Source organism: Cupriavidus sp. IK-TO18 (assembly GCF_015549295.1).
Taxonomy (GTDB): Bacteria; Pseudomonadota; Gammaproteobacteria; order Burkholderiales; family Burkholderiaceae; genus Cupriavidus; species Cupriavidus oxalaticus_A.
The window spans coordinates 54,924-165,157 of record NZ_JADGMP010000032.1; the positions used below are offsets into that span (position 1 = coordinate 54,924).

The window sequence follows — 110,234 nt, forward strand, 5'->3', positions numbered from 1 at the left end:
GTCCGGCCACCGCTTCAGCGCCGGAATCCGCCATGGAAGCCGCCCCCGCGGAAGCCACCGCCGCCACCGCCGCCAAAGCGCCCTGCGCCCTGCCAGTGCTGCGCCATGCCCAGCCAGCGCTGCTGGCCGACCTCGCGTGCCTGGCGCTGCGACTCCAGCCGGCTGGTGGCGTCGTTGTTCGGCTGCACCGGTTCCCAGCCGCCGGCGGTGTGTTTCTGCCAGCCGTCGTCGGTGTGCTGGTACACGGAGCCGTCGTGGCCGGCGTAGACGTTGCCGTTGTTCCACACCAGGGCGTTGTCCTTGCCGGGGTTGGCGACAAAACCGCGGCTGCCGGCGGTGTGCGCGCCGGTCCGGGTGTTGCCGGCAATACCGGCCTCGCCCGCGCCGATGCGGCCGGTCTGCGCGTTGTAGCCCGCCGCCTGGCGTCCGGCCGCGTAGTCGCCGGTATAGGTGTTGCCGGCCACGCCGCCGCGCGCGGCGCCTTCGCGGCCGGTCGACGGTTTGGCGAACGAGCCCTGGTGGCCGGCCGCGTAGTTGCCGGAATATGGGTTGAACGCCGCGCCGCGGCTGCCCTGGTAGCGCGCGCCGGTCGCCGAGTTGAAGCCCGAGGCCGCGCTGCCGCGCCACTCGGTGCCGGTCCAGGCATTCCAGCCTTGCGCATGCGTCACCGTGCCCTGCCCCCAGCGGCCATAGAAATTGGCCTGGTTCACATTGACGTAGTTCCAGTTATACGGGGCGCCCCACCAGTACGGTCCCCAGTACGGCGACGCCGCACCCCAGAACGCACCCGCCGCGAAGCCGAAGGCAAACCCCTCGGCCATGCCGACGCCAAAGCCTGCGCCGTATCCATAGGTAACCGGGTAGCCGTAGTAGACCGCGCCGACGTAGGCCGGATAGACGTAGCCGGTGCCGTACACGACCGTGCCGTCGGGGCTGACCACCACGCCCATGTAGCCGGGGGTGTAGCCGACCACGACGGTGTCAGGCGTGACCGAGTAGATCCGTACATAGGTCACGTAGTGGAGCGGCGAGGCCGGCGGGATGGTGTAGATCGCCGACGGCACCTCGGTGGCGACGCGCCACGGTCCCGACGGTGCGGGCGCCGCGAACCAGACACCATTGGCGACCGCGTAGTAGTGGCTGGCATCGACCTCGATCACCGGCGTGCCCGTGTTCGCCGCATAGCTGAGCGAGGTACCGGTGATCGGCGTAAAGCGCGGCGCGCCGTCGTAGGTGACGTTCAGGCTGGCCTTGCTGCGCGAGACCGTGGCGGTCTGCGGGATGGTGGCGGCGATCTCGGCCTCGCGCGCCTGCGGCGTGCCCGGCACCGACACCAGCACGTTGGCCTTGGGATCGGTCGTCGGGATCTTGGCAAAGTCGGCCGGCAACTCGCGGCCAGGCACGTATTCCCACGGCCCGGTCAGCATCGGCGCGCGGAACCAGCGGCCTGACACCAGCACGTAATACTGGTTGGTGGCCGGGTCGACGAAGATGGCGTGATCGGCGTTGGAGACCGTCAGCAGGCCCACGCCACTGACCGGCGTCATCTGCGGCGCGCCGCTGGTGATCACCAGCTCGGTCGGCCGGGTGGCGAAAACGATGGCCGGTGCCCGCGCCGGGCGCTTGCCGTCCGCGGGCAGCATCGCGTCCGGTTTCATGCCGGCGGCGGCCTTGGTGGCGGCATGCTCCAGCGCCTTCGGCACCGTCGTCATGACCTCCCATGCGCCGCCCGCGGATTCCGAGCGGTACCAGTAGCCAGCGGCCTTCAGGTACAGCTCGCCGCCCGACTCGCGCAGCAGCAGGGCGCGGCTGTTGAGCGCGCGTTCATATTGCGTGCCGGCAACGGCGCGCCAGGCGGGGTCGCCGTCGACCAGCACCAGCAGTGTCGGCGTGGTCGCAAACAGGATCTGCGGGGCGTCGTTGCGGACCGGCACGCGGCCGGCGCGGGCCAGCTGCTGTGACACGGCATAGCTGGCCTGCAACTGGTCCAGCGGCACCGTCAGGCCGTTGGCCGGCAGCCGGGACACCAGCGCCTGGCGTACCCGGTCGGCGGCGTCCGGCCTGGTGGGGACTTCCACGCTCTCGATGCGCAGCGCACTCAGCTGCACCAGCCCGGACGGCTTGTCGATATCGGCGGTGGCCGAAAAATGCACGACGCCGTAGGTAGGCGAGCCGCTCTTCTCGCCTACCGCCACGGCGGCACGGCCCGACAGGCGGTTGCCGTCCCATGTCTCGACCTGCGGCTGGTACAGCTCGACATGGTCGTTGGCGGCGTCGAAATTGCGCGGCCAGGCCAGCGCTGCGGCGGTTGGCTGCGGTGGCGTAGCGGCCTGCGGCGCGAGGGGCGCGAGGGCAAGCCACGCCGACACGATCAGGGCGCTGGTCTGCTTGAGGCGAAAAGGCATGGCTTTCTCCAGCGTGGAGGGCACGATGCAGCACAGCAGGCGGCCCATGCTGGCAATCTAAATTAGGCCGGACAGGCGAACAATCGCATTTGAGAACATTCAGGGCGCTTGCAAAAAAAGACAGATCGGGCCGTCTGCGTGCATGATGCACCGCCCCTGCGGCGCCTGGTGGTCAGGAAGACACCGAGGCGCGATGCGCCGTTGCGCCAGCCACCAGCCGCCGCCCTTGAAGCGACCGCGCCACGGCCTCATCTCCAGTGTTTCCCTGGCTATTGCCGCGCCCCATGCCTCCTCGCACCACGATCCTGACTGCCGCGCTGATCACGGCGCTGCTGCATGCCTACATCGGGCTGCGCCTCTTGCCGGCAATGCCCGTGCCGATGCTGGTCAAGATGCTTGCTGTTGTCTGGCTCGCCCTGTCTTGCGCGCTGCTGCCCGCCGGGCTGCTGGCGCGGCGCTTCAGCCAGCCGTGGGCGGACCGGATTTCCTGGATCGGCATGCTGGCAATGGGATTCTTCTCATCCCTGCTGGTGCTGACGCTGGCGCGCGACGTCGCGCTGGCCGCCGCCTGGCTGGCGGGCAAGCTGCTCGGCTGGCAGGCCGCCGGACTGGCATCGGGCAGCGCCCTCGCCGTGCCGCTGCTGGCACTGCTGGTCACGCTGGCCGGCTATATCAACGCCCGCCGCGTGGCGCGCGTGGTCGAGGTCGACGTGCCGGTGGCCGACCTGCCCGAGGCGCTGCACGGCTTCACCATCGCGCAGATCAGCGACATCCACGTCGGCCCCACCATCAAGGGGCCTTACCTCGACCGCATCGTCGAGCGCGTTAACAGCCTGCAGCCGGACGCCGTGGCCATCACCGGCGACCTGGTCGACGGCACCGTGCGCGAACTGTCCGCGCATACCGCGCCGCTGGCGCGGCTGCAGGCGCGCCATGGCAGTTACTTCGTCACCGGCAACCATGAGTATTACGCCGGCGCGCAGCCATGGATCGACGAACTGCGCCGGCTCGGCCTGCGCGTGCTGATGAACGAGCACGTGGTGGTGGAGCACGGTGGGCAGCCGCTGGTGCTGGCGGGCGTGACCGACTACTCCGCCGGCCGCTTCCATGAAAGCCACCGCAGCGACCCGCACCGCGCCATCGCCGGCGCTCCGGCGCAGGCCGGCGTGCGCGTGCTGCTGGCGCACCAGCCACGCACTGCCGCCGCCGCCGCGGAGGCTGGCTTTGACTTGCAGCTATCAGGGCATACCCACGGGGGGCAGTTCTGGCCGTGGAACCTGTTCGTGCCGATGCAGCAGCCGTACACCGCGGGGCTGGTGCGGCATGGCGCGATGTGGGTCTATGTGAGCAGGGGGACGGGGTACTGGGGGCCGCCGAAACGGTTCGGGGCGCCTTCGGAGATTACGCGGTTGCGGCTGGTGCGAGCGTAGGACTAAGCAGCATCGCCAATGCGCTCGCGAGCGTTACAGCCATAAAAAAGCCATAAAAAAACCAGGCCCGCAGGCCTGGTTCTCTTTCACACTCAGCAGTACCTTACCGCGCAATCGGCTTGTACCGAATCCGCTTCGGCTTGGCCCCTTCTTCACCCAGCCGCTTCTTCTTGTCCGCCTCGTATTCCTGGTAATTGCCCGGGAAGAACTCCACATGCGAGTCGCCCTCGAACGCCAGGATGTGCGTCGCGATCCGGTCCAGGAACCAGCGATCGTGCGAGATCACCATTACGCAGCCGGCGAACTCCAGCAGCGCATCTTCCAGAGCGCGCAGCGTTTCCACGTCGAGGTCGTTCGACGGCTCGTCCAGCAGCAGTACGTTGCCGCCGGCGATCAGCGTCTTGGCCATGTGCAGGCGGCCGCGTTCGCCACCCGACAGCGTGCCGACCTGCTTTTGCTGGTCGCCGCCCTTGAAATTGAAGCGGCCGATATAGGCGCGCGACGGGGTTTCGTAACGGCCAACGGTCAGCACGTCGGCGCCGCCGGAGATTTCCTCGAATACGGTCTTGGTGCCGTCCAGCGCATCGCGGCTCTGGTCGACAAACGCCATCTTCACGGTCGGCCCGATCTTGATTTCGCCGCTGTCCGGCTGTTCCTTGCCGGTGAGCATCTTGAAGAACGTCGACTTGCCGGCGCCGTTCGGACCGATGATGCCGACAATGGCGCCCGGCGGCACCTTGAAGCTCAGGTTTTCGATCAGCATGCGGTCGCCGAAACCCTTGCTGACGTTGTCGAACTCGATCACTTCGTTACCCAGGCGCTCACCGACCGGGATGAAGATTTCCTGGGTTTCGTTGCGCTTCTGGTATTCCTGGCTGTTGAGCTCGTCAAAGCGGGCCAGGCGCGCCTTGGACTTGGCCTGGCGGCCCTTGGGGTTCTGGCGCACCCACTCCAGTTCCTTGTGCAGGGCCTTCTGGCGCGCCGACTCGCTGGCCTCTTCCTGCTTCAGGCGCGCTTCCTTCTGGTCCAGCCACGAGCTGTAGTTGCCCTTCCAGGGGATGCCCTGCCCGCGGTCCAGCTCCAGGATCCACTCGGCGGCGTTGTCGAGGAAGTAGCGGTCGTGGGTCACGGCCACCACGGTGCCCGGGAAGCGCGTCAGGAACTGTTCCAGCCAGTCGACCGACTCGGCATCCAGGTGGTTGGTCGGTTCGTCGAGCAACAGCATGTCGGGGCGCGACAGCAGCAGGCGGCACAGCGCCACGCGGCGCTTTTCACCGCCGGACAGGTGGCCGATCTTCGCGTCCCACGGCGGCAGGCGCAGCGCGTCGGCGGCGATCTCCAGCTGCAGCTCGACGTTGTTGCCATCGCTGGCGGCCAGGATGGCTTCGTACTTGGCCTGGTCGGCGGCAAGCGCGTCGAAGTCGGCGTCCGGCTCGGCATAGGCGGCGTAGATCTCATCGAGCTTCTTGCGCGCCTCGAACACGCCGCCCAGCGCCGCCTCCACCGATTCGCGCACGGTCTGCTCGGGATCGAGCTGCGGCTCCTGCGGCAGGTAGCCGATGTTCAGGTTCGGCATCGGCGTGGCCTCGCCCTCGATCTCCTTGTCGAGGCCGGCCATGATCTTGAGCAGCGTGGACTTGCCCGAGCCGTTCAGGCCCAGCACGCCGATCTTGGCGCCGGGGAAGAACGACAGCGAGATGTCCTTCAGGATGTGACGCTTGGGCGGAACGATCTTGCCCACGCGGTTCATGGTGAAAACGTACTGTGCCATGGGTGCGTGTTGGTATTGGTGCGGGATGGCGGGAGTGTATCAGGCACGCCGGGGCGCGCAGCCGGCCCCAGCCAGCTTTGGCCCCCGCCGGTACAATCGCAGGTTCGACTTTCCGCTGATTTTCCGAGCCATCGCCATGAGCAGACCCGCCCTGACCCTGAAGTTCAAGTGCAAGAAGTGCGCGAAACCCGTCACCCTGTACCTGCAGAAGACGTCCGCGTGCTCGCACATCACTCCGTACCAGGGCTTCTGCAAGTGCGGCGAGATGATGCGCCACGCCACCGGCGACAAGGACGCAGTCGAGTCCTTCGTGAACTCGCTGGACAACAGCTGGATGCATCACCATCACCACTAAGCAGGCTGCAGCAGTGACGGAAACCTGGCGCCCCGCCGGCAAGGACCCGATGCGCTTCCTGGGCGGCTATCCGCCTGAAGTGCTCGACCAGGTGCGCGAACTCGCCGCCGCCGGCCGCCTGGGCGACCACCTCGCCCGCCGCTATCCCGGCCGCCATACCGTGCAGACCGATCGCGCGCTGTACGACTACGCCACCGAACTGAAGCAGGAATTTTTGCGCAGCGCGCCGCCGCTGCATAAGGTCGGCTTCGATGCCACGCTCGACTCGGCGCACAAGGCCTTGGGCCTGCACACCGCGATCTCGCGCGTGCAGGGCGGCAAGCTGAAAGCCAAGAAGGAAATCCGCGTGGCGTCGCTGTTCAAGGAAGCGCCGACGGAATTCCTGCGCATGATCGTCGTGCACGAGCTCTCGCACTTAAAGGAGAGCGACCACAACAAGGCCTTCTACCGGCTCTGCGAACACATGGAGCCGCGCTACCACCAGCTGGAATTCGACACGCGCCTGTGGCTGGCGTGGCGCGAACTGGACAAGGCGGGAAGCTAGTTACAGCTTCTTCGCGAATCGTCGGCCGGATTGGCGAAGTCGCATTACCGCCGGCAACGCGGCGGTAATGCACCTCCGCTTGGTGTGACTGCGAGCCCTCAATGAACCTGCATGCCGCGCATGGCATGTATCCGCTCATGCTGCCGCTTCAACGCGTCATATTGGCGCTGAAGTGTCGCGCTGGCATCGGGTGGCAGTGTCTTCATCATGACGGACTGATACTCGCGCCTGGCGGCATCTTCCTCGTGCTCGCACATTCCCAGCACGGCGTCGTCGTTGTTTGGCTGCAGCATGTGACGGAACGCCATCCAGCCACGGAACAGCGTGCCATTCATGGTGCCCCGGTCGGTCGGCCGGCCGCCCATGGCACTGACCATCGATTGCAATTCCTTCACCGACGCCCGGTAGGTGTCCGCCGTAGCGGTCAGGATGTCGCGAAGCTGTGCATCGCGCACTTCACCGGCACCGCTCATGCAGGCCAGTTCGCTGTCCTTGCCAGCTTCGATCAGCTGGTTCAGCGCCAAGACAGTTTGTTGCTGGTTGTCGCCCATGGCATTCTCCCAACACGCATTCAGGCGACGCGCAGCTTTGGCGCCGCCAGGTAAGCCAAAGGAGGAACCGCCGCCGCGTAACCGGCCGTGAGAGCGGCGTCGCAGACGCCATCGACATGAATCAGCTGGTTCGCGCCGGGCCCCGTTTGCCTGCTCGTTCAGAGGTAAGGCGTGACTACATGATAGGAGATGGCTGAAGCCCGGCGGGATGGCGCCGGCGCCACGATCCCAAGGGGCTATGCTTGAGCGGCAGCAGGAGTACAAGCGGATCATGCGCCATCCACACCTTCAGCCCGGCGCACTCTGGCCGGCCCTCGTGCAGCGCCCCCCTCCCCCAGAGGGCGGCGACAGCGGAGCCTTAGACGGGCCGTTCACCTTTGCCTGTCGGCACCCCCGCCCCCGAGCGCCTCAAGCAGCGGCCGCAAGGCATCGAGTTCCGCGCCGAAGCCGGCCCAGTCCCCTGCTTTCAGGCGCTCGATGGCGCGGTCATAGTGCGCGAGTGCCTCGCGCGCACGGGTGTTCGCAGCGCCCTGCTCAAATATCGCCACCGGGGCGGATCCCCCGAAAAGGGCCGCAAGGGCCGCGCCCAGGGTGTCCTCCATGGCCACGCGATCACCATAGGCGGCGATCACCCGCTTCAGTTCGGGTAACTGGCCGGACTCCGCGCGCAGGTAGAGCGGCGAGACATAGAGGATGGAATTCTCGATCGGCACGACCTGCAGATGGCCGCGGATGACGCGCGAGCCCATCTGGTTCCACAGCGAAATCTGCTGCGAGATCTCGGTATTCTGCTGGATGCGCGCCTCGATCTGGAACGGCCCGTAGACCAGCTTCTCCTTGGGGAAGGTGTAGGCGACAAGCTTGCCGTAGTTGGGCGGATCGGAGCGCGCCGCGAGCCACGCGATCATGTTCTCGCGCTGGCTGGGCACCATCGGCAGCATGAGCACGAACTCGGCGCTCGCTTCCTCAGGCAGCCGCAGGATCATGTAGTAGGGCATCATCCGCTCGGCGGGCGTGTTCCCTGCGCTCATGCCCGACAACTGGCGCGGGAACTCCCAGAGATCCTCGCGGTTATAGAAGACTTCCGCCGCTTCCATGTGGTAGGCGCGGTAGATCTGCGCCTGGACCAGGAACAGGTCTTCCGGGTAGCGGATATGCCGCTGCAGGTCCCGCGGCATTGCGCCCAGCGGCCTGAACATGCCCGGGAAGATGCGCTGGTACACCCGCAGGATTGGATCAGCGGGGTCGCTGACGTAGAAGTCCACCGTGCCGTTGTAGGCATCGATCACTACCTTGACTGCGTTGCGGATGTAGTTGTCGCCGTCGCCGGTGCCAGGCTGCGAGTAAGGGAACCAGCGGCTGGTGGTGTAGGCGTCCTGGATCCAGTAAAGGCGCCCGTCGCTTGCCACGATATAGGGGTCGCGGTCGAGGATGAGGAACGGGGCAATCGTGCGCACCCGGTCCCGGATGTTGCGATGGAGCAGGATGCGGCTCTGCGGCGTGATGTAGCCGCTCAGCAGGATATTGGGATCGTCGAGCTGCCAGGCAAACAGGACCCGGCGCGCCAGGCTGCCGACGTCGATGCCGTCGCGCCCGCGGTAGGCCGTATAGACGTTGTCCTTGCCCTTGGGGTAGTCGAACTCGGGCACACTGCCGTTGACGATGACATAGCCTTTGCCGCCTTCTCCGAAGTAGAGGCGCGGCTCGTGGATGACCGGGCCGCCGTCGGAGAGCGGTGGAATGTCATGCAGATAGAGCAAGGGCAGGCCTTCGGCGGATTTCTCGGTGACCGGCGACATGACCACGCCATTGCCATGGGTGAACAAGAGATGCAGGTTCACCCAGGTCTGGGCATTGGGCGGGATCAGCGCCGGCTCCAGCTCCCGCGCCGACAGCATGACCTGCTGGTAACCGGCGTCGAGTTGGTAGCGGTCGATATCCGTCGCGAGGAACTTGTAATAGGTCCTGATCTCCTGCAGCTGCGCATAGGTATCGCGCAGCGGCTGCAGGTCCCACAGGCGGATATTGTCGATGGTCGGGCGATTGGCCTGGAGTGAGGCAAGATTCAGGTTCTGTTCGACCGGGAACGGCTTTGCCTTGATCTGCGTTACGCCATAGGCCTCACGTGTCAGCGCGATATTGTGTTCGAGGTACGGCGTCTCCAGTTGCAGTTCGTTGGGCTTGACATAGAATCGCTGGAACAGCGCCGGATAGACCGTGCCGAGCAGGAACGCGCTGCCGGCCACCAGGATTGCCCCGGCCGCAGGCACCCGGTAGTCCCGCCAGCGCAGATAGGCCCATGAAGCGGCGGCAGCCGCGGCAGACAGGCTGCACTGCAGCCACAGGACCGGCAGCCCCACATGGATGTCGGTATAGCTCGCGCCGACCACGACGCCGTTGTCGCCATAGAGAAGAAGGTAGCGGTCAAGCCAGTAGGACCACGCCTGCAACGCGAAGAACAAGCCCAGCAACGCGGCAGCATGGATAGCGGCCGCCGCTGAAAGCCCGCGCGGCGGCTGGACCAACGCGATATCGCCGCGCAACCCATAGACCGCGCCGGCAATCACTGCGCAGCAGCCCAGCAGCAGGAGCAGCCAGTTCCTGATTGCAAGATACGCAGGCAGCGAGAAGAAGTAGAAGCCGATGTCCTTGCCGAAGATCGGATCGGCCTTTCCGAATGGAACCTGATTGATGTAGCGCAGCGCAGTGTCCCAGCTCGACAGCTCTCCGACGGCCATCAGCAGCCCTACAAAGACGGCAACGCCGGCAATGGCGGCGCGCCAGGGCAGGCGCATCGCCATCTCGCCGACCGGTTCGCCCCGGGCCTCCGGCGTCCAGGCCTGCGCCTGCCTCGCGCAGCGGTGCGCCAGCCAGCCCGATACCCAGATCGCACCCGCCGACACGCCGAAGACGGCAAGCAACAGCACCGCCTGGGTCGAGAATATGGTGCGGAAAACCCCGGCGTAGCCAACGGAGGTAAACCACAGCCAGTCAACGATGAGGTCGCTGACGCGCCCGGCAGCGACCAGCGCGACGATGACGGCCACTACCCAGGTCGCGGGGCGTCTCAGGCGCGTGGCATCCATCGCTGGCGAGCGCATCGATCATGCTCCTTTGCCGCACTGTCGTCCGTGACCTGCTTGCCTGTGCGATAGGTGCCGCGCGGCAATGCGTGGGTCCGGGCGAATTGTGCAGTCTGATTCATTGTAGGCGAGACGATCGGGAGACAGCGAGCCGTGCCGCCGGGGAAGCCATGCAAAAGGCGCCAGCGCGCCGGCGTGGGCGGGTTGAGAGAGGAGGGGTTTCGGTGTTTGGCTATTTGCCGGCGAACGGCACTCAGGCAGGATGCGGCGTCCGTATGGGAATGCGAAGTGTCTTATCGAATCGCGAGCCAAGGCGCGAGAGACTGAGGCCGTCATCGAACAACGATGACCGGGTGTGGAAGCCCGCGTGTCACAGTTTGATAGTCGCCGTTGGCGACCTTCTTGCCCATTCGGGCTAGCCATTGCTTTATGGCGGGCCGGACGAGACAGCCGCAAGGCTGACCGGCATTGGCTGTGACACCGGGCTTCCACCCTCGTTGTCAGGCCCGCCGCCCTCCCCTCACGTCGCGCGGCAGGCCTTCATCCAACGATCGGAGGTCATATGTCGGGAAACTCGTTATCCACAGCGGCACGGCTGAATCTTGAGTCATTGGCGGCGGGCATCGAAGGCGTGCTTGGCATGCTGGACCAGTTGTGCGACGCATCCGAAGGCTGCTTCAGTGCGCTTTGCCTGCTTCGACTGTTGAAGGCGCAGCTGGAAGGCATATTGGCGGAGGAGCTTGCCGCCTGACGGCCTTGGCCGCTGAAGGCTTGCCAGTCCCACTGGTAAGCCCCTGCCCGCAGCCTTACAGGAACCCAATCGAGAACCACGGCACCAGCGTCAGCAGCAACAGCGCAATGCACAACGCCGCCATATGCGGCCACACGCGCGGCATGGCAACGTCCGGCGACACGCGCCCGATGGCGCAGGCGGCATAGAAGCCCACGCCGAACGGCGGCGCGAACAAGCCCAGCCCCATGGCGAAGATCACCACCATGGCGTAGTGCACCTCATGCACGCCGACCAGCCTGGCAATCGGAAACAGCAACGGCCCGAACAGCACGATGGCCGGGATGCCTTCCAGCAAACTGCCCAGGATCACAAAAGCCAGCGCCGACACCAGCAGGAAGCCAGTCTTTCCGCCCGGCACAGCGGACATGATGCTGACCAGGTCCTCCGCAAACCCGGACTGCGTCAGTGCCCACGCCATGGTGGTGGCACAGCCCACGATCAGCAGGATCGCACCGGACAACGCCGCGGTATCGAGCAGGATCGGATAAATGCGCCGGAGTTCGAACTGCCGGTACACCAGCAAGCCGGCCAGCACCGTATAGAAGATGCCGATGGTCGATACCTCGGTGGCAGTGGCCACGCCCTCCACCACCGCCGTGCGAATGATGACCGGCAGCGCCAGCGCCGGCAGGGCCACCACCAGCAATCTCAGCAACGTCCTGCTCGATGGCCGCACCATGCCGCCCCTGTCCTCCTTGCGCGTCTGCCACCAGACCACCAGTGCCATCATCGCCAGGCCGACCAGCGCCGGCATCAACCCGCCGATGAATAGCGAGGTGATCGACACGCCCGTGACCGACCCCACCGTGATCAGCACGATGCTGGGTGGAATCGTTTCCGACATCGCACCGGACGCCGACAGCAGGCCGATCAGGTCGCCATCCTTCGCGCCGCTCTGCTTCATCTCCGGGAACAGCGCCGGCGCGACCGCCGCCATATCGGCAGCTTTTGAACCGGAGATGCCCGAGACGATGTACATCGCCCCAAGCAGCACATACTGCAGGCCGCCGCGTACGTGCCCGATCAGGCTGACCAGGAACTGGATCATCGCGCGCGCCAGGCCCGTCATCTCGATCAGCCCGCCGAGGAAGATGAACAGCGGGACCGCCAGCAGGATCAGGTGTGACATGCCCTCCTGCATGCGGTTCGGCATGATGGACAGCGGCGTGGTCGTGGACAGCGCCAGGTAGCACAGCGTGGAGAGCCCGAAAGCGAAGGCAATGGGCACGCCGATGGCAACGCAGCCAACCAGCATCAGCAGGAAGAAAATCACCAGGTTGGCGTTGCCCAGTCCCAACAGCACCGGCGAGAGCAGCCACAACGCGCCAGCGCCTAGCCCGACCAGCAGGCCACTGAGGGCCACCTGCCTGCGGCTTGCGGTCTCCAGCAGGCGGATCGCGGCGGTCACGAGCATCAGCACGGTGCCGGCGAGCACCGCCCCGGCGCGCCAGGCTTCGCTGACCTCCAGGGTCGGCGTCAGCACGTCCACGTGTTCGACGAGATGTTCCCAAGCCGGCCGCACCAGCAGCAACAGGAACGCCACCACCATCCACATGCCACAGGCATCCAGCCATGCGCGCCGGTGCGGCGGCAGCTTGCTGATGAAGGTGGTGAGCTGCATATGCGCGCTGCGCTGCAGGGCAATGATGGCGCCGAGCATCGCCAGCCACAGGAACAGGATGCCGGCGAGTTCCTCCGTCCAGGGCAGCGGCGCATGCAAGGCATAACGCGCAAACGCGCCGCCCCCGAGGATCAGGGTCTCGGCCACGACGATCAGCGCGGCCGGAACCTCGACCACGCAGGCCAGGACGCGGCTCCAGCGTGCGCTGGCCGTGGAGGGGGTACTGGCGGGCCGGTCCAGGGTCTCGGCGGTGTGCTCCATCTTTGTCTCCTCTTGCATGTCGGCTTGATGGTGCCTGCCTCAGACCAGCGGCCCGGTGTAATTTTCCAGCATCTGCCATGCCTCGTCGCCAAACTTCCTGCGCCACTCGGCGTAGAAGCCCGCGTCCCGCAGCAGCTTGCGGAACGGCGCCGGATCCGGCTGGTTGAACTTGATGCCAAGCCGGGTCATCTCCGCCTGCGCCTCGACGTCGACCCGCGCGATATCCTCGCGCTGCTTCAGCGCCGCAGTGGTGAAGCGTGTCGTCAGCGAAGCCTGCACCTCGCGCGGCAGTGCCTGGAATTTTCTGGCATTGCCGAAGATAAAGTGGCCGTCCCAGGTATGCGCGGTCATCGAGCAGAATTTCTGCACTTCATACAGCTTGCCGCTGCGGATCAGCGACAGCGGCGTCTCCTGTCCGTCCACCACGCGTGTCTGCAGCGCCGAATAGAGATCGGCGAACGGGATGACCGTCGGCGCCGCGCCCAGCATCCTGAACATCGAGACCCACAGCGGGATCGCCGGGACGCGGATCTTGAACCCCTTCAGGTCCGCTGGCGTGTTTACCGGGCGGGTAGCGGAGGTGATATTGCGATAGCCGTTGTCGAGGCACTTCTCGAACACGTGCAGGTTCACCTTGCCCAGCGCGCTCCGCACATAGGCGCCCAGTCCGCCGTCCATCGCGGCCCACACCGCGGCGTAGTCCCTGAAGGCAAAGGCCACGCCGTTGATGCTGGCGGCTGGCACACGTGTCTGCAAGTTGGTGCTGGCGGTCGACATGAGGTCGATGGCACCGGCGAGGACCTGGGAGACCATGTCCGGCTCGCTGCCCAGCTGGCTATTGGGATAGACCTGCAGGTCGACCTTGCCGCCGGTGTCCTGGCGAATGGCCTCGGCGGCCTCCTTGATGCGCAGCGTGCCCGGATGGTCGGCCGGGAAGGCCGTGCCGTATTTCAGCCTGATGGTGGCGCTCTGGGCGAACGCGTTGCGCGCGGGCAATGCCAGTGCCAGTCCGCCGGCGGCGAGTGCGCCGAACTGCCGGCGAGTGAACCGATGGGCCATGATGTGCTTGTCTCCTGTTTATCAAGTTGTGGCCGGGAAGGACAGCAGTGCTGCCGCGCCGCGCTCGCGCAATACCGTCAGGTGTGCGGCAAGCCGGCGCCGGAACTGCTGCGGCCACGGGGCGTCGCCAAATACGGCGCCGTGCGCCAGGGCCCGGTGCACGGCTTCCGTATTGCTGTCCGCGCCGCGCAGCGCTGCGGCAAGTGGCGGCGCACCGGGATCGCTGGCGACCAGCGGCTCGCCACGCTCGTTGATGTCGCAGCGCAGATAGTGGAGCCACAGCGCCAGCGCACGCTCCAGGCATGGCCGCTCGATGCCCGCGGCCAGGCTTTCGCGCAAGGCCGGCAGCCAGCGCACCGGGACCTTCTGCGTGCCATCCATCGCAATCTGCGCGGTGTGATGCGCGATCGCCGCGTTGCGCAGGCGGCACAGCAACGCATTGCCGTAGCGGGCGACGTCGTACTCCGGCGGCGCGGTGACGGTGGCATGCAGGTCCTCCATCACCCCGCGCGCGAAGGCACCGAGGACCGGATCGGCCATCGCCCCGGCCACGGTTTCTATGCCGCACAACTGCGCGGCATAGGCGATCGCCGAATGCGTGCCGTTCAGCATGCGCAGCTTCATGGCCTGGAACGGCCGGACATCACCGGTCATCAGCGCGCCGCCAGCCTCCCACGCGGGCCGCGCTCCGGCGAAGCGGTCTTCGATCACCCATTGCGTGAACGGCTCGCAGACAATGGCGGCTTCATCGCGTAGTCCGAGGCGCTGCTGCGTCCAGTTCAGCGACGTTGGCGTTGCGGCCGGCACAATGCGGTCGACCATGGTGTTCGGCAGCGCCACCTCATCGTGGATACGCCGGGCCAGCGCCGGATCGGCCTGCGACGCGTACTGCGTCAGCAGCTTGCGCAGCGTGTCGCCGTTGTCGGCCATGTTGTCGCAGCAGACAATGCTCAGCGGCGCGCCGAACGGCCGGCGGCGTATCCCCGCCGCCAGCACGCCGAGCGTGCTGCGCGGCGCCTCGGGATGGGCCAGGTCATGACGGATTTCCGGATCGCTGGTGTCGAGGTCGGATGTCGACGGATGCCGGTGGTAGCCTTTTTCAGTCACGGTGCAGGTTACGACCGACGCGGCGGGATCGGCGATGGCGCCGATCACCTGCTCCAGTGCATGCGGCGCATACAGGGCCTGCACCAGCGCCCCCACGATGCGCCCCGTGGCCTCGGCACCCTGTCGCTCGATGACCGCGTACAGGCAATCCTGCGCAGTCAGCGCGCGCGCCATGCGCGGTTCCCGCAAGCTGACGCCCACGATGCCCCAGCGCGTGTCGCCATCATGGATCGCTGCCTCGGTGTACAGCGCCTGGTGCGCGCGGTGGAAGGCGCCGAGCCCGATATGCACCACGCCGCGCGACAGACGGCTGCGCTCGTAGCCGGGCTGTTGCACGGCGGCGTCGGCGCTGCAGACGGTACGCTGCGCCAGCCTCATGCCCTGACCCTCGATTGTTTGTATTGCGGCATCGTGCGTGGCATCCGTGCTGTTGACCATGGCAAAACGTACCATTGAGAAATGCTGCAGACGTGCAGCCGTTTCGCAAGATTTGTGCAGCCCATGCGCTTTCCCGCTGCAGAATCCGCTCGTATCCGCCCCTCCCTTCGCGCGGTAACCTGCTTCGCATCCTTCCCATACGGTCATGCCCGTGCGCACCCCGCATGCGATGACGCAGCAGTGGGAAGCGCACAACTGCCGGAGCACGTCTTGAAGATCGAACGGATACAAACCATCGTCACCTGTCCGGGCCGCAACTTTGTCACGGTCAAGGTGATGACGGACCAGGGCGTCTACGGACTTGGCGATGCCACGCTCAACGGCCGCGAGCTTGCGGTCAGCACCTACCTCGACGCGCATGTCATCCCCTGCCTCATCGGCCGCGACCCGCGCTGCATCGAAGACATCTGGCAATACCTGTATCGCGGCGCCTACTGGCGGCGCGGCCCCGTCACGATGACCGCGATCGCCGCGATCGACATGGCGCTGTGGGATATTCTCGGTAAGCTGGCGAACATGCCGGTGTACCAGTTGCTGGGCGGCAAGAGCCGGCAACGGCTGCTGGTCTACGGGCACGCCAACGGCCGCGACCACGAGGAAGCCGTCGATGCCGTCCACCGGCATATCGAGGAGGGCTTCAAGGCGATCCGTGTGCAATCCGGCGTGCCGGGACTCTCCAAGGTGTATGGCGTGGGCAAGCAAGCCGGCCACTATGAACCCGCGGAGAAGGGGCTCCCGCCGGAAGAACCGTGGGACACTGCCCTCTACCTGCGCCACACGCCGGAACTGTTCCGCAAGGTGCGCGATGCCATCGGCTTCGGGCCACACCTGCTGCATGATGCGCACCACCGGCTGACGCCGATCGAAGCGGCCCGCCTTGGCAAGGCACTCGAGCCGTTCAGCCTGTTCTGGCTGGAAGACGCCACGCTGGCCGAAAGCCAGGACGCCTTCCGCCTGATCCGCCAGCACACCACCACGCCGCTGGCGGTAGGAGAAGTCTTCAATTCGATCTGGGATTGCAAGGACCTCATCGGCAACCAGCTGATCGACTTCATCCGCACCACCATCGTCCATGCCGGCGGCATCACGCATGTGCGGCGCATCGCGGACTTCGCCGCGATGCACCAGGTGCGCACCGGATTCCACGGCGCCACCGACCTGTCGCCGGTGTGCATGGCGGCGGCGGTCAACTTCGGGCTGTGGGCGCCGAACTTCGGCATCCAGGAACTGATGCCGCACAACGCGCTGACCGACGAAGTGTTCCCGCACAACTATCGCTTTGCGGACGGCCATCTGGTCATGGACGAGGTGCCTGGACTTGGCGTCGACATCGACGAAGCGCTGGCCGCCAGGTACCCGTATGAGCGTGCCTACCTGCCTGTGGCAAGGCTACGCGATGGAGCGATGTGGAACTGGTAGCCTGGCACGCGATAGATGACGCTCACTTCCACACAATGCCGTCCCCCATGCCACCAGCACCCAACATGTTGAGCATCGTCGTTAACCAACCCCACGGCCTGTCCTTGTGCGCAAGGCCCATCCCCACCCCCGCCCCCGGCGAAGTCCGCCTGCGCGTGCGCTATGCCGGCATCTGCGGCTCCGACCTGCACATCTTCCACGGCAAGAATCCGTTCGCAGCGTATCCCCGCGTTATCGGCCATGAATTCATGGGTCATATCGACGCTGTCGGCGCGGGCATCAGCGCGCAGCGCATCGGCGAACGCGTGGCGGTGGATCCGGTCATCAGTTGTGGCCAATGCCACGCCTGCCGCATTGGCCGGCGCAACGTCTGCAGCCGCATGCAGGTAATCGGCGTGCACCGTGACGGCGGCTTCAGCGAATACACGTGCGTGCCGGCGTGCAATGCCTACGCGGTGCCGGCTGGCCTGGCGGCGACGAGCGCGGCGGTGATCGAGCCCTTCGCCGTCGCGGCAAACATGACCCACCGCACAGGCGTGCTGCGCGAAGACATCGCGTTGATCTATGGCGCCGGCCCTATCGGTTTGAACCTGCTGCAAGTACTCAAGCGCGTCTACGGTGCACGGGTTCTGATCACCGACCACCTTGACGAACGGCTGGCGCTGGCCCGCCATTGCGGCGCCGATGCGGATGACGTCATCAACACCTCACATGAGGACATCGGACAGGCCCTTGCAAAACGCGGCGTGGCAGAGGGCCCGACACTTATCTACGACGCCGTCTGCCACCCATCGATCCTGGAGGAAGCCGTGCGCATTGCCGCCCCGGCAGGACGCATCGGCATACTGGGCTTTTCCGCGATGCCATCGGCCGTTCCGCAACTGGAGCTGACCCGGAAGGAACTCTCGCTCTATGCCTCGCGCCTGAACTGCGACATGTTTACCACCGTGATCGACTGGATCTCCCAGGGGCTGGTCGACCCCGGCTGCATCGTCACGCATCGGATCGATTTCCACGATGTCGCCGATGCCCTGGACCTTGCCGAACACAACCCGCGCGAGAGCTGCAAGATATTGCTCGACTTTGGCGAGCCTGCCTGATATGCCGCCAATCTTAGATATCGTCGAATGTTGCTAATGCACTACCCAAATGAAAATGGCCTCCCGAATCGGGAGGCCATTTATATTCCTGGTGCCGGCTGCAGGACTCGAACCCGCCACCTGATGATTACAAATCACCGAAAGTACACCAGCATACGACTGGATCTGCATTGATGTAACCGACGAAATCCGCTCTACGCCTCGCTTCTGACCGGACACCTCCTGATAAATCAATTGACGAATATTGATCCTATGCCACACAATCGGGTTACACGGTGGTTACATCGACGCATGTAACCCGCACGATAAGGTAGCGAAGGTGGCAAAGGTCAATTTCACGGCGGCGAGGGTGGACGGGCACAAGTGCCCCGAAGGCAAGGCGCAGGCGTTCCTGTGGGATAGCCGGGCGCCCGGACTCGGGCTCCGCGCCACTGCCAATGGGGCGAAAGCCTATGTCTTCCAAGCCAAGCTCCACGGCGAGTCGCTGCGCGTGACCATTGGCGACCCGCGCAGTTGGCCGTTGGACAAGGCCCAAGAGGAAGCGCGTCGGCTTCAGGTATTGGTCGACGACGGTATCGACCCCCGCAACGAAAAGGCCGAACGCCGGGCTGCTCACGAAGCCAAGCAAGCCGCCGAGCGACGCCGAGCCGCCACGGTCGCGGACGCGTGGGCCAAATACTTGGAAGACCTGCGAACCAAGCTTTCGCCTAAGACCAAGAAGCCGCGGTCTGCCATCTATATTGCCGACCACCTCGCTCTCGCCGCTCCCGGCGGCGATTTGAGGAAGCGAGGCGGCAAGAAGACCGCGCGCGGCCCGCTGGCGCCATTGATGCCCCTGAGCCTGTCGGACCTGACCGCAGCCAGAGTAAGCGCGTGGCTTGAATCGGAAGTGGCGACCCGCCCAACTAGCGCCGCCTACGCATATCGGATGCTGAAGGCTTTCACCAGGTGGTGCGGAGGGCACGACGACTATGCCGGCATCATCCCGGCCGATTGCTGCACGTCTCCGAAGGTGACAGGAGCACTCCCGAGCAGCACAACGAAGGACGGCGACAGCCTGCAACGTGAGCAACTGGCGGCCTGGTTTGCTGCCGTGCGCACGCTGCAAAACCCTGTGCAGTCCGCCTACCTTCAAGGCCTGCTCATTACGGGCGCGCGGCGCGAGGAACTGGCTGCACTACGATGGGAGGACGTGGATTTCCAATGGCGAAGCCTGCATATCGCGGACAAGGTGGAAACGGAGACGGGCCGCATAATCCCGCTTCCGCCTTACCTCGCCTCGCTCCTGCTGGAACTGAAGCGGCGCAATAACACCCCTCCTCCGGTCCGCCGGCTGCGCAGCCTGGAGACTCGCGGAGAGAAATGGGAGCCGTCGCCCTGGGTATTCCATAGCCTGAATGCGGCGACCGGTCGGATTGCCGAACCGCGCTACGCCCACAATCGGGCGCTGGCCGCTGCGGGATTGCCACACATCAGCCTGCACGGTCTCCGCCGGTCATTCGGTACGCTCGCCGAGTGGTGTGAAGTCCCGGTCGGCATCGTTGCGCAGATCCAAGGTCACAGCCCGTCCGCTCTCGTCGAGAAGCACTACCGTCGTCGACCGCTGGACATGCTGCGCCTGTGGCATGACAAAATCGAAGGCTGGATGCTGGAGCAGGCCGGAATCAAATTTGAGCCGAAGCAGGACACCCCTGTCCTGACGGTGATTACCGCCGCCTGACGGCCTCAGGCAAAGCGGCGACAAGGGGTGTTCCCGCACCTCCTGCCGCCTGACCACCATGAAGTTGTAGAGGAACTATCACGATGGCTGCTTGCAATTCTACCGACCAAGTGCTGGATACGGAGCCCGCCCAAACCCTTATCGAAAAGGCAATCGCGGCGCTCTCTGCGCTGCATTGGGCTGCCAGCAACGCACGTTCTGCGGACGACTTCGACGGGCTGGCCGGCTTGGTTGGGGCAATGCTGCCCAACATCGGCGCTGACCTCGAAGCGGCTCATATCCACCTCGGCGGCGTCCCGATTGGACGCTTCGCGCCGCGCGCAGGCATCGCAGCGTAGCGCCCCGCTTTACCCCCTGCCTAGGCCGACGGGCCGAAAAGCTGGGCACCTTCACCGGCCTGGCAGGGGATCCTCATTGAAGGGTGCACGCGAAGGGTGCGCAAGTTGAATCATAAGAAATACATTACCCTGGACTTCGGGGTTGGGTCTGTCGGTGCAGCATATGTGCCGGTGCTTATCGGTGAAGCGCTTCACCCCGACGATGAAATCATGCAAATGGTCGCCGCCGGCAACCACCTGCGCGAGTTTAGGGCGGCTCTGAAGCGCGGCGAAATCGTTGCCCGCAGGCACCTCGATCACATCCCCACGGTTCCTGAAACTGCGGCGGAGATGGAACGCGCCTTCTGCGAGGTGAAGGATCTCGCGAAGTACGTCGCAAAGTTCGGCATTGACGTTCGCCACAGACCCGACCCCCATCTGGGGCTGCCCGACCGTAATGCCCTCATAGACGAGGAGGACAGCGAGGACTTATACCGGTATTTCGTGAGCATGGTTGAAGAAGCCATTGCGATTCTTCGAATGGACCGAGCAATGCCTCGCAAGCTCGCGTGGGCATGGATGACCCTCGTGTCGAAAGCCGGCGTCCTGCATGAGGACGAAGCCCGAGAGCGAGACATAGATGCGGCTCGAAACTGGATACTGAAGTTGGGCCTGCCGACAAGCACGGAAGAAGGCATCCCTACGGATACTACAGAGCCATGTGTGGATCCAGAGCACGCATGGGACGTTGATGCCAGGATGTTCGTCCGCGTCGCCGCGGTGGCGGAAGCGGCGCGGCTGGAAGGACTCGCATGGCCGGACCTCGACAACCTGATTGTCGACGGCCATCCCTGGGGCCGCGTGGAAACTGGCAACCCAATCGACCCAAGGGTGCCGGACCCGGAGGCGTCGAAGCAGGATGCTGTCGTGACGGAATCTGCCGCGCCGACCCTCGCAATCGGCGCGAACCCCCGGTCTGAGGTAGAGCGCTATGTCGCGCACCTCGCCCGTACGCTTTTCCAGCATGGAGACAGCACGCAAGCCCTGGCCGAGAAGATCCGCCTTGATATGAAGGGCAAAGGCTACCGCTCCGAACGTGGCGCGCCCTCTACGGGGACGATTGTCAGGATGCTCCCGGTCGGGCTGACCGGTGGGCGCGCCAAAAACGGGAGAAAGTGAATCGGCACGCCGAACCATCGCTACGCCGAATCTCTACGCCGAATCAAAATGATCCGGAAACCCGCGCCAGCAAAGGATTTCCGGGCGAGGCATTGATTGCTATGTAGGCGTATGTGCCAATTCTGAAATGACGTCAGTTCAACTACTGACGAGGTTTCAGAATGCACGTAGCCACCGCAATCGTGGATCACGCCGCGCTGCCGGAGATCCTGACAACCAACCAAGCTGCCGCTGTCCTTCAACGTCGGCCGCAGACTCTGCACAAGTGGGCCTGCCTGGAGAACGGGCCGATTCGCCCCATCCGCATCCATGGCCGCCTCGGCTGGCGCGTCGCTGACCTGCAGAAGCTCCTGACCGGGGGCCTGTAATGGAGAGGTCCGACCGCCGCCATGCGAGCCCGGACACCTTTGCCAGCGCCCGGGACTCCGCCACCCCAACGCCCTGCACCGCACCTGTCGGCTTTGCCGGCACCGACAACCCGCGCCACCTGCGCGCGCTGCAGGCCCTGATTGACCGCTCGCTCAGCCGCGAGGAAATCGATCGAATCGTTGGCTGCAGCAATGGGCCCGACTTGATCGCGGACCTGCGCGGCCTCGGGCTTGGTAAGCGCGGGCTGCCTTGCCAGCTCGTCACTGGCCGCGACCGCGACGGCCGGCCCACTCGATACGGGATCTACTACCTGTCCGACCTGGGGCGCCGCGCCGTCGGCGACTGGCTGCGCAAGATTCAGCGAGGTGGCTCATGCTGAATCGGTTCGATGAAGGTCGCGCCCGTTCCGCGCTGTTCGCATTGGACGCAGGCTGCGCCCGAGAGGAGTGGGTGCGGCTGGGCATGGCGGCCAAGGACGCCGGGCTCGGGTTTGACGATTTCCATGCGTGGAGCCAGGGGGCTGCCAACTATGGCGGGGAGCGCGAATGCCTGGCCGCATGGAAATCGTTTGAGTCCGGACCAGTGAAGGCGGCAAGCCTCTTTCGAGCTGCGCTGGACGCGGGATGGGAAGACCCCGGCAAGACCCGCCACAGCGGCCCACAAGCCGCTCGCGTGCCGAGCCCGAGGCCTAGGGTACACCCCGAGCCGAAAGCCGCACAGAAGCCGCGTATTGACCTGTCCGCAGTGTTTGACGGCTACCCTCCCGCCGATGCCTCGCACCCCTATATCGTGTGCAAGCGTGGCACGCCTGACGGTCTGCGTGTCGTTCCCCAAGATGACCCGCTGACCATCCGGGGCCAGTCTGTAGCGGGCTCCCTGGTGGTGCCGGTCCGCTCGCTGGATGGCGAGCTGCTGACGGTCCAATACATCCCGCCCCCTGGTGCTGGCAACAAGCTGAACGCGGCGGGCGCATCGTTTGGTAACGGGCTGCTGGTGGTGGGTGATGTCGTGCCCGACGGCCGCGTCTATGTCTGCGAGGGCATTGGGCAAGCGTGGGCCGTGGCGCGCGCTGACTATCACGCCGCCGCCGCGGTGGCGTTTGGCTGTGGCCGCTTCCATGCGGTGGGCCGAGTCCTGCGTGAGCGCTTCCCCAGTGCGCGCCTCGTATTCGTGGCCGACCGCGGCAAGGAGGCCCAGGCCGAAGCCATCGCCCGCGAAGTCTGCGGCGCATGGGTGGAGATGCCCGCCGACAAACCCGAGAACTACGACGCGAACGACTACGAGGCCGAATGCGGAAGTGACGCCCTCGCGGATCTACTTGCCTCGGAAAGAACGCCGCCCACCAGGTACCGACTGCAGTCTGCAGAGGACCTGCTCGCCGCGCCCGCGCTTCGCTGGCTGGTGCGTGGCGTGTTGCCGGCAGATGGCCTAGCAGCGTTGTACGGTCCGTCCGGATCCGGCAAGTCCTTCCTCGCACTGGACCTTTGCGCGGCAATCGCCGATGGATCGGGCGACTGGTTCGGGCGCCGGGTGTCCACCGCCCCAGTCACGTATTGCGCTCTGGAGGGCGAGCGCGGCATGGGCAAGCGTGCGAAAGCCTGGAGCGCCCGGCATGGCCGGAGGCTTCCAGGGCGGCTGATGTTCGTTACGCAGCCAATTGACCTGCGCGACGGTCAGGACGTGGCAGACCTCGGCGCCGCAGTGCTGGCCGCCGGTGGTGGCGGCGGATTGCTCGTGATCGACACGCTCAATCGCGCGGCGCCTGGCGCTGATGAGAACGCCAGCACCGATATGGGCGAGATCATCGCGGCCTGCAAGGAACTGCAAGCGCGTATCGGCGGGCTGGTCATGTTGGTGCACCACACAGGCAAGGATGGCGCGAAGGGCCTGCGAGGACACAGCAGCCTGTACGCGGCGCTAGACGCAGCAATCGAGGTGTCACGCGACGGCGCGCGCCGGGAGTGGTCCATCGCCAAATCGAAGGACGACGAAGACGGCGAACGCAGTGCCTTCTCGCTGCGGGTCACGGAGCTAGGCGAAGACGAGCACGGCGATCCGGTGACGTCCTGCGTCGTGGAGCGGGATGGCGGCACTACTGAAGTGAGCCGGGTGAAGCTGCCCCAGGGCGGCAATCAGCGGCTCGCCTTGAACGCATTGGCCGAGCCACTGCGCCAGGCTCGGGACTTCGGAAAAGGCGACGCGCCGCCGGGGTTCCCATGCCTCGAATTGGAGGCCGCTGTGCTCATGGTTGCGGACAGCCTGACGTGCGAGCCCAAGCGGCAAAAGGAACGCGCCAGGGAGGCGATTACGGGCCTGGTTGCACGCGGCGTCTATGGAGTGAAAGACGGCTGGCTATGGCGGCGGTAGGGGTCGAAATACCCGCCGGCCGGTCCTTCCCGAAAAGCCCCGTATCCATATATACGGGGCGGGCAATTTCGGGAAAGGTGTCCCGACTCCCGAAGAGACTGATTTCGGGGAAAGCGGGAAATTTCGGGAATCTACGTAAGGGGATGGAAAGATGACGGAGCAACCCTCAAAGACCTTTGACATCGATTTGAGTGATCTGGATCGCAGTTGCAGGACCCCGGCCGAGGCGTTTTCCAAGTACGCGATGCGCCCCGAGGTCAACGCCGCGACGACGTTCTATCTCTTCTCCGGGCAGTGCATTAGCCAGTCCAGTCTTGACGTGCCGGCCATGATCAGCCAACTGTCGGCGCAGGCCCAGGCCACCCAAGGCGGCGACATGAAGCCGGCCGAGGCCTTGCTGGTATCGCAGGCCGTTGCCCTTGATGGGATCTTCAATGCGCTCGCCCAACGTGCTGCATTGAACGTGGAGGAGAGCCTCGGAAGGGCTGAAGCGCTGTTACGCCTTGCACTGAAAGCGCAGACGCAGTGCCGGGCGACGCTGCAAACCCTCGCCGAGATCAAGAACCCGCCGACCATCTTTGCCAAGCAGGCGAACGTCGGCCACAACGTCCAGGTGAACAACGGCGCCATGACACCCGCGCGCGCGTACGAAGTCAATCCTCAAACCATGCAGAACAAAGTATTGGAGGTATCGAATGGCGAACGGCTGGACACCAGAGCGCCGGGCCAAGCAGGCCGAACTCATCAGGAAGTGGGCGCCTTGGAAGAACTCAACAGGCCCGCGAAGCGCCGCCGGAAAGGCGAAGGTCGCGCGTAACGCCGACAAGGGCGATATCCGCGGGGCACTACGCAGGCTCCGCGCTGCACTGCGCGAGCAAGAGCGTGCGCTCGATGACTTCCGATAGGTCGCGGCACTCGCATGGCAATGGCGCCGGCGGGCGCTCGTGGGCAAATGTCCCGCGAGCCTCCCTCGGGGCCATAGCATGAATATCAACAGATAAACGAATTCGAGGTTCCTATGACGGGGATGGAGATTGCGGCCGTAATTGCCATGCTGGCCGGCGCCGGCATGCAGTACAAGGCGACCACCGACGCGGCCGCGCGCCAGCAGCGCGAGACCCTGGCAGCGCTGGCCCGGCAGCGCGACCTGCAGATGCAGGCCGAACAGAAGGCAATGGACACGGCCGAACAGTTCGCGCCGGAGGAGCGCAAGCAGGAGCAGGCACAGATCGAGCAGCAACTGACTACCGACTACCTGCAGCCAACGCAGACGGCGCAAGAGATCCACAACACGCAGAGCACCACGCAGGGTGATGTCTCAAACGACTACCTGGCCGCGAAGGCTGCGTCCAACGCGAACCAGATGAAGATGGCTTCGAGCCTTGCCCGCCTGCTCGGCAAGACGACGGCAGCGAGCCGGCTGCGCACGAACGAGGCGATCCGTGTCTCTGACGCCGCCGCTGGCATCGACCGCCTCGCGAATTTTGCACAGGGCACCGGCACGGCTGACCGTGTCGCCATTGGGGCCGCCGGCCGGCCGAATGCGGGTCTCATACTGGGCGGGCAGGTGCTCGGGGCACTCGGGAGCGCCGGGCTGATGGCAGGTGCTGGGCAAGCGAGCGCAGCCGGCTCCAGCCTGGCCGAAGCCACACCAGCATACGCCGGTGGATGGGATGGGGGCATGAGCACGATCAACGGAGCCTTCGGCACGACCAAGAGCGTCCCGCTGGACCTGGGAACTGCAGCGGCGGGGGCTGGCTCTGGAGTATGGGCCGGCCCGGCTGTTCGGGGCGCGTTCGCTGGCGTTGGCAGCCTGCGCCGTTGACGCAAGGGGATCGTGTTGTGCGCAACGTGACAACTCTCGTATGGGCGGCCCTGGCTGCCGCCTGGGCATTCGCCGTGCAATTCACACTAGAGCCCTCAACCGCCGCCGACCCGCGCGCTGTCGCCGCCCGCATCCTCATGACGCTAGGCGCGCTGGCTATCGGCGGCATCTGCTGGCTGCTGGTACAGAGCCAGAGCCGCACCGAGATCCGCGAACGACTGGCTTTCCGGAATCACGGGCATCAGGTATGCATCGCCTTGGCATGGGCGCTTCTTGCCGGCTTCGTTCCCCGCTAGCGCTGTCCCGCCGTGCCTCCGCTAGTCCTAGGCACGACTGCTGCTACGTCAGCAGAATACCTCTTCCATTTTCTCCCCCCCTCGAGGTTGAAGGTGCGTTGCCGCAGCACTCACGTTCAGTCTAGTTGCAGCTCGTTACCAGAGTCCCGCCCTGTACATGCGACAGGCATGTGGCCGATTGGCGCTGCTGCGGTGCCTGGTTAGCCCGCGTCATTGACCCTCCGAGTGCACCAAAGAAGTTTGCGACATCGCGGCCCGAGATTGACGGCCCTGGCTGTTGCTCTGGCTGACTAAAGACGGGCTGCCCTTGGGCTGGCCCGGTTGGGAATACCGCATCTGCACGCGCGGCAATCAGTGCCTGATATCGCTCGCTACTGATCTCTCCTCGCTGATACTGGCCCGCGATTTCCGTCTTGTACTCGAATAGCTGCTGCAGCTTGTAGTCGTTCGGGTAGAACTCCTTGACCAACCTCTCCTGCCCTTGGGCGAGCGCGAGCGCTGTGATTTTCCCCGCCTTGTTCTCTTCGAACAGCCTATTGGAGGCACTCTCGAACATGGCATCTGTCATTGGGCCGGCGGTGGCGCTGAGGGAGACGGCAGCGAAGGCGACGGCGATCAGTTTCTTCATGGTCAGGCGATGGACACTCGTTTGGAGTGGCCCATCATTTCATGCCTGCGGGCGGCGTCCATCCCACGAAAGGGGGTGGCAGCCCATGGTTGAGAAGCCTTCCGCGAGAGGGGTGACATTCTGCCGTCAAACCCACGCGGGCTAGGCCCAACCACCGCGCCTGGAAAATAGACGGAACTAGAGGAATCGCAAAAGCCGCCACCAGCTTGGGTTTGACGGCGATTCCGAGTTGCGAATAGCGCGGGATGGTGTTGTCTAACTGCTTGGCAAAGCGATGGCGGCACACACCCGTCCGGCTACGGAATCGACAACCCGGCCGGCGTACGCCCGGCACGCGCGTCCTTCGAGCAGCTATCCGGCCGGCGGGTTCGGCTATCAGGCTTTGCGGCTGCTGCCGACGAGCGAGGGTGGCGGGAGATCCGAAACCGGACGCCCCTCGGCCCATTCCTCAACCTCGCGCATCAGCCAGCCGACGCGTCGAGCGGAGATCCTACGTGGCTTGGGAAACTCGCCCTCCCTGACGAGCTTCTGAACGCTGGTCTCCGAGATCGATAGGAGCGAAGCCAGTGTCGGCAAATCCAAGAAGATTGGCTTCACCACTGTCACTTCGGCTCTTTGGTAGTCTTGCGGCGCTGCGCAGCTAGGCGCTCGGCCGTCTGCGCGATGATCACCCGCTCGGCGTAAGCCAGCACGTCGCGCGTCATCATTACCCACGAGCGGCCGACCTTGCCGGCCGGGATACTGCCGTCTCGGATCAGGTCCTCGACCGTTTTCGGGTGGACCCGCAGGATCTCCGCGGCGCCAGTGAGGCCGACCGTTGGGGGGAGTGTCACGCTGGGCGTCATTCACACTGCTCCTGCTTCGTCTGCAATGCCGCGTCGCGGCGGAACGGGATTGCGCGGCCGGCCGCGGCCCTTCGGCAAAGCACTGCGGCTCTGCTTCGCCCAGGCAATGACCTCACCGGCGAACCAGCGCTTCTGCGCGTGCCGGTTGGCCGTCGGCTGGATGGGCACCGGGAACGCCGGCCGGGTGACGACGTTCTTGCTGACGGTGTCGGCCGACAAACCCATCCACTCGCTGATGGTGTCGACGTCCCACAGTTGCATGTCCAGCGGCACGCCAGGCGGTTGCAGCGATTCAGCCATGCTGCTAATCACGTCAAATAGCTTTGGTGAAAGGTGGTCCGCAAGCTTTGTTGCCAGGGCGGCGATGACGGTCTCGGGGCTTGGAGCACCCCTCGTCTCCTCGGGCGCCACCGGCGCTCGCTGCGCGTGTGGATTCGTGGCGCTCAATAACCGATGCCCCAAGGCCGACATAAGTTCGTCGAGTTGGCGGTCGGTCAACTCCTGGCTGCTAGGGCTCATCTCATGTCTCCGCAGTGAAGACAGAATGGTAGCCACATTGGCGTACTGGCGGCTCGTCACCCGTTGACTCTCGCCCCCAATCCGCGACGAGTGTTCGCAAGACTTCGAGCCGACAGCACTACGTTGCGCCGGAGTAGGTCCTGGCCAGTAGATCAGCAATAAGGTCCGGAACCTCTTGTTGCCAATATAAACAATGGAATCAATGAGTTACTACCCCACCCTGTTCAACGCCCCTCAAATCGGCAAATAGTCATGCGAAAATGCCGCTTCAGATTTGACTGGGAGGGCCGGTGAACCGGGCCGAGAAGTGAGCGTAATCAATCTCTACTGCGACGAATCGTGCCATCTCGAAAACGACGGGCAACCCGCCATGGTTCTCGGGGTACTGTCTTGCCCAGACGATAGGCGAAAGGTCGTCGGAAGGCGGATTAAGGCCCTGAAGGCCAAACACGGGATTTCGCCTAGCGTCGAGGTGAAGTGGGGAAGCGTCTCGCCCAAGAAGCTGCAGCTATACCTGGATCTTGTCGACCTGTTTTTTGATTCGACGGAGCTTTCGTTCCGCGCAATCGTTGTGCCAGACAAGAAGCAACTTAACCACGCCGGCTTTAACCAGACTCACGACGAGTTCTACTACAAGATGTGGTACCAAACTCTGGTCCCCTTGTTGTCGCGCACCCGTCAGTTTCAAATCTATCTGGACAAGAAGGACACACGCAGTGAGGGCCGCGCTCGCAAGCTCTGCGAAGTGCTATGCAACAGCCAACTTGACTTCACGGGCGAGATCATCTCGCGTGTTCAGCATGTTCATTCCCACGAGGTACCGCTATTCCAGCTCGCGGACCTGCTAATCGGGGCCGTGTCCTATGTCAATCGGGGGCTGAGCACGAGTGATGCCAAGCTGGAAGTAATCAAGCGAATCAGGGAGCGCAGCGCACTCACGCTGAAGCAAACGACTCTGCTTCGGGAGGAGAAACTGAATCTACTCGTGTGGCGCCCCTTTGGCGGGAGTGCCATATGAACCCGCCAGATCTTCTCCCGTTTGACGGCGATTGGACGGCCTACGTCGAAAGGGTGTACGCACGATACCACGCTGACATCATTGCCTCCGACAGAACCCTGTGGGGGCGCCCCATTCGCGTTCGCTTCAACCCCACCACCTACGATAAGCCGTTCAACTTTTGGCACGTCGTCTCGGAGGGGGAAGTGGAAGATGACCGGACCCCTGACCTAAAGCGATGCGCCAGGATTGGCTGGATTGCATGGCTGCTGGATTGCTGCGACCAAGATGTCGCAGGGGTGCGATGGTATCTCTCTGAGCGCTCTACCAGCCGCGGTCGAAGGACGAACCTCGTGATCTGGTCCGAGGCGCACGATTACGTGGTGATCGTTGAGCCGCGCGATGGATTCGCATTGCTCGTTTCTGCATACCCGGTGACCGAGCGACGGGCGGCAAAGCTCAGGCGCGAATGTGATGCATACTGGGCCGCCCCGAAAACCATCCCACATTGGGGACAGCCATAAAGACAGAGACCCCACACCACGGATGGTGCAGGGCCTCAGATACTCCTTCTACGCTTGGTAGATGAGCTTGCAGCGAAGGTTAAGCAAAATCGCTGGAAATTACAAGCGAATATTGCATCCGTCGCTCAGGGCCAACTCCTAGGACGCTGTCCCTCTACCAAGTGAGAGTCTCAAACCAATGAAGGGTTCCCGCGGCCCGGGCATGGGCAGAAGCCGACCCACTTTGGGCACTTGCCCCGCCACCCGCGAACATCCGATTCCGGTTACAGGGTGGTTACATGAACCACATGAAAGACGAAGGGCTTACGCGAAATCCACGTAAGCCCTTGATTTTATTGGTGCCGGCTGCAGGACTCGAACCCGCCACCTGATGATTACAAATCAACTGCTCTACCTGATGAGCTAAGCCGGCATGTCTGGTGCAGACCGCGATTCTACTGCATCGCAGCCCACTTGGGGATGGCTTACTTCACCACCTTCAACGCTGGCTTCTTGCCGCCGATGCGAGGCACCGGGGGCGGCGTTTCGTCGTCGCCCGGGTCGGAGTCGGCGGTGGTGGCCGGGGTCTCGGCTTCCACCGGGGCCAGCTTGGGCGGCGGGTTGTTTTCGCGCTCGGTGGCGGCCTGCGTTTCCGGCACGCTGCGTTCGACCGGGAAGGCCATGCCCTGCCCGTTCTCGCGGGCGTAGATGGCCAGCACGTTCTCGACGGGAACGTCGATCTTGCGCGAGACACCGCCAAAGCGCGCACTGAAGGTGATCCACTCGTTACCCATATCCAGGCCGCTAGTGGCGTCGAAGCTCACGTTGAGCACGATCTCGTTGTTCTTGACGAACTCGCGCGGCACGTTGGTGTTGGCATCGACGAACACGGCGATGTACGGCGTGAAGCCGTTATCCGTGCACCACTCATAAATGGCGCGGATCAGGTAAGGCTTGGTGGAGGTTTCAGGCATTGTGCTTCCAGTGGCGCCGGGTGGCCCGAGGGCGGATGCCTTCGGGCCGGTGCCGATTAGCGGCGCATCACCTTCTCGGAGGGGGTGAGCGCTTCGATGTACGCGGGACGGCTGAAAATGCGTTCAGCATACTTCAACAGCGGCGCGGCGTTTTTCGACAGCTCGATGCCGTAGTGGTCCAGGCGCCACAGCAGCGGCGCGATGGCGACGTCGAGCATCGAGAACTCTTCGCCCAGCATGTACTTGTTCTTGACGAAGATCGGCGCGAGCTGCGTCAAACGGTCGCGGATCGCGGCGCGGGCGCGTTCGTGGTTCTTCTCCGCGGCCTTGCCCTTTTCGTTCTCGAGCGTGTACACGTGCGTGAACAGTTCCTTTTCGAAATTGAACAGGAACAGTCGGGCACGGGCGCGCTGGACCGGGTCGGCCGGCATCAGCTGCGGGTGCGGGAAGCGCTCGTCGATGTATTCGTTGATGATGTTCGACTCATACAGGATGAGGTCGCGCTCGACCAGGATGGGTACCTGGCCGTAGGGGTTCATCACCGAAATATCTTCGGGCTTGTTGAACAGGTCGACGTCGCGGATTTCAAAATCCATGCCCTTTTCGAACAGGACAAGGCGGCAACGTTGGGAAAACGGGCAAGTCGTACCCGAATACAACACCATCATGGTTGGATTCCTTGGGCTTAGCCGGAGCTGGGTCGGACGGTAAGGTCTGCCATTCTGCCAAAAGCGGACACCGAAAAGCAAATAAGTGGCATTTAATCCACTTACCCCGGCATATTTCATCACCCTGGCACAATGAAAAAGGCCAGAGCGATGCTGCCTTCGCAACGTCCGCATCTGGCCTTCGGCGTGGCTGCCCGCCTCCGGGCCGCCACCAGCAAGACTTACTTCACATCCTTCCAGTAGGCCGCGTTCAGGCGCCATGCAAAGACGGTGAATATGCCCAGGAACAGCAGCACCCACACGCCAAGGCGCTTGCGGTGATTCTGCGCGGGTTCTGCCATCCAGTCGAGGAAGCCGACCAGGTCGGCGGTGGCCTGGTCATATTCGACCTTGCTCATCTTGCCCTGGCTCAGTTGCTCGAAGCCGGCGAACTTGTGCACCTTCTCGCCATGCTCTTCCACTTCCGTAAACTTGGCGGCGCGCTGGCCCTGCAGTTCCCACAGCACGTGCGGCATGCCGACGCTCGGGAACACGAGGTTGTTCCAGCCCGTCGCGCGGCTGTCGTCACGGTAGAAGGTGCGCAGGTAGGTATAGAGCCAGTCGTCGCCGCGGGCACGCGCGATCACTGACAGGTCCGGCGGTTGCGCGCCGAAGAAGGCCTTGGCTTCCTTCGGCTGCATGGCGATGGTCATGGTCTCGCCAACCTTGTCCGCTGTGAACAGCAGGTTCTGGCGGATCTGGTCGTCGGTGAGGCCGATGTCCTTGAGCCGGTTGTAGCGCATCATCGATGCGCCGTGGCAGTTCAGGCAGTAGTTGACGAACAGCTTGGCGCCGCGCTGCAGCGACGACAGGTCGGCAGTGTTCACCGGTGCCGGCTCCAGCGGGAAGCCTCCCTCTGATGCCATGGCGGGCGCGCCGGCAAAGCAGGCGCCGGCCAGCGCGATGATCGAAAGCAGCTTTTTCATCTTGTGTCCTTGTGCTCTTGTCGGGGTTCGCGTCGCTCAGTGCGGGTGGAACGTGACACGCTCAGGCACCGGCTTGAACTCGCCGGCACGGCTCCACAGCGGCATGGTCAGGAAGAAGGCGAAGTACAGCAGCGTACCGAGCTGCGAAACCTTCTCACCAACCGGCGACGGCGGTTGCACGCCGAGATAGCCGAGCACCAGGAACACCACCACAAAGACGATCAGGATGGACTTGTGGAAAGCGGGACGATAGCGGATGGACTTGACCGGCGAGCAGTCCAGCCACGGCAGGAAGAACAGGATCACGACCGAGCCGCCCATCACCAGCACGCCCCAGAACTTGGCGTCGATGAAGTAGAAGCCCACGGCCAGGATCACGGCGATGGCAATCGCACCGATCTTGACGCGTGCGTCCTTGCTGCGCAGGAACACCATGCCGAGCAGCAGCGCGAAGAACACCCACAGGATCGGCAGGAAGTTCGACGTGGTGGCACGCAGCATCGAGTAGAACGGCGTGAAGTACCAGACCGGCGCGATATGCGGCGGAGTCTTCAGCGGGTCAGCCGGGAAGAAGTTGTTATGCTCCAGGAAATAGCCGCCCACTTCCGGGAAGAAGAAGATCACCGCCGAGAAGATGATCAGGAAGCCGGCAACGCCCAGCGTGTCGTGCACCGAGTAGTACGGGTGGAAGGGGATGCCATCCAGCGGCACGCCGTTCTCGTCCTTCTTGGCCTTGATCTCGACGCCGTCCGGGTTGTTCGAGCCCACTTCGTGCAGCGCGATGATGTGCGCGATCACCAGGGCCAGCAGCACCAGCGGCACCGCGATGACGTGGAACGAGAAGAAGCGGTTCAGCGTGGCATCGCTCACCACGTAGTCGCCGCGGATGAACAGCGACAGGTCCTGGCCGATCACGGGAATCGCCGAGAAAAGGTTCACGATCACCTGCGCGCCCCAGTACGACATCTGGCCCCACGGCAGCAGGTAGCCCATGAAGGCTTCCGCCATCAGGCACAGGAAGATCAGGCAGCCGAAGATCCAGACCAGTTCACGCGGCTTGCGGTACGAACCGTACAGCAGCCCGCGGAACATATGCAGGTAGACCACGACAAAGAAGGCCGAGGCGCCGGTCGAATGCATGTAGCGCACCAGCCAGCCCCACGGGACTTCGCGCATGATGTATTCCACGCTGGCGAAGGCCACGGGAATGCCGGCGGCGTTGAGCGTGCCGTCCGGCTTGTAGTTCATCACCAGGAAAATACCCGTGACGATCTGAATCACCAGCACCAGCAGCGCCAGCGAACCGAAGAAGTACCAGAAGTTGAAGTTCTTCGGCGCGTAGTACTTGGAAAGGTGGTCTTCCCACAGTTGCGTCGCCGGGAAGCGGGCGTCGATCCAGCCCATCAGGCCGGTCGTCTTGACTTGTTTTTCGGCCGCCATGATCAGGCTTCTCCTTTCTCATCCTTGCCGATCACGATCTTGGTGTCAGTCAGGAATTGGTAGGGGGGAACATCGAGATTTTGCGGAGCCGGCTTGTTCTTGAAGACGCGCCCGGCCAGGTCGAACGTGGAGCCGTGGCAAGGGCAAAGGAAACCGGGATCGGCGCCGAGTTGGGGATTGGCACCGGAAGCGAAGGGGCCGGAAGGCGAGCAGCCAAGGTGGGAACAGATGCCGACCACGACCAGGACGTCCTTGTGTTCTGCGCGCGAACGGGTTTCGTTCTTGCAGTAATCCGGCGTCTGCATGGTGAAAGGAATTTCGGAATTCGGATCGGCCACCTCGCCGTCCGTCTTCTTCAGCGACGCCAGCTGTTCCTCGGTCCGCTTCATGATCCAGACCGGCTTGCCGCGCCATTCGACAGTCATCATTTCGCCCGGCTTCAGCGCACCGATATCTGCTTCGACTGGCGCACCCGCGGCCTTGGCTTTCTCCGATGGTGCAAAGGTACTGACGAAAGGAACCGCTACCGCCACGCCTCCGACGCCGCCAGCGACGGATGTCGCGATCAACCAATTGCGGCGACCTTTATCCACGCTCTTCACGTCTTGCTGGTCACTCATTCCAAACCCCAGGGGAAGTCAATTTAGATTTTGCGTCAACCATAAAGTGTACCTTAGACATCTGCGCACTAGATAGGCGCAAATTGCCTTGTCCTTGATCGATAATCGGACATGCAAGCCGGGAATCCGCCTCCAGACTTGCTTTCCGGGCAGTGATGCGGCAGGCTGACAGCTTGATACCGTTCATCGCTAGCAACAAGAAGGAGAACCCCCCATGGGCATGGTCTCGGAATTCAGGACCTTCGCAATGCGCGGCAACGTCATCGACCTCGCGGTCGGTGTGATCATTGGCGCTGCATTCGGAAAAATTGTGGATTCAGTGGTCAATGACCTGATCATGCCGGTAGTGGGCCGCGTCGTCGGCAAGCTGGACTTCTCTAGTATGTTCGTCACGCTGGCCGATCCACCGCCTGGAACCCCATTGACGCTGGACGCGTTGAAGAAGGCTGGTGTGCCCGTATTTGCCTATGGCAGTTTCCTGACTATCGTTGTCAACTTTGTGATCCTGGCCTTCATCATCTTCATGATGGTGCGCGCGTTCAACAAGATGCGCGAGAAGGAGCCGCCCCCGCCGCCGGCCGCGCCGCCTGAAGAAGTGGTGCTACTGCGCGAGATCCGCGACGCCCTCAAGACGCGCTGAGCCCAGAACGATAAAACGGCCCCGATGGGGCCGTATTGTTTTGGGTCAGACAGGATTGGGAATATCGATGAATGTGTGCCGCAATCCGAAGCGTTGCGCCACATGTTCGCCCAGTGAGCGGATGCCGTAGCGCTCGGTGGCGTGATGGCCGGCGGCCAGATACGCCACGCCGCTCTCGCGCGCGAGGTGCGTGGTCTGCTCCGAGACCTCGCCGCTGAGGTAGGCATCGACGCCCGCGGCTACCGCCGCATCGAAATAACCCTGCGCCCCACCAGTACACCAGCCGATCGTGCGGATCATCTGCTCCGGCTCTCCGATTGACAGCGGCTCGCGCCCGAGCACGCCGCCGACGTGTGCCGCCAGCGCGGACAGCGGCATCGGCGCGGGCAAGGTGCCGGTCCAGCCGAGCTGGTCATCGCTGAAACGCCCGGTCGGCGTGAAGCCGAGTTGCAGCCCGAGCTGCGCGTTGTTGCCGAATTCCGGATGGTTGTCCAGCGGCAGGTGGAAGGCGAACAGGTTGATGTCGGCGCCAAGCAGCCGCTTCAAACGCGCGTGCTTCTGCCCGACCACACGCGCATCTTCGTTTTTCCAGAAATAGCCGTGATGGACCAGGATGGCATCGGCGCCGGCTTCGGCCGCGGCCTCGACCAGTGCCAGGCTCGCCGTGACGCCGGTGACGACATGAGTGACTTCCGGTCGACCTTGCACTTGCAGCCCGTTGGGACAATAGTCCTTGTAACGGGAAACCTCTAACAGGTCGTTCAAGTACAATTCAAGCTCTTTTGTTTTCATTTCCTGCTCAAAACTCCAATATGTTGCGGCGCTTTTGGCTGTTCTTTGCCCAGGCTGTCACCGTCGTGCTGGCGGTCTGGTTCGTCGTGGCAACGCTCAAGCCTGATTGGCTGCAGAGGGGGCGCGTCGCGGTCCAGTCCGGGTCGCCGATCGTGGCGCTCAAGGAAGTCGTGCCTAACGTGTCCGGCCCTGCCGCCGAAGGGTCTTACAGTGAAGCCGCACAGTCCGCCATGCCGGCGGTGGTGAATATTTTTACCAGCAAGAACGGCAACAAGCGCTCGCCCAACCCGCAGGCCGAGGATCCGTGGTTCCGCTTCTTCTTTGGCGACCGCCTGCCTGAGCGGCAGGAGCCGGTGTCGAGCCTGGGATCAGGAGTGATTGTCAGTGCCGAGGGTTACATTCTAACCAACCACCACGTAGTGGATGGCGCCGACGAGATCGAGATCGCGCTGACCGATGGCCGCAAGGCCAACGCCAAGGTGGTCGGCTCCGACCCCGAGACCGACCTGGCCGTGCTCAAGGTGACGCTGAAGGACCTGCCCGCGATCACGCTGGGCCGGCTGGAGAACGTCAAGGTCGGCGATGTGGTGCTGGCGATCGGCAATCCGTTCGGCGTGGGCCAGACGGTGACGATGGGCATCGTGTCGGCGCTGGGTCGGAGCCATCTCGGCATCAATACCTTCGAGAATTTCATCCAGACCGACGCGGCGATCAACCCGGGCAATTCGGGCGGTGCGCTGGTTGACGCACAGGGCAACCTGCTGGGCATCAATACGGCGATCTACTCGCGTTCGGGCGGCTCGCTCGGGATTGGCTTTGCGATCCCGGTATCCACGGCCAAGCAAGTGATGGAGTCGATAATTTCCACCGGAAGCGTCACACGCGGCTGGATCGGCGTCGAGCCGCAGGACATGACGCCGGAAATCGCCGAATCGTTCGGCCTCGATGCCAAGGAAGGCGCACTGATCGCCGCGGTCGTCCAGGGCGGCCCGGCCGACAAGGCCGGCGTGAAGCCGGGCGATGTGCTGACCAAGGTGGATGGCTCGTCGATCACCGACACGACGGCGCTGTTGAATGCCATCGCCCAGCTCAAGCCGGGTGTCGACATCAAGATGATGGTGATCCGACGCGGCAAGCCTACCGAACTGACGGTAACGATTGGCAAGCGCCCGCCTCCGCCGCGCCGGGCGATGCCGTTCGAAGAGGAGGAGTGAGACCGAGTCGTTCCCGGCCTGGATGCAAAACCCCGCTAGCGATGGCGGGGTTTTTTATTGCGCGAAGGATGGGCTGACCCAGTGAAGGTTGACGGGCAGTGGCGCGACTGCCGGTGGGCTAGACAAGCGAACGAATGCGCGAAAGTCGAATCAGTGCCGCGCACTTTTTCCGATCGTTGCGGCCCAGTTCAGCTCGTAACCCGTTGCCCATGCCCGAACCCCGAACCCCGAGCCACGAACCACGACCCTCCTGCTGCGTAACAGTACGCGCCGCGACGCTGTACAGAGGTCCCGGCTGGCTCCCGCCTGCTCGTGAGCCTCTCCTCTGCCCCGACGCCAAGACTTCTCAGACAAGACAAAAGGCCGGCATCCTTGCGGACGCCGGCCTTCTGCAAGCCAATCTCAAGCGAGCTTACGCTCGCGCTGGATTAGAACTTGTGGCGCAGACCAACCACAGCACCGAACTGATCCTTGTTCGGCTGAACGTTGGTGGTCGTGGCGGTGTTGAAGCCGTTCACGCCCAGGGCCGAGCCCTTGTCGTTCAGAGCGTACGACAGCGAGGTGTACACGTCGGTACGCTTCGACAGCGCGTAGTCGGCCGTGATCACGAATTGCCACGGATCTGCGTCGCTCTTGCGGAAGTCCTGGTAGTAAGCAGCGCCCGACAGCGAGAACGCCGGGGTCAGTTGGTAGCCCAGACCCAGCCAGTACAGGTTGGACGAGGTCGACGTGGTGACAACACCGTTGTCAACCGTCGTGCCGCCCGTCAGCGGGGCGCCGTCGAAAGCCTTGGCCCAGCGATAGCCAGCGTACACCTTGGCCGGACCGAAGGCGTAGTTGGCGCCAACGGTAGCGCGGCGGGTGCGCTGACCGCTTTGGTCAACACCAGCAGCCGACACGGTGCCGTGGATTTCGTCGTAGGCAGCGCCAACCGAGAACGGGCCAGCTGCGTAGTTCAGCAGCGCGCCGTACTGTTGGCCGCGGCGGAACGCGCCAGCGGTTTCTTGGCCGTTGTTGTTGAAGCTGTAGAAAGCCGATGCGGTCAGGCCACCGAAGGTGCCGATGTACTTGACGGTGTTGTCAGCGCGAGCAGCAAACTGGGAGTCTTGAGCCAGGATGCCATAACGCGACGAGATGGCCATCGGGTCATAGATCAGACCGAAGTCATAGAACGAGGTCTGTTGACGGCCCAGCAGCAGCGAGCCGTATTGGCTTTGCAGACCGACGTAAGCTTGACGACCGAACAGACGACCGCCTTGGGCCGAAGTACCGTTGTCCAGTTCGAAACCGCTTTCCAGCACGAACACGCCCTTCAGGCCGCCGCCCAGATCTTCCACGCCACGCAGGCCCCAGCGCGAACCGGATTGGTTACCCGACGCCATACGGAACAGGTCGTCGCCAGCGGCGTTGGCATTGGTGTTGTACTCGAGGCCAACGTCAGCCACGCCGTACAGGGTCACGCTCGATTGGGCATACGCGCCGCCAGCGGCCAGAGCGGCGACGGCAGCAGCAAACAGTTTCATCTTCATATCGACACTTTCCTTGTCAACTGATTGGGAAATCTTGGTTGCCCAAGTGCTTGGGCGACGTATTTACATTCACGTCTGCTGCGTATTATGTGCCAGCCCCCCCAGCCCTCAGAAGGCTTTTTCGGCGTAAACCACGCTTACCAACGGTTTTTGTTGTGATCGAACAACACGGCCGGGCAAAAAAATCCCCGTTTTGGTGCAAAAACGGGGTGGATGGCTCGGTATACCTACCTCAGCGGTATTAGTCCGTCTGCGTTTCCGCTGAAGCCTCGGTTTGCGCGGCCGGACGGCCGACGAAGCGCGCCATGACCAGCCCAAGTTCATAGAGCAGCACCAGCGGAACCGCCAGCAGCAACTGCGACAGCACATCGGGCGGCGTCACGATGGCGGCGATGATAAACGCCCCCACGATCACATACGGGCGGATCTGCTTGAGCTTTTCCAGTTCGACCACGCCGAACCGGACGAGCACGATCACCACCACCGGCACCTCGAAGGTGATGCCGAAGGCCAGGAAGGTAGTCATGGCGAAGCTGAGGTACTTGTCGATGTCGGTCGACATGTCCGCACCCAGCGGCGCGTTGTAGTGCGCCATGAAGTGGAACACCGTCGGGAACACCAGGAAGTACGCAAACGCCACGCCACAGAGGAACAGGATGTAGCTGCTCGAGACCAGCGGCAGGATCAGCCGCTTCTCATGCTGGTACAGCCCGGGCGCGACAAACTGCCAGACCTGGTACAGCACCCATGGCAGCGCGATCAGGAACGCCACCAGCAACGTGACCTTCATCGGCACGAAGAACGAGCCGGTGACGTCGGTCACGATCATCTTGCCGCCCTTGGGCAGCGACTGCATCAGCGGCGCCGCAAACAGGTTGAAGATGACCGGCGCCCAGTAGACCAGGCAAACGAAGACCAGGATGATCCCGGCCACCGCCTTGACCAGGCGCTGGCGCAACTCGATCAGGTGGGAAATGAAGGTTTCCTGCTGCGACTCGTCTTGCGGGTCTTGGGGATCTGGGGACCGGGTGTCGCTCATGGCGTGGACCGCTCAGCCGCGCAGGCTGGCAAGGTGGGATCGATGATGCCGCTCGGCGCGGCGCGGTTGGACGGGCATGGCGATGGCGGCGGCAGCCCCGGCATGGGCCGGCACGCGCAACATGCTCACTCGAAGAAGGAACGGGACGGCCGGCTGGCCGGGCGGTGGCGCTTCACGCGCGCGGCGCCCGACTGCACCCAGACCCGCACATTGTGCTGGCGCTTGAACCACAGCGGCCGCGCGCCCTGCTTCACGCGCCAGCTCTTGCGGCCGTTGTGAGCCTTGTGCGCCGCGTCCCAGCTTGGCACGAAGCTGTCGCCGCCGGCGCTGACGCCTTCGGTGCCCGCTTCAGTGCCGCCGAGCGCTTCGTTCAGTGCCTGGGTCTGCTCGCTGACTTCCTTGTGGATGGTGCGCTCGACGTCGCGCGCCGCTTCCTCGAATTCAGAGCGCATCTTGCGCAATTCTTCCAGCTCGACTTCGCGGCTGACCTCGGCCTTGACGTCATTGATATAGCGTTGCGCGCGGCCGACCAGAGCGCCAACGGTGCGGGCGACCTTGGGCAGCCGCTCGGGACCGATCACGATCAGTGCCACGGCACCGATCAGCGCCAGCTTGGAAATGCCGAGATCAATCATGCGGACATCATGCGGAAGACAGCGGAGACGCGGGGCTGCGCACAGGCAGCCACGATCGCGGGAAGGGGATAGCGCACCGCCGGCTTACTGCTGCTGGCGCGACTTTTCCTTGGCTTCTACGTCGATGGTGGTGGAGTCGCGCAGTTCCTTGGACTGGGCGGCCTGGGCCGACTTTTCCTTGTCTTCGCCGTCCTTCATGCCATCCTTGAAACCCTTGACCGCGCCGCCCAGGTCCTGGCCGATATTGCGCAGCTTCTTGGTGCCAAACACAAGCATGACGATCACCAGCACGATCAGCCAGTGCCAAATGCTAAACGAACCCATCTCTTGCTCCTGGTGAAGCCTCGGGCGTAGTCATAGTCGCCCGGACCCGTTGTTCCGTCCCGTTATGGCCGCGCCGGGCGACGGTTGCCGGCGCAGCATTTGCCCCGGCGTTGCCGCCCGGGCGCTCCCATGCCAAGGCTGCCCGTTCAGGGCAGCGGTCCCTTCCACTCGTGGCGCGGCCCACCGAGCACATGCAGATGCAGGTGGTAGATGTCCTGGCCGCCGTCCGGCCCGGTATTGATCACCGTCCGGAAGCCGTTGCCACAGCCTGCCGCGCGCGCCAGTTCAGGCACCTTCAGCATCATTCTAGCAAGCACCTCCCCTTCGCCGGCGCCGCAATCGGCCAGCGAGTCGACATGCGACTTGGGGATGACCAGCAGGTGTACCGGGGCCTTGGGATGGATATCGTGAAAGGCCACCATGTCGTCGTCTTCGTACACCTTGCGCGACGGTATCCGGCCGGCCACGATCTTGCAGAAGATGCAATTATCCTGAACGTTCATGAAAATTTCATTGCGGCGAACCCTGCACCCCGAGGGTACCGTGTCCGCCCGGCATCAGAACTGCTGATCCGGGTACATCGGCTTGCTGTCGTTGAGGTACAGCCAGCCCTTGACGATACGATACAGCATCCACAGCGACAGCACGGCCCACACCGCAAACGCCAGCGGCATCAGCACCACGGTGGCGAACAGCACGCCGCCCAGCACCGCCCACGCCACCGACCACCAGAACGAGCGGATCTGCCATGCGAAGTGCGAGGCATACAGCGAACCGCGCGCGTCGTCGCGCTTGACGTAGTCGATGATGATAGCGATCAGCGCGGTAATGCCGCCGGTCAGCCAGAAGATCGCGTACAGCGCGTACAGGATATGCAGCAGCTTGCGCAGGCTGCTCTGCTGTTCGCTGCTGGGGCCGGTAACCTGCGCGGTATAGTCGTTCGCCATGTTTGCCCTTGTTCTGCGATGGCCTGCCTCGCGGCAGGCGGGAAACTGGCCAGCACAGCGACTGGTCAGCAGGTCAGCCCTCTTCCTTGCGCCGGGCTTTTTCTTCCAGGCCGGAGAGCCCTTCTCGCCGTGCCAGTTCGTTGACCACGTCGTCCGGGCCCAGCCCGAAGTTTGCCAGCAACACCAGGGTGTGGAACCACAGGTCCGCCACCTCATAGACCAGCTTGCCGGCCTCGCTGCCGCTGTGGCCGGCAGCGCGCGCGTCCTTGGCCGCCATCACGGTCTCGGTGGCTTCCTCGCCGATCTTCTTCAGGATCGCGTCGTCGCCCTTGCTGTACAGCTTGGCAACATAGGACTTGGCGGGGTCGCCGCCATTGGCGGGCTTGCGCGATTCGAGCACTTCGGCCACGCGTGCCAGCACATCGCTGCTGCTCGGTTGGGTGTCGCTCATGGCTTGGTATAGATCTGTGCAGGGTCTTTCAACACGGGCTCGACGGTCTGCCAGTCACCCGCCTCCGCATCGCCCTCGAATTTCTGGAAGAAGCAGGAATGGCGCCCGGTATGGCAGGCGATGCTGTCCACCTGCGTGACCTTGAGCAGCACCACGTCCTCGTCGCAGTCGAGGCGGATCTCATGCACCTTCTGCACGTGGCCGGACTCTTCGCCCTTGTGCCACAGGCGCTTGCGCGAGCGCGACCAGAACACGGCCTCGCCCAGTTCCACGGTGCGCTGCAGCGCGTCGCGGTTCATGAACGCGAACATCAGCACGTCGTTCGAACCCACTTCCTGCACGATCACCGGCACCAGGCCGTTATCGTCCCACTTGACCTTGTTGAGCCACTTCTTTGCCATGATCAGATCCGCACGGGAATGCCCTCGCGGGCCATGAATGCCTTGGCTTCGCCCACGGTATGCTGGCCGTAGTGGAAGATGCTGGCGGCCAGCACCGCGTCGGCGCGGCCCTTGGTGATGCCGTCGGCGAGGTCCTGCAGCCCGCCGACGCCGCCCGAGGCGATCACCGGCACCGGCACCGCGTCGCTGACGGCGCGGGTCAGTTCCAGGTCGAAGCCGCTCTTGGTGCCGTCGCGGTCCATGCTGGTCAGCAGGATCTCGCCGGCGCCGCGCGCGGCCATTTCACGCGCCCATTCGACCGCGTCCAGGCCGGTAGCCTTGCGCCCGCCGTGGGTGAAGACTTCCCAGCGCGACGGCTCGCCCGGGGCGGAGCTGCGCTTGGCATCGATCGCCACCACGATGCACTGCGAACCGTATTTGGCGGTGGCGTCGGACACCAGCTGCGGGTTGGCGATGGCCGACGAGTTGACGCTGATCTTGTCCGCGCCGGCATTGAGCAGGCGCCGCACGTCTTCGACCGTGCGCACGCCGCCGCCGACCGTCAGCGGAATGAACACCTGCGAGGCGACGTCCTCGATGATATGCAGCATCAGGTCGCGCCCGTCGCTGGTGGCGGTGATGTCGAGGAATGTGATTTCGTCGGCGCCCTGCTCGTCATAGCGGCGCGCGATTTCCACGGGGTCGCCCGCATCGCGCAGCTCGACGAAGTTGACGCCCTTGACCACCCGCCCGTTGGTCACGTCCAGGCAGGGGATGATACGTTTGGCTAGCATGAGAGTCCTTGTCCGCCGCCGCGCCGGCAAGGCACCGGTGCGACAGCGGCTGCGCCCGCGGGCGCGTTGGCTTGCGTTGGGCCCGCGTTGGCCTTACTGGCCGTCGCGCAGCTTGTCGGCACGGGCCTGCGCATCGGCAAAGTTCAGATCACCGGAGTAGATCGCGCGGCCACAGATGACGCCTTCCACACCCTCGCCCTCGACCGCGCACAGGTTGTCGATATCCGCCAGGTTGGACAGGCCGCCGCTGGCGATCACCGGGATCGACATCGACTGCGCCAGCTTGACGGTGGCGTCGATATTGATCCCCTGCAGCATGCCGTCGCGGCCGATGTCGGTATAGATGATGGCTTCGACACCGTAGTCTTCATACTTGCGCGCCAGGTCCGCCACTTCATGCCCGGTCAGCTTGCTCCAGCCGTCGGTGGCGACCTTGCCGTCCTTGGCATCGAGGCCGACGATGATGTGGCCGCCGAAGGCCGAGCAGGCGTCCTTCAGGAAGCCGGGATTCTTCACCGCCGCGGTGCCGATGATGACGTACGACAAGCCGTCGTCCAGCCAGCGTTCGATGGTGTTCAGGTCGCGGATACCGCCCCCCAGTTGCACCGGGATCTCATCGCCGACCTCGGCGATGATGGCCTTGATGGCTGCCTCGTTGCGGGGCTTGCCCACGAACGCGCCGTTCAGGTCCACCAGGTGGAGGCGCCGCGCGCCCTGCTCCACCCAGTGGCGTGCCATGGCGGCGGGATCTTCGGAAAAGACGGTGGCCTGGTCCATGTCGCCTTGTTTGAGGCGTACACACTGACCGTCCTTCAGGTCGATGGCCGGAATGAGCAACATATGCGTGACGAGCGTGGTTGAGTAAGTGAGGTTGAGCGAGACCGGCGAGGCCGGTCAGGTCGGGGTCGATGTTCGATCGGGAACTGGTCGCTTGACGGGTTGCGTGAAGGGTCAGGGTCCGGTGACGGGTCTGTCTGGTTCTCGGTCGAACAATCGTCAAACAAGCGATTCGGGGTGTCCGGTGCGCCTTATGGATTCCAGTGGACGAAGTTCCGGTACAGCTGCAGGCCCAGGGCCGCGCTCTTCTCGGGGTGGAACTGCGTCGCGAAAATATTATCGCGGGCTACCGCGCTGGTAAACACGACTCCATACTCCGTTTCGCCGGCGATATGGGCCGGATCCTGCGCCTGCACGTAGTAACTGTGGACGAAATAGAACCAGCTGTCGTCGGGAATCCCGGCCCACAGCGGGTGCGGCTTCGCCTGGCGCACCCGGTTCCAGCCCATCTGCGGCACCTTGAAACGCGAGCCATCGGGCTGCGTCATGCCGTCCAGCGCAAAACGCACCACCTGGCCGGGCATCAGCCCCAGCGCCGGTGTGCGGTCCGCGCCAGCACGACTTTCGGTGCTGAACTCGAACAGCATCTGTTCGCCGACGCACACACCAAGCATCGGCTTGCTGCCGGCGGCCTCGACCACCGCTTCCTGCAAGCCCGAGGCGCCCAGTGCCGACATGCAGTCCGGCATCGCGCCCTGGCCGGGCAGCACCACGCGATCCGCGCTGCGGATGCCTTCGGGGGCATCCACCACCCGCACGTCCGCTTCCGGTGCCGCGGCACGCAGTGCCTGCGCCACCGAGCGCAGGTTGCCCATGCCGTAATCCACAATTGCTATGGTAGTCATGATTTCAAAACAGGCAACAATGTCTTCAGCCCGTCCACGATGAATTCAACAGCCAGCGCCGACAGGATCAGCCCCATCAGGCGCGTGCCGATATTGATGCCGGTGCGGCCGATCACCCGGGCGATCGGGTCGGCCGCGCGGAACACCATGTACACCACCGAACCCAGCAGCGCGCCAATGCCCACCAAAATCAGCAGCTGGTACCAGTGCTGGGTCTTGCCGGCATAGACGATCACCGTGCTGATCGAGCCCGGCCCGGTCAGCAGCGGCAGCGCCAGCGGCACCACCGCGATGCTGGACTTTACCTCGGCCTCATCCTCTTCTTCCGGCGTGGCCTTGGTGCGGCCGGTCTGCGCGTTCAGCATGTTCATGGCCATCATGATCATGATGAGGCCGCCACCCACCTGCAGCGATGCCACCGAGATATTGAAGAACTCGATGATCTGCTGCCCCAGCAACGCCGACACCGCCACCACGATCGCCACCGAGATCGACGCGATCTTGATGGTACGCAGCTTTTCCGCTTCGGTCTGCTGGCTGGTCAGGCTGATGAAGAACGGGATCGCCCCGATCGGGTTGATCAGCGCCAGCAGCGAGATAAACGACTTGAGCGTATCCATCGGTTGCGGGTTGCCAGCATCGCTGGCGGTATTGGATAGAGAGGTGGGCGGGCGCCGCAACCAGCCGGCACGCCTACGGGTTCAGGAAGCTCAGAGCGTACCCTTGGTCGACGGGATCGTGTTGGCCGCGCGCGGATCCAGCTCCACCGCCATGCGCAGTGCCCGGCCAAAGGCCTTGAACACGGTTTCGCACTGATGGTGGGCATTTATGCCGCGCAGGTTGTCGATATGCAGGGTCACGCCCGCATGGTTGACGAAACCGCGGAAGAACTCGATGGTCAGGTCGACGTCGAAGCTGCCCACGCGCGCACGGGTGAACGGCACGTGGAATTCCAGGCCGGGGCGGCCGGAGAAGTCGATCACCACGCGCGACAGGCATTCGTCCAGCGGCACGTAGCTGTGGCCGTAGCGGGTGATGCCCTTCTTGTCGCCAATGGCCCTGGCGACGGCCTGGCCGAGCGTGATGCCGACGTCTTCCACCGTGTGGTGGTCGTCGATATGCGTGTCGCCGGTGGCTTCGACCTCCAGGTCGAACATGCCATGCCGGGCGATCTGGTCGAGCATGTGGTCGAGGAACGGCACGCCCGACGCCAGCTTCTGGCGGCCGGTGCCGTCGAGATTCAGGGAAACGCGGATTTGCGTTTCCGAAGTATTGCGGGTGACCTCTGCAACACGCATGGTGTTAATCCTGCAGCGACGCTGCGAATGCCTCAAGGAACTGCGCGTTTTCTTCGGGCGTGCTGACCGTGACGCGCAGACAATTGGCCAGCAACGGGTGCATTTTACTCACGTTCTTGATCAATACCTTCCGCGCCAGCAGGCGGTCGAAGGTCTGTGCCGCATCCGGCACGCGCGCCAGCAGGAAGTTGGCGGCGCTTGGGAACACCGTGACGCCTGCATGCGCGGCCATGCCGTCGGCCACGCGGGTGCGCTCGGCGCGCAGTTGCGCGGCCTGTTCGTCCAGCACCGACACATGCTCCAGCGCGAAGAGCGCGGCGGCCTCGGTCAGCACGTTGACGTTGTAGGGCGGGCGCACCTTGTCGATCTGCGCCAGCCACTCCGGCGCCCCGGCCAGGTAGCCCAGGCGGATGCCGGCCAGGCCGAGCTTGGACACGGTGCGCATCACCAGCAGGTTGCCGAAGTCCGTCAGGCGCGGCATCCAGCTTTGCTGCGCGAACGGCTGGTAGGCCTCGTCGACCACCACCAGGCTGTTGCAGACATCGCCTTGCGCGGCACGGAGGATGGCCTCCATGTCGGCCGCGTCGAACAGGTTGCCGGTGGGGTTGTTCGGATAGGCCAGGTAAATGATGGCGGGCTGGTGCTCGGCCATCGCCGCCAGCATGGCGTCGCGATCGAGAGTGAAGTCGGCGCGCAGCGGTACGCCGACGAACTCGAGCCCGGCAAACTGCGCCGACATCGCATACATGACAAAGCCCGGCACCGGCGCCATCACCGTGGCGCCCGGCTTGGCCGCGGCCAGCGCCAGCATGCTGATGATCTCGTCCGAGCCGTTGCCCAGCAGCACGTCCATGCCGGCGGGCACCTGCATCACATCCTTGAGCCTGGCGCGCAGCGCTTCGCTGCTGGGCACCGGGTAGCGGTTCAGCGCCACCTCGCCCAGCCGCGCGGCCAGCTGCTGGCGCAGCTCCTGCGGCAGGCGGTACGGGTTTTCCATCGCGTCGAGCTTGACCAGACCGTGCGAATCCGGGACGTGGTAGGCGCCCATGGCGCGCACGTCGTCACGGATGATGCGTTCGATCAGGGAGGGCTCTACGGCTGACATGGAAACTCCTGGTTTGACTGCGTTGGTTCAGTAAATCAACTGCGCTTGAAACGGTATTCCGCGCTGCGGGCGTGGGCCTGCAGACCTTCGCCATACGCGAGCTCGGCGGCGATCTGGCCAAGCATCTGCGCCCCGCCCTCGCTGACCTCGATCAGGCTCGAGCGCTTCAGGAAGTCATAGACGCCCAGCGGCGACGAGAAGCGCGCCGTGCGCGAGGTCGGCAACACGTGGTTGGGGCCGGCGCAGTAGTCGCCCAACGATTCGCTGGTATAGCGGCCGAGGAAGATGGCGCCGGCGTGGCGGATCTTCTCGCTCCACTGGCGCGGGTTCTCGGCGGAGATTTCCAGGTGCTCCGGCGCGATCGCGTTGGCGATCTCGCAGGCTTCTTCCATGTCGCGCACCTTGACCAGCGCGCCGCGGCCGGAGATCGACGAAGCGATCACGTCGCGGCGCGGCATGGTCGGCAGCTGGCGCTGGATGCTGGCTTCGACACGGGCGATGTAGTCCGAGTCCGGGCACAGCAGGATCGACTGCGCCAGTTCGTCGTGCTCGGCCTGCGAGAACAGGTCCATCGCCACCCAGTCGGGGTCGGTGGTGCCGTCGCAGATCACCAGGATCTCGGAAGGCCCGGCGATCATGTCGATGCCGACGGTGCCGAACACGCGCCGCTTGGCCGCGGCCACATAGGCATTGCCCGGGCCGACGATCTTGTCGACCTGCGGCAGCGTCGCGGTGCCGTAGGCCAGCGCGCCCACGGCCTGCGCGCCACCGATGGTGAAGACGCGGTCGACGCCGGCGATCTGCGCGGCGGCCAGCACCAGCTCGTTGCGCACGCCGCCGGGCGTGGGCACGACCATGATGATCTCCTTCACGCCGGCCACACGCGCCGGGATCGCGTTCATCAGCACCGACGATGGGTAGGCGGCCTTGCCGCCCGGCACGTAGATGCCGACGCGGTCCAGCGGCGTCACCTTCTGGCCCAGCATGGTGCCGTCGGCCTCGGTGTACTCCCAGCTGTGGCTGCCGCACTCGATCTTCTGCTTCTCGTGGTAGGCACGCACGCGCGCGGCAGCGGCTTCCAGCGCGGCGCGGCGCTTGGGCTCGAGGTCTTCGAGAGCGGCTTCCAGTTCAGTCTGGGACAGCTCGAGCGCCGCGATCGACGGCGCTTCCATGCGGTCGAAGCGCTTCGTGTACTCCAGCACCGCGGCGTCGCCGCGGACCTTCACGTCGGCCAGGATCTGTGCCGCGGCACGGTCGATGGCCTCGTCCTCGCCGGCCTCGAAGGCCAGCACCTGGCGCAGCGCCTCGGCAAAGCCCGGCTCGCTGGAATCAAGCCGGCGGATCGGCAGGTTTTCCATTTCGGATACGGTTGCGTTCATGACTTCTTTTCCTTCTCGGTCGGTACCGGCCTGATGTGGCCCGATGTGGCCCTACACCAGCGCCGCCGAAGCGCGTTCGAAAGCGTCGAGGATCGGCGCCAGCCGCTCGCGCTTGAGTTTGAGCGCAGCCTGGTTCACCACCAGCCGCGACGAAATTTGCACGATCTCTTCCACTTCGACCAGGTTGTTGGCGCGCAGCGTGCTGCCGGTGCTGACCAGGTCGACGATGGCATCGGACAGGCCCACCAGCGGGCCCAGCTCCATCGAACCGTACAGCTTGATCAGATCGACGTGAACGCCCTTTTTCGCAAAATGCTCGCGCGCGGTCTGCACGTACTTGGTGGCCACCGCCAGGCGCGCGCCCTGGCGCACCGCGCTGGCGTAGTCAAACCCGGCCGGCACCGCCACCGACATGCGGCAGCGGGCGATATTGAGGTCGATCGGCGCGTACAGGCCGGCCATGCCATGCTCCATCAGCACGTCCTTGCCGGCCACGCCGAAGTCGGCGGCGCCGTACTGCACGTAGGTCGGCACGTCCGAAGCGCGCACGATCACCACGCGCACGGCGGGGTCCGAGGTCGGCAGGATCAGCTTGCGCGAGGTCTCGGGATCCTCGGTGACCTGGATGCCGGCGGCTTCGAGCAGCGGCAGCGTCTCGGTGAAGATGCGGCCCTTGGACAGCGCCAGCGTCAGCTGGTTGGGCGATGCGTTGAAAGTGGGGCTCATCGTGCGTCAGTCCTCGTGCTCAGGCAATGCGGCGAATCTTGGCGCCCACTGCAGACAGCTTGTCTTCCATGCGGTCGTAGCCGCGGTCCAGGTGATAGATACGGTCGATCACGGTGTCGCCCTCGGCGACCAGGCCGGCGATGACCAGGCTGGCGGAGGCGCGCAGGTCGGTCGCCATCACGCTGGCGCCGGACAGGCGCGGCACGCCGCTGACCACCGCGGTGTTGCCTTCCACGGCGATGTCGGCGCCGAGTCGGTTCAGTTCCTGCACGTGCATGAACCGGTTCTCGAAGATGGTCTCGGTCACGCGCGCGGTGCCTTCGGCCACGGCATTCAACGCCATGAACTGGGCCTGCATGTCGGTCGGGAAGGCGGGGTATTCCGAGGTGCGGAAGCTCACCGCCCTGGCGCGGTGCGGCATCGCCAGGCGGATCCAGTCGGCGCCGGTCTCGATGCGGGCGCCGGCTTCGCGCAGCTTGTCGAGCACGGCGTCGAGCAGGTCCGGGCGCACGTCGCGCAGCACCAGTTCGCCCAGCGTCGCGGCCGCCGCGCACAGGAAGGTCCCGGCCTCGATGCGATCTGCGACCACGCTGTGGCGGGCGCCGTGCAGCCTGTCGACGCCCTGCACCACCAGCCGGTCAGTGCCGATGCCGTCGATCTTCGCGCCCATCTTGACCAGCAGGTGAGCCAGGTCGGTGACTTCCGGCTCGCGCGCGGCGTTTTCCAGCACGGTTTCGCCTTCGGCCAGCGTGGCGGCCATCAGCAGGTTCTCGGTGCCGGTCACGGTGATCATGTCGGTGACCACGCGCGCGCCTTTCAGGCGCCGGGCACGGGCATGGATAAAGCCATGCTCGATGCTGATCTCGGCGCCCATCGCCTGCAGGCCCTTGATGTGCTGGTCGACCGGCCGCGCGCCGATGCCGCAGCCGCCGGGCAGCGAGACCCGGGCCTCGCCGAAGCGCGCCACCAGCGGACCCAGCACCAGGATCGAGGCGCGCATGGTCTTGACCAGCTCGTACGGGGCTTCGAGCGAGTTGACGTCGGCGCCGTTGAGCGCGACGGTGGCGCCATCCTGCTCGGCGCGCATGCCCATCAGGCGCAGCAGCTTGAGCGTGGTGCGCACGTCCTGCAGGTTGGGCACGTTATCCAGCGAGACGGTATCGGCCGTGAGCAAGCCCGCGCACAGGATCGGCAGCGCGGCATTCTTGGCGCCCGAAACGCGGACTTCGCCCCGTAGCGGACCGTTGCCCTGGATCTGGAATTTGTCCATGTTGTGTCGGTTCTGGCCGGGCCTGGACCCGGCATCATTGTTTTCAACCGCGCATGCGGCGCGGTGCGGCACGGCCTGAGCTTACTTGCCCTCACCTGCCTGCCACTCGGCGGGCGTCAGCGTCTTCATCGACAGCGCATGGATCTCGGCGCGCATGCGGTCGCCCAGCGCGGCATAGACACGCTGGTGGCGCTGGATCAGCCGCTTGCCTTCGAACTCGTTGCTGACGATGGTGGCAAAGAAGTGCTGGCCGTCGCCCTCGACTTCCAGATGTTCGCAGGGCAATCCTTGGGCAATGTATTCCCTGACTTGTTCCGGTGTAGGCAGCATGGGGTTCTCTTCAGCGTATTCAGAATGTGCGCGATGTCAGTGCGGCGGCGCTCAGTGGCGCAGCTTGTAGCCGGATTTCAGCAGCCGCAGCGCCAGCGCCGCCAGCACCACGAAGGCCGATCCCACCACCGCCAGGCTAAACAGCGGCGACACGTCCGAGACGCCGAAGAAGCCATAGCGGAAGCCGTCGATCATGTAGAAGAACGGATTGGCATGGGACACCGCCTGCCAGAAGGCCGGCAGCGAATGGATCGAATAGAACACGCCGGACAGGAAAGTGGCCGGCATGATCAGGAAGTTCTGGAACGCGGCGAGCTGGTCGAACTTCTCGGCCCAGATGCCGGCGATCAGGCCAAGCGTACCGAGGATGCCCGCGCCCAGCAGTGCGAACACCACGATCCAGCCGATGTTGGCAAAGTGCAGGTTGGCAAACCATGCCGTCACCAGCAGCACGCCCAGGCCCACGGTCAGCCCGCGGATCACCGAGGCCAGCACATAGGCACCGAACATCTCCCAGTGCGACAGCGGCGGCAGCAGCACGAACACCAGGTTGCCGGTGATCTTGGACTGGATCAGCGACGACGAGCTGTTGGCGAAGGCGTTCTGCAGCACGCTCATCATCACCAGGCCGGGCACCAGGAAGGCGGTGTAGCTGATCTGGTCGTAGATCTTGACGCGGTCTTCCAGCACGTGGCCGAAGATCAGCAGGTACAGCACCGCGGTCAGCACCGGCGCGGCCACGGTCTGGAAGCTGACCTTCCAGAAGCGCAGCACTTCCTTGTACAGCAGGGTCCGGAAGCCGACCAGGCCGCCAACGGCCATCGGGCCCAGGCGGGCGTCTTCCACCAGTTCGATTTCGCCAGGCTGCTTCATGCCGCGGCCTCCATGGCGGGGTCGGGCAGCGCGCCCGGCATGTGGCCCTCGCGGCGCATGATCTGGACAAACACGTCTTCGAGGTCGGCCTTGTTGATTTCCATGTCTTCGATGTCACAGCCCGCTTCGCGGCAGGCGGCCAGGATCGGCTCGACCGCCTGGTAGCCCGACAGCCGCAGCCGCACCGCGCGCTCGCCCGGGTTGGCCGGCATACGCAGCGGCTCCAGCGCATGCGGCAGGGTGCCCTGCGCGAAAGTCAGCACCAGTTGCAGCCCGGCGAACTGCGTCAGCAGGTTGCTGGTGCGGTCCAGCGCCACCACTTCGCCGAACTTGAGCATGGCGATGCGGTCACACAGCGCCTCGGCCTCTTCCAGGTAGTGCGTGGTCAGGATGATGGTGTGGCCTTCCCGGTTCAGGCGCGAGATGAATTTCCACAGCGTCTGGCGCAGCTCGACGTCGACGCCGGCGGTGGGTTCGTCCAGCACGATCACCGGCGGGCGGTGTACCAGCGCCTGCGCCACCAGCACGCGGCGCTTCATGCCACCGGACAACTGGCGCATATTGGAATCGGCCTTGCTGGTCAGGTCCAGGTTGGCCATGATCTCGTCGATCCAGTCGTCGTTGCGGGTCAGGCCGAAATAGCCGGACTGCAGCCGCAGCGTCTCGCGCACCGTGAAGAACGGGTCGAAAACCAGCTCCTGCGGCACCACGCCAAGCATACGCCGCGCCATCCGGTAGTCGGATACGACATCGTGGCCCAGCACACGGACGCCACCGGAGTCGGCGCGGTTCAGGCCGGCGAGAATCGAGATCAGCGTGGTCTTGCCGGCGCCGTTCGGCCCGAGCAGGCCGAAGAATTCGCCGCGTTCGACGGTGAAGCTGACGCCCTTGAGCGCCTGGAGGTTGCGGTAGCGCTTGCGGACGTCGTGGATTTCAATGGCTTTCATGGCCGTTGTCTGTGGCGTGTCCGGCCTTTTTTGGGGGGCCAGCCGCCTGGAATGGGGAACTACTGTGTGCCCGGATTTCCTGGGCCGGCTTGGCATGCACCGGAATCAGGCGGGGGGAAGGGCGAACAACCCGGAATTATAGGGGATCAGGGGTAGGTCCCGCTTGATCCCCCACCGGATGGTCCGCTGGGCGCGGCGACGCACCAGGCCGTCGCCGGGGCATCGCGTTCGGACGCAATCGCTGCGCCCGGCGATGCCGGATCAATGTCGGTGGTGGTGGCCCGGACGGGAAAGCGCGTCAGCGCCGTTCGCCAGGCCCAGCAGGCCATCGACGCCATACAGGCCGGCCAGCTGCGACAGCTGCGCCGGCACCCCGCGCAGCGACAGCGCCAGGTTGCGCGCGGCTGCGGCACGATGCCACGCCAGCAGCACGGCAACTGCGGAGGAATCCACCTGCGCCAGGCCCGTGCAATCGACCTGCACCTTGCCCTGCGCCCCGCCCTGCGCCACGCGCGCCAGCCCGTCGCGCAGCACGGCCGCGGCGTTCTGGTTGGTCAGCGAGGTACCCAGCGAAAGCATGGTGGCGTCAGGAAACGTAATCGGCTTGGATGGAGAGCAAGGCGGCGCAAACAAAAGCTCCCGCGCTGAGGCGGGAGCCAGTGCCGCGAACGGCCATTGTAGTGCAAGATCGGCGCGCTGTGCTGCATTGCAGCGGCGCGCGCTCGCCGCGGCTTAGCTCTTGGCGTTGGCCAGCTGGCGGTTGCGGTCCTGCAGCGTCTTGATCACACCCTCGACGCCCTGCTGGCCGACGATGGTATTGAAGCTGCCCTTGTAGGCCTCGGTCAGCCACGCACCCAGCACGTTGATGTCGTAGACCTTCCAGCCGTTCGCGGTCTTCTCCAGGCGGTAGTCCATCTGGATCGGCTCGCCCTTGTTGATGACCTGGGTGCGGATGGTGGCATCGGTGTCCTCAGGCGTGCCGCGGTACGGGCGGTATTGCACGGCCTGGTCACGGATCTGCGCGATGGCGCCGGCGTAGGTGCGGATCAGCAGGGTCTTGAACTCCTCGGTGATCTGCTTCTGCTGCTCGGGCGTCGCCTTCGACCAGTTGCGGCCCATCGCGATCTGCGTGGTCTTCTGGAAGTTGGCGTTGGGGATGATCTTTTGCTCGACCAGCGCGGTGATCTTGGCAATATTGCCGGCCTGCATGTCCTTGTCGGCCTTGACGGTCGTCATTACGTCGTTGACCACGGCCTTCACCAGCCCGTCCGGCGTGGCGGCGTCCGTGCCCGACACCTGTGCATGGGCAGCGCCGGCGAAGGCTACTACCGTAAGGAAGGGGACCAACAGTCGCTTAATCATGGATTTTTCCTTCTTTCTCAAAGACGTTTGCCGGCGAAGTACACCGGACTGGCGCCGCCTGCCGGCAGCGGCCTTGCGGTGATTGGAACATAAGCACGGCCCGCGCGTCGCACGGACCAGCGCCTTCTCCGCCACTTCCAAACAAATTGTTTCAGCCCTGACAGGGCATTCACAGCCTGGCGCCGGCCCCCGGGACTGGCGCACAAGGCGCTTAGCGAATGCGGATCACGCCGGGGACGATACGCTGCATCGGCTCCACCGGCGGCACCGGCAGGCTCTGGCTTTCCGGCTGGATGTCGCCCTTGGGAGGCGTGGCGGCCGGGGCCGACGCATCGGCCGGCGGCGTGGCCGCGGGCGCGGACGCATCCGCCGGTTGTGCGGCAGGTGCCGGTGCCGCGGGCGTGGTGGCGCCAGCAGGCTTCTCGCCGGCGTCATCCGGGGCAGCCGGTGCTGCGGGTGCGGCGCCATCGCTGTCAGCGTCGTCGGCTTCCGGCGGATTGCCATCGTAAACCAGGTACTGGCGCCGCTGCAGGTAGGAGTCGCGCAGGAACGAGTACTTGTCCAGCGCCGCCTGCTCCAGCAGGTTGCTCGCGCCCAGCAGCTGCGCGCGGCCCGCGACGATGCGCACGCCGGCCAGCGAATTGCGCAGCGATACCGGGTAGATATAGGCCGACGGGTCGAACTGGCGGTCCACCAGCATGCCGCCGGTATCGCGCACCGAGCTCGGGCCGAACAGCGGCAGCACCAGGTACGGGCCTGGCGGCACGCCCCACACACCCAGCGTCTGGCCGAAGTCTTCCTTGTACTTGGGCAGGCCGGCCGGCGTGGCGATGTCGATCAGGCCGCCCAGGCCGAGCACCGAGTTCATCGCGACCCGCATCGAATCCTCGGCGGCGCGCGTGGGCTTGCCCTGCAGCAGGTTGTTCACCGCCGAATAGGCATCGCTGACGTTGGAGAAGAAATTCTCCACCGCGCGCTGCACCGGCGTCGGCATGTAGTCGGCGTACAGCTCGGCCACCGGGCGCAGGATGCCCTTGTCGAAGTCCTCGTTGATCTTCGAGACTTCGCGGTTAAAGGGCTCCAGTGGATCCTTCGGGTTGGCCGTGGGGCCGGTGGCGCAGCCGGCGATCAGCGCAGCGGCTGCCGCCGCGGCCATCAGGCCGGCCACCGGGCGGCGTGCAACGCGGCCCGGCTTGACGGGGGGGACAACCCTCATTTGGCATCCCCACCCAGCGCCGGCGCGCTGGCGCCGGCCGCGGGCGAGCCGCTGGCACCACCGGCATCCGCCGCCTTGTTGTACAGGAACTGCCCGATCAGGTTTTCCAGCACCACCGCGGACTGCGTCATGGTGATGCGGGCGCCATCGGCCAGCATGGCGGTGTCGCCACCGGCTTCCAGGCCGATGTATTGCTCGCCCAACAGGCCCGAGGTCAGGATCTTGGCCGAGGTGTCCTTGGGAAACTGGTAGCGCTTCTCCAGGTTCATCTCGACGGTGGCCTGGTAGGTCTTGTCGTCGAAGCGGATCGCCGCGACGCGGCCGACCACCACGCCGGCGCTCTTGACCGGCGCGCGCGGCTTGAGCCCGCCGATATTGTCGAAGCGGGCCTGCACGCTGTAAGTGTCCTGGAAGGTAAAGGCGCTCATGTTGCCCGCCTTGAGGGCCAGGAACAGCAGGGCCACAAACCCCGCCGCAACAAACAGCCCCACCCAGAAATCGAGTGTGATCTTTTTCATTGGAATCTCTTTCTTCAACCCTGTAGTGTCTTGTCGCTGTCTTTTTTGTCAGTATCGCCCGCGCTTCTGGTGCGGCCTCAGTTGCTGAACATCAGCGCGGTCAGCAGGAAATCCAGCCCCAGCACCGCCAGCGACGCGATCACCACGGTGCGGGTGGTCGCGCGCGAGACGCCTTCGGGCGTCGGCTTGGCCTCAAAGCCCTGGTACAAGGCGATGAACGTCACGGCAATGCCGAAAATAAAGCTCTTGACCACGCCGTTGAGCACGTCGGCGCGCACGTCGACGCCGCCCTGCATCTGCGACCAGAACGCGCCGGCGTCGACGCCGATCAGCTGCACGCCGACCACGTAGCCGCCCAGGATGCCCACCGCGCTGAAGATCGCCGCCAGCACCGGCATGGCGATCACGCCCGCCCAGAAACGCGGCGCAACCACGCGCTGCAGCGGATTCACCGCCATCATTTCCATCGCGGTCAGCTGCTCGCCCGCCTTCATCAGGCCGATCTCGGCGGTCAGCGAAGTGCCGGCGCGGCCCGCAAACAGCAGCGCGGTCACCACCGGCCCCAGTTCGCGCACCAGCGACAGCGCCACCAGCAGGCCCAGCGCCTGCTCCGAGCCGTAGCGGTTCAGCGTGTAATAGCCCTGCAGGCCGAGCACGAAGCCGACGAACAGGCCCGACACGGCGATGATCACCAGCGACAGGTTGCCGACAAAGAAAACCTGGTCGGTCACGAGCCGGAAGCGGCGCAGCAGCGCCGGCGACAGGCCCAGCACGGCAAGGAACATGCGCGTGGCATGGCCCAGGCCCGTCACGCTGCGGCGCACGGCCGCGCCGATGGTGGCAAGGAAGCCGATCACCGCGCACCTCCGGCAAAGTCCTCGGCCAGCGACGGTCCCGGATAGTGGAACGGCACCGGGCCGTCGGCCTCGGCGTGGACGAACTGGTGCACGAAGGGGTCGGTGGAGGCGCGCAGCGCCTCGGGCTCGCCCTGCGCGGCGATGCGCCCGTCGGCAATGAAATACACGTAGTCGGCGATCTGGAAGGTCTCGTGCACGTCGTGCGAGACGATGATCGTGGTCGCGCCGAGCGCGTCGTTGAGGCTGCGGATCAGGCGGGCGGTCAGGCCGAGCGAGATCGGGTCGAGGCCGGCGAAGGGCTCGTCATACATCAGCAGCGCGGGATCGAGCGCGATCGCGCGCGCCAGCGCCACGCGCCGCGCCATGCCGCCCGAGATCTGCGACGGCATCAGGTCGCGGGCGCCGCGCAGGCCGACCGCGTTCAGCTTCATCAGCACCAGGTCGCGGATCATCGAGTCCGGCAGGTCGGTATGCTCGCGCAGCGGGAAGGCCACATTGTCGAAGACCGACAAATCGGTAAACAGCGCGCCAAACTGGAACAGCATGCCCATCTGGCGCCGCACCCCGTACAGGCCGCGGGTATCCAGCCGGTGGATATCGGTGCCGTCGAAGCGGACCGTGCCCGCCTGCGGGCGCACCTGGCCGCCGATCAGCCGCAGCACCGTGGTCTTGCCGCACCCCGAACCGCCCATGACCGCGATCACCTTGCCACGCGGGAACTGCATGGTGAGGCCGGACAGGATGGGCTTGCCGTGGTCCGCATAGGCGAAATCCACCGCATTCAGTTCGACGAGGTTTTGAGCAGGGTCGGTCACGTTGGCACCGGTCGGGACAGGGGCGCATTATAAGGTGTACTACCTAGCCCTGCTGGCACCCGTGTGCCGGGCACCACATCGCTGCCGACCGATGCAATAGGAAAGGGTCTGATTCTGTGAGCGAAAATTCTCGCTTTAAGGTTCCTGCACCTGGCTGACGTCCCGCAGGATCACCTGCCACTGGATCGATTCCGAACGGATCGCCGTGGCGAACGCCTCCGGCGAATCGCGCAGCGTCGTCAGCCCGGCGGCCTGCAGCCGGGAGCGCACCTCGCGCTCGGACATCACCGCGTCGAGTTCGATTGCCAGCCGCGCAACGATCGCCCGCGGCGTCTTGGCGGGCGCCATCACGCCAAACCAGGCGGCCGCCGCGTACCCTTCCAACCCAGACTCCTGCAGCGTTGGCACCAGCGGCGCCAGCGGCGAGCGCGCCACGCCGGTAACGCCGATCAGCCGCAGCCCGCCACTGCGGACCTGGCTCTGCACCGCGGCATACGAACAGAAGCAGGCGCTGATGCGGCCGGCGAGCATCTCCTGCACCACCGCGGCCTCGCCCTTGGCGGTGACCAGCGGCACGCCGTTGCGGATGCCGCGCACGGCGTACTGGGCGTACAGGTGGGAGGGGCTGCCCGGCTGGCCATAGCCGTAGCTGTAGGAAGCCGGGTTGGATTTCACCGCGGTCATCCACTGCTCCGGCGTACGCATCGGCAGCCGGGCGTCGATCACCAGGAACAGCGGCGTGGTGGCGACCCGCGCCACCGGGGTGAAATCGCGCACCACGTCATATGGCACCGGCTCCAGCCCCGGCTGGATCAGCATATTGGCCTGGTGGAAAAGCAGCGTGTGGCCGTCCGAGCTGGCCTTGGCGACGACATCGCCGGCGGTAGTGCCGGCTGCGCCAGGGCGGTTGTCGACCTCCATCAGCACACCCAGCCGCTCAGACAGGCGCTCCGCCAGCAGGCGGGCGACCGCGTCGGCCACGCCGCCGGCCGGGAACGGCACGATCAGGCGCATCGGCCGGTTCGGGAACGACATGCTGCGTACCAACTGCGGCCCGGCTACCACCGGCGTCGCGGGTACGGCGAGCGCGAGCGTGGCACAGCCCAGGACATACAGGCACAGGAAAGGCTTGAGCCAGCGCCGGAGCAATGTCCACGTGGATTGCCACGACGCGAACTTTGCGTTACCTCGCCAAAGCTGCGGCATATTGCGCACTTCGGTCATCAATTTCCTCCCACCCATCCCCTGAGGGGACGGCGAGCTGGTTCTGGGGAAAAAGGATTCGCGAGGCGGTTTCCGTGAGTTGTTTTTTTGAAAATTGTAAGTACATTGCCGGGACGGCCACAGGCACGTAAACCATAGCCGGGAGAACCCTGAAGGCCTTGTCCAGCCTAGCCAAACGCGCCATGACCAGGTCACCGCCCAGTGCCTGCCGCACCGCGGCCCGGCATGAACCGCCGGCTATAATCGCGCGATGACGATGTTTCCCCTGCGGCGCATGACAGCCGCCGACCTGCCCGCCGTGCTGGCCGTGCAGGCCGCCTGCTATACCGAGGTGCTGCTGGAAAGCCGCGACGCGCTGGCCAGCCGGCTGGCGCTCTCCCCCACCACCTGCTGGGTCGCCGACGATCCGCACCGGCCCGGCACGCTGGCCGCCTACCTGTTCACCCACGCCTGGCCCGAGACCAGCCTGCCCCCGCTCGATGGCGTGCTCGACGACGGCTGGCGCCAGCCGCCAACGCCGGCGCCCCTGACCTGGTTCGTCCACGACATGGCCGTGGCGCCTGGCGGCCGCGGCGGCGGGCTGGCGCCACGCCTGTACGCGGCAGCGCAGGCGGCTGCGCTGGCGGCCGGACTGAAGCATTCGCGGCTGATTGCCGTACAGTCGGCGGCGCCCTGGTGGCGCAGGCTCGGGTACGCGCCGGCGGCGGTGGAAACGGCGGCGCGGCACGCTGGCAAGCTGGCGGACTATGGCGCCGCCGCGGTCCTGATGGAAAAGGCGCTGGCCGGCTGAGGCCCGCCGCGGCGCCGAGTCCACAACGAAAAAAGCCCGCCGGCTTGCGCCAGGCGGGCTTTTTGTTGCGGCAATGAGCTGTGGATCAGCGCGGCAGGTCGGTATGCCCCATCAGGAATGCATCGACCGAACGCGCGGCCTGGCGGCCTTCGCGGATGGCCCACACCACCAGCGACTGGCCACGGCGCACGTCGCCGGCGGCGAACACCTTGGGCACGTTGGTGTGGTAAGCACGCTCGCCCTCGGTGGCGGCCTTGGCGTTCTTGCGCGCATCGGTGTCGACGCCGAAGGCTTCCAGCATCGAGCCCACCGGGTTGGTGAAGCCCATCGCCAGCAGCACTAGGTCGGCCGGCAGGATGAACTCGCTGCCTTCCACTTCCTGCATGCGGCCATCCTTCCACTCGACGCGGCAGGCCTTCAGCGCGGTGACCTTGCCGTTCTCGCCGATGAATTCCTTGGTGGCGACTGACCAGTCGCGTTCGCAGCCTTCGTCGTGCGACGACGAGGTGCGCAGCTTGATCGGCCAGTACGGCCACACCAGCGGCTTGTTCTCTTCTTCCGGCGGCTGCGGCAGCAGCTCAAACTGGGTCACCGAGGTGGCGCCGTGGCGGTTGGACGTGCCCACGCAGTCGGAGCCGGTATCGCCGCCACCGATCACGATCACGTTCTTGCCTTCGGCGCGGATGTCGTTGGCGCCATCGCCAGCCACTTCCTTGTTCTGCGGGATCAGCATTTCCAGCGCGAAGTGAATGCCGTCCAGGTCGCGGCCCGGCACCGGCAGGTCGCGCGGCACTTCCGCGCCGCCCGCCAGCACTACGGCGTCGAACTGGTCCATCAGGGCCTGGGCCGAGATGGTTTCACGCGCGTAGTTCTTGATGCCGGCCGGCAGTTCGCCATCGGTCACCATCACGCCGGCGCGGAAGGTCACGCCTTCTGCCTGCATCTGTTCCATGCGGCGGTCGATCAGCGACTTCTCCATCTTGAAGTCGGGAATGCCGTAGCGCAGCAGGCCGCCGATGCGGTCGTTCTTCTCGAACACGGTTACGTCATGGCCGGCGCGTGCCAGCTGCTGCGCGGCAGCCATGCCGGCGGGGCCGGAGCCGACCACGGCGACGGTCTTGCCGGTCTTGTGGCGCGGCAGTTGCGGTGCAACCCAGCCTTCTTCCCAGGCCTTGTCGATGATGGCGTGCTCGATCGACTTGATGCCCACGGGCAGCTCGTTGATGCCCAGCGTGCACGCGGCCTCGCACGGTGCCGGGCAGATGCGGCCGGTGAACTCGGGGAAGTTGTTGGTCTGGTGCAAGACCTCGATCGCCGACTTCCAGTCCTGGCGGTACACCAGGTCGTTGAAGTCGGGAATGATGTTGTTGACCGGGCAGCCGTTGTTGCAGAACGGGATGCCGCAGTCCATGCAGCGCGCACCCTGGATCTTCGCTTCGCTGTCGGACAGCGCAAACACGAATTCCTTGTAGTGCTTCACGCGCTTGACTACCGGTTCGTAGCCCTCATTCTGGCGCGGAAATTCGAGAAAGCCAGTCGCCTTACCCATGTTGCGTCCTTGGTCATGCTGCGCGGGACCGGCGGCTTCGCCGGGCCTGCGGTGGGGTCAGTATCTTGTCAGGGCCGCGGCGGCTGCCGCGGCCCATCGCTGCTTGGTTCTGCGCTCAGGCCGCGATGGCTTCGCGGTCGCTGTCGCGGGCGGCCTGTTCCTTGGCGTACATCTCGCCCAGCGCGCGCTTGTACTCGGTCGGGAAGACCTTGACGAACTTGCGGCGTGCCGTGGTCCAGTCAGCCAGCAGCGCCTTGGCGCGCTCGGAACCGGTATAGCGGAAGTGCTGCTCGATCAGGTTGCGCAGGATGACTTCATCCAGCACGCGCTTGCCGTCGACCTTGTGCCACGAAGCCTGGGGCTGGCCCTTCTCCTGGTCGGCCGAGGCCAGCACCGCTTCCAGCGCCACCATCGAGGTGTTGCAGCGCTTGTCGAACAGGCCGTCCTCGTCATAGACGTAGGCCACGCCGCCCGACATGCCGGCCGCGAAGTTGCGGCCCGTGCCGCCCAGCACCACCACCGTGCCGCCGGTCATGTACTCGCAACCGTGGTCGCCGGTGCCTTCCACCACTGCCACCGCACCCGAGTTACGCACCGCGAAGCGCTCGCCGGCCACGCCGTTGAAGAACGCTTCACCGGCGATGGCACCGTACAGCACGGTGTTGCCGACGATGATGTTGCGGGTCGGGTCGCCGCGGAACTCGTGCGGAGCGCGCACGATCACGCGGCCGCCCGACAGGCCCTTGCCGACGTAGTCGTTGCCGTCACCCACCAGGTCCAGCGTGATGCCGTGCGCCAGGAACGCGCCGAACGACTGGCCGGCGGTGCCTTGCAGCTGGATGTGGATGGTGTCATCGGGCAGGCCTTCGTGGCCATGCTGCTTGGCGACCACGCCGGACAGCATCGCGCCCACCGTACGGTTGACGTTCTTGACCGGCTGGATGAACGACACGCGCTCGCCCTTCTCGATCGCCGGACGGGCCTTGGCGATCAGCACGTGGTCCAGCGCCTTGCCGGCTTCGGCCGACAGGCCGTGGTCCTGCACGTCGGTGTGGTACAGCGGCACGTCCGCGCCCAGCGACACCTGGTGGAAGATGCGGCTGAAGTCCAGGCCGCGCGCCTTCCAGTGCTCGATGCCAGCCTTGGTGTCGAGCAGGTCGGCGCGGCCGATCAGCTCGTCGAAGGTGCGGATGCCCAGCTGGGCCATGATCTCGCGGGCTTCTTCGGCAACAAAGAAGAAGAAGTTGACCACGTGTTCCGGCTTGCCCTGGAACTTCTTGCGCAGCTGCGGATCCTGCGTGGCCACGCCCACCGGGCAGGTGTTCAGGTGGCACTTGCGCATCATGATGCAGCCCTCGGCAACCAGCGGTGCCGTGGCGAAGCCGAACTCGTCGGCGCCCAGCAGCGCGCCGATGACGACGTCACGGCCGGTCTTCATCTGGCCGTCGGCCTGCACGCGGATGCGGTTGCGCAGGCCGTTGAGCAGCAGCGTCTGCTGCGTCTCGGCCAGGCCCAGCTCCCACGGCGTGCCGGCGTGCTTGATCGACGACCACGGCGAGGCGCCGGTGCCACCGTCATGGCCGGCGATCACGACGTGGTCGGCCTTGGCCTTGGACACGCCCGCGGCCACCGTGCCGACGCCCACTTCGGACACCAGCTTGACCGAGATATCCGACGACGGGTTGACGTTCTTCAGGTCGTGGATCAGTTGCGCCAGATCCTCGATCGAGTAGATGTCGTGGTGCGGGGGCGGCGAGATCAGGCCCACGCCCGGCACCGAGTAACGCAGCTTGCCGATGTAGTCCGAGACCTTGTGGCCCGGCAGCTGGCCGCCTTCGCCCGGCTTGGCGCCCTGCGCCATCTTGATCTGGATCTGGTCGGCCGAAGCCAGGTACTCGGCGGTCACGCCGAAACGGCCCGACGCCACCTGCTTGATCTTCGAGCGCAGCGAATCGCCGTCCTTCAGTTCCAGGTCCGTCTCGATCACGCCGTCGCCCAGCACGCTCTTCAGGGTATCGCCCTGCTTGATGGGGATGCCGCGCAGCTCGTTGCGGTAGCGCTTCTCGTCCTCGCCACCTTCGCCGGTGTTGGACTTGCCGCCGATGCGGTTCATCGCCAGCGCCAGCGTGGTGTGGGCTTCGGTCGAGATCGAGCCGAGCGACATCGCGCCCGTGGCAAAGCGGCGCACGATCTCCTTGGCCGGCTCGACTTCTTCCAGCGGAATCGCCTTGGCCGGATCGACCTTGAACTCGAACAGACCGCGCAGCGTCATGTGGCGCTTGCTCTGGTCGTTGATGATGTTTGCGTATTCCTTGTACGTCTGGTAGGCGCCCTTGCCGTCGTCGGCGCGCACCGAGTGCTGCAGCTTGGCGATCGAGTCCGGGGTCCACATGTGCTCTTCGCCGCGGATGCGGAAGGCGTACTCGCCGCCGGCGTCCAGCATGTTCTCCAGCACCGGGCTGTTGCCGAAGGCGTCCTTGTGCAGGCGCAGTGCTTCCTCGGCCACTTCGAAGATGCCGATGCCCTCGACGTTCGACGGCGTGCCGTGGAAGTACTTCTGCACCAGCTCGCGCGACAGGCCGATGGCTTCGAAGATCTGCGCGCCGGTGTACGACATGTAGGTGGAGATGCCCATCTTGGACATCACCTTGAACAGGCCCTTGCCGACCGCCTTGACGAAGTTCTTGACCGCCTTCTCGGGCGACAGGTCGCCCGACAGGCCGCTGGCCATGTCGGCCAGGGTTTCCATCGCCAGGTACGGGTGCACGGCTTCGGCGCCATAGCCGGCCAGCAGCGCGAAGTGGTGCACTTCACGCGCGGTGCCGGTCTCGACAACCAGGCCGGTGGACGTGCGCAGGCCCTTCTCCACCAGGTGGTGGTGGATCGCGGAGGTGGCCAGCAGCGCGGGGATGGCAACGTGGTCGGCATCCACCGGGCGGTCGGTCACGATCAGGATGTTGTAGCCCGAACGCACCGCATCCACGGCTTCGGCGCACAGCGAGGCCAGGCGCGCTTCGATGCCTTCCTTGCCCCACGCGGTCGGGTAGCAGATGTTCAGTTCGTACGAACGGAACTTGCCGCCGGTGTAGTGCTCGATGTTGCGGATCTTGGCGATGTCCTTGAAGTCCAGCACCGGCTGGGACACTTCGAGGCGCATCGGCGGATTGATGTTGTTCAGCTCGAGCAGGTTCGGCTTCGGGCCGATGAACGACACCAGCGACATCACCATGTTCTCGCGGATCGGGTCGATCGGCGGGTTGGTGACCTGGGCGAACAGCTGCTTGAAGTAGTGGTACAGCGTCTTGTTCTTGGACGACAGGATCGCCAGCGGCGAGTCGTTGCCCATCGAGCCGGTGGCTTCTTCGCCGGCCAGCGCCATCGGCGCCATCAGGAACTTGACGTCTTCCTGGGTGTAGCCGAAGGCCTGCTGGCGGTCCAGCAGCTTGGCCACCGGCTTCTTCTCGGCAGCGACGTCTTCCGGCTTGGCGTCGATCTCGTCCAGCTTGATGCGGACAGCGTCGATCCAGCTCTTGTACGGCTTGGCGTTGGCCAGGTTGTCCTTCAGTTCCTTGTCGTCGATGATGCGGCCCTGCTCCATGTCGATCAGGAACATCTTGCCCGGCTGCAGGCGCCACTTCTCAACGATGCGCGACTCGGGGAACGGCAGCACGCCGGCTTCCGAGGCCAGCACCACGACGTCGTCCTCGGTCACGTAGAAACGTGCCGGGCGCAGGCCGTTGCGGTCCAGCGTCGCGCCGATCTGGCGGCCGTCGGTGAAGCAGATCGCGGCGGGGCCGTCCCACGGCTCCATCATGGCGGCGTGGTATTCGTAGAAGGCGCGACGGTTGTCGTCCATCAGCGTGTGCTGTTCCCAGGCTTCCGGGATCATCATCATCATCGCGTGGACGAGCGGGTAGCCGGCCATCGTCAGCAGTTCGAGGCAGTTGTCGAACGATGCCGTATCGGACTGGCCCGGGTAGATCAGCGGCCACAGCTTGGGCAGGTCGTCGCCCAGCACCGGCGACGAGATCGCGCCGGTACGCGCGTTGATCCAGTTGACGTTGCCCTTGACCGTGTTGATTTCGCCGTTGTGGGCGACCATGCGGTACGGGTGGGCCAGCTCCCAGGCCGGGAAGGTGTTGGTCGAGAAGCGCTGGTGCACCAGGGCCAGGGCCGACACGGCGCGCTGGTCCTGCAGGTCCAGGTAGTACTCGCCGACCTGGTTGGCCAGCAGCAGGCCCTTGTACACAACGGTACGGGCCGACATCGACGGCACGAAGTATTCCTTGCCGTGCTTGAGCTTGAGCGCCTGGATGGCGTGGCTGGCGGTCTTGCGGATGACGTAGAGCTTACGTTCCAGCGCGTCCGTGGTCATGATGTCGCGGCCGCGACCGATGAAGATCTGGCGGATCACCGGCTCGGTCTTGCGCACCGTCGGCGACATCGGCATGTTGGCGTCTACCGGCACGTCGCGCCAGCCCAGCACGACCTGGCCTTCCAGGCGGACCGTGCGCTCCAGCTCCTGCTCGCAGGCCAGGCGCGAGGCGTGTTCCTTCGGCAGGAAGATCATGCCCACGCCGTATTCGCCGGCGGGCGGCAGGCTCACGCCCTGCGCTGCCATTTCTTCGCGGTAGAACTGGTCCGGAATCTGGATCAGGATGCCGGCGCCGTCGCCCATCAGCGCGTCCGCGCCGACCGCACCCCGGTGGTCCAGGTTCTCCAGGATCTTCAGGCCCTGGGAAATGATCTCGTGGGACTTCTTGCCCTTGATGTGCGCGACCATGCCGACGCCGCAGGCGTCATGCTCGTTGGTCGGGTCGTACATGCCTTGCGCCTGCGGACGCAGTTGGTGCAGGTCGAGGGCGGAGGAAGACTCGCTGATTTGCTCGCTGGTCTGCGCTTGGGCCGAAAGGTTCTTCATTTGGTCCACGGGCTGAATTCCGGTGAAGGCTGCGCGAACTGCTGGACTACCGGAACGGGGACCGCGCGCTTTCTAATCAGATCCACCCTGGACTGGATCCGGCGGGTAGGAAAATGGGGACGAAGCTGTCTGCGGGCCGCAGCGGCGTACACGAGCGTGACGCGCCGCACAATGACTGTGGGTGGAGCAACTATATGGGAATCCTGAAAACCCCGCAAAAATTTTAAATGGGGTCAGAACACATTTAATATCGCACCGTTTCGGTGACGGACTTAAATGGGGACACATCACTTTTGCGTGGCGGGCAGCACCTCTTCCGCCGAAACTTGCACCTTTTTGGGGCGCCCTTTCGGGAGCGGCTGCACGCGTCGCGTTGCACCCCGCTCAAGCTGCGCCAAGAATACCTCGTCACCAAGAGGCCAACCGCTGTGGGCATGGCTGCGGAGCGCTTGCAGCGTGCGGCCGGAAAGCCCCTCGGCGGTCAGCATGCGGTAATTCGACTGGCGTTCAAACGGGGTATTGCCCAGCTCCCAGTACGCGGAGTGATCGCTCACAAGTGGGCTTGCCTCGATGCCGGCGTGATGGCGATAGCTGCTCCAGCGGTCGGCCTCGGGCGTCGAGACCTCACCCGCGCGCAGCGCATTGCCTTCGACATACAGCATGGCCGGCAGCATCCATGGCGCCGGTTCGAATACCGCCGAGCGGAAGCGCCCTTCCCACAGCGTGCCGGTGCGGTTGGCCACGCGATTGAAGTAGCGTGCATAGCGGCGGCCGACCGCCTGCATGGTCAGGCTTAGCGAGTCCGCCCCCTTGGGCGTGGCCACGATGTGGACATGATTGGGCCGCAGCGCGTACGCGTGGACGGCGAGGTCATGCTCGCGCGCGGCCATGCGCAGGCAGTCGAGGTAATGCAGGTAATCGTCCGGGCCGACGAAGACGTCCTGGCGATTGTTGCCACGTTGCAACACCAGGGCGGGAAGTCCGGCGGGGGAGAAACGGGGAAGGCGGGCCATGGCAGGTCATGCGAGCGTCGATGCCCGCATGATAGCCTGATCCGTCCCCAATTATCCGAAGGTGCCCAAGCCCTTCCTTGCGTATCAGTTGCCCTCGCTGACCGCGAAGATGCGCCGGTGCTCGCGGATTGCATAGCGGTCCGTCATGCCGGCGATGTAATGCGCGATCAGCCGCGGCTGGTCGGCGCCGTGGCCGGCCTGGTACTGGGGCGGCAGCAGGCGCGGATCGGACATGAAGGCCCCGAACAGGTCGCCGACGATGCGCTGGGCCTTGGCCGACATTCGCATCACCAGGTAATGCCGGTACAGGTGCCGGAACAGGAAGCGCTTCAATGCCGCCGCTTCCTCATGGAGTTGGGGACTGAAGCCCACCAGGGGGCCGGCGGCCCGCACCGCGTCGATATTGCGCGGGTTGGCGGCGGCGATGTTGCGGCTGGTGGTCTCGATCAGGTCCACGATCAGCGTATTGATCATGCGCCGGACCGTCTCGTTGATGGCGCGCCGGCCATTCACGCCGGGGAAGGCATCGGCTACCTCGGCGCGATGGCGCGCCCACATCGGGACCTCGTCCAGCTGCTCCAGCGTCAGCAGGCCGGAGCGCAGGCCGTCGTCGATATCGTGGTTGTTATAGGCGATCTCGTCCGCCAGGTTGGCCAGTTGCGCCTCCAGCGACGGCTGCGTGCCCTCCAGGAAGCGCCGGCCCAGCTCGCCCAGCGCCGCGGCATTGACGCGCGAACAGTGCTTCAGGATGCCCTCGCGGGTCTCGAAGGTCAGGTTCAGGCCATTGAAGCCGCCATAGCGCTCCTCCAGCTCATCCACCACCAGCAGGCTCTGCAGGTTGTGCTCGAAGCCGCCATGGTTCTTCATGCAGGCGTTGAGCGCATCCTGCCCGGCGTGGCCGAAGGGGGTATGGCCAAGGTCGTGCGCCAGCGAGATGGCTTCGACCAGGTCTTCGTTGAGGCGCAGGTTGCGGGCGATCGAGCGGGCAATCTGCGCCACCTCCAGGCTATGGGTTAGCCGGGTGCGGAACAGGTCCCCCTCATGGTTGACGAAGACCTGGGTCTTGTATTCGAGCCGCCGGAACGCGGTGCTGTGGATGACCCGGTCCCGGTCGCGCTGGAATTCGCTGCGCGACTGCGACGCAGGTTCGGCGTGCACCCGCCCGCGCGTCTGCGCGGAGCGGGCGGCGTACGGGGCGAGGTGGCTTTCAAAGTCGGTCATGCGGCAATCCGTTGGCTGTAGGTTTGTGGGCCTGGGTTGCGAGGCATAACCGGTCACTCAAGCGACCGTGGCCTCGGTGGGAGGTTTAAGCACCGCGTGCTGCAGCGTGGCACGCAGGTCGGCGTCCGGCACCGTGGTGATGAACGCCTCGCCGAGCTTCTTCAGCAGGATGAACTTGATGCTGCCGGCCTCGGCCTTCTTGTCGACCTTCATCATTTCGATATAGCGGTCGGTGCCCAGTTCCGGCGCCACCACCGGCAGGTTGGCTGCCAGCGTCAGTTCGCGGATGCGGGCGCGGGTCTCGGTGTCGATAAAGCCCAGCCGGTGCGAGAGGTCTGCGGCCATCACCATGCCGCAGCCCACCGCCTCGCCGTGCAGCCAGGCGCCGTAGCCCATGCCGGCCTCGATCGCATGGCCAAAGGTGTGGCCGAAATTGAGGATGGCACGCAGGCCGCCCTCGCGCTCGTCCTGCGCCACCACGCCGGCCTTGATTTCACACGAACGTTGCACCGCCACCGCCATCAGCTCGGGGTCGCAGTCGTTCAGCGCCTTGATATTGCGCTCGATCCAGGCAAAGTACTCGGCGTCGGCAATGGCGCCGTGCTTGATCACCTCGGCCATGCCGGCGGCCAGTTCGCGCGGGGGCAGCGTGCGCAGCGTGTCGATATCGGCGATCACCGCGTTGGGCTGGTGGAACGCGCCGATCATGTTCTTGCCAAGCGGGTGGTTGATGCCGGTCTTGCCGCCCACCGATGAATCCACCTGCGACAGCAGCGTGGTCGGCACCTGGATGAACGGCACGCCGCGCATATAGCAGGCGGCGGCAAACCCGGTCATGTCGCCCACCACCCCGCCGCCCAGCGCGACCAGCGTGGTCTTGCGGTCGGCACCGGCCTGCAGCAGCGCGTCGAAGATCAGGTTCAGCGTTTCCCACTGCTTGAAGGCCTCGCCGTCGGGCAGCGTGACCGTGCGCACAATCTTGCCGAGCGACTTCAGGCTGGCCTCGACGCGCGCCGCATAGAGCGGCCCCACGGTCTCATTGGTGACGATGACGGCGTGCTGGCCGCGCACGTGCGGGCGCAGCAGTTCGGCGTTGTCGAGCAGGCCGGTACCGATATGGATGGGGTAGCTGCGCGCTCCCAGGTCGACTTCAAGCGTGATCATGGATGGGTGGGGTCCTGCGGCGCCGGTTGCGGGGGATCGATCGCGAAGCCGGCCATTTCGAGTTGCATCAGCACCATATTAGCAAGCTGCGCCACCGAAGGCTTGCCGGTTTCGATAATGAAATCCGCCACCTCGCGGTAGAGCGGGTCGCGCTGGGCGTACAGCGCCTCGAGCTTGCCCTTGGGGTCTTCGGTCTGCAGCAGCGGGCGGTTGCGGTCGTGGCGGGTGCGCAGCCACAGGTCGTGGGGGCTCGCGCGCAGGTAGACCACGGTGCCGCGGGCCTTCAGCACCTCGCGGTTTTCGGCGCGCAGCACCGCGCCGCCGCCGGTGGCCAGCACGATGCCCTGGCGCCCGGCCAGTTCGCGGATCATCGCGGTCTCGCGGTCGCGGAAGCCGGCTTCGCCCTCGACCTCGAAGATCACCGGGATGCGCACGCCACAGTGCGCCTCGATCTCGTGGTCGGAATCGAAAAACGGATAATGCAGACGCCGCGCCACCGTGCGGCCCACGGTAGTCTTGCCGGCGCCCATCAGGCCGACGAAAAAGAGATTGGGTCGATCGGATTCCGGTCGGTCGGATTCCTGTCGATCGGGGTGCGGGCGCGGTGCCGACCCTGTCGCAGAAGCTGTCACGGGACTGTCGTTCGGGAGCGCGGCGCCTGGGCCGCCCTCCCCGGTTAGGAACTGCATCATCTTCTTATGTTGTGGTGCGCACGGCAAGTGCCGGATGCAGCATCGACCACATCCCCGCGTGTATTGCCGCGCATGCCGGCCTCCTCCTGGCCTGGCTGGCCACCGGTCCAGCCCGGCGGCAACAAAAAAGGCCGCATCTGTCGATGCGGCCTGCCAGTCTACTGTATCCGGCGTCGAACCCCCGGTGCGATCACCGCAGCGACACGCTTTCGTTCAGGATCCGCGGCGTCAGGAACACCAGCAGCTCGGTCCGGTTGCGGACCTTGGCGTTGTTCTTGAAGAGGTAGCCCAGCACCGGGATATCGCCCAGCAGCGGCACCTTGTCGGTGTCGTTGGACTCGGTCTGCGTGTAGATGCCGCCGATCACCACGGTGCCGCCGTTTTCCACCAGCACCTGCGTCTGCACGTGCTTGGTGTCGATGGCAAAGCCCGACGTGGTCTGGATACCGACGCTGTCCTTGTTCACGTCCACGTCCAGCAGCACATTGCCTTCAGGCGTGATCTGTGGCGTCACTTCCAGCTTCAGGTTGGCCTTGCGGAACTGCACCGAGGTGGCGCCGCTGGAGGTGGCGGCCTGGTACGGCAGCTCGGTGCCCTGCTCGATCAGCGCCTTGATGTTGTTGGCCGTGACCACGCGCGGGCTGGAAATGATCTTGCCCTTGCCGTCCGCCTCGAGCGCCGACAGCTCCAGCGCCAGGAAACGGGTGGCCGCGCTGTTGAACAGGCTGACCGCGATGTTGGCCGGGTTGGTGCCGTTGATCGAGGCGGCCGGCAGGCTCAGGAACGGGCCGTTGTCCGAGGTCGAGCCCGGCAGCACGTTGTTATAGGTGTTGCCGACCTTGGCGTTGTTGTACTGCCCGGCAAAGCCCAGCTTCACGCCGAGGTTGCGGCTGAAGGAATCGGTGGCCTCGACAATGCGCGCCTCGATGATGACCTGGCGCACCGGGATATCGATCTTGCCGATAAAGCTCTGCACCTCTTCGAGCTTGCTGGCGATATCCGACACGAACAGCTGGTTGGTGCGCGCATCGGCGGTCAGCGAGCCGCGCTTGGACAACATGCGCGCACTCGCCCCCGCGCCGCCCGCCGCCCCAACGGGGGTCACAGCGCTGCCGCCGCCGGCACCCATGCCCAACAGCATCCGGCGCACGTCTTCGGCGCGCTGGTAGTTGAGCTGGAACACCTGGCTGCGGATGGGCTCGAGGTCATTGATCTGCTGCTGCGACTCGAGCTCGAGCTTTTCCTTGGTCTGGAGTTCAGCCTTGGGCGCCACCCACAGCACATTGCCGTTGCGGCGCGACGCCAGCCCCTTGGCATCCATCACAATCTGCAGGGCCTGGTCCCACGGCACATCCTTCAGCCGCAGCGTGATATTGCCCTGCACGCTTTCGCTGGTGATGATGTTCAGGTTGGTGAAGTCCGCGAACACCTGCAGCAGCGAACGGATGTCGATATTCTGGAAATTCAGCGACAGGCGCTCGCCACGGTAGCCCGGGCCGCTGATCAGCTTGGTCGGGTCTTCCTTGACGGGCCGCACCTCGACCACGAACTGCGTGTCGGTCTGGTAGGAACTGTATTCCCAGTGGCCGCGCGGCTCGATGGTCAGGCGCGCATTGCCGTTGGTGTCGGAGGCAAGCATGCTCTGCACCGGCGAGCCGAAGTCGCTGACATCGAAGCGCCGCCGCAGGTGGTCAGGCAGCGTGGTGCCGAGGAAATCGACCACCACGTTCTTACCCTGCTGCGCGATATTGATGCCCGAATCGCGCGAGGACAGGTCCACCACCACGCGCCCGGCCCCGTCCGCGCCGCGCCGGAAGTCGATATGGCGCACCGACGGCCGCGCCGCCGCGGCTGCAGGCGTCGTCGCCGCAGCCGGGGCGAACGTGGGCACGGCGTTCTTGACCGCCGGCGCCACATTATCCAGCGCCACCACGAAGACATTGCCGCGCTGGTCGGTGCGATAGGTGGCGTTGCGGGTAAGCTCGAGGATCACGCGGGTGCGGTTGCCGATCTGCAGCACGTTGGCGGCCTTGACCAGCTTGCCGCCGTAGTCATACTGCGCGCGCCCGTTGGCAACGCCGGTATCGGCAAAATCGATCGCGAGCCGTGCCGGGTTCTGGGTGGTGAAATCGATCGGCTTCTGCGCCAGCGGCCGTTCGAGTTCGACCGTGAACACGGTCTGCTCGCCGACCGTGCTGACGTCCACCGCCTTGATCCGGTTGCTCTGTGCCAGTGCCGCCGGTGCGGCACTGAGCAGCAACAGCGCGAGCGTCGCGCTTGCGGCGCCCGCGAGCGCACGGTACCAGCGCGCGGGGGTCATGCCGACACCTCCAGCTTGAGGCTGGTCATTTTCTCTTTCCACTCGGATACCCCCTCCCGGACTAATTCGCGCAACACGATCTCCTGATCGGTGATGCGGACCACCCGGCCGTAACTCTGGCCGAGATACTGACCCACCTTTACGTGGTGGATCTTGTTATCGACGCGTACGATGCCGAAGGTTTCCCCCTGCTTCTTCAGCATCCCGAGCATCTTGAAATTCTCGAGGGGGTAGTCTTCCAGCGGCTGGCGCGGCCGCCCGGCTTCGGGCGAATCCGACAGCGTCTTGTTCAGTTCGCCGATCTTGGCCTGGGCGAAGGGCTCCGGCGCATTGGCCGCGGCATATTCGCGCGCCACGTAGGGCTTGGCTTCGGGCAACGGCTCGGGCGGCTTGGCGCGGGCGTTGCGCGTGGCGTCCATCCACTGGCGCAGCGCGTCTTCGTCGCTGGCGCCACACGCGCCCAGCAGGCCGACGGCCAGCGCCGCTGCCGCCATCACGCGGGGCGATGCCCGCAGGCGCCGCCATGCCGGGCCGCCAGGACGATGGGCGCAATGGGTGCGATGGGTGCGGCTCATTTGGCACCTCCCGTCTTGGCCGCGGCGGCAGCCGCGGCGGCCTTGCGTTGCGCGGCCTGCTCGTCAGGATCGAGCGCACGGTACGCCATTGCGACCGCCTCCATGGAGAGTCCACCCTCCTTGGTATGGGCAAGCTGCAGGCTCTGCATCGACACGATCCGCGACAGCGCGGCCACGTCGGCGTTGAATTGCGCCACCTCGTGGTAGCGGCCGGTCACGCGCAGGTTCACCGGGATCTCGGCAAAGTAAGGCTTGAGCACCGCCGCCTGTGGCTTGAACAGCTCGAACTGCAGGCCGCGCGCCACGCCGGCATGGTTGACGTCGGCCAGCAGCGCGTCCATCTCGGTCTTGTTGGGCAGTTGCCGCTCCAGCAGCGCGACGCGTTGCTCGACCTGCTTTTTCTGCTCGCGCAATGCGTCGAGGTTGGCCACCTGCGCCACCTTGGTCTGGTACGCCTGCTTCAGGTTTTCCTGTTCCAGCCGCTGGCGGCCGAGCTCGTCGAACTTGCCGCTCCAGTAGAACTGCCAGCCGAGCAGCAGCACCAGCGCCGCGGCCATCACGGCGAACAGCACGCGCGGCGCGGCCGGCCACGTTTCCGGCTCGTTGAGGTTGAGCCCGCGGAACTGGCTCGTCAGGTCGGCCAGGTTGATTTCGGTATTGAGCGCCATGGTCAGGCTGCCTTTCCGGATGCGGCTGCAGGTGCGGGAGCTGAAGCGGGTGCTGAAGCAGGTGCGCCGGCGGGATTGCCCGCCGTACCCTTCTTGCCATTGGCGTCCGGCGCCTCCGGCGCGCGGTACGCGAAGCGCATCGAGAAATCGAACAGCCGGCGCTGCTCGCGCAGGTTGTTGGTCATCGTGACCGCCTTGGACTCGACCAGCTCGGCCTTGTCCAGCCACGGCACGTCGCCAAGGTTGCGCAGCAGTTCGGAGATGCGCTCGTTGGACTGGGCCACGCCGGCGATGGTGAAGGCCTCGCCCGCCTGCTTCAGACTGGTCAGGTAGACCCCTTCCGGCACCTGGCGCACCAGTTCTTCCAGCAGCTGGACCGGGCGGTTGCGCTCGGTCTGCAGGCTTTCCACCGCCTTCTGGCGCTGCAGCAGCGCGTCGATATCCTTCTTGAGGTTGTTGACCTCGCGGATCTGGCCATCGAGCCTGGCGTTCTCCGCGCTCAGCACCTGGTTCAGCGCGACCACGGAGTCGATACGACCGTCGATATAGAGCCCGCCCAGCAGCACGACGGCGGCACCGGCCGCGGCCGCACCGCCGAGCAGGGAATAGACCTTCTTGCGCCGCGCCGCCTTGCGGGCTTCGTGGTAAGGCAGCAGGTTGACCGAAGGCAGCGTGTTCGTGGACATTCGAATGCCTCCGGTGCGTTATTGCAGGCCGCGCAGGGCCAGGCCGGCACTGACGATATACGCCGGCAGGTCGCGCTGCAGGTAGCGCTCGTTGACCTTGGCGTTGGTCGCCATGTTGGCGAACGGATTCGCCAGCGTGGTGGTGATCTTGGTCTGCTGCTGGATCGCCGCCTGCACGCCCAGCAGCGAGGCATGGCCGCCCGACAGCAGGATCTCGTCGACGCGTCCCAGGCTGGAGCTGGCGATGAAGTTGCCGATCGCGGCCTGCACTTCCAGCGCCAGCGCATCGAGCGACGGCTTGAGCAGTTGCGCGCGCCACGCTTCGGGCAGCGTGTTCTTGCGCTTCTTGATCTCGGCCTTGAGCGCATCGAGCGTGAACATGCGCGCCGCGCTCTGCGTGAGCTGGTCGCCGTAGCTGTTCAGCGGCTGTTCGTAGAGCTCTTTCCAGCCCTGGTAGAAGATCGCCTTGGAGCGGCTGCCGCCCAGGTGGACCACCGCCACCACGGGCAGCGCGCGGGCATCGGCTTCGGACATCTCCTGGGGCACGCCCAGCATCTGCACGATCGAGCGCTGCACCGCGTACTCTTCGACGTCCATCACCTGCGGCTTGAGCCCGGCCATCTCGGCGGCGGTCACGCGCTCCTGCACGCGGTCGCTGTTGGCAGCGGTGACGCGCACGCCGATGCCGCCCTCGGTCTCGCTGGGGCCGATCACGGCGAAGTCGAAATTGACCGCCTGCGATGGCGGATAGAGCCGGTGTGCCTCGGACTCGACCTGCGAATACAGTTCGTCCTCGGACAGGTTGTCCGGCAGGCTGACGGTCTGCGACTCGGTCAGCATGGACGGCACGCCCAGCACCACGTCTTTCGAGCGGATGCCGGCCTTGCCGAGCGCACGCCTGAGCGCGATCCCGACGGCTTCAATGTTGATGACGTTGCCATCGGCAACGGCATTGCGGTCCAGCAGTTCGCTGGCGCACTTTTCCAGCCGATAGTCGTGCTTGCCGCCACCGACGGACAACTCGACTACCTTGATACTGGAAGACCCGATATCCACGCCGACCGTAGTCCGGCGCAGAAGCCCCGACAAAATGCCCCGTCGCAAGGTGACCCCCCTGACTTTGAACTCGCCCACGGCTTGTACGCTCTAATCGGGCGAGCCTTGTTTCTTGACCGAAACACTTGCTCTTATATGTTGGCCGATTCTCACAAAAACCGGCACCGGTGGCAATGTGCCGGTCTGACCACGATTCCTTTTTCAGACGGCTCTCGCCAATCCGTTGTCAAAACCCCACGGTCGTCGGGTTCCCTTCCGCCTAAGCTTGCTGCATGTAACTTCGCCCTGCATGCCGCCTTCCGCTGTCTTACATCTTGTAACAGCACTGTAGCGACGCGCGGGGCACTGCGCGCCCGGCACGCCCGATGCCGGAAGATATAATGCCCGGCACCCCTGACTAGGTATTTTCCTTATGGCCACAGCACAACAGAAGCATCCTGCCCGCCGCCCGATCTGGGCGCGCTTCATGTTCTGGGCGGTGGGGCTGGTTGTTGCCGGTGCCGTCATGATCGCGCTGCTGCTCGGCTATGCGCTGCTGGTGGCCGCGCCCAACCTGCCCTCGCTGGACACCATCACCGACTACCGGCCCAAGATCCCGCTGCGGATCTACACGGCGGACAATGTGCTGATCGGCGAGTTCGGCGAAGAGCGCCGCAACTTCGTGCCGATCGCCGAAATCCCCGACGTGATGAAAAAGGCCGTCCTGGCGATCGAGGACGACCGCTTCTACGAACACGGCGGCGTCGACTTCGTCGGCGTGATGCGCGCGGGACTGGCCAACCTGCGCGGGGGCCTGTCGCAAGGTGCGTCGACCATCACCATGCAGGTGGCGCGCAACTTCTTCCTGTCGAGCGAGAAGACCTACACCCGCAAGATCTACGAAATGCTGCTGGCGTACAAGATCGAGGCCAACCTGAACAAGGACCAGATCCTCGAGCTGTACATGAACCAGATCTACCTGGGCCAGCGCGCATACGGCTTCGACAGCGCCGCGCGCGTGTACTTCGGCAAGTCGGTGCGCGACGTGACGCCGGCCGAGGCCGCGATGCTGGCCGGCCTGCCCAAGGCGCCGTCGGCGTACAACCCGGTGGTCAACCCCCGCCGCGCCAAGGTGCGCCAGGAATACATCCTGCAGCGCATGCGCGACCTGCGCTACATCAGCCCCGAGCAATACGACGCGGCGGTGCGCGAGGAACTGAAGGTGCGCACCGAGGGCAACGAGTTCTCGACCCATGCCGAGTACGTCGCCGAAATCGTGCGCCAGCTGATGTACGCGCAGTACCGTGAAGAAACCTACACGCGTGGCCTGACCGTCTACACCACGCTGACCAAGCCCGACCAGGATGCCGCGTACGAAGCCGTGCGCACCGGCATCATGAACTACGAGCGCAAGCACGGCTACCGCGGCCCCGAGGCCTTTGTCGACCTGCCTTCCGATCCGGCCGAGCGCGAGCAGGCGATCGACGATGCGCTGGTCGAGCACCCGGGCAGCGGCGACCTGCGCTCGGCCGTGGTCACCAGCGTGTCATCCAAGCAGGTCAAGGCCACGCTGCTGTCGGGCGAGGTGGCGACCATCGAAGGCTCGGCGCTGCGCTTTATCTCGCCGTCTATGTCGGCGAACGCGCAGCCCAAGATGAAGATGCGCCCCGGCGCGATCATCCGCGTGACGCAGGATGACAAGGGCAACTGGTCGGTCACGCAGCTGCCGGAAGTAGCCGCCGCGTTCGTGTCGCTGAACCCGCAGGACGGCGAGATCCGCTCCATGGTGGGCGGCTTCGACTTCAACCGCAACAAGTTCAACCACGTGACGCAGGCCTGGCGCCAGCCGGGTTCGAGCTTCAAGCCGTTCATCTATTCGGCGGCGCTGGAGAAGGGCTTCTCGCCGGCCACGGTGATCAACGACGCGCCGCTGACGATCGGTCCCGATACCGGCGGGCAGGTGTGGGAGCCGAAGAACTACGACGGCCGCTTCGAAGGCCCGATGACCATGCGCCGCGCGCTGGCCAAATCCAAGAACCTGGTTTCGGTGCGGATCCTGCGCGCGATCGGCACGCAGTATGCGCAGGACTACATCACCCGCTTCGGCTTCGAGGCCGACAAGCATCCCGCCTATCTGCCGATGGCGCTGGGCTCCGGCGCCGTGACGCCGCTGCAGATGGCGGGCGCATACTCGGTGTTTGCCAACGGCGGCTACCGCGTCAACCCTTACCTGATCCAGAAGGTTGTGGACGCGCGCGGCAACGTGATCTCCGAAACCCATCCGCAACGCGCCGGCACCGATGCCGTGCGCGTGCTCGACGCACGCACCGCGTTTATCGCCGACACCATGCTGCGCGACGTGGTCCGCTTTGGCACCGCCAACAGCGCCAAGCAGCGCCTGGGCCGCAACGACCTGGCCGGCAAGACCGGTACCACCAACGATGCGGTCGATGCCTGGTTCGCCGGCTACACGCCTAACCTGGTGGCGATTGCCTGGATGGGCTACGACCAGCCCAAGAGCCTGGGCGTGCGCGAGACCGGTGGCGGGCTGGCGCTGCCGATCTGGGTCGGCTACATGAGCAAGGCGCTCAAGGGCGTGCCCGAGTCGCCGGAGCGGCCGGCGCCCGAAGGCGTGCTGATGGTGGGCGGCGACTGGACCTTTGAGGAGAACGCGGGCGGAGCCGGCGTGGCCTCGGTCGGCCTGGGCGACCCGTGGCCGGGCAAGCCGGACGAATCCTCGACGGCACCGGCGCCGGATACCGAGCAGGAGAAGAAGAAGATCCTGGAAATGTTCGGCGGCGCCTGATTGCTCCGCAGTATCGCCAGAATGCAGAAAAGCCGGCCATGGCCGGCTTTTTCTTTGCGCAACGCGTGCTTTGCTTCAGCCCAGCTTGAGGATGGCGCCGGCCTGCTCGCTCACATAGCCCGACAGCGCCGCGTACAGTTCGCCGCCATTGCGCGTGTCGACCCAGCGCTCGCCGTCGCGGCGGAAGTGGAAGCCGCCGGAGCGCGCCGCCACCCACAGTTCCTGCATCGGCGCCTGGCTGTTGATGATGATCTTGGAGCCGTTCTCGAACTCCAGTTCCATCACGTTGCCGGTGCGGCTGATTTCCACATCGGCATCGGCCGCGTCGGCGGCCGCTTCGACCGCGGCTTCGATGCGGTCCAGTTCCTCGGTGGCCAGGGCCAGGAACTCGCTTTCGCTCAAGGGGGGCATGCTAAACTCCGAGACCGCCGTTGCCGCCGCTGCCCGGACCGGGCGTACGTGGCGCGAACGGCTTTTTTGTTGAGAATTCATGTTGCGCAGCGCCTCGGCGATCCGGCCGCGCCGGACCCCGCCAACGTCATGCCAACAGCCTAAAGGACGACCGATGGGACAACCGATGCTGCGTCGTGTTGCGATTGTATCGGCGTTTGCCGCCACCCTTGCGATGCCCCTGCTGGGCGGATGCGGCATCCGCGGGCCGCTGACCATGCCCAAGGTACCGCCCGAGCCGACTGCGCCCACCGCGGCCGATCCCGGCCTGGGCCGTACCGACGCGGTGCCCCTTCCGGCGCAGGCTCCGGCCAGCCAGCCGGCATCGTCGCCCGCCGCCCCCACTACCCGATAACCATGACCGCTTTTTTCCATCGCCAGGACGGTGCGCTTGCCGTCGAGCAGGTGCCGCTGGCGCAGATCGCCGCTGAGTTCGGCACGCCCACCTATGTCTATTCGCGCGCGGCGCTGACCGCCGCGTACCAGGCCTACGCCGCCGCCTGCCAGGGCCGCAAGGCGCAGGTCCAGTACGCCATGAAGGCCAACTCCAACCTGGCCGTGCTGCAAGTGTTCGCCAGGCTGGGGGCGGGGTTTGACATCGTCTCGGGCGGCGAACTCAAGCGCGTGCTGGCCGCCGGCGGCGACGCACGCAAGGTGGTGTTCTCGGGCGTGGGCAAAAGCGCGGCGGAGATGGAACTGGCGCTGGCGCACGACGTACGCTGCTTCAATGTCGAGTCGATCCCCGAGCTGGACCGCCTGAACGAGGTTGCCGGCCGTATCGGCAAGCGCGCCCGGGTGTCGCTGCGCATCAACCCGGATGTCGACGCCAAGACCCATCCGTATATTTCCACCGGCCTGAAGGGTAACAAGTTCGGCATCGCCTTCGAGGACGTGCTGCCGACCTACCGCGCCGCGGCCGCGCTGCCGCACCTGGAAGTGACCGGCATCGACTGCCATATCGGCTCGCAGATCACCGAGGTCGAGCCCTACCTGGAAGCGCTGGACAAGGTGCTGGACGTGGTCGAGGCGCTCGAGCGCGAGGGTATCAACCTCGAGCACATCGACGTGGGCGGCGGCCTCGGCATCACCTATACCGACGAGACCCCGCCCGACATCACCGGCTTTGCCACCACGCTGCTGGAACGCGTGGCCGCGCGAGGCCACGGCCACCGCGAGGTGCTGTTCGAGCCGGGCCGTTCGCTGGTGGGCAATGCCGGCGTGCTGCTGACGCAGGTGGAATTCCTCAAGCCTGGCGAAGCCAAGAATTTCTGCATCGTCGATGCGGCGATGAACGACCTGGCCCGCCCCGCGATGTACGAGGCGTACCACCGCATCGAGCCGGTCGCGCTGCGCGACGCTGCGATGGTGACCTACGACATCGTCGGGCCGGTGTGCGAGTCGGGCGACTGGCTTGGCCGCGACCGCGCGCTGTCGGTGCAGCCGGGCGACCTGCTGGCGGTCATGTCCGCGGGCGCGTACGGCTTCACCATGAGCTCGAACTACAACACCCGCCCGCGCGCCGCCGAAGTGATGGTGGACGGCGCCCGCGTGCACCTGGTGCGCGAGCGCGAACTGGTCGAAGACCTGTTCCGCGACGAGCGCCTGCTGCAGGACTGATCTGCGCAGCGCAGCCGGCTATGGGGCCGGCTGCGGCGCTGCAGTTCATCAGGCAGCCCTGCCCTTGCGCGCCCACCACCAGACCCGCATCCCCAGCAGCACGAACATCACCGCGGCATAGATGGAGACTTCGCCGAAGTCGTTCTTGCCCGCCTTGTGCCACCAGTAGTGCAGGATCGCCAGCACGGCGGTCGCATAGACCAGCCTGTGCAGCGCCTGCCAGCGCTTGCCGCCCAGGCGGCGCACCATGCCGTTGGTCGACGTCAACGCCAGCGGCACCATCAGCATGAAGGCCGTGAACCCCACCGTAATGAAGGGGCGCTTGTACACGTCCTTGATCATGTAGGCCAGGTCGAAGCCGCGATCCACGCCGATCCACAGCAGGAAGTGCTGCACCCCATAGAAGAACGCAAACAAACCCAGCATGCGGCGCAGCCTGATCAGCCAGTTCCAGCCGGTCAGCCGGCGCAGCGGCGTGATCGCCAGCGTCAGGCACAGCATCACCAGGGTCCAGGTGCCGGTGGAACGGGTGACGAATTCCAGCGGGTTGGCGCCATATTGCCCGGTTGCGCCCAGGTAAAGCAGGCGGATGAACGGCAACAGGGCCAGCAGCCACAGTACGATCTTGATGGCGCGCACGCGCTGCGGCGACAAGGCAGCCAGGCCGGCCGGCTTGCGCGCCACGCCGCCCGCGGCGGTCACTGCGTTGGAAGTGGAGGCCATGCGTTCACCCGGCATCAGAAGTTCTTCTTCAGGTCCATGCCCTGGTACAGCGATGCCACCTGCTGGCCGTAGCCGTTGAACGGCAGCGTCTTGCGCTTGGGCGCGAACAGCGCGCCGAAACCGCCGCCGCGGTCCTCGCCGATGCGGCGCTCGGTCGCCTGGCTCCAGCGCGGGTGGTCGACGTCGGGGTTCACATTGGAATAGAAGCCGTATTCCTGCGGCGCCGCCAGGTTCCAGCTGGTGGGCGGCTGCTTGTCGACAAAGCGGATCTTCACGATCGACTTGGCGCTCTTGAAGCCGTATTTCCACGGCACCACCATGCGCACCGGCGCGCCGTTCTGGTTGGGCAGCACCTCGCCGTACAGGCCGAAGGTCAGCAGCGCCAGCGGGTGCATCGCCTCGTCCATGCGCAGGCCTTCGCTGTAGGGCCAGTCGAGCACGCTGCTGCTGACGCCGGGCATCTGCTTCTTGTCGGCGAGCGTGATGAACTGCACGTATTTCGCGCCGGGTTGCGGCTCGACGCGCTTGATCAGCTCGGCCAGCGGATAGCCGATCCAGGGGATCACCATCGACCATCCTTCGACGCAGCGCAGGCGGTAGACACGCTCCTCCATCGCCGCGACTTTCATCAGCTCATCGAGATCGTAGACCTTGGGCTTCTTCACCAGCCCTTCCACCGACACCTGCCACGGGCGCGGGCGCAGCGTGCCGGCGTTGCGGGCCGGGTCGGACTTGTCGGTGCCGAACTCGTAGAAGTTGTTGTAGTTGGTCACGTCCTCGTAGGGCGTCCGCTTCTCGGTCACGACGTAGGCGTTGTTGGGCGTGGCCGCCAGCTTCGGGCCGTGCTGTCCCTGCGCCCAGGCGTTGCGGGCAAACCATGGCGCCAGCGTGGCGCCGGCGGCACCTGCAGCGGCCAGCGCGAGCATGCGGCGGCGCGACTCGAAGACATCGCGGGGGGTGATCTCGTCGGCGGCGATATCGCCGCCGCGGAGCCATTTGGGGGAAGGAATCAACATGGTTTTCCTCGTTGCCTGGCGCTTGCAGGGTTGGACTCAGTGCTTGGTCGTGGCGTGCGGGCCAGTCCTGACAGATTTTTTCGATGCGGCGTAGTCACCACGCCAGGGGCTAGCCGCCCTGGTATTGCTGGTAGACCGCCTGCGCCAGCGTCAGCAGCCGGGCGCGCTCCAGCGGCCCGGCCAGCGCAAAGCCGAGGTCGCGGTCGATCCAGTAGAACGCCATCGGCGCCGGGCCTGGAGCCGGCCGCCGAGAACCTTCGCGCGCCATGCGTTCGACGCGGAAGCCGGTGTCGGGCGTGCCTTGCGCCATGCGCCGCAACTGCAGCGACAGGCGCGTGCCGTCGTCCGCTTCGTACATCAGGATGGCCGACGGGCCGCCTTCGGCCACGCCCAGCCGTCCGCCGATCAGGTGGAAGCCCTGCGCGCGCAGGTCGGGCACTTGCAGCGCCATGCCGAGGCGCTTGGACAACCACGCGATCAGGTGCGCCTCGTCGCTGGCGGCGACTTCCACCGGGTGGCGCATTTCCGGCGCGTACACCACATGCGTGGCAAGCGCCTCGCGCGCAAAGCGCTCGCCGGGTGCCATCGCCACGGTGGTGGTGGTGTCCATGCGATCGTGGGCCATCCAGCCGAGCGCGCCCCCGAGCGCCAGCAATGCCACCGAGGCACAGCTCGCGGCCAGCGCCATGGTCCAGCGCGGCGCGCGGCGGCGCCCGGCCTGGCGCGGCTCGCCATGCAGGGCGGGCGGCAGCGCGGCCATCGGCACCGGCTCGTTCAATACGGGATCCAGCATGCCGTGCAGCGCATCGGCCTGGCGGCGCCACGCGGCGACCTGCGCCGCTGCATCCGGGTGCTGCGCCAGGTACGCTTCCACCGCGGCGCGGCGCGCGCCAGACAGCTGGCCATCGGCGTAGGCATGGAGATCGGCTTCGTGGATCGCGGACATCATTTCACCCGCTGCAGTGAGCTGGCGGCAGGTATCGGCTGGGCGGGGGCACCGCCGTCGAGCAGCCGCCGCATCTGCTCGCGCGCACGCGCCAGGCGCGACATCACCGTGCCTTGCGGGATGTCGAGCACGCGCGCCGCCTCGGCATAAGTCAGTTGTTCCAGGCTGACCAGCAGCAGCACCGCGCGCTGGGCTTCGGGCAGCTGCGCCAGCGCCTGCAGCAGATCGCGGCGCAGGCCGGGGTCGGCCGCGGGCGCGCTGACCTCGGGCAGGGTATCGGTGGCCACCACCAGGTCCTTGCGGCGCAAGCTGTTCAGGCGCAGCCGGTGCATCAGGGTCAGCAGCCACGGCAACAGGCCGTCGGCGCCGTCGCCCCACCAGGCGCCGGGGCGCAGGCGGAAGCGCCAGCGGTAGCGCAGCGCGCGCTCGAGCGTGTCCTGCACCAGGTCGTCGGCCTGCGCCGAGTCGCCGGTAAGGCCGCGCGCGTGGCGCCGCAGCCGCGGCGCCAGCGCGACGAGCTGGCCTTCAAAGCCTTCCATGCCGTGGCTTGCTTCAGTACGTCCGGGGCATCAGCCCATCAGGGCTTGGCGACGTGCCAGACGTTGTTGAGGTTGTCGCCGGTCTTGTCGCCAGGCTTGGCGTCCTTGGCAAAGCGGTACAGCGGCATGCCGCGGTAGGCCCACTGCTTGCCGCCGTCATCGCGCGTGATGATGGTGTATTGGCCCGACGCGTTGGTGCCTGGCGCGGCCATCAGCGGCGGCCAGTTGGTGGCGCAGGGGCCGTTGCAGGCGCTCTTGCCGCTGTTGGCGGTGTCGCGGTCGAAGGTGTACAGCGTCAGGCCCTGCGGGTCAGTCAGCACGCCACCGGTCACCTTCACCGTGGGCGGCATGGTGCCGGCGCTGCTGCCGCCCATGCCCATGCCGGAACAGCCGGCGAGCAGGACAGCCGCGCAGCCGAGCGCCAGCGCGGCGGGACGAACGAGGGATGCTGCAGAGGTAAGACGCACACGTGCCATGATCTTGTTCTCCATGCTAACCGGTGCCGCCAGCCGGCACCGCTCCTACAGTAAACACCGGATGTGATGCCTTTATTCCGTCACCTTGTAAAAAAGTCGAAAAAAAACCTGCCCGGAGGCAGGTTTTCTTGCATCGCACCATGGTGCGTCGTAAGTGGCGGTCAGAGTTCGCCGTAGCTATGCAGGCCAGACAGGAACATGTTGACGCCGAGAAACGCAAAGGTCGTCACCAGCAGTCCGACCAGCGCCCACCACGCAGCCACCGTCCCGCGCAGCCCCTTCATCAGCCGCATGTGCAGCCACGCCGCGTAGTTCAGCCACACGATCAGTGCCCAGGTCTCCTTCGGATCCCAGCTCCAGTAACCGCCCCAGGCTTCTGCCGCCCACAGCGCGCCGAGGATGGTGGCGATGGTGAAGAAGGCAAACCCGACCGCGATGGCCTTGTACATCACGTCGTCGAGCAGCTCCAGCGACGGCAGCCGTTCTGCCAGGATGCCGCGCTGCTTGAGCAGGTATGCGACCGACACCATCGCCGCCAGCGCAAAGGTGCCGTAGCCGATGAAGTTGGCCGGCACGTGGATCTTCATCCACCAGCTCTGCAGCGCAGGCACCAGCGGCTGGATTTCCTGCGCGTTGCGGGTGACCGTGTACCACAGCAGGAAACCCACCGCGGCCGATACCACCAGCATCACGAACGGCCCCAGCGCGCGCGTGCCGTAGCGGCCTTCGTAGTACAGGTAGAACAGCGAAGTGATCAGCGTGAACAGCACGAACACTTCATACAGGTTCGAGATGGGGATATGGCCGATGTCGGTGCCGATCAGGTACGACTCGTACCAGCGCACCAGCATGCCGGTGAAGCCCAGCACGATCGCGCCCCAGCACAGCTTGCTGCCGATGCTGTAGCCGGTGTTCGAGCGTGTGGCCAGCCCGACCCAGTAGAACAGCGTGGACAGGAACACCAGCGCGCTCATCCACAGGATGGCCGACTGGCTCGACAGGAAGTACTTGAGGAAGAACACCTGGTCCGCACGCGCGAGCTGGCCCTGGTAGAGCTGGATCGCGAACAGCGACAGCACCGTCAGCCCCAGCATCAGCGGACGTACCGCCTTCCAGTGCCAGCCGAGCAGTGCAAAGGTAGGCACGGCGCCGATCAGCACCGCCTTGTCGTAGCCATCCATCCACTGCCCGTATCGCGACAGCGCAACGCCCGCGCCGACGGCCAGCGCCAGCGCGAACAGCCAATCCACCCACGTCAGCCGGCGCAGGAAGGAAGGTTCGAGATAGGCCTCGTCGCCGGCGTCCCCAGGGGCAGGCGTTGCGCGCGTGGCTTGCGTGGCGCCGCGCATGGTTTGGTCGCCGGGATTCAGATTTGAAGACATAGCGTACCTGCTCGTTTAATCGCTGCCGTTTTGATGTGGCGTTTCCGCGGGGGTCCCGCCGGCAGCACGGCCGATGTCGTCGCGCAGTGCCGTGAATTCCTTTTCGAAATCCATCGTGCGGCGCTGGGTCGACATCGCCATCAGTACATGGCTGCTGGACGGCACGGCGTCTCCCTCGGCGGGCTTGTCCTTGATCCAGATCCAGACGCGGCGCTCGCGGATATAGAACATCGCGAACACCCCCAGTGTCAGCAGCAGACAGCCAAGATACACGATGTTCTTGCCCGGCGCACGGGTCATCTGGAACACGCTGGCCTTGATCTCCTTGAACTCGTCAAGTTGCAGGAATACCGGTGCGCCGTAGAAAAAACTGTCTGACAGCGCACTGATCGCCTGCTGCAGGAAGGTGCCGCTCTGTGCGCTGTTTGGCACCACCGGCAGCTTGTCCTGGGCGCGCGCCAGCTGCCACAGCTCCCACATCGAGCCATTCAGTATCTTCAGCAGGACGTCGGCGGCCTTCTGCTGCTCGGCCTGCGGCACCGACTTTTCCAGGAATGCCGCGATTGCGGTGAAGCCGCCCGGGGGCGAGTCCGGCGTCGGGCGCGTGGCGCCCGCAAACAGGTCGAGCGCGCGCAGTGCGCTTTCGGCAAGCTGGCGGCGCAGGTCGGCCTTGTCGTCTCCCGGCATCGACGCCAGCGCAAAGCGGCGGGCGGCCTCGCCCCGAAGCGCGCGGTCCTGCAACGCGGCGCGCAGGCGCATCCAGTCGGCAACGCTGCCCTGGTCGTCGGCGGGAATGCGCAGGTAGCGGAACTGCTCGCTCGGCGATTCGCGCATGCCGGCCAGGAACACCGACTGCCCGTCCATCTGCACCGGCACCATGTAGTTGTTGTACTCGCGCGCCTGCCCGGTGCGATCGCGCAGCTTGTACTGCACGGACGGGCCTACGTTGCGCAGCGTCTTGGCGCGGTCGGCGCTGGCCGCGGCACCCAGGTGCTTTTCCAGCGTCTCGTTCAGCGATTTGCGCGCGACGCCGCGTGCGTCAGGCTTGCCCGAGGCATCGGTGACGTTCTCGATATTCATCAGCCGGAAGTCGCTGAACTCGACCGTCACGCCTTCGTTGTCCGCGCCGGTGCCGGTGCCCTTCAGCGGCGCATTGCCGCCCACGGCACCATTGATGGCAAAGGTGCCACGAGCGGTGCCCTGCATCGGGTAGCCGACGAACTTCAGGCGCGAGCCGCCATCTTCGAAGCTGGACTGGTAGATGGCGATGCCGTCGACGATCAACGGCTCGTTCACCTTGATGGTGGCCTCGGTCTGCTTGCCGGTGACGCGGTCGGTGACGATCACGTCCGAGGCGAACAGCTTGGGCATGCCGGTCTCGTAGAAGTCGATCGAGAACTTCTTGAGCGTCAGCGCAAACGGCAGGTCCTGCACCAGCGCGCCGTCGGCGACGTTCAGGATGGCCGTGGACACGGTCTGCCCCTCGGGCACATAGGCATTGCCGCGGAAACCGGGGTTGGTCGCCGGCAGCCGGTGCTGCGGCGGGATCTCGCTGATCACCGCGTTGCCGCTGATCGGGGTCTTGCCACCCAGCCACATCTGCGCGCGGATCAGCATGTCGCCATCGAGCAGGCCGCCGATGCAGATCACCACGATGGCGGTATGCGCCAGGATATAGCCGACCTTGTTGGCGGCCCCCGCCTTGCCCGCCAGCAGCGTGGCGCCGTCATGGTCGACGGCCTTGATGCGGTAGCCGCGGTTGCGCAGCAGCGCCGACAGCCTGCCGACCGCCTCGGTGCGCGCGCGCGCGCCGTCGAACTCGCCGCGATGATGGAAGGCGCGCAGGCTGCGCTCGCGCACATGGTCCTTCCATGAGCGCATGTCCCCGATCATCTTGGGGGTGTTGCGCACCAGGCAGAGCGTGGTGGACACCACCAGGAAGGCCAGGATCAGCAGGAACCACCACGAGCCGTAGACCTTCTGCAGCGATAGCGTATGGAACACATCGGCCCAGAACGGACCGAACTGGTTGACGTAGTTCGGATACGGCTCATTCTGCTTGAGCACGGTACCGATCACGCTGGCGATGGAGATCACCGTCAGCAGCGCGATCGCGAAGCGCATCGAGGACAACAATTCGACCGCGTCGCGCAACACGCGGTGAGAGGTCTTCAGGTGCAGCCCTGAAGTGGAAGCGGTCGACATGTGCAGTGACACCTAAGACAACATGCTGCTTTGAAATGAAAAAGGGTGGACTTGCTTGAACGAGCAGGCCACCCTTTTCGATTTTGACAGGCGCGTTCGGTTGCATGCCGCGCGGGCTGCACGCCGAAGCGCCGGCGCCCGGCGGCGCCAGCGTACTGCGCTAACGTCGTTACCGGACGCCGGCGACGTAGTCCGCCACCGCCTTGATCTCGGCATCCGACATCTTGGCAGCGATGGTCGTCATGACCGAATTATTCTTGCGGGTGCCCTGGCGGAACGCCACCAGCTGTGCCTCGGTGTATTCCGACCACTGTCCGCCGATACGCGGATACTGGGCCGGAATGCCGGCGCCGGTGGGGCCATGGCAGGCGGCGCAGGCCGGCACGCCCTTGGCGGCGATGCCGCCACGGTAGATCTTCTGGCCTTCCTCGATCGTGTTCTTGTTCTTGGCGGTGGCCGGCTTGATCGGCTGCTTGGCCAGGTAGGCGCCGATGTTGCGCATTTCGTCGTCGGTCAGCACCGATGCCATCGGCACCATGATCGCGTTGTTGCGCGCCTTGGACTTGAAATCGGCCAGTTGCTTGTGGACGTATTCCGGATGCTGGGCGGCCAGCTTGGGGTTGGCGGCGGCCGCGCTGTTGCCGGCTGCGCCGTGGCAGCTCAGGCAGGCAGGCACATTGCGATCGGGGGCGCCTTGCGTGTACAGCGTCTCACCCTTGGCCGGGTCGGCCTTCGCGGCGGCCTGCTCTGCGGCAGATGCCAGTCCGGAAAGGGCGGCTGCAGGAACGGCCAGTGCCAGGACACCCAGAATCTTCGCAATGCGGTTCATTCGCACACCTTCTCTGAATTGTTTTGGATACCGTGATGCATGCCGACCGGCACTCTGCCGGCGGTGAGGACGCGCCGGGGCAAAGGCCTGACATCGGGGCGACCCGCGCGGATGACCGATCCGCTGCGGTTTGCCTGGCGGCAGACCTCCGCCAGCCCCTGCTCCGCCGCCGCGGCACCCGAGGTGCAACGCGTGATGCGAAACAAGGCCGTGCCCACGATAGGACGACACAACGAGGCTTCCCGTCCGGACAACGGCAGCCGAGCCACGCGGCAAAGGATGTCGCGCGTCACCCGGTCAGGAGACCGTAAACCGGCGTATTGTACAATAAGTTATGTGCCGGATTGATGCCTTGCGCCCTGCTATGCCGTGTTGAAACGGTCTCGCGCTGCGCCAGATCAAACCCGGCGAGCGGCCCCGCCGCAGCCCTGCCCACCCTTGGCGGTACCCCGGCCACGGCCGCGCCAATGCGCGCCGCGCGGCGCCCCGCCCTACCTCTCCAGCGCATGTCCCTTCTCCACCAGGCCCGCTTCTTCATTACCGTCAACCACCTGCGCGACCTGCCCGCCACGGCCGTGCCCGAGGTAGCGTTCGCCGGCCGCTCCAACGCCGGCAAGTCCACCGCCATCAACATCCTGTGCAACCAGAAGCGGCTGGCGTTTTCCTCGCGCACGCCCGGGCGCACGCAGCACATCAACTATTTCACGGTGGCCCCGGTCAAGGCACCGGACCCGCAGGCATTCCTGGTCGACCTGCCGGGCTACGGTTATGCAGAGGTGTCGGGCTCGGCCAAATACCACTGGCAGGGCCTGCTCAGCGACTACGTGCAGACGCGGCCGCAACTCTCGGGACTGATCCTGATGATGGATGCGCGCCGTCCGTTCACCGATCTCGATTGCCAGATGGTCGAGTGGTTCCTGCCCACCGGCAAGCCGATCCACGTTCTGCTGACCAAGGCCGACAAGCTCACCAACAGCGAGAACGCCAAGGCGCTGCGCGAGACGCGCAAGATGCTGCAGGGCTACGCAGAGCAGCTGGAAACGCCGGTGCCCCTGACCGCACAGCTGTTTTCGAGCCTCAAGCGTCGCGGCATCGAAGAAGCGCAGGGCGTGATCGCCGGCTGGCTCAACCTGCCGGAAGCGCAGAAGAACGCGGCGCAGGACGGTGCCACGGCACCAACGGCGGCTGAACCTCCTGCCACCACAGACCCTGCGGCATAACGCCGCAGCGTAGCCAGCGCGCAAAAAAAGCCCCGTTGCAAGCAACGGGGGCGAACTTTCCCGCCGCTGGGGCGGGTACCCGCTCAGGGAGGAGTAGCGGGGGACACCGCGCCACGCAAGCGCAACGCACATAGTGTCCGCGAGTATGATGGCGGGCACGCATAAAAGTTTAGTTTTTCTTCAGCCGGCAACTTTGCGCCGCGCGCGCAGTGCTTGCCGGCTGGCAAATTGGACATTTCTGTCCCGTCTCCAGCACAAGAAGCCTGCCATGTCGACCTTCCCCGAGTACCGCCCGCGCCGCATGCGCCGCGACGATTTCTCCCGCCGCATGATGCGCGAACATCGCCTGTCGCCGGACAACCTGATCTACCCGGTGTTCATCCTCGACGGCCAGAACCAGCGCCAGTCCGTGGCGTCGATGCCGGGCGTCGAGCGGGTCTCCGTGGACCTGCTGATGCCGGTGGCCGAAGATTGCGTCAAGCTCGGCATCCCGGTGCTCGCGCTGTTCCCGGTGATCGACCCCTCGCTGAAAACGCCCGATGGCATCGAGGCCATCAATCCCGACGGCCTGGTGCCGCGCGCGGTGCGGGCGCTGAAAGACCGCTTTCCCGAACTCGGCGTGCTCTGCGACGTTGCGCTCGATCCCTACACCAGCCACGGCCAGGACGGCGTGCTGGATGAAAACGGCTACGTCATCAATGACACCACCGTGGAGATCCTGGTGCGCCAGGCGCTGGCCCAGGCCGACGCGGGCGTCGATATCGTGGCCCCGTCCGACATGATGGACGGCCGCATCGGCGCGGTGCGCACGGCGCTGGAAGACAACGGCCACATCCATACCCGCATCATGGCCTACTCGGCCAAGTACGCATCGGCCTTCTACGGCCCCTTCCGCGATGCAGTGGGCTCGGCCGCCAACCTCGGCAAGGGCAGCAAGATGACCTACCAGATGGACCCGGCCAACACCGACGAAGCGCTGCGCGAAGTGGCGCAGGACATCCTCGAAGGCGCCGACATGGTGATGGTCAAGCCCGGCATGCCTTACCTCGATATCGTGCGCCGCGTGAAGGACGAGTTCCGCTTCCCGACCTACGTCTATCAGGTCAGCGGCGAGTACGCGATGCTGAAGGCCGCCGCGCAGAACGGCTGGCTCGACCACGACAAGGTCATGATGGAATCGCTGCTGGCCTTCCGCCGCGCCGGCGCCGACGGCATCCTGACCTATTTCGCACGCGACGCCGCGCGCCTGCTGGCCGCCTGACCTGCATCGCACGATCGCTCTATCGCTCTGTGGGAACCCAAGCGCCTATGGAACTGCTCGGCTTCTCGGCCAGCCAGGTACACCCGCTCGCCTCGCTGACCGAAGCGGCCAGCTTCCTCGGCGGCAATGCCGCCGCGCTGTTCGTCTGGGCGGACTTTTCCACCGAGGAAGTCACGGCTGCCCCGGACGCCTGGCGCGAGAACGTGCGCCAGCTCGCCGGCGCTTCGGTCCTCGACCTGCACCTGGCCGACGCCACCAATGCCGCGCATCCGTCGTATTTCGACACGACCAACGCGTATGACATGGTGATCTTCCGCAAGCTGACCTTCGAGACCAGCCGCGCGATCGCCGAGGCCGAGCCGCAGGAGGCAACGCCGGCCAATGACCCCAGAGCGTCTGGCGATGCGACGACGGCGCGTGCGCGCCGGTATCCGCCGGGCTTCCTGCCCGCACTGGCCAAAATCGATACGCAGCCGGTCACGTTCTTCGTCTTCGATACGCTGCTGGTCACGGTACGCAACGGCCCGTCGCGCACCGTCGACCAGGTGCGCCAGCGCCTGCTCGAGCTCTGCCAGGCGCCGCGGCCGCAGGCGTCGCCCGCGCGCGGCAACGGCCAGACGCTGCTGCACGGCGTGCGCCCGCCCAACCGGCCCGAGGATCTGATGCTGCGCCTGCTCAATGCGATGGTGGACCGCTATCTGGAACTGCGCGCCCCGCTGACGCGCCAGCTCGACCGCTGGCAGCGCGCGCTGCTGAACTCGCGCCGCAGTTTTTCCAGTTGGGAGGGGCTGCTCGACGCGCGCATCCAGCTGCGCAAGCTGGAGCACCTGAGCGAGGAACAGCGCGACGCGCTGCAGGAATTCCGCGACAGCCTGCTCGACAACCGCTACAGCAGCGACCAGCACGGCACCCCGGTAGATGTCCCGGGTCGCGACGAACTGTTGCTGGTGCGCATCAACGACGTGATGGAACATATCCAGCGCGTGCTCGCGCATGCGCGGCGGCTGGAGGATTCAATCGAGTCGGCGGTGCAGATCCACTTTTCGGCGGTGGCCCACCGCACCAACCGCACCATGCGCATGCTGACGCTGATCACGGCGCTGTTCATGCCGCTGACGCTGATCACCGGCATCTTCGGCATGAATTTCGAGCGCATGCCCTGGCTGCAGGCGCCGGACGGATTCTGGTGGTCGATCGGCCTGATGGGGGCGGTGGTGGTGGTGCTGGGCGCGCTGTGGGCCGTGGCGCGGCAGCTGGAGCACTAGCGCAGGCGCAGGTACACCTCAGGTGCTGGTGCGCTTGCCGAAGGCGCGCTCCAGGCTCTCCAGGAAGCGGTTGGCCGACTGGTAGCCAATCACCCGCACCGGCCGCTCGCGCCCATCCGATCCGAACAGGATGATCCCCGGCGGCCCGAACAGCCCGAAGCGCTTGAGCAGCGCCTTGTCGTCGGCATTGTTGGCGGTCACATCCGCCTGCAGCAGCACGATCTCGGACAGCCGCGCGCGCACGCGCGGGTCGACGAAGGTCATGCGCTCCATTTCCTTGCAGCTGACGCACCAGTCGGCATAAAAATCGAGCAGCACCGGCTTGCCGGCCGCGGCGGCCTGCGCCACGCGGGCATCCAGTTCCGCGACGCTGCGCACGCGCTCGAAGCGCACCGCCTGAGCGGCGCCCGCGCTTTCCACACCACCGCGGCCTGCGCTCAGGTGCGACAACGGCTGCAGCGGATCGCGCCCGCCCGACGCCACGCCGATCAGCACGATGGCCGCGGCGATCGCGAACAAGACACCAAGCCCCTTGCCCACGCGCGCCAGGTTGCGCGGATCGGCCCCGAGCCCGTCAAAGGCGCCGAGGAACACCGCGGCCACCAGCAGCAATGCCGCCAAAAGCAGCATCGTCGTCCATGCCGGCAGCACCGGCCCGAGCATCCACAACGCCACCCCCAGCAGCAGGAAGCCGAAGAAGCGCTTGGTCACCTCCATCCAGCGGCCTGCGCGCGGCAGCAGGTTGCCCGCACCCACGCCCACCAGCACCAGCGGCACGCCCATGCCGATCGCCATCGCAAACAGCGCTGCGCCACCGATGACCGCATCGCGCGTCTGCGCGATATAGGCCAGCGCCCCCGCCAGCGGCGCGGTCACGCAGGGCCCGACGATCAGCGCGGAGATCGCGCCCATCGCTGCCGCGCCAGCCACCTGACCACCCTGGCGGCGGTTGGACGATTCCGTCAGCCGCGCCTGCCAGCGCTGCGGCAGCTGCAGCTCGTACAGGCCGAACATCGACAGTGCCAGCGCCACCATCAGCGCGGCGAACAGGCCCAGCACCCATGGCGTCTGCAGCGCGGCCGACAGGCCTTCGCCCAGCAGCCCTGCAGCCACGCCGACGGCGGTGTACACCACCGCCATGCCCAGTACATAGGCCAGCGACACCACCAGCGCACGGCTGCGCGTGACATGCTCGCCGATGACGATCGACGACAGGATCGGCACCATCGGCAGCACGCACGGCGTGAAGGTCAGCAGCAGGCCCAGGCCGAAGAAGAGCGCCGCGATCAGGCCCATGTTGCGGCTCGCCAGCGCGCCGGCGATGCGGTCGGAGTCGTCGGCACGCAGCGATGCGGCGGCAGCCGGCTGGGCTGGCTGGGCCTGCAGCGGGGCGGCAGCGGTCGCATCGGAGCGCCCGCGCTTGCCGAACAGGTCGGCCAGGCCGGTGCCACCGACCTTGTAGACGCTTTCCATCGGTGGATAGCACAGGCCCTTGTCGGCGCAGCCCTGCGAGGTGACCGTCAGCGTCCACTTGCCGTCCGCCGGCGCCGCCGCCACCGGCACGCGGATGGTCACGCTGTCCCGGTACGTCTCCATCTCCTTGCCGAAGGTGTCGTCGAACTTGACCTTGCCGTGCGGGAGGTCCGGCGTGCCGAGCTTCACGGCGGCAGGCTCCGTCGCAAAGGCGAATCGCTCCCGGTACATGTAGTAGCCGGGCGCGACATCGAAACGCACCTCCACGGTGTTGTCGTCGATCTGGCGCGCGGCGAAGCGGAAGGCTTGCTCCGGCGGCAGGAAGTCGTCCTCCGTTGCCGCCAGCGCCGCACCAGCCAGGCAAAGCCAGGCCAGTACCGCCAGCAGGCCTGCGGCAATATGCCGCGCCTGAACCAGCCCGCGTGCCCGCTCCGGAAGTGCCAAACCGATGTTCATGAAGCTGTTTCCTGTCTGTCCTGGCCGATGGGCCCTGCCGTACCTACTGCTGCGCGGCAGCCCCCTTCGCCCATTATCCCGCCGCCTGCGCGCCGGTATCCGTCTCGCTGCCAACCCACGCCAGGTACGGTGCAAAGCCCGCCGTCACCGGCACGGCGATGATCTCCGGCACGTCATAGGGGTGATGTTGCCGGATCACGGCCTCGAGTGCAGCGTAGCGCGCGCGCGTGGTCTTGATCAGCAGCGGCCATTCGCGCGCCTGCTCCAGCACGCCTTGCCACCAGTACTCGGATTCCACCGGGGCCAGACGGTTCACGCAGGCCGCCGCGCGCGCCTCCAGCACTGTCCGGGACAGCCGCGCTGCCGTCTCGGCATCAGGGGTATTGGTGATCACCACGAGCACCTCCGCGGGGTCGGGTGACTGGCTGGCATCGGGCATCGGCACTCTCCTGGTACGGCTGGCAAGGGTGGCACGGGCGGCTGGCGCCCAAAACAAAAGAGCCAGGCGGATGCCTGGCTCGATTGTAAGCGGTGTGCCCGGAACCGTCTCACGACGGCAGCGGGCAGGAAACGCACTTATTCCGCGGCTTCTTCGGCCGGGGCTTCGGTGATTTCCGGGCGATCCACCAGTTCGACCAGCGCCATCGGCGCATTGTCGCCCTGACGGAAGCCGAACTTCAGGATACGCGTGTAGCCGCCCGGGCGGGTGGCGTAGCGCGGGCCCAGTTCGGTGAACAGCTTGGTGACCATGTCGCGGTCGCGCAGGCGGGCGAAGGCGAGGCGGCGGTTGGCAACGGTGTCCTTCTTGGCCAGCGTGATCAGCGGCTCGACGACCTTGCGCAGTTCCTTGGCCTTGGGCACGGTGGTCTTGATCAGCTCGTGCTGGAACAGCGAGTTGGACATGTTGCGCAGCATCGCGAGGCGGTGCGACGAGGTGCGGTTCAGTTTCCGCAGACCATGACGGTGACGCATGATGATTCCTTTCAGTTAAGTGTTTGACCAGCTCTTCTATCGTCCGATACGGGCGGACGCGGGCCGGTAGTCATACGAGCCCCGGCCGAAGCCAGGGCGGTTACCGCGGTGCAGGGGCTAACGCCCCCGCGCCACAATTACTTTTCCAGACCTGCGGGCGGCCAGTTCTCGAGCTTCATGCCGAGGGTCAGGCCACGCGAGGCGAGGACTTCCTTGATCTCGTTGAGCGACTTGCGACCCAGGTTCGGGGTCTTCAGCAGCTCGTTCTCGGTACGCTGGATCAGGTCGCCGATGTAGTAGATGTTCTCGGCCTTCAGGCAGTTGGCCGAACGCACTGTCAGCTCCAGGTCGTCGACCGGGCGCAGCAGGATCGGATCGATCTGCGGCGTGCGGCTCGAAGCAGCCTCGGCTGCCGACTCGGTGCCTTCCAGCGCGGCGAACACGGACAGCTGGTCGACCAGGATGCGGGCCGACTGGCGGATCGCTTCCTCGGGCGAGATCACACCGTCGGTTTCGATGTTCATCACCAGCTTGTCCAGATCGGTACGCTGCTCCACGCGAGCGGATTCAACGGCATACGACACGCGGCGCACCGGCGAGAACGAGGCGTCCAGCACGATGCGGCCGATGACCTTGCCCGACTCGTCGCCGAACTTGCGCACGTTGCCCGGCACGTAGCCACGGCCCTGCTCGACCTTGATCTGCATGTCCAGCTTGCCGCCGGCCGACAGGTGGGCGATCACGTGGTTCGGGTTGATGATCTCGACGTCGTGCGGCAGCTCGATATCGGCAGCCGTGACAACGCCTTCGCCATCCTTGCGCAGCGACACCGTGACTTCATCACGGTTGTGCAGCTTGAACACCACGCCCTTCAGGTTGAGCAGCAGGTTGACGACATCTTCCTGCACGCCGTCGATGGTGGAATACTCGTGGACCACCCCAGCGATCGTGACTTCGGTCGGGGCATAGCCGACCATCGACGACAGCAGCACGCGACGCAGGGCGTTACCGAGCGTATGGCCGTAGCCGCGCTCGAACGGCTCCATCACGACTTTGGCGTGATGGTCGCCCAGAGGCTCGACGGCGATGATTTTTGGCTTGAGGAGTGCTGTTTGCATTAGGTTGTCCTTTTCAATACCCTCGGCTCGTTACACCGATAAGGCTGACGTTTGGAACCTGAAAATACCCATCGTAACGATGGGCGAAGCCCGACCGCGCGTAGCGCGCGTCGGGCTGAAAGAGAAGCTTTGCGGAGAACGCAAGCGCTGGGCCGTCTGCCTCGCGGATTAACGCGAGTACAGTTCGACAATCAGGCTTTCGTTGATGTCGCCAGAGATATCGGCGCGATCCGGAACTTGCTTGAAGGTACCTTCGAATTTCTTGGCATCCACGGCAACCCAGGTCGGGAAGCCCGACTGCTCGGCCAGCGACAGCGCTTCGGCGATACGGACTTGCTTCTTCGACTGCTCGCGGATGGCGATGATGTCGCCCGACTTGATCTGGGCCGACGGCACGTTCAGGGTCTGACCGTTCACCAGGATCGCCTTGTGCGAAACCAGCTGGCGCGCTTCAGCGCGGGTCGAGCCGAAGCCCATGCGGTACACCACGTTGTCCAGGCGCGATTCCAGCAGTTGCAGCAGGTTTTCGCCGGTGTTGCCCTTGCGGCGATCGGCTTCGGCGAAGTAGCGGCGGAACTGGCGCTCGAGCACGCCGTAGATGCGCTTGACCTTCTGCTTTTCGCGCAGCTGGTTGCCGTAGTCCGAGGTGCGTGCACCCGAGGTGCGGCCATGCTGGCCCGGCTTGCTGTCCAGCTTGCACTTGTCGGCCAGCGAGCGGCGCGAGCTCTTCAGGAACAGGTCGGTGCCTTCACGGCGGGAAAGTTTGGCCTTCGGGCCGGTATAACGTGCCACGTTGTCTTCCTTTGATCGATCACGGCGCCTTCTTGACGCGCCGCGAGTCCGCCAACGCAGTACCTCCCGGAAACCCGGGAAGACCGTGACGGACGGTGGGCTTATGAAGCGCGACCTGGCCTGTTGGGGCCGGGATACGACGCTGAAAGCATTTACAGTGCATCGACACCGGAATGTGCTTTATGCGACATTCCCTCGATGCAAAACGAAAACCTGCCGCATCAAATGCAGCAGGTCAACGCGCGATACTACCATATCCGAAACCGGCAGGTAAACCCACCGGGCTCGGACACGCCATCGCTTAGATGCGGCGGCGCTTCGGCGGACGGCAGCCGTTGTGCGGAATCGGCGTGACGTCTTCGATGATCGCGATCTTGATGCCCAGCGCGTTCAGCGCGCGGACAGCCGACTCACGGCCAGGGCCAGGGCCCTTGATGCGCACTTCCAGGTTCTTGATGCCCTGGTCTTGCGCCACGCGGCCGGCGTTCTCGGCAGCAACCTGGGCAGCGAACGGGGTCGACTTGCGCGAACCCTTGAAGCCCTGGCCACCGGCGGTCGCCCACGACAGGGCATTGCCCTGACGGTCGGTGATCGTGATGATGGTGTTGTTGAACGAGGCGTGGACGTGCGCAATGCCGTCGGCAACGTTCTTCTTGACCTTCTTACGCGCGCGAGCGGCGTTATTCGGACCTTTTGCCATTAGTTTCTTCCTCTGCCTTCGGCTTTACTTCTTCAGAGCCACGCCGGCCTTGCGCGGACCCTTGCGGGTACGTGCGTTGGTACGGGTACGCTGACCGCGCATGGGCAGGCCCTTGCGGTGACGCATGCCACGATAGCAACCAAGGTCCATCAGACGCTTGATGTTCATCGTGGTTTCACGACGCAGGTCACCCTCGACCGTGACCTTGCCCACTTCGTCACGAAGCTTTTCCAGGTCGGCGTCGGTCAGATCCTTGACCTTCTTGTCAAACGGTACACCGGTGGCCTCGCAAATCTTGCGGGCGCGCGAGCGGCCGATACCGTAAATGGCGGTCAGGCCGATTTCGGTATGCTTGTGGTTCGGGATGTTAACCCCTGCGATACGTGCCATTCGTCAATCCTCTTTCCGATTAGCCTTGGCGTTGCTTGTGGCGGGGATCCGACGAGCAGATCACGCGCACGACACCGTTGCGCTTGATGATTTTGCAGTTGCGGCAAATGCGCTTAACAGAAGCCAGCACTTTCATAATTTTCCTCTTCCTTCAATTCCTGTTCGCTCACTTCGTCCGGAAGACGATTCGTGCGCGCGACAGATCATATGGGGTCAGCTCGACCGTCACCTTGTCACCCGGAAGAATCCGGATGTAGTTCATTCTCATCTTGCCGGAGATGTGGCCCAGCACTACATGGCCATTCTCCAGCTTGACTCGGAACGTCGCATTGGGCAGGTTCTCCAGGACCTGGCCCTGCATCTGGATGACGTCGTCTTTTGCCATACCTAGCCTGTACCGATCCGAAGTCAGCGCAAGGTCAGATTACCCTTGAAATTCGCCTTCTTCAGCAGCGACTCATACTGCTGCGACATGACATAGGACTGAACCTGGGCCATGAAGTCCATCGTGACGACCACGATGATCAGCAGGGAGGTTCCGCCGAAATAGAACGGAACGTTCCAGCGCAGCACCAGGAATTCCGGCAACAGGCAGACCAGTGTGATGTAGATCGCACCAGCCAGCGTCAAACGCACCAGGATCTTGTCGATATAGCGCGTCGTCTGCTCGCCCGGACGAATGCCCGGAATGAAGGCACCGCTTTTCTTCAGGTTGTCTGCCACTTCACGGCTGTTGTAGACCAGGGCCGTGTAGAAGAAGCAGAAAAATACAATCGCAGCAGCGTACAGCAGGATGTAGACCGGCTGGCCCGGCGACAGCGTGGCAGCCAGGTCCTTGATGAACCCGCCCACCGATCCAGTCGCGTCAGACGTGAACCAGCCCGCGATCGTTGCCGGGAACAGGATGATCGACGACGCGAAGATCGGCGGAATCACCCCTGCCATGTTCAGCTTCAGCGGCAGGTGCGACGACTGTCCGCCGTACACCTTGTTGCCGACCTGACGCTTGGCATAGTTCACCAGGATCTTGCGCTGGCCACGCTCGACGAACACCACTGCGAAGGTCACACCGATCACGATCGCCACGATGAAGATCGCCGCGATGATGCTCATGGAACCCGTGCGGACCAGTTCGAACAGTCCGCCGATCGCGTTGGGCAGGCCCGCCGCGATACCGCCGAAGATGATGATCGAGATGCCGTTGCCCAGACCCCGCTCGGTGATCTGCTCACCCAGCCACATCAGGAACATCGTGCCGGTCACCAGCGTGATCACCGCCGTGGCCCGGAACATCAGGCCAGGATCCAGCACCAGCCCCGGCTGCGACTCCAGCGCCACCGCAATCGACAGCGCCTGGAACGTGGCCAGGACCACGGTGCCGTAGCGCGTGTACTGCGTGATCTTGCGCTGGCCTGCCTGCCCTTCCTTCTTCAGCGACTCCAGCTGCGGCAGCACGATCGTCAGCAACTGCATGATGATCGACGCCGAGATGTACGGCATGATGCCGAGCGCGAAGACGGTAAAGCGCGACAGCGCCCCGCCCGAGAACAGGTTGAACATCCCGAGGATGCCACCCGACTGACTCTGGAAAAGCTTCGCAAGCTGCTCCGGATCGATACCGGGCACCGGAATATGAGCGCCGATGCGGTACACGATCAGGGCCAGCACCAGAAACATCAGCCGGCGCTTGAGGTCGCCGTACTTCGCCGTGTTCCTGGCTTGCGCGCTTGCATTGGGTTTCGCCGTGGCCAAACGATGCTCCGACTATGACTGCCTATGCTGCGATAAATGCCTTGTCAGGCTGCGATCTGGCCGCCAGCGGCTTCGATCGCGGCCTTGGCGCCAGCGGTGGCGCCCAGACCCTTGATCGTCACCTTGCGGGTCAGCTCGCCGGCCTTGATGACCTTGGCGCTCTTGACCAGGTCGCTGACCAGGCCAGCCTGCTTCAGAACCAGCAGGTCGACTTCGGCCGCTTCCAGGCGCTCGATGTCACGCAGCGTGACTTCGGCGGTGAACGCCTTGGTCAGCGAGGTGAAGCCGCGCTTCGGCAGGCGACGATACAGCGGCATTTGACCGCCTTCGAAACCCACCTTGTGGAAGCCGCCCGAACGCGACTTCTGACCCTTGTGACCGCGACCGGCGGTCTTGCCCAGGCCGGAGCCGATACCGCGGCCGACGCGACGCTTGGCGTGCTTCGAACCGGCAGCCGGTTTCAGGTTGTTCAGTTGCATCTTGCTCTCCAAGTCCCGATCAGGCCAGAACCTTCACCAGGTACGAGACCTTGTTGATCATGCCGCGCACGGCGGGCGTGTCCTGCAGCTCCGACACCGAGTTGATGCGGCGCAGGCCCAGGCCACGAACGGTGGCGCGATGATCCTCGCGCGTGCCGATCAGGCTGCGCACGAGTTGCACTTTTACGGTTTTCTGCGACATTGCGTTCACCTTAACCCAGGATGTCTTCGACCGACTTGCCGCGCTTCGCGGCGATTTCGCCCGGCGTGCTCATCTTCTGAAGGCCGTCCAGCGTGGCGCGAACCATGTTGTACGGGTTGGTGGAGCCGTGCGACTTGGTCACCACGTTGGTGACGCCCATCACTTCGAAGATCGCGCGCATCGGGCCGCCGGCGATCACGCCGGTACCTTCCTTGGCGGGCATCATCAGCACCTTGGCGGCGCCGTGCTTGCCAACGACTTCGTGTTGCAGCGTGCCGTTCTTCAGCGAGACCTTGACCATCTTGCGACGGGCTTCGTCCATTGCCTTCTGAACAGCAACCGGCACTTCCTTGGCCTTGCCCTTGCCCATGCCGATGCGGCCATCGCCGTCACCAACCACGGTCAGCGCTGCGAAACCGAGAATCCGGCCACCCTTCACCACCTTGGTGACACGGTTGACCGAGATCATCTTCTCGCGGAGGCCGTCGTCGCGTTCGTCCTGTTGGACTTTTGCTTGCATCTTTGCCATGACGTATCTCTCTCTATGCGCTTAGAACTTCAGGCCGGCTTCGCGGGCGGCGTCTGCCAGGGCCTTCACGCGGCCATGGAAACGGAAGCCGGCGCGATCGAACGCGACGGTTTCCACGCCGGCAGCCTTCGCCTTCTCGGCGATGCGCTTGCCAACCACGGTGGCGGCAGCGGCGGTAGCGCCCTTGCCATCCAGTTCCTTGCGCACTTCCACCTCTGCGGTCGAAGCCGAAGCCAGCACCTTGGTGCCGCACTCGGAGAAGACCTGGGCGTAAATATGCGAATTCGTACGGAACACGGTCAGACGATTGACTTTCATCTCCGCGATCTTGGCGCGGGTCTGACGTGCACGGCGCAAACGAGCGTCTTTCTTGTTCATCATTGCACCCCTTACTTCTTCTTGGTTTCCTTCAGGATGACGCGCTCGTCGCTGTAGCGCACACCCTTGCCCTTGTAGGGCTCAGGCGGGCGGTACGCGCGGACTTCCGCGGCAACCTGACCGACTTTCTGCTTGTCCGCACCCTTGATGATGATCTCGGTCTGCGTCGGCGTTTCCGCCTTCACGCCTTCCGGCATCTCATGGATCACGTCGTGCGAGAAACCAAGCTGGAGCTTCAGCGCAGCGCCTTGCAGCTGGGCACGGTAGCCCACGCCAACGAGGTTCAGCTTGCGCTCGAAACCGGTGGTCACGCCCTTGACCATGTTCGCCGCCAGGGCGCGCATGGTGCCTTGCAGGGCGTTTGCTTCACGCGACTCGTCAGCCGGCGAGAAGGTCAGCGTGTCGTTCTCGACATTGACCTTGACCAGGCTGTGGATCGGTTGCGACAGCGTACCCAGCGGACCCTTCACGGAGAGCACGCCAGCTGCCACGTTCACTTCCGCGCCCTTGGGGAGCGCGATGGGAGCCTTACCTACACGGGACATGGTTCTCTCCTTAAGCGACGTAGCAGAGAACTTCGCCGCCCACGCCGGTGGCGCGAGCCTTGCGGTCGGTCATCAGACCCTGCGGGGTCGAGATGATCGCCACACCCAGGCCGTTCATCACTTGCGGGATGTCGCTGCGGCCCTTGTACACGCGCAGGCCGGGCTTCGAGACGCGCTCGATGCGCTCGATCACCGGACGGCCGGCGTAGTACTTCAGGCCGATGCTCAGTTGTGCCTTGCCGCCATCTTCCTGGACGGCGTAATCGTCGATGTAGCCTTCGTCCTTCAGGACCTTGGCGATTGCCACTTTCAGCTTCGACGACGGCATGACAACCGACGCCTTCTGCACGCCCTGGGCGTTGCGGATGCGCGTCAGCATATCGGCGATAGGATCGCTCATGCTCATACTGTTTCTCCTGTAGCCTGTGCGTAATTACCAGCTGGCTTTCGTCAGACCCGGGATTTCGCCCTTGAAGGCGATTTCGCGGATCTTGTTACGCGCCAGGCTAAACTTGCGGAAGGTACCGCGGGGACGACCGGTGATCGCGCAGCGATTACGCTGGCGAGTCGGGTTCGCGTTGCGCGGGAGCTGTTGCAGCTCGAGACGCGCGCTGTAACGCTCTTCTTCCGACTTCTCTTGGTCGTCGATAATGGCCTTGAGGTTGGCGCGCTTGGCGGCGTACTTCGCCACCAGCTTGGCGCGCTTCTTCTCACGTTCAATCAGAGCCAGTTTAGCCACGGTTACCCCTTAATTGCGGAACGGGAACTTGAACGCACCGAGGAGTGCCTTGGCTTCCTCGTCGTTCTTTGCCGTCGTCGTGATGCTGATGTTCAGACCACGCAGTGCGTCGATCTTGTCGTACTCGATTTCGGGGAAAATGATCTGCTCTTTCACACCGATGTTGTAGTTGCCACGACCGTCAAACGAACGGCCCGACACACCACGGAAGTCACGCACGCGCGGCAGGGCCACGGTGACGAAACGATCGAGGAATTCGAACATGCGCTCGCCGCGCAGGGTCACCATCGCACCGATGGGGTAGCCCTGGCGGATCTTGAAGCCGGCGATGGCCTTCTTGGCCTTCGTCACGACCGGCTTCTGACCGGCGATCTTGGTCAGGTCGCCGACGGCGTTTTCAATGATCTTCTTGTCATTGATCGCTTCGCCAAGGCCCATGTTCAGGGTGATCTTGGTGATGCGCGGCACTTCCATGACCGACTTGTAGCCGAACTGTTCGATCAGCTTCGGCACAACCTGTTCTTTGTAAAACTCTTGCAGACGTGCTGCCATGCTCAACTCCTAAACGTGCCCAGAATCAAGCTGCCACGACGGCGCCGGTGGTCTTCAGCACGCGCACGCGCTTGCCGTCTTCCACCTTGATGCCGACGCGCGACGGCTTGCCATTGGCATCCACGAGCGCAACGTTGGAAATATGCAGCGGCATGACCTTGTCAACCACGCCACCGGTGGTGCCCAGCATCGGGTTCGGGCGCGCATGCTTCTTGGCGATGTTCACGCCCTGCACCGCAACCTTGTCACCGAGCACGGCCTGCACGGTACCGCGCTTGCCCTTGTCCTTGCCGGTCAGGACGATGACTTCATCGCCTTTGCGAATCTTGTTCATGTCGGCTCCTTACAGCACTTCCGGAGCGAGCGACACGATCTTCATGAAGCGCTCGGTACGGAGTTCACGAGTCACCGGCCCGAAAATACGGGTGCCGATCGGCTCGAGCTTGTTGTTCAGCAGGACGGCGGCATTGCCGTCGAACTTGATCAGCGAACCGTCAGCGCGGCGCACGCCCTTGGCGGTACGCACGACGACGGCGTTGTAGATGTCGCCCTTCTTCACGCGACCGCGCGGCGCTGCGTCCTTGACGGTCACCTTGATGATGTCGCCAACGCTTGCGTAGCGGCGCTTGGAGCCACCCAGCACCTTGATGCACAGCACTTCGCGCGCACCAGTGTTATCGGCCACTTCGAGCCGGCTTTCTGTCTGAATCATGGTGTTTGTCTTCCCAACTTAATCCGCCAGGTGCCATAGCGCCCGTCGGTCAGTCTTGGTCCCGTCGGTTCCGGCCTTGCGCCAGCACCGTATGGGTTGATCAACTTTGAAGTCGGTAGGAGCCTGGCAACTTGACTGATGTCGAATCGCTTGGCCCTGGCTCGCTCAACAGGCCCGCCCGGGTGGTACTGCTAAGGCGAACGCAATAAAGCGGAAGTCCAGGATTATAGCTACATAATCCTGGACTTGCAAGTCAAGCTAAGAACGTGTTGTTCTTAGATGACGCGTGCAGCCTCTACCAGCCGGGAAACCACCCAGGACTTGGTCCGCGACAGCGGACGGCCTTCCTGGATTTCGACCTTGTCGCCTTCCTTGTACTGGTTGGCTTCGTCGTGTGCGTGGTACTTCTTGGAACGCAGCACGTACTTGCCGTACAGGGGATGCTTGACGCGGTTTTCCACCAAGACCGTAACGGTCTTGTCCATCTTGTCGCTCACGACACGGCCGACCAGGGTACGGCGAAGCGACTTTTCCGTTTGTGCAGCTTCAGTCATTTCGCGTTCGCCTTTTCAGTCAGCACGGTTTGCACGCGCGCGATGTCCTTGCGAACCTTCTTCAGCTGGCTGGTGTTCTGCAGCTGTTGGGTTGCCTTTTGCATGCGCAGGCTAAATTGGGCCTTCAGCAGCTCGGAGAGCTCCTGGTTCAGGCCTGCGGCGTCCTTGCCGCGAAGTTCGGATGCTTTCATCCCTGCTCTCCTTACGTCCCGACCTGGCGCACCACGAAATTGGTGGCGATCGGCAGCTTGGCCGCTGCGAGGCGGAACGCCTCACGCGCCAGCTCTTCGCTCACGCCATCCATTTCGTACAGCATCTTGCCCGGCTGGATTTCAGCCACGTAGTACTCCGGATTGCCCTTACCGTTACCCATACGGACTTCAGCGGGCTTCTTCGAGATCGGCTTGTCCGGGAAGATCCGGATCCAGATGCGGCCGCCACGCTTGATGTGACGGGTCATCGCACGACGTGCCGACTCGATCTGGCGAGCCGTCAGACGGCCACGGCCCATGGCCTTCAGGCCGAATTCGCCGAAAGACACGGCGTTGCCACGGGTAGCCTTACCCGTGTTGCGGCCTTTCTGCTCCTTGCGGTATTTTCTGCGCTTAGGTTGCAGCATCGTTATTCTCCACTCTTCCCATCTGCGCCAGGCGCAGCGCGACGACCGGCACCGGCACCGCCACGGCGGTTGCCACCCGGACGGCCTTCGCCTTCACGGCGGCGGCCTTCCGGACGACCCGGGCGACGACGACGGTCGTCTTGCGGCTCTTCCACCACCGGCGCTTCATTGCGGCCGAGGTGATCACCCTTGTAGACCCACACCTTGACACCGATGATGCCGTAGGTGGTTTCTGCTTCGGAGAAGCCGTAGTCGATGTCGGCGCGCAGGGTGTGCAGGGGCACACGGCCTTCGCGGTACCACTCGGTACGTGCGATTTCGATACCGTTCAGACGGCCGGCGCTCATGATCTTGATGCCCTGGGCACCCAGGCGCATCGCGTTCTGCATGGCGCGCTTCATGGCGCGGCGGAACATGATGCGGCGCTCGAGCTGCTGGGTGATCGAGTCGGCGATCAGCTGAGCATCGGTTTCCGGCTTGCGGATTTCCTCGATGTTCACGTGCACGGGCACGCCCATGCGACGCTGCAGTTCGGCCTTCAGCAGTTCGATGTCCTCACCCTTCTTGCCGATCACCACGCCCGGACGCGAGCTGTAAATGGTGATGCGGGCATTGCGGGCGGGGCGCTCGATGACGACGCGGCCAACCGATGCGTTCTTCAGCTTCTTCTTCAGGAAGTCGCGAACTTCGATGTCTTCCTTCAGCATGCCGGCGAACTTCGTGTTGCTGGCGTACCAGCGCGAAGCCCAGTTACGGCTGACAGCCAGACGGAAGCCAGTCGGATGAATCTTCTGTCCCATCGTGACTCCTTAGTTGCCGAGCGTCACAGTGATGTGACAGGTTTGTTTCTCGATGCGGTTGCCGCGGCCCTTCGCCCGTGCGGTGAAGCGCTTGAGCGAGGTCGCCTTGTCGACGTAGATCGATTTGACCTTGAGTTCGTCGATGTCGGCGCCTTCGTTGTGCTCAGCGTTGGCGATGGCCGATTCGACCACCTTCTTCACAATCCCGGCAGCCTTTTTCGGGCTGAACGTCAGGACATTGAGCGCGCGCTCGATCGGCAGACCACGGATCTGGTCAGCGACCAGGCGCGTCTTCTGGGCGGAGATGCGGGCACCGCGATGAATCGCTTTCACTTCCATGATGGCACCTTACCTCTTCGCTTTCTTGTCAGCCGCGTGGCCCTTGAACGTGCGGGTGATCGCAAATTCGCCGAGCTTGTGGCCAACCATGTTTTCCGTCACGTACACCGGCACGTGTTGACGGCCGTTGTGCACGGCGATCGTCAGGCCAATGAACTCCGGCAGAATGGTCGAGCGGCGCGACCAAGTCTTGATGGGCTTCTTGTCCTTGCCGCTGACTGCAACTTCCACCTTCTTCAGCAGGTGGGCGTCGCAGAACGGACCCTTTTTAGCGGAACGAGTCATATCTTTAGCTCCTACCTACCGATTAACGCTTGTGGCGCTTCTGGACGATCATGCTGTCCGTGCGCTTGTTGCTGCGGGTGCGGTAGCCCTTGGTCGGGGTACCCCACGGCGACACCGGATCGCGGCCAGCAGCGGTCTTGCCCTCGCCACCACCGTGCGGGTGGTCGACCGGGTTCATCACAACGCCGCGGACCGTCGGGCGGATACCGCGCCAACGGGTCGCACCGGCCTTGCCGATGACGCGCAGGCTGTGCTCTTCGTTGCCAACTTCACCGACGGTGGCGCGGCACTCGATGTGCACGCGGCGCACTTCGCCGGAGCGCAGGCGAACCTGGGCGTACAGGCCTTCACGGGCCAGCAGCACGGCGGAGCCGCCTGCAGCGCGGGCGATCTGGGCGCCCTTGCCCGGCAGCATTTCCACGTTGTTGATCGTGGTACCGACCGGAATGTTGCGGATCGGCAGGTTGTTACCAGCCTTGATCGGCGCTTCCGAGCCATTCAGCAGCGATTGGCCGGCAACCATGCCCTTGGTGGCGATGATGTAGCGGCGCTCGCCGTCGGCGAACACGACCAGCGCGATGTTGGCGCTGCGGTTCGGATCGTATTCCAGGCGCTCGACCTTGGCGGGGATGCCGTCCTTGTCGTTGCGCTTGAAGTCGACCACGCGGTAGTGGTGCTTATGACCACCGCCCTTGTGGCGGGTGGTGATATGACCATTGTTGTTACGACCCGACTTCTGGAATTGCTTTTCCAGCAGCGGAGCGTGCGGGGCGCCCTTGTGAAGGTCCTTGTTGACGACCTTCACCATCGAGCGACGACCCGGGGAAGTCGGCTTGGTCTTGACGAGTGCCATGATTACTTGGCCTCCGCTTCAAAATTGATTTCCTGACCCGGCTTCAGCGACACGTAAGCTTTCTTCACGTGGTTGCGACGGCCCATGAAACGGCCGAAGCGCTTCTGCTTGCCCTTCTGGTTCAGGATCTGAACGGACTGCACCTCGACCTTGAACAGCAGTTCGACGGCGGCCTTCACTTCTGCCTTGTTGGCATCGCGGGCCACTTCGAACACGACTTGTTCATTCTTGTCGGCGACCAGGGTTGCCTTTTCGGAAACCACCGGCGCGAGCAGCACCTGCATCAAACGATGATCGTTCTTGGCTACTTGCGTCATTTCAGCAACTCCTCGATCTGCGCGACGGCTGCCTTGGTCACCAGCACCTTCTTGTAGTGCACGAGCGACAGCGGATCAGCCTGGCGCGGCTCGACAACTGCCACGTGCGGCAGGTTGCGCGAAGCCAGGTAGAGGTTTTCGTCGAGGCTGTCGGTGATGATCAGCACCGAGTCCAGGCCCATGGCCTTGAACTTGTCGGCCAAGAGCTTGGTCTTGGGCGCTTCGACGGTGAAACCGTCCACCACATTGATACGACCTTCACGTGCGAGCTGCGAGTAAATCGAGCGCATGCCGGCACGGAACATCTTCTTGTTGACCTTCTGGCTGAAGTTCTCTTCCGGCGAATTCGGGAAGATACGGCCGCCCCCGCGCCACAGCGGCGAGGAAGACATACCGGCACGAGCACGGCCCGTACCCTTCTGGCGCCACGGCTTCTTGGTCGTGTGCTTGACCTCTTCACGATCCTTCTGCTTGCGGTTACCGCTGCGCGCGTTGGCCTGGTAAGCGACGACGATCTGGTGAACGAGGGCTTCGTTGTAGTCACGGCCGAACACTTCGGGCGAAGCGGCAACGCCCGCGCCGATCTGGCCATTGTCCTGGAGGAGCTTGAGTTCCATTACATGCGCTCCTTAAGCTTTGGCTTTGGCCTTGACGGCCGGGGTAACGATGACCTTGCCGTTCTTGGAGCCAGGGATGGCGCCCTTGACCAGCAGCAGCTTGCGCTCTGCGTCGATCTTGGCGATCTCCAGGTTCTGCACGGTGCGGGTGACATCGCCCAGGTGACCGGTCATGCGCTTGCCCGGGAACACGCGGCCCGGATCCTGCGCCATACCGATCGAGCCCGGCACGTTGTGCGAGCGCGAGTTACCGTGGGTGGCACGGCCGGAGGCGAAGTGATAGCGCTTGATGGTACCGGCGTAGCCCTTACCGATGGTCACGCCCTGCACGTCGATCTTCTGACCGACTTCGAACAGGTCGACCGACAGCGAACCGCCAGCTTGCAGTTCGGCAGCCTTGGCTGCATCGATACGGAATTCGCGGATGATTTCGCCGGCTTCCACGCCGGCTTTGGCGAGGTGACCCGCCAGCGGCTTGGTGACGCGGCTTGCGCGTCGTGCGCCGAAGGTGACTTGAACCGCGGTATAACCGTCGGTCTCGTCCGTCTTGATTTGCGTCACGCGGTTGTCGCCGACCTCGACCACGGTCACGGGAATCGCTTCACCGTCGTCCGTGAAAATACGGGTCATGCCAACCTTGCGACCTACAAGGCCAAGGCTCATGGTTTGCTCCATTCCCAGCTGCGATTGGCCGGGGCTGATTGATACACGAAAACTGTGTTTGCGCTTGTGCGCGGATGGGCTGCGCTAAAGAGGACTGCGCCTGGCCAAAACGGCCAACCCACTACCCGGAGACACGGGTAGCCTTACACTATAACCCTTCCCCGAGGAAAGGGCAATAAGCAATTGTGATTTGCCGATGGGTGTTGTAGGCAGGATTCAAGCAGATGTGCACAAAAGCTGGCACGAAGGCGGCGCGGCGGGCAGCAGACGCCGCTCGCCGGCATGCGGCTCAGGCGGCGACGCGCACGAAGCCGCCACTATAGAAGACCAGCGGCTCGCCCTCTTCCGCCGAGATGGACTCCACCGCGCCGACGATCAGCAGGTGATCGCCCACGGGATCGGCACGCTCGACGCGGCACGCGAGCGTGGCGAGCGCCTCGTCAAGGTAAGGCACGCCCTGGGCGCAGCGCGTATGGCGCACGCCGGCGAACTTGTCTACAGCCGGCGTCGCGAAGCGGCGCGCCAGGTCGCCGTGCCCGGCGCGCAGGATGCTGACACCGAACGGCCGGCCTGGCTCGAACAACCCGGCGTTGGGCGAGTGCGACGCCAGGCTCCACAGGATCAGCGGCGGCGCCAGCGACAGCGACGCGAACGAGTTGACGGTGATGCCGACCGGCCGCAGCTGCGCGGTACAGGCACCGATGACCGCCACGCCGGTCGCGTAGCGGCCGCAAACCCGCCGCAACTCGCGCGGATCGAGCAGGGGCGCGGCATGATTGGTGGTGTCCATGTCAGGCAGCCTGCGGCAGGTGGTGGTCGATCAGCTGGTGGCAAGCCTGCTCGTCCATCCACCACGGGAAATAGTCCGGTGGATTGTCGAAGCCGTTGGCGATGCGCGCCGCCAGCGCGGGCGCCTGCCCTGCCACGCCCAGCAGCGCCAGGATATGCGGCGGCGGCGGGGTCAGCAGCGAGTTGGTCCAGGCCACGACATCGCCGGCGTATTGCCAGTAGCGGGCGAAGGTCTGCTCCATCCAGTCACGGTCGAACGGCCGCTCGCCATGGGCGAGGATGGCGTCGAGGTAGACCTTGCAGCATTTGGCGGCATTGTTGGAACCCTGCCCGGTGATCGGGTCGTTGACCACCACGGCATCGGCCATGCCGAATACCAGCCGGCCCGAAGGCAGCGTCAGCACCGGCTTGCGCACCGTCGGCGCGAAGCGGCCCGACAGGATGCCGTTGTCGTCGGTCAGCGCCACCCGCTCGCAGCGCTCGGCCTCCCACGGCGCATAGGTGCGCAGGATGCGCAGGCTCTCTGCGAGGTGCTGGTCGGGCGTGCGTGCCTCGGCCCAGCGATCCATCGGGCCGCCGGGGATGCCCTCGAACACCATGATCTCGCACGGCCCCGACAGCGTCAGCGCGGGGAAGACGAAGTATTCGCCGACACCCGGGATCAGGTTGAAGCAAACCCGCGAGAACGGCTCGCGCGGTACCATGCCGGTGACATAGGTCAGCG

At 64.9% G+C, this 110,234-nt stretch carries 122 protein-coding genes and 1 tRNA gene (1 of these 123 only partly in view); 25 read left to right on the plus strand and 98 right to left on the minus strand.

Annotated features, from left to right (window positions below; translation table 11 throughout):
- Positions 1-14 precede the first annotated feature (14 nt).
- On the minus strand, positions 15-2,405 hold the full coding sequence (locus IPF36_RS24785) for a carbohydrate-binding family V/XII (RefSeq protein WP_195431028.1): 2,391 nt from the start codon (positions 2,403-2,405) through the stop codon (positions 15-17).
- Positions 2,406-2,689: 284 nt separating this feature from the next.
- On the opposite strand from IPF36_RS24785, the gene IPF36_RS24790 reads away from it, so the two are divergent.
- Complete coding sequence (locus IPF36_RS24790) at positions 2,690-3,835, plus strand: metallophosphoesterase (protein ID WP_133093488.1); 1,146 nt, start codon at positions 2,690-2,692, stop codon at positions 3,833-3,835.
- A 103-nt stretch (positions 3,836-3,938) separates the two neighbouring features.
- On the opposite strand, the gene ettA is transcribed toward IPF36_RS24790, so the two are convergent.
- Positions 3,939-5,606: an energy-dependent translational throttle protein EttA gene (ettA, locus tag IPF36_RS24795; RefSeq protein WP_029048366.1), complete on the minus strand. Its 1,668-nt coding sequence runs from the start codon at positions 5,604-5,606 to the stop codon at positions 3,939-3,941.
- Between the two features lie 136 nt (positions 5,607-5,742).
- On the opposite strand from ettA, the gene IPF36_RS24800 reads away from it, so the two are divergent.
- Complete coding sequence (locus tag IPF36_RS24800; RefSeq protein ID WP_133093487.1) at positions 5,743-5,961, plus strand: hypothetical protein; 219 nt, start codon at positions 5,743-5,745, stop codon at positions 5,959-5,961.
- 49 nt (positions 5,962-6,010) lie between these two features.
- Positions 6,011-6,505: a M48 family metallopeptidase gene (locus IPF36_RS24805; RefSeq protein WP_133093541.1), complete on the plus strand. Its 495-nt coding sequence runs from the start codon at positions 6,011-6,013 to the stop codon at positions 6,503-6,505.
- A gap of 98 nt (positions 6,506-6,603) precedes the next feature.
- Here the strand turns inward: IPF36_RS24805 and IPF36_RS24810 are convergent, their stop codons facing one another.
- Together IPF36_RS24810 and IPF36_RS24815 are read right to left on the minus strand one after the other, a co-directional pair.
- A complete protein-coding gene (locus IPF36_RS24810; RefSeq protein WP_133093486.1) occupies positions 6,604-7,056 on the minus strand; it encodes a PA2169 family four-helix-bundle protein in 453 nt (150 codons plus the stop codon).
- A 371-nt stretch (positions 7,057-7,427) separates the two neighbouring features.
- Positions 7,428-10,157: a UPF0182 family protein gene (locus IPF36_RS24815; RefSeq protein ID WP_195431031.1), complete on the minus strand. Its 2,730-nt coding sequence runs from the start codon at positions 10,155-10,157 to the stop codon at positions 7,428-7,430.
- Between the two features lie 544 nt (positions 10,158-10,701).
- Between IPF36_RS24815 and IPF36_RS24820 the strand changes: the two genes are divergently transcribed.
- Entirely contained in the window at positions 10,702-10,890 is a 189-nt protein-coding gene (locus IPF36_RS24820) for a hypothetical protein (RefSeq protein ID WP_135706018.1), read from the plus strand.
- A gap of 55 nt (positions 10,891-10,945) precedes the next feature.
- On the opposite strand, the gene IPF36_RS24825 is transcribed toward IPF36_RS24820, so the two are convergent.
- From IPF36_RS24825 to IPF36_RS24835, 3 genes are read right to left on the minus strand one after another with little or no spacing between them, the layout of a single operon-like run.
- Positions 10,946-12,814 carry a TRAP transporter large permease subunit gene (locus IPF36_RS24825; RefSeq protein ID WP_135706019.1) on the minus strand — a complete coding sequence of 623 codons (1,869 nt, stop codon included), beginning with the start codon at positions 12,812-12,814 and terminating at the stop codon, positions 10,946-10,948.
- 39 nt (positions 12,815-12,853) lie between these two features.
- Positions 12,854-13,873, minus strand: coding sequence for a TRAP transporter substrate-binding protein (locus tag IPF36_RS24830; RefSeq protein WP_195431034.1), 1,020 nt, complete (start codon positions 13,871-13,873; stop codon positions 12,854-12,856).
- Between the two features lie 21 nt (positions 13,874-13,894).
- Positions 13,895-15,358 carry a mannitol dehydrogenase family protein gene (locus IPF36_RS24835; protein ID WP_195431130.1) on the minus strand — a complete coding sequence of 488 codons (1,464 nt, stop codon included), beginning with the start codon at positions 15,356-15,358 and terminating at the stop codon, positions 13,895-13,897.
- 270 nt (positions 15,359-15,628) lie between these two features.
- Here IPF36_RS24835 and manD point away from each other — a divergent pair, with 270 nt between their 5' ends.
- The 11 genes from manD (at position 15,629) to IPF36_RS24890 (ending at position 26,010) form a co-directional block, all read left to right on the plus strand.
- Positions 15,629-16,837 (plus strand): D-mannonate dehydratase ManD, encoded by a 1,209-nt coding sequence (gene manD, locus IPF36_RS24840; RefSeq protein WP_195431039.1) that lies wholly within the window; start codon positions 15,629-15,631, stop codon positions 16,835-16,837.
- Between the two features lie 65 nt (positions 16,838-16,902).
- Entirely contained in the window at positions 16,903-17,937 is a 1,035-nt protein-coding gene (locus IPF36_RS24845; RefSeq protein ID WP_195431133.1) for a Zn-dependent oxidoreductase, read from the plus strand.
- Positions 17,938-18,256: 319 nt separating this feature from the next.
- Positions 18,257-19,657, plus strand: coding sequence for an integrase family protein (locus tag IPF36_RS24850; RefSeq protein WP_195431042.1), 1,401 nt, complete (start codon positions 18,257-18,259; stop codon positions 19,655-19,657).
- A gap of 83 nt (positions 19,658-19,740) precedes the next feature.
- Entirely contained in the window at positions 19,741-19,995 is a 255-nt protein-coding gene (locus IPF36_RS24855; RefSeq protein WP_195431045.1) for a hypothetical protein, read from the plus strand.
- A gap of 105 nt (positions 19,996-20,100) precedes the next feature.
- Entirely contained in the window at positions 20,101-21,153 is a 1,053-nt protein-coding gene (locus IPF36_RS24860; RefSeq protein WP_195431048.1) for a hypothetical protein, read from the plus strand.
- Between the two features lie 161 nt (positions 21,154-21,314).
- Positions 21,315-21,521, plus strand: a complete 207-nt coding sequence (locus IPF36_RS24865; RefSeq protein ID WP_195431051.1) for a DNA-binding protein — start codon at positions 21,315-21,317, stop codon at positions 21,519-21,521.
- On the plus strand, positions 21,521-21,901 hold the full coding sequence (locus IPF36_RS24870) for a hypothetical protein (RefSeq protein ID WP_195431054.1): 381 nt from the start codon (positions 21,521-21,523) through the stop codon (positions 21,899-21,901). Before IPF36_RS24865 ends, IPF36_RS24870 begins: the two co-directional genes overlap by 1 nt.
- A complete protein-coding gene (locus IPF36_RS24875) occupies positions 21,895-23,889 on the plus strand; it encodes an AAA family ATPase (RefSeq protein ID WP_195431056.1) in 1,995 nt (664 codons plus the stop codon). Before IPF36_RS24870 ends, IPF36_RS24875 begins: the two co-directional genes overlap by 7 nt.
- A 151-nt stretch (positions 23,890-24,040) precedes the next feature.
- On the plus strand, positions 24,041-24,706 hold the full coding sequence (locus IPF36_RS24880; protein WP_195431059.1) for a hypothetical protein: 666 nt from the start codon (positions 24,041-24,043) through the stop codon (positions 24,704-24,706).
- Between the two features lie 201 nt (positions 24,707-24,907).
- Positions 24,908-25,714, plus strand: a complete 807-nt coding sequence (locus IPF36_RS24885; protein WP_195431062.1) for a hypothetical protein — start codon at positions 24,908-24,910, stop codon at positions 25,712-25,714.
- A 17-nt stretch (positions 25,715-25,731) separates the two neighbouring features.
- Positions 25,732-26,010, plus strand: a complete 279-nt coding sequence (locus IPF36_RS24890; protein WP_195431065.1) for a hypothetical protein — start codon at positions 25,732-25,734, stop codon at positions 26,008-26,010.
- A gap of 121 nt (positions 26,011-26,131) precedes the next feature.
- On the opposite strand, the gene IPF36_RS24895 is transcribed toward IPF36_RS24890, so the two are convergent.
- The 4 genes from IPF36_RS24895 to IPF36_RS24910 all read right to left on the minus strand — a co-directional run bounded on the left by IPF36_RS24895 (position 26,132) and on the right by IPF36_RS24910 (position 28,002).
- A complete protein-coding gene (locus tag IPF36_RS24895; RefSeq protein ID WP_195431068.1) occupies positions 26,132-26,638 on the minus strand; it encodes a hypothetical protein in 507 nt (168 codons plus the stop codon).
- Positions 26,639-27,013: 375 nt separating this feature from the next.
- Positions 27,014-27,352 carry a helix-turn-helix transcriptional regulator gene (locus tag IPF36_RS35155; RefSeq protein ID WP_368671192.1) on the minus strand — a complete coding sequence of 113 codons (339 nt, stop codon included), beginning with the start codon at positions 27,350-27,352 and terminating at the stop codon, positions 27,014-27,016.
- Positions 27,241-27,483, minus strand: coding sequence for a helix-turn-helix domain-containing protein (locus IPF36_RS24905; RefSeq protein WP_218959702.1), 243 nt, complete (start codon positions 27,481-27,483; stop codon positions 27,241-27,243). Before IPF36_RS24905 ends, IPF36_RS35155 begins: the two co-directional genes overlap by 112 nt.
- The gene (locus tag IPF36_RS24910) at positions 27,484-28,002 is read right to left on the minus strand and encodes a hypothetical protein (RefSeq protein WP_195431074.1); all 519 of its coding nucleotides are present in this window, start codon (positions 28,000-28,002) and stop codon (positions 27,484-27,486) included. It abuts the gene before it with no gap.
- Between the two features lie 307 nt (positions 28,003-28,309).
- Here IPF36_RS24910 and IPF36_RS24915 point away from each other — a divergent pair, with 307 nt between their 5' ends.
- Entirely contained in the window at positions 28,310-29,020 is a 711-nt protein-coding gene (locus tag IPF36_RS24915; RefSeq protein WP_195431077.1) for a DUF3800 domain-containing protein, read from the plus strand.
- A gap of 209 nt (positions 29,021-29,229) precedes the next feature.
- Here the strand turns inward: IPF36_RS24915 and IPF36_RS35160 are convergent, their stop codons facing one another.
- The 7 genes from IPF36_RS35160 to petA all read right to left on the minus strand — a co-directional run bounded on the left by IPF36_RS35160 (position 29,230) and on the right by petA (position 34,169).
- A complete protein-coding gene (locus IPF36_RS35160) occupies positions 29,230-29,508 on the minus strand; it encodes a hypothetical protein (protein WP_368671193.1) in 279 nt (92 codons plus the stop codon).
- Between the two features lie 351 nt (positions 29,509-29,859).
- Positions 29,860-29,935: transfer RNA gene (locus tag IPF36_RS24920), tRNA-Thr, on the minus strand.
- A 52-nt stretch (positions 29,936-29,987) separates the two neighbouring features.
- Positions 29,988-30,476, minus strand: coding sequence for a ClpXP protease specificity-enhancing factor (locus IPF36_RS24925; RefSeq protein WP_133093480.1), 489 nt, complete (start codon positions 30,474-30,476; stop codon positions 29,988-29,990).
- 56 nt (positions 30,477-30,532) lie between these two features.
- The gene (locus IPF36_RS24930) at positions 30,533-31,144 is read right to left on the minus strand and encodes a glutathione S-transferase N-terminal domain-containing protein (RefSeq protein WP_010812311.1); all 612 of its coding nucleotides are present in this window, start codon (positions 31,142-31,144) and stop codon (positions 30,533-30,535) included.
- Positions 31,145-31,365: 221 nt separating this feature from the next.
- A complete protein-coding gene (locus IPF36_RS24935) occupies positions 31,366-32,109 on the minus strand; it encodes a cytochrome c1 (RefSeq protein WP_133093479.1) in 744 nt (247 codons plus the stop codon).
- Between the two features lie 36 nt (positions 32,110-32,145).
- A complete protein-coding gene (locus IPF36_RS24940) occupies positions 32,146-33,549 on the minus strand; it encodes a cytochrome bc complex cytochrome b subunit (protein WP_133093478.1) in 1,404 nt (467 codons plus the stop codon).
- 2 nt (positions 33,550-33,551) lie between these two features.
- On the minus strand, positions 33,552-34,169 hold the full coding sequence (petA, locus tag IPF36_RS24945; RefSeq protein WP_133093477.1) for a ubiquinol-cytochrome c reductase iron-sulfur subunit: 618 nt from the start codon (positions 34,167-34,169) through the stop codon (positions 33,552-33,554).
- A 214-nt stretch (positions 34,170-34,383) separates the two neighbouring features.
- Between petA and mscL the strand changes: the two genes are divergently transcribed.
- On the plus strand, positions 34,384-34,809 hold the full coding sequence (gene mscL / locus IPF36_RS24950; RefSeq protein WP_133093476.1) for a large conductance mechanosensitive channel protein MscL: 426 nt from the start codon (positions 34,384-34,386) through the stop codon (positions 34,807-34,809).
- 45 nt (positions 34,810-34,854) lie between these two features.
- Here the strand turns inward: mscL and IPF36_RS24955 are convergent, their stop codons facing one another.
- Positions 34,855-35,601 carry a Nif3-like dinuclear metal center hexameric protein gene (locus tag IPF36_RS24955; RefSeq protein ID WP_133093475.1) on the minus strand — a complete coding sequence of 249 codons (747 nt, stop codon included), beginning with the start codon at positions 35,599-35,601 and terminating at the stop codon, positions 34,855-34,857.
- Between the two features lie 20 nt (positions 35,602-35,621).
- On the opposite strand from IPF36_RS24955, the gene IPF36_RS24960 reads away from it, so the two are divergent.
- Positions 35,622-36,815 carry a Do family serine endopeptidase gene (locus IPF36_RS24960; RefSeq protein ID WP_133093474.1) on the plus strand — a complete coding sequence of 398 codons (1,194 nt, stop codon included), beginning with the start codon at positions 35,622-35,624 and terminating at the stop codon, positions 36,813-36,815.
- 428 nt (positions 36,816-37,243) lie between these two features.
- On the opposite strand, the gene IPF36_RS24965 is transcribed toward IPF36_RS24960, so the two are convergent.
- From IPF36_RS24965 to IPF36_RS25095, 27 genes are all read right to left on the minus strand, one after another.
- Positions 37,244-38,344, minus strand: a complete 1,101-nt coding sequence (locus IPF36_RS24965; RefSeq protein WP_133093473.1) for a porin — start codon at positions 38,342-38,344, stop codon at positions 37,244-37,246.
- A 241-nt stretch (positions 38,345-38,585) separates the two neighbouring features.
- Positions 38,586-39,383 (minus strand): twin-arginine translocase subunit TatC, encoded by a 798-nt coding sequence (tatC, locus tag IPF36_RS24970; RefSeq protein ID WP_133093472.1) that lies wholly within the window; start codon positions 39,381-39,383, stop codon positions 38,586-38,588.
- A 125-nt stretch (positions 39,384-39,508) separates the two neighbouring features.
- A complete protein-coding gene (gene tatB, locus IPF36_RS24975) occupies positions 39,509-40,018 on the minus strand; it encodes a Sec-independent protein translocase protein TatB (RefSeq protein ID WP_133093471.1) in 510 nt (169 codons plus the stop codon).
- Positions 40,019-40,102: 84 nt separating this feature from the next.
- On the minus strand, positions 40,103-40,342 hold the full coding sequence (tatA, locus tag IPF36_RS24980) for a Sec-independent protein translocase subunit TatA (RefSeq protein ID WP_133093470.1): 240 nt from the start codon (positions 40,340-40,342) through the stop codon (positions 40,103-40,105).
- A 146-nt stretch (positions 40,343-40,488) separates the two neighbouring features.
- Entirely contained in the window at positions 40,489-40,845 is a 357-nt protein-coding gene (locus IPF36_RS24985; protein ID WP_195431080.1) for a histidine triad nucleotide-binding protein, read from the minus strand.
- Between the two features lie 54 nt (positions 40,846-40,899).
- A complete protein-coding gene (locus IPF36_RS24990) occupies positions 40,900-41,289 on the minus strand; it encodes a hypothetical protein (protein WP_133093468.1) in 390 nt (129 codons plus the stop codon).
- A 73-nt stretch (positions 41,290-41,362) separates the two neighbouring features.
- A complete protein-coding gene (locus IPF36_RS24995) occupies positions 41,363-41,740 on the minus strand; it encodes a phosphoribosyl-ATP diphosphatase (protein WP_133093467.1) in 378 nt (125 codons plus the stop codon).
- Positions 41,737-42,141, minus strand: a complete 405-nt coding sequence (gene hisI, locus IPF36_RS25000) for a phosphoribosyl-AMP cyclohydrolase (protein WP_063241227.1) — start codon at positions 42,139-42,141, stop codon at positions 41,737-41,739. The genes IPF36_RS24995 and hisI overlap by 4 nt, the downstream gene beginning before the upstream one ends.
- A gap of 2 nt (positions 42,142-42,143) precedes the next feature.
- Positions 42,144-42,914, minus strand: a complete 771-nt coding sequence (gene hisF / locus IPF36_RS25005) for an imidazole glycerol phosphate synthase subunit HisF (protein ID WP_063241228.1) — start codon at positions 42,912-42,914, stop codon at positions 42,144-42,146.
- Between the two features lie 93 nt (positions 42,915-43,007).
- On the minus strand, positions 43,008-43,754 hold the full coding sequence (gene hisA, locus IPF36_RS25010; protein WP_029047635.1) for a 1-(5-phosphoribosyl)-5-[(5-phosphoribosylamino)methylideneamino]imidazole-4-carboxamide isomerase: 747 nt from the start codon (positions 43,752-43,754) through the stop codon (positions 43,008-43,010).
- A gap of 188 nt (positions 43,755-43,942) precedes the next feature.
- On the minus strand, positions 43,943-44,596 hold the full coding sequence (hisH, locus tag IPF36_RS25015; protein WP_165971443.1) for an imidazole glycerol phosphate synthase subunit HisH: 654 nt from the start codon (positions 44,594-44,596) through the stop codon (positions 43,943-43,945).
- Complete coding sequence (locus IPF36_RS25020) at positions 44,593-45,216, minus strand: YchE family NAAT transporter (protein WP_133093465.1); 624 nt, start codon at positions 45,214-45,216, stop codon at positions 44,593-44,595. Before IPF36_RS25020 ends, hisH begins: the two co-directional genes overlap by 4 nt.
- Positions 45,217-45,306: 90 nt before the next feature.
- A complete protein-coding gene (gene hisB / locus IPF36_RS25025; protein WP_019451384.1) occupies positions 45,307-45,894 on the minus strand; it encodes an imidazoleglycerol-phosphate dehydratase HisB in 588 nt (195 codons plus the stop codon).
- A gap of 4 nt (positions 45,895-45,898) precedes the next feature.
- A complete protein-coding gene (gene hisC, locus IPF36_RS25030; protein WP_135706055.1) occupies positions 45,899-46,999 on the minus strand; it encodes a histidinol-phosphate transaminase in 1,101 nt (366 codons plus the stop codon).
- 35 nt (positions 47,000-47,034) lie between these two features.
- Entirely contained in the window at positions 47,035-48,378 is a 1,344-nt protein-coding gene (gene hisD, locus IPF36_RS25035) for a histidinol dehydrogenase (RefSeq protein ID WP_133093463.1), read from the minus strand.
- 51 nt (positions 48,379-48,429) lie between these two features.
- Entirely contained in the window at positions 48,430-49,104 is a 675-nt protein-coding gene (hisG, locus tag IPF36_RS25040) for an ATP phosphoribosyltransferase (RefSeq protein WP_029047631.1), read from the minus strand.
- 19 nt (positions 49,105-49,123) lie between these two features.
- Positions 49,124-50,446, minus strand: coding sequence for a UDP-N-acetylglucosamine 1-carboxyvinyltransferase (murA, locus tag IPF36_RS25045; protein WP_368671194.1), 1,323 nt, complete (start codon positions 50,444-50,446; stop codon positions 49,124-49,126).
- Positions 50,447-50,455: 9 nt separating this feature from the next.
- The gene (locus tag IPF36_RS25050) at positions 50,456-50,704 is read right to left on the minus strand and encodes a BolA family protein (RefSeq protein ID WP_133093461.1); all 249 of its coding nucleotides are present in this window, start codon (positions 50,702-50,704) and stop codon (positions 50,456-50,458) included.
- A gap of 51 nt (positions 50,705-50,755) precedes the next feature.
- Complete coding sequence (locus IPF36_RS25055) at positions 50,756-51,577, minus strand: ABC transporter permease (protein ID WP_133093460.1); 822 nt, start codon at positions 51,575-51,577, stop codon at positions 50,756-50,758.
- Positions 51,574-52,524 carry an ABC transporter ATP-binding protein gene (locus IPF36_RS25060; protein ID WP_133093459.1) on the minus strand — a complete coding sequence of 317 codons (951 nt, stop codon included), beginning with the start codon at positions 52,522-52,524 and terminating at the stop codon, positions 51,574-51,576. Before IPF36_RS25060 ends, IPF36_RS25055 begins: the two co-directional genes overlap by 4 nt.
- A gap of 261 nt (positions 52,525-52,785) precedes the next feature.
- Entirely contained in the window at positions 52,786-53,103 is a 318-nt protein-coding gene (locus IPF36_RS25065; RefSeq protein WP_133093458.1) for a lipid asymmetry maintenance protein MlaB, read from the minus strand.
- A 153-nt stretch (positions 53,104-53,256) separates the two neighbouring features.
- Positions 53,257-53,886 (minus strand): phospholipid-binding protein MlaC, encoded by a 630-nt coding sequence (locus IPF36_RS25070; RefSeq protein ID WP_133093457.1) that lies wholly within the window; start codon positions 53,884-53,886, stop codon positions 53,257-53,259.
- Positions 53,887-54,097: 211 nt separating this feature from the next.
- Positions 54,098-55,042 (minus strand): VacJ family lipoprotein, encoded by a 945-nt coding sequence (locus IPF36_RS25075; RefSeq protein ID WP_133093538.1) that lies wholly within the window; start codon positions 55,040-55,042, stop codon positions 54,098-54,100.
- A gap of 56 nt (positions 55,043-55,098) precedes the next feature.
- Entirely contained in the window at positions 55,099-55,620 is a 522-nt protein-coding gene (gene mlaD / locus IPF36_RS25080) for an outer membrane lipid asymmetry maintenance protein MlaD (protein WP_133093456.1), read from the minus strand.
- A gap of 77 nt (positions 55,621-55,697) precedes the next feature.
- Entirely contained in the window at positions 55,698-56,477 is a 780-nt protein-coding gene (gene mlaE / locus IPF36_RS25085; protein WP_135706057.1) for a lipid asymmetry maintenance ABC transporter permease subunit MlaE, read from the minus strand.
- Positions 56,474-57,292 carry an ABC transporter ATP-binding protein gene (locus tag IPF36_RS25090; protein ID WP_135706058.1) on the minus strand — a complete coding sequence of 273 codons (819 nt, stop codon included), beginning with the start codon at positions 57,290-57,292 and terminating at the stop codon, positions 56,474-56,476. Before IPF36_RS25090 ends, mlaE begins: the two co-directional genes overlap by 4 nt.
- Positions 57,293-57,427: 135 nt before the next feature.
- Entirely contained in the window at positions 57,428-58,516 is a 1,089-nt protein-coding gene (locus IPF36_RS25095; protein WP_135706059.1) for a tripartite tricarboxylate transporter substrate binding protein, read from the minus strand.
- A 250-nt stretch (positions 58,517-58,766) separates the two neighbouring features.
- Here IPF36_RS25095 and IPF36_RS25100 point away from each other — a divergent pair, with 250 nt between their 5' ends.
- Complete coding sequence (locus IPF36_RS25100; RefSeq protein WP_195431083.1) at positions 58,767-59,306, plus strand: GNAT family N-acetyltransferase; 540 nt, start codon at positions 58,767-58,769, stop codon at positions 59,304-59,306.
- A gap of 85 nt (positions 59,307-59,391) precedes the next feature.
- Here IPF36_RS25100 and IPF36_RS25105 read toward each other — a convergent pair whose 3' ends face one another.
- The 11 genes from IPF36_RS25105 to pilM all read right to left on the minus strand — a co-directional run bounded on the left by IPF36_RS25105 (position 59,392) and on the right by pilM (position 75,204).
- Positions 59,392-60,855 (minus strand): glutamate synthase subunit beta, encoded by a 1,464-nt coding sequence (locus tag IPF36_RS25105; RefSeq protein WP_133093451.1) that lies wholly within the window; start codon positions 60,853-60,855, stop codon positions 59,392-59,394.
- A gap of 115 nt (positions 60,856-60,970) precedes the next feature.
- Positions 60,971-65,680, minus strand: coding sequence for a glutamate synthase-related protein (locus tag IPF36_RS25110; protein ID WP_133093537.1), 4,710 nt, complete (start codon positions 65,678-65,680; stop codon positions 60,971-60,973).
- 383 nt (positions 65,681-66,063) lie between these two features.
- Positions 66,064-66,789: a transposase gene (locus IPF36_RS25115; protein ID WP_195431088.1), complete on the minus strand. Its 726-nt coding sequence runs from the start codon at positions 66,787-66,789 to the stop codon at positions 66,064-66,066.
- An 84-nt stretch (positions 66,790-66,873) separates the two neighbouring features.
- Positions 66,874-68,010 (minus strand): deoxyguanosinetriphosphate triphosphohydrolase, encoded by a 1,137-nt coding sequence (locus IPF36_RS25120; protein ID WP_063241249.1) that lies wholly within the window; start codon positions 68,008-68,010, stop codon positions 66,874-66,876.
- 57 nt (positions 68,011-68,067) lie between these two features.
- Positions 68,068-69,174 (minus strand): 3-dehydroquinate synthase, encoded by a 1,107-nt coding sequence (aroB, locus tag IPF36_RS25125; RefSeq protein ID WP_195431091.1) that lies wholly within the window; start codon positions 69,172-69,174, stop codon positions 68,068-68,070.
- Positions 69,171-69,704 (minus strand): shikimate kinase, encoded by a 534-nt coding sequence (locus tag IPF36_RS25130; protein ID WP_133093536.1) that lies wholly within the window; start codon positions 69,702-69,704, stop codon positions 69,171-69,173. Before IPF36_RS25130 ends, aroB begins: the two co-directional genes overlap by 4 nt.
- Before the next feature lie 352 nt (positions 69,705-70,056).
- Positions 70,057-72,186 carry a type IV pilus secretin PilQ gene (gene pilQ, locus IPF36_RS25135; RefSeq protein ID WP_135706063.1) on the minus strand — a complete coding sequence of 710 codons (2,130 nt, stop codon included), beginning with the start codon at positions 72,184-72,186 and terminating at the stop codon, positions 70,057-70,059.
- Positions 72,183-72,680: a pilus assembly protein PilP gene (locus IPF36_RS25140; protein ID WP_133093535.1), complete on the minus strand. Its 498-nt coding sequence runs from the start codon at positions 72,678-72,680 to the stop codon at positions 72,183-72,185. The genes pilQ and IPF36_RS25140 overlap by 4 nt, the downstream gene beginning before the upstream one ends.
- A gap of 77 nt (positions 72,681-72,757) precedes the next feature.
- Positions 72,758-73,429 carry a type 4a pilus biogenesis protein PilO gene (locus tag IPF36_RS25145; protein ID WP_135706064.1) on the minus strand — a complete coding sequence of 224 codons (672 nt, stop codon included), beginning with the start codon at positions 73,427-73,429 and terminating at the stop codon, positions 72,758-72,760.
- A gap of 2 nt (positions 73,430-73,431) precedes the next feature.
- Positions 73,432-74,115: a PilN domain-containing protein gene (locus IPF36_RS25150; protein ID WP_133093446.1), complete on the minus strand. Its 684-nt coding sequence runs from the start codon at positions 74,113-74,115 to the stop codon at positions 73,432-73,434.
- 18 nt (positions 74,116-74,133) lie between these two features.
- A complete protein-coding gene (pilM, locus tag IPF36_RS25155; protein ID WP_195431139.1) occupies positions 74,134-75,204 on the minus strand; it encodes a type IV pilus assembly protein PilM in 1,071 nt (356 codons plus the stop codon).
- 379 nt (positions 75,205-75,583) lie between these two features.
- On the opposite strand from pilM, the gene IPF36_RS25160 reads away from it, so the two are divergent.
- Positions 75,584-77,956 (plus strand): penicillin-binding protein 1A, encoded by a 2,373-nt coding sequence (locus tag IPF36_RS25160; RefSeq protein WP_167884601.1) that lies wholly within the window; start codon positions 75,584-75,586, stop codon positions 77,954-77,956.
- A gap of 75 nt (positions 77,957-78,031) precedes the next feature.
- Here the strand turns inward: IPF36_RS25160 and cyaY are convergent, their stop codons facing one another.
- Entirely contained in the window at positions 78,032-78,367 is a 336-nt protein-coding gene (gene cyaY, locus IPF36_RS25165; RefSeq protein WP_135706065.1) for an iron donor protein CyaY, read from the minus strand.
- 166 nt (positions 78,368-78,533) lie between these two features.
- On the opposite strand from cyaY, the gene IPF36_RS25170 reads away from it, so the two are divergent.
- Together IPF36_RS25170 and lysA are read left to right on the plus strand one after the other, a co-directional pair.
- Positions 78,534-78,761: a hypothetical protein gene (locus IPF36_RS25170; RefSeq protein ID WP_133093444.1), complete on the plus strand. Its 228-nt coding sequence runs from the start codon at positions 78,534-78,536 to the stop codon at positions 78,759-78,761.
- A 2-nt stretch (positions 78,762-78,763) separates the two neighbouring features.
- On the plus strand, positions 78,764-80,023 hold the full coding sequence (gene lysA / locus IPF36_RS25175; RefSeq protein ID WP_135706066.1) for a diaminopimelate decarboxylase: 1,260 nt from the start codon (positions 78,764-78,766) through the stop codon (positions 80,021-80,023).
- A gap of 48 nt (positions 80,024-80,071) precedes the next feature.
- On the opposite strand, the gene msrQ is transcribed toward lysA, so the two are convergent.
- The 8 genes from msrQ to IPF36_RS25215 all read right to left on the minus strand — a co-directional run bounded on the left by msrQ (position 80,072) and on the right by IPF36_RS25215 (position 88,139).
- On the minus strand, positions 80,072-80,761 hold the full coding sequence (gene msrQ, locus IPF36_RS25180; protein WP_133093442.1) for a protein-methionine-sulfoxide reductase heme-binding subunit MsrQ: 690 nt from the start codon (positions 80,759-80,761) through the stop codon (positions 80,072-80,074).
- The gene (msrP, locus tag IPF36_RS25185; RefSeq protein WP_135706067.1) at positions 80,761-81,762 is read right to left on the minus strand and encodes a protein-methionine-sulfoxide reductase catalytic subunit MsrP; all 1,002 of its coding nucleotides are present in this window, start codon (positions 81,760-81,762) and stop codon (positions 80,761-80,763) included. Before msrP ends, msrQ begins: the two co-directional genes overlap by 1 nt.
- A 109-nt stretch (positions 81,763-81,871) precedes the next feature.
- Positions 81,872-82,711 carry an anti-sigma factor gene (locus IPF36_RS25190; protein WP_135706068.1) on the minus strand — a complete coding sequence of 280 codons (840 nt, stop codon included), beginning with the start codon at positions 82,709-82,711 and terminating at the stop codon, positions 81,872-81,874.
- The gene (locus tag IPF36_RS25195) at positions 82,708-83,247 is read right to left on the minus strand and encodes an RNA polymerase sigma factor (RefSeq protein ID WP_133093439.1); all 540 of its coding nucleotides are present in this window, start codon (positions 83,245-83,247) and stop codon (positions 82,708-82,710) included. Before IPF36_RS25195 ends, IPF36_RS25190 begins: the two co-directional genes overlap by 4 nt.
- A 38-nt stretch (positions 83,248-83,285) precedes the next feature.
- Positions 83,286-83,723 carry a hypothetical protein gene (locus tag IPF36_RS25200; RefSeq protein ID WP_195431093.1) on the minus strand — a complete coding sequence of 146 codons (438 nt, stop codon included), beginning with the start codon at positions 83,721-83,723 and terminating at the stop codon, positions 83,286-83,288.
- Between the two features lie 161 nt (positions 83,724-83,884).
- Entirely contained in the window at positions 83,885-85,105 is a 1,221-nt protein-coding gene (ccsB, locus tag IPF36_RS25205; RefSeq protein WP_195431096.1) for a c-type cytochrome biogenesis protein CcsB, read from the minus strand.
- A 15-nt stretch (positions 85,106-85,120) separates the two neighbouring features.
- Positions 85,121-87,310, minus strand: a complete 2,190-nt coding sequence (locus IPF36_RS25210; RefSeq protein ID WP_195431098.1) for a cytochrome c biogenesis protein ResB — start codon at positions 87,308-87,310, stop codon at positions 85,121-85,123.
- Positions 87,311-87,479: 169 nt separating this feature from the next.
- Positions 87,480-88,139 (minus strand): c-type cytochrome, encoded by a 660-nt coding sequence (locus IPF36_RS25215; protein WP_133093435.1) that lies wholly within the window; start codon positions 88,137-88,139, stop codon positions 87,480-87,482.
- Between the two features lie 506 nt (positions 88,140-88,645).
- On the opposite strand from IPF36_RS25215, the gene yihA reads away from it, so the two are divergent.
- The 3 genes from yihA to IPF36_RS25230 all read left to right on the plus strand — a co-directional run bounded on the left by yihA (position 88,646) and on the right by IPF36_RS25230 (position 91,885).
- The gene (yihA, locus tag IPF36_RS25220) at positions 88,646-89,359 is read left to right on the plus strand and encodes a ribosome biogenesis GTP-binding protein YihA/YsxC (RefSeq protein WP_135706070.1); all 714 of its coding nucleotides are present in this window, start codon (positions 88,646-88,648) and stop codon (positions 89,357-89,359) included.
- Positions 89,360-89,627: 268 nt separating this feature from the next.
- The gene (gene hemB / locus IPF36_RS25225) at positions 89,628-90,620 is read left to right on the plus strand and encodes a porphobilinogen synthase (protein ID WP_195431101.1); all 993 of its coding nucleotides are present in this window, start codon (positions 89,628-89,630) and stop codon (positions 90,618-90,620) included.
- Between the two features lie 47 nt (positions 90,621-90,667).
- Positions 90,668-91,885 carry a magnesium transporter CorA family protein gene (locus IPF36_RS25230; protein WP_195431104.1) on the plus strand — a complete coding sequence of 406 codons (1,218 nt, stop codon included), beginning with the start codon at positions 90,668-90,670 and terminating at the stop codon, positions 91,883-91,885.
- A gap of 18 nt (positions 91,886-91,903) precedes the next feature.
- On the opposite strand, the gene dsbD is transcribed toward IPF36_RS25230, so the two are convergent.
- From dsbD to IPF36_RS25390, 32 genes are all read right to left on the minus strand, one after another.
- On the minus strand, positions 91,904-93,814 hold the full coding sequence (gene dsbD, locus IPF36_RS25235) for a protein-disulfide reductase DsbD (protein WP_135706072.1): 1,911 nt from the start codon (positions 93,812-93,814) through the stop codon (positions 91,904-91,906).
- 73 nt (positions 93,815-93,887) lie between these two features.
- Entirely contained in the window at positions 93,888-94,253 is a 366-nt protein-coding gene (gene cutA / locus IPF36_RS25240; protein ID WP_133093431.1) for a divalent-cation tolerance protein CutA, read from the minus strand.
- A gap of 137 nt (positions 94,254-94,390) precedes the next feature.
- On the minus strand, positions 94,391-94,786 hold the full coding sequence (rplQ, locus tag IPF36_RS25245) for a 50S ribosomal protein L17 (protein ID WP_010812373.1): 396 nt from the start codon (positions 94,784-94,786) through the stop codon (positions 94,391-94,393).
- Positions 94,787-94,923: 137 nt separating this feature from the next.
- Positions 94,924-95,904 carry a DNA-directed RNA polymerase subunit alpha gene (gene rpoA, locus IPF36_RS25250; RefSeq protein ID WP_010812374.1) on the minus strand — a complete coding sequence of 327 codons (981 nt, stop codon included), beginning with the start codon at positions 95,902-95,904 and terminating at the stop codon, positions 94,924-94,926.
- A gap of 168 nt (positions 95,905-96,072) precedes the next feature.
- On the minus strand, positions 96,073-96,696 hold the full coding sequence (gene rpsD, locus IPF36_RS25255; RefSeq protein ID WP_133093430.1) for a 30S ribosomal protein S4: 624 nt from the start codon (positions 96,694-96,696) through the stop codon (positions 96,073-96,075).
- Between the two features lie 301 nt (positions 96,697-96,997).
- A complete protein-coding gene (gene rpsK, locus IPF36_RS25260; RefSeq protein ID WP_010812376.1) occupies positions 96,998-97,396 on the minus strand; it encodes a 30S ribosomal protein S11 in 399 nt (132 codons plus the stop codon).
- A gap of 24 nt (positions 97,397-97,420) precedes the next feature.
- Positions 97,421-97,786 carry a 30S ribosomal protein S13 gene (gene rpsM, locus IPF36_RS25265; protein WP_008642961.1) on the minus strand — a complete coding sequence of 122 codons (366 nt, stop codon included), beginning with the start codon at positions 97,784-97,786 and terminating at the stop codon, positions 97,421-97,423.
- 19 nt (positions 97,787-97,805) lie between these two features.
- Positions 97,806-97,922, minus strand: coding sequence for a 50S ribosomal protein L36 (rpmJ, locus tag IPF36_RS25270; RefSeq protein WP_008642959.1), 117 nt, complete (start codon positions 97,920-97,922; stop codon positions 97,806-97,808).
- 30 nt (positions 97,923-97,952) lie between these two features.
- Positions 97,953-98,171: a translation initiation factor IF-1 gene (gene infA / locus IPF36_RS25275; RefSeq protein WP_116320343.1), complete on the minus strand. Its 219-nt coding sequence runs from the start codon at positions 98,169-98,171 to the stop codon at positions 97,953-97,955.
- A 23-nt stretch (positions 98,172-98,194) separates the two neighbouring features.
- Positions 98,195-99,538, minus strand: a complete 1,344-nt coding sequence (gene secY, locus IPF36_RS25280) for a preprotein translocase subunit SecY (protein WP_029047589.1) — start codon at positions 99,536-99,538, stop codon at positions 98,195-98,197.
- Positions 99,539-99,582: 44 nt separating this feature from the next.
- Positions 99,583-100,017 carry a 50S ribosomal protein L15 gene (gene rplO, locus IPF36_RS25285; RefSeq protein ID WP_063241272.1) on the minus strand — a complete coding sequence of 145 codons (435 nt, stop codon included), beginning with the start codon at positions 100,015-100,017 and terminating at the stop codon, positions 99,583-99,585.
- Between the two features lie 19 nt (positions 100,018-100,036).
- Positions 100,037-100,219 carry a 50S ribosomal protein L30 gene (gene rpmD, locus IPF36_RS25290; protein WP_010812381.1) on the minus strand — a complete coding sequence of 61 codons (183 nt, stop codon included), beginning with the start codon at positions 100,217-100,219 and terminating at the stop codon, positions 100,037-100,039.
- Between the two features lie 10 nt (positions 100,220-100,229).
- The gene (rpsE, locus tag IPF36_RS25295; protein ID WP_006160449.1) at positions 100,230-100,748 is read right to left on the minus strand and encodes a 30S ribosomal protein S5; all 519 of its coding nucleotides are present in this window, start codon (positions 100,746-100,748) and stop codon (positions 100,230-100,232) included.
- 21 nt (positions 100,749-100,769) lie between these two features.
- Entirely contained in the window at positions 100,770-101,126 is a 357-nt protein-coding gene (gene rplR, locus IPF36_RS25300; protein WP_010812382.1) for a 50S ribosomal protein L18, read from the minus strand.
- An 11-nt stretch (positions 101,127-101,137) separates the two neighbouring features.
- Positions 101,138-101,671 carry a 50S ribosomal protein L6 gene (rplF, locus tag IPF36_RS25305; RefSeq protein ID WP_133093429.1) on the minus strand — a complete coding sequence of 178 codons (534 nt, stop codon included), beginning with the start codon at positions 101,669-101,671 and terminating at the stop codon, positions 101,138-101,140.
- Between the two features lie 10 nt (positions 101,672-101,681).
- Positions 101,682-102,077 carry a 30S ribosomal protein S8 gene (rpsH, locus tag IPF36_RS25310; RefSeq protein ID WP_010812384.1) on the minus strand — a complete coding sequence of 132 codons (396 nt, stop codon included), beginning with the start codon at positions 102,075-102,077 and terminating at the stop codon, positions 101,682-101,684.
- Between the two features lie 27 nt (positions 102,078-102,104).
- A complete protein-coding gene (rpsN, locus tag IPF36_RS25315) occupies positions 102,105-102,410 on the minus strand; it encodes a 30S ribosomal protein S14 (RefSeq protein ID WP_195431117.1) in 306 nt (101 codons plus the stop codon).
- A gap of 9 nt (positions 102,411-102,419) precedes the next feature.
- A complete protein-coding gene (gene rplE, locus IPF36_RS25320) occupies positions 102,420-102,962 on the minus strand; it encodes a 50S ribosomal protein L5 (RefSeq protein ID WP_010812386.1) in 543 nt (180 codons plus the stop codon).
- Positions 102,963-102,987: 25 nt separating this feature from the next.
- Positions 102,988-103,296: a 50S ribosomal protein L24 gene (gene rplX / locus IPF36_RS25325; protein ID WP_010812387.1), complete on the minus strand. Its 309-nt coding sequence runs from the start codon at positions 103,294-103,296 to the stop codon at positions 102,988-102,990.
- 9 nt (positions 103,297-103,305) lie between these two features.
- The gene (gene rplN, locus IPF36_RS25330; RefSeq protein ID WP_010812388.1) at positions 103,306-103,674 is read right to left on the minus strand and encodes a 50S ribosomal protein L14; all 369 of its coding nucleotides are present in this window, start codon (positions 103,672-103,674) and stop codon (positions 103,306-103,308) included.
- A 275-nt stretch (positions 103,675-103,949) separates the two neighbouring features.
- Positions 103,950-104,228: a 30S ribosomal protein S17 gene (gene rpsQ, locus IPF36_RS25335; RefSeq protein WP_010812389.1), complete on the minus strand. Its 279-nt coding sequence runs from the start codon at positions 104,226-104,228 to the stop codon at positions 103,950-103,952.
- Positions 104,225-104,419, minus strand: coding sequence for a 50S ribosomal protein L29 (gene rpmC, locus IPF36_RS25340; protein ID WP_008642937.1), 195 nt, complete (start codon positions 104,417-104,419; stop codon positions 104,225-104,227). Before rpmC ends, rpsQ begins: the two co-directional genes overlap by 4 nt.
- An 11-nt stretch (positions 104,420-104,430) precedes the next feature.
- On the minus strand, positions 104,431-104,847 hold the full coding sequence (gene rplP, locus IPF36_RS25345; RefSeq protein ID WP_006576240.1) for a 50S ribosomal protein L16: 417 nt from the start codon (positions 104,845-104,847) through the stop codon (positions 104,431-104,433).
- Positions 104,848-104,849: 2 nt separating this feature from the next.
- On the minus strand, positions 104,850-105,647 hold the full coding sequence (gene rpsC, locus IPF36_RS25350; protein ID WP_029047586.1) for a 30S ribosomal protein S3: 798 nt from the start codon (positions 105,645-105,647) through the stop codon (positions 104,850-104,852).
- A gap of 9 nt (positions 105,648-105,656) precedes the next feature.
- Entirely contained in the window at positions 105,657-105,986 is a 330-nt protein-coding gene (gene rplV / locus IPF36_RS25355; protein ID WP_003271370.1) for a 50S ribosomal protein L22, read from the minus strand.
- A 9-nt stretch (positions 105,987-105,995) separates the two neighbouring features.
- Complete coding sequence (rpsS, locus tag IPF36_RS25360) at positions 105,996-106,271, minus strand: 30S ribosomal protein S19 (RefSeq protein WP_029047585.1); 276 nt, start codon at positions 106,269-106,271, stop codon at positions 105,996-105,998.
- A gap of 22 nt (positions 106,272-106,293) precedes the next feature.
- Complete coding sequence (gene rplB / locus IPF36_RS25365) at positions 106,294-107,124, minus strand: 50S ribosomal protein L2 (RefSeq protein ID WP_029047584.1); 831 nt, start codon at positions 107,122-107,124, stop codon at positions 106,294-106,296.
- Positions 107,125-107,126: 2 nt separating this feature from the next.
- Positions 107,127-107,441 (minus strand): 50S ribosomal protein L23, encoded by a 315-nt coding sequence (gene rplW, locus IPF36_RS25370; RefSeq protein WP_006576245.1) that lies wholly within the window; start codon positions 107,439-107,441, stop codon positions 107,127-107,129.
- Positions 107,438-108,058, minus strand: coding sequence for a 50S ribosomal protein L4 (rplD, locus tag IPF36_RS25375; RefSeq protein ID WP_195431120.1), 621 nt, complete (start codon positions 108,056-108,058; stop codon positions 107,438-107,440). Before rplD ends, rplW begins: the two co-directional genes overlap by 4 nt.
- Before the next feature lie 12 nt (positions 108,059-108,070).
- Positions 108,071-108,721: a 50S ribosomal protein L3 gene (gene rplC / locus IPF36_RS25380; protein ID WP_010812397.1), complete on the minus strand. Its 651-nt coding sequence runs from the start codon at positions 108,719-108,721 to the stop codon at positions 108,071-108,073.
- Positions 108,722-109,010: 289 nt separating this feature from the next.
- Complete coding sequence (locus IPF36_RS25385) at positions 109,011-109,511, minus strand: flavin reductase family protein (RefSeq protein WP_133093427.1); 501 nt, start codon at positions 109,509-109,511, stop codon at positions 109,011-109,013.
- Position 109,512: 1 nt separating this feature from the next.
- Positions 109,513-110,234, minus strand: the 3' portion of a protein-coding gene (locus IPF36_RS25390; RefSeq protein ID WP_195431123.1) for a styrene monooxygenase/indole monooxygenase family protein. It continues 520 nt past the right edge of the window; only the last 722 of its 1,242 coding nucleotides appear in the window; its start codon lies beyond the right edge, outside the window — the gene reads right to left on this strand; its stop codon occupies positions 109,513-109,515.

Excerpts from the sequence above, each read along its gene's own strand:
- IPF36_RS24785 (WP_195431028.1), bottom strand. The coding sequence starts at position 2,405 with ATGCCTTTTCGCCTCAAGCAGACCAGCGCCCTGATCGTGTCGGCGTGG.
- IPF36_RS24790 (WP_133093488.1), top strand. The coding sequence starts at position 2,690 with ATGCCTCCTCGCACCACGATCCTGACTGCCGCGCTGATCACGGCGCTG.
- ettA (WP_029048366.1), bottom strand. The coding sequence starts at position 5,606 with ATGGCACAGTACGTTTTCACCATGAACCGCGTGGGCAAGATCGTTCCG.
- IPF36_RS24800 (WP_133093487.1), top strand. The coding sequence starts at position 5,743 with ATGAGCAGACCCGCCCTGACCCTGAAGTTCAAGTGCAAGAAGTGCGCG.
- IPF36_RS24805 (WP_133093541.1), top strand. The coding sequence starts at position 6,011 with ATGCGCTTCCTGGGCGGCTATCCGCCTGAAGTGCTCGACCAGGTGCGC.
- IPF36_RS24810 (WP_133093486.1), bottom strand. The coding sequence starts at position 7,056 with ATGGGCGACAACCAGCAACAAACTGTCTTGGCGCTGAACCAGCTGATC.
- IPF36_RS24815 (WP_195431031.1), bottom strand. The coding sequence starts at position 10,157 with ATGCGCTCGCCAGCGATGGATGCCACGCGCCTGAGACGCCCCGCGACC.
- IPF36_RS24820 (WP_135706018.1), top strand. The coding sequence starts at position 10,702 with ATGTCGGGAAACTCGTTATCCACAGCGGCACGGCTGAATCTTGAGTCA.
- IPF36_RS24825 (WP_135706019.1), bottom strand. The coding sequence starts at position 12,814 with ATGGAGCACACCGCCGAGACCCTGGACCGGCCCGCCAGTACCCCCTCC.
- IPF36_RS24830 (WP_195431034.1), bottom strand. The coding sequence starts at position 13,873 with ATGGCCCATCGGTTCACTCGCCGGCAGTTCGGCGCACTCGCCGCCGGC.
- IPF36_RS24835 (WP_195431130.1), bottom strand. The coding sequence starts at position 15,358 with ATGAGGCTGGCGCAGCGTACCGTCTGCAGCGCCGACGCCGCCGTGCAA.
- IPF36_RS24845 (WP_195431133.1), top strand. The coding sequence starts at position 16,903 with ATGTTGAGCATCGTCGTTAACCAACCCCACGGCCTGTCCTTGTGCGCA.
- IPF36_RS24855 (WP_195431045.1), top strand. The coding sequence starts at position 19,741 with ATGGCTGCTTGCAATTCTACCGACCAAGTGCTGGATACGGAGCCCGCC.
- IPF36_RS24865 (WP_195431051.1), top strand. The coding sequence starts at position 21,315 with ATGCACGTAGCCACCGCAATCGTGGATCACGCCGCGCTGCCGGAGATC.
- IPF36_RS24870 (WP_195431054.1), top strand. The coding sequence starts at position 21,521 with ATGGAGAGGTCCGACCGCCGCCATGCGAGCCCGGACACCTTTGCCAGC.
- IPF36_RS24875 (WP_195431056.1), top strand. The coding sequence starts at position 21,895 with ATGCTGAATCGGTTCGATGAAGGTCGCGCCCGTTCCGCGCTGTTCGCA.
- IPF36_RS24880 (WP_195431059.1), top strand. The coding sequence starts at position 24,041 with ATGACGGAGCAACCCTCAAAGACCTTTGACATCGATTTGAGTGATCTG.
- IPF36_RS24885 (WP_195431062.1), top strand. The coding sequence starts at position 24,908 with ATGACGGGGATGGAGATTGCGGCCGTAATTGCCATGCTGGCCGGCGCC.
- IPF36_RS24895 (WP_195431068.1), bottom strand. The coding sequence starts at position 26,638 with ATGAAGAAACTGATCGCCGTCGCCTTCGCTGCCGTCTCCCTCAGCGCC.
- IPF36_RS24905 (WP_218959702.1), bottom strand. The coding sequence starts at position 27,483 with ATGACGCCCAGCGTGACACTCCCCCCAACGGTCGGCCTCACTGGCGCC.
- IPF36_RS24910 (WP_195431074.1), bottom strand. The coding sequence starts at position 28,002 with ATGAGCCCTAGCAGCCAGGAGTTGACCGACCGCCAACTCGACGAACTT.
- IPF36_RS35160 (WP_368671193.1), bottom strand. The coding sequence starts at position 29,508 with ATGTGGGATGGTTTTCGGGGCGGCCCAGTATGCATCACATTCGCGCCT.
- IPF36_RS24925 (WP_133093480.1), bottom strand. The coding sequence starts at position 30,476 with ATGCCTGAAACCTCCACCAAGCCTTACCTGATCCGCGCCATTTATGAG.
- IPF36_RS24930 (WP_010812311.1), bottom strand. The coding sequence starts at position 31,144 with ATGATGGTGTTGTATTCGGGTACGACTTGCCCGTTTTCCCAACGTTGC.
- IPF36_RS24935 (WP_133093479.1), bottom strand. The coding sequence starts at position 32,109 with ATGAAAAAGCTGCTTTCGATCATCGCGCTGGCCGGCGCCTGCTTTGCC.
- IPF36_RS24940 (WP_133093478.1), bottom strand. The coding sequence starts at position 33,549 with ATGGCGGCCGAAAAACAAGTCAAGACGACCGGCCTGATGGGCTGGATC.
- petA (WP_133093477.1), bottom strand. The coding sequence starts at position 34,169 with ATGAGTGACCAGCAAGACGTGAAGAGCGTGGATAAAGGTCGCCGCAAT.
- mscL (WP_133093476.1), top strand. The coding sequence starts at position 34,384 with ATGGGCATGGTCTCGGAATTCAGGACCTTCGCAATGCGCGGCAACGTC.
- IPF36_RS24955 (WP_133093475.1), bottom strand. The coding sequence starts at position 35,601 with ATGAAAACAAAAGAGCTTGAATTGTACTTGAACGACCTGTTAGAGGTT.
- IPF36_RS24960 (WP_133093474.1), top strand. The coding sequence starts at position 35,622 with ATGTTGCGGCGCTTTTGGCTGTTCTTTGCCCAGGCTGTCACCGTCGTG.
- IPF36_RS24965 (WP_133093473.1), bottom strand. The coding sequence starts at position 38,344 with ATGAAGATGAAACTGTTTGCTGCTGCCGTCGCCGCTCTGGCCGCTGGC.
- tatC (WP_133093472.1), bottom strand. The coding sequence starts at position 39,383 with ATGAGCGACACCCGGTCCCCAGATCCCCAAGACCCGCAAGACGAGTCG.
- tatB (WP_133093471.1), bottom strand. The coding sequence starts at position 40,018 with ATGATTGATCTCGGCATTTCCAAGCTGGCGCTGATCGGTGCCGTGGCA.
- tatA (WP_133093470.1), bottom strand. The coding sequence starts at position 40,342 with ATGGGTTCGTTTAGCATTTGGCACTGGCTGATCGTGCTGGTGATCGTC.
- IPF36_RS24985 (WP_195431080.1), bottom strand. The coding sequence starts at position 40,845 with ATGAACGTTCAGGATAATTGCATCTTCTGCAAGATCGTGGCCGGCCGG.
- IPF36_RS24990 (WP_133093468.1), bottom strand. The coding sequence starts at position 41,289 with ATGGCGAACGACTATACCGCGCAGGTTACCGGCCCCAGCAGCGAACAG.
- IPF36_RS24995 (WP_133093467.1), bottom strand. The coding sequence starts at position 41,740 with ATGAGCGACACCCAACCGAGCAGCAGCGATGTGCTGGCACGCGTGGCC.
- hisI (WP_063241227.1), bottom strand. The coding sequence starts at position 42,141 with ATGGCAAAGAAGTGGCTCAACAAGGTCAAGTGGGACGATAACGGCCTG.
- hisF (WP_063241228.1), bottom strand. The coding sequence starts at position 42,914 with ATGCTAGCCAAACGTATCATCCCCTGCCTGGACGTGACCAACGGGCGG.
- hisA (WP_029047635.1), bottom strand. The coding sequence starts at position 43,754 with ATGTTGCTCATTCCGGCCATCGACCTGAAGGACGGTCAGTGTGTACGC.
- hisH (WP_165971443.1), bottom strand. The coding sequence starts at position 44,596 with ATGACTACCATAGCAATTGTGGATTACGGCATGGGCAACCTGCGCTCG.
- IPF36_RS25020 (WP_133093465.1), bottom strand. The coding sequence starts at position 45,216 with ATGGATACGCTCAAGTCGTTTATCTCGCTGCTGGCGCTGATCAACCCG.
- hisB (WP_019451384.1), bottom strand. The coding sequence starts at position 45,894 with ATGCGTGTTGCAGAGGTCACCCGCAATACTTCGGAAACGCAAATCCGC.
- hisC (WP_135706055.1), bottom strand. The coding sequence starts at position 46,999 with ATGTCAGCCGTAGAGCCCTCCCTGATCGAACGCATCATCCGTGACGAC.
- hisD (WP_133093463.1), bottom strand. The coding sequence starts at position 48,378 with ATGAACGCAACCGTATCCGAAATGGAAAACCTGCCGATCCGCCGGCTT.
- hisG (WP_029047631.1), bottom strand. The coding sequence starts at position 49,104 with ATGAGCCCCACTTTCAACGCATCGCCCAACCAGCTGACGCTGGCGCTG.
- IPF36_RS25050 (WP_133093461.1), bottom strand. The coding sequence starts at position 50,704 with ATGCTGCCTACACCGGAACAAGTCAGGGAATACATTGCCCAAGGATTG.
- IPF36_RS25055 (WP_133093460.1), bottom strand. The coding sequence starts at position 51,577 with ATGAAGCAGCCTGGCGAAATCGAACTGGTGGAAGACGCCCGCCTGGGC.
- IPF36_RS25060 (WP_133093459.1), bottom strand. The coding sequence starts at position 52,524 with ATGAAAGCCATTGAAATCCACGACGTCCGCAAGCGCTACCGCAACCTC.
- IPF36_RS25065 (WP_133093458.1), bottom strand. The coding sequence starts at position 53,103 with ATGCTTTCGCTGGGTACCTCGCTGACCAACCAGAACGCCGCGGCCGTG.
- IPF36_RS25070 (WP_133093457.1), bottom strand. The coding sequence starts at position 53,886 with ATGATTAAGCGACTGTTGGTCCCCTTCCTTACGGTAGTAGCCTTCGCC.
- IPF36_RS25075 (WP_133093538.1), bottom strand. The coding sequence starts at position 55,042 with ATGGCCGCGGCGGCAGCCGCTGCGCTGATCGCCGGCTGCGCCACCGGC.
- mlaD (WP_133093456.1), bottom strand. The coding sequence starts at position 55,620 with ATGAAAAAGATCACACTCGATTTCTGGGTGGGGCTGTTTGTTGCGGCG.
- IPF36_RS25095 (WP_135706059.1), bottom strand. The coding sequence starts at position 58,516 with ATGACCGAAGTGCGCAATATGCCGCAGCTTTGGCGAGGTAACGCAAAG.
- IPF36_RS25100 (WP_195431083.1), top strand. The coding sequence starts at position 58,767 with ATGACGATGTTTCCCCTGCGGCGCATGACAGCCGCCGACCTGCCCGCC.
- IPF36_RS25105 (WP_133093451.1), bottom strand. The coding sequence starts at position 60,855 with ATGGGTAAGGCGACTGGCTTTCTCGAATTTCCGCGCCAGAATGAGGGC.
- IPF36_RS25110 (WP_133093537.1), bottom strand. The coding sequence starts at position 65,680 with ATGTACGACCCGACCAACGAGCATGACGCCTGCGGCGTCGGCATGGTC.
- IPF36_RS25115 (WP_195431088.1), bottom strand. The coding sequence starts at position 66,789 with ATGGCCCGCCTTCCCCGTTTCTCCCCCGCCGGACTTCCCGCCCTGGTG.
- IPF36_RS25120 (WP_063241249.1), bottom strand. The coding sequence starts at position 68,010 with ATGACCGACTTTGAAAGCCACCTCGCCCCGTACGCCGCCCGCTCCGCG.
- aroB (WP_195431091.1), bottom strand. The coding sequence starts at position 69,174 with ATGATCACGCTTGAAGTCGACCTGGGAGCGCGCAGCTACCCCATCCAT.
- IPF36_RS25130 (WP_133093536.1), bottom strand. The coding sequence starts at position 69,704 with ATGGGCGCCGGCAAGACTACCGTGGGCCGCACGGTGGCGCGGCGTCTG.
- pilQ (WP_135706063.1), bottom strand. The coding sequence starts at position 72,186 with ATGACCCCCGCGCGCTGGTACCGTGCGCTCGCGGGCGCCGCAAGCGCG.
- IPF36_RS25140 (WP_133093535.1), bottom strand. The coding sequence starts at position 72,680 with ATGGCGGCAGCGGCGCTGGCCGTCGGCCTGCTGGGCGCGTGTGGCGCC.
- IPF36_RS25145 (WP_135706064.1), bottom strand. The coding sequence starts at position 73,429 with ATGGCGCTCAATACCGAAATCAACCTGGCCGACCTGACGAGCCAGTTC.
- IPF36_RS25150 (WP_133093446.1), bottom strand. The coding sequence starts at position 74,115 with ATGTCCACGAACACGCTGCCTTCGGTCAACCTGCTGCCTTACCACGAA.
- IPF36_RS25160 (WP_167884601.1), top strand. The coding sequence starts at position 75,584 with ATGGCCACAGCACAACAGAAGCATCCTGCCCGCCGCCCGATCTGGGCG.
- cyaY (WP_135706065.1), bottom strand. The coding sequence starts at position 78,367 with ATGCCCCCCTTGAGCGAAAGCGAGTTCCTGGCCCTGGCCACCGAGGAA.
- IPF36_RS25170 (WP_133093444.1), top strand. The coding sequence starts at position 78,534 with ATGCTGCGTCGTGTTGCGATTGTATCGGCGTTTGCCGCCACCCTTGCG.
- lysA (WP_135706066.1), top strand. The coding sequence starts at position 78,764 with ATGACCGCTTTTTTCCATCGCCAGGACGGTGCGCTTGCCGTCGAGCAG.
- msrQ (WP_133093442.1), bottom strand. The coding sequence starts at position 80,761 with ATGCCGGGTGAACGCATGGCCTCCACTTCCAACGCAGTGACCGCCGCG.
- msrP (WP_135706067.1), bottom strand. The coding sequence starts at position 81,762 with ATGTTGATTCCTTCCCCCAAATGGCTCCGCGGCGGCGATATCGCCGCC.
- IPF36_RS25190 (WP_135706068.1), bottom strand. The coding sequence starts at position 82,711 with ATGATGTCCGCGATCCACGAAGCCGATCTCCATGCCTACGCCGATGGC.
- IPF36_RS25195 (WP_133093439.1), bottom strand. The coding sequence starts at position 83,247 with ATGGAAGGCTTTGAAGGCCAGCTCGTCGCGCTGGCGCCGCGGCTGCGG.
- IPF36_RS25200 (WP_195431093.1), bottom strand. The coding sequence starts at position 83,723 with ATGGCACGTGTGCGTCTTACCTCTGCAGCATCCCTCGTTCGTCCCGCC.
- ccsB (WP_195431096.1), bottom strand. The coding sequence starts at position 85,105 with ATGTCTTCAAATCTGAATCCCGGCGACCAAACCATGCGCGGCGCCACG.
- IPF36_RS25210 (WP_195431098.1), bottom strand. The coding sequence starts at position 87,310 with ATGTCGACCGCTTCCACTTCAGGGCTGCACCTGAAGACCTCTCACCGC.
- IPF36_RS25215 (WP_133093435.1), bottom strand. The coding sequence starts at position 88,139 with ATGAACCGCATTGCGAAGATTCTGGGTGTCCTGGCACTGGCCGTTCCT.
- yihA (WP_135706070.1), top strand. The coding sequence starts at position 88,646 with ATGTCCCTTCTCCACCAGGCCCGCTTCTTCATTACCGTCAACCACCTG.
- hemB (WP_195431101.1), top strand. The coding sequence starts at position 89,628 with ATGTCGACCTTCCCCGAGTACCGCCCGCGCCGCATGCGCCGCGACGAT.
- IPF36_RS25230 (WP_195431104.1), top strand. The coding sequence starts at position 90,668 with ATGGAACTGCTCGGCTTCTCGGCCAGCCAGGTACACCCGCTCGCCTCG.
- dsbD (WP_135706072.1), bottom strand. The coding sequence starts at position 93,814 with ATGAACATCGGTTTGGCACTTCCGGAGCGGGCACGCGGGCTGGTTCAG.
- cutA (WP_133093431.1), bottom strand. The coding sequence starts at position 94,253 with ATGCCCGATGCCAGCCAGTCACCCGACCCCGCGGAGGTGCTCGTGGTG.
- rplQ (WP_010812373.1), bottom strand. The coding sequence starts at position 94,786 with ATGCGTCACCGTCATGGTCTGCGGAAACTGAACCGCACCTCGTCGCAC.
- rpoA (WP_010812374.1), bottom strand. The coding sequence starts at position 95,904 with ATGCAAACAGCACTCCTCAAGCCAAAAATCATCGCCGTCGAGCCTCTG.
- rpsK (WP_010812376.1), bottom strand. The coding sequence starts at position 97,396 with ATGGCAAAAGGTCCGAATAACGCCGCTCGCGCGCGTAAGAAGGTCAAG.
- rpsM (WP_008642961.1), bottom strand. The coding sequence starts at position 97,786 with ATGGCACGTATCGCAGGGGTTAACATCCCGAACCACAAGCATACCGAA.
- rpmJ (WP_008642959.1), bottom strand. The coding sequence starts at position 97,922 with ATGAAAGTGCTGGCTTCTGTTAAGCGCATTTGCCGCAACTGCAAAATC.
- infA (WP_116320343.1), bottom strand. The coding sequence starts at position 98,171 with ATGGCAAAAGACGACGTCATCCAGATGCAGGGCCAGGTCCTGGAGAAC.
- rplO (WP_063241272.1), bottom strand. The coding sequence starts at position 100,017 with ATGCAACTGAACAACCTGAAACCGGCTGCCGGTTCGAAGCACGCCAAG.
- rpmD (WP_010812381.1), bottom strand. The coding sequence starts at position 100,219 with ATGTCGCAGAAAACCGTAAAAGTGCAACTCGTGCGCAGCCTGATCGGC.
- rpsE (WP_006160449.1), bottom strand. The coding sequence starts at position 100,748 with ATGGCAAAGATGCAAGCAAAAGTCCAACAGGACGAACGCGACGACGGC.
- rplR (WP_010812382.1), bottom strand. The coding sequence starts at position 101,126 with ATGAACAAGAAAGACGCTCGTTTGCGCCGTGCACGTCAGACCCGCGCC.
- rplF (WP_133093429.1), bottom strand. The coding sequence starts at position 101,671 with ATGTCCCGTGTAGGTAAGGCTCCCATCGCGCTCCCCAAGGGCGCGGAA.
- rpsH (WP_010812384.1), bottom strand. The coding sequence starts at position 102,077 with ATGAGCATGAGCGATCCTATCGCCGATATGCTGACGCGCATCCGCAAC.
- rplE (WP_010812386.1), bottom strand. The coding sequence starts at position 102,962 with ATGGCAGCACGTCTGCAAGAGTTTTACAAAGAACAGGTTGTGCCGAAG.
- rplX (WP_010812387.1), bottom strand. The coding sequence starts at position 103,296 with ATGAACAAGATTCGCAAAGGCGATGAAGTCATCGTCCTGACCGGCAAG.
- rplN (WP_010812388.1), bottom strand. The coding sequence starts at position 103,674 with ATGATTCAGACAGAAAGCCGGCTCGAAGTGGCCGATAACACTGGTGCG.
- rpsQ (WP_010812389.1), bottom strand. The coding sequence starts at position 104,228 with ATGACTGAAGCTGCACAAACGGAAAAGTCGCTTCGCCGTACCCTGGTC.
- rpmC (WP_008642937.1), bottom strand. The coding sequence starts at position 104,419 with ATGAAAGCATCCGAACTTCGCGGCAAGGACGCCGCAGGCCTGAACCAG.
- rplP (WP_006576240.1), bottom strand. The coding sequence starts at position 104,847 with ATGCTGCAACCTAAGCGCAGAAAATACCGCAAGGAGCAGAAAGGCCGC.
- rpsC (WP_029047586.1), bottom strand. The coding sequence starts at position 105,647 with ATGGGACAGAAGATTCATCCGACTGGCTTCCGTCTGGCTGTCAGCCGT.
- rplV (WP_003271370.1), bottom strand. The coding sequence starts at position 105,986 with ATGGAAGTGAAAGCGATTCATCGCGGTGCCCGCATCTCCGCCCAGAAG.
- rpsS (WP_029047585.1), bottom strand. The coding sequence starts at position 106,271 with ATGACTCGTTCCGCTAAAAAGGGTCCGTTCTGCGACGCCCACCTGCTG.
- rplB (WP_029047584.1), bottom strand. The coding sequence starts at position 107,124 with ATGGCACTCGTCAAGACCAAGCCGACTTCCCCGGGTCGTCGCTCGATG.
- rplW (WP_006576245.1), bottom strand. The coding sequence starts at position 107,441 with ATGACGCAAGTAGCCAAGAACGATCATCGTTTGATGCAGGTGCTGCTC.
- rplD (WP_195431120.1), bottom strand. The coding sequence starts at position 108,058 with ATGGAACTCAAGCTCCTCCAGGACAATGGCCAGATCGGCGCGGGCGTT.
- rplC (WP_010812397.1), bottom strand. The coding sequence starts at position 108,721 with ATGAGCCTTGGCCTTGTAGGTCGCAAGGTTGGCATGACCCGTATTTTC.
- IPF36_RS25385 (WP_133093427.1), bottom strand. The coding sequence starts at position 109,511 with ATGGACACCACCAATCATGCCGCGCCCCTGCTCGATCCGCGCGAGTTG.